The 114,774-nt window shown below is 72.9% G+C and carries 107 protein-coding genes (1 of these 107 cut by a window edge); 51 read left to right on the forward strand and 56 right to left on the reverse strand.

Annotated features, from left to right (window positions below):
- The 3 genes from A6A25_RS22905 to A6A25_RS22915 all read left to right on the forward strand — a co-directional run.
- Positions 1 to 699 (forward strand): DMT family transporter (locus A6A25_RS22905; RefSeq protein ID WP_073893082.1); only part of this gene is annotated, 699 nt, incomplete at its 5' end.
- Between the two features lie 114 nt (positions 700 to 813).
- Complete coding sequence (locus A6A25_RS22910) at positions 814 to 1,995, forward strand: S8 family peptidase (protein WP_073893083.1); 1,182 nt, start codon at positions 814 to 816, stop codon at positions 1,993 to 1,995.
- Positions 1,996 to 2,316: 321 nt separating this feature from the next.
- Complete coding sequence (locus A6A25_RS22915; RefSeq protein WP_073893085.1) at positions 2,317 to 2,856, forward strand: hypothetical protein; 540 nt, start codon at positions 2,317 to 2,319, stop codon at positions 2,854 to 2,856.
- A 4-nt stretch (positions 2,857 to 2,860) separates the two neighbouring features.
- Here the strand turns inward: A6A25_RS22915 and A6A25_RS22920 are convergent, their stop codons facing one another.
- Complete coding sequence (locus tag A6A25_RS22920; protein WP_073893087.1) at positions 2,861 to 8,938, reverse strand: type I polyketide synthase; 6,078 nt, start codon at positions 8,936 to 8,938, stop codon at positions 2,861 to 2,863.
- Between the two features lie 292 nt (positions 8,939 to 9,230).
- Here A6A25_RS22920 and A6A25_RS22925 point away from each other — a divergent pair, with 292 nt between their 5' ends.
- The 5 genes from A6A25_RS22925 to A6A25_RS22945 all read left to right on the forward strand — a co-directional run bounded on the left by A6A25_RS22925 (position 9,231) and on the right by A6A25_RS22945 (position 16,830).
- The gene (locus tag A6A25_RS22925) at positions 9,231 to 10,889 is read left to right on the forward strand and encodes a fatty acyl-AMP ligase (RefSeq protein ID WP_073893088.1); all 1,659 of its coding nucleotides are present in this window, start codon (positions 9,231 to 9,233) and stop codon (positions 10,887 to 10,889) included.
- 14 nt (positions 10,890 to 10,903) lie between these two features.
- Positions 10,904 to 11,848, forward strand: coding sequence for an alpha/beta hydrolase (locus A6A25_RS22930; RefSeq protein ID WP_073893090.1), 945 nt, complete (start codon positions 10,904 to 10,906; stop codon positions 11,846 to 11,848).
- Positions 11,845 to 13,146, forward strand: a complete 1,302-nt coding sequence (locus A6A25_RS22935; protein ID WP_073893091.1) for an MFS transporter — start codon at positions 11,845 to 11,847, stop codon at positions 13,144 to 13,146. The genes A6A25_RS22930 and A6A25_RS22935 overlap by 4 nt, the downstream gene beginning before the upstream one ends.
- A gap of 22 nt (positions 13,147 to 13,168) precedes the next feature.
- Positions 13,169 to 15,532, forward strand: a complete 2,364-nt coding sequence (locus tag A6A25_RS22940) for a PEP/pyruvate-binding domain-containing protein (protein WP_073893093.1) — start codon at positions 13,169 to 13,171, stop codon at positions 15,530 to 15,532.
- 137 nt (positions 15,533 to 15,669) lie between these two features.
- On the forward strand, positions 15,670 to 16,830 hold the full coding sequence (locus tag A6A25_RS22945; protein WP_073893094.1) for a cellulose-binding domain-containing protein: 1,161 nt from the start codon (positions 15,670 to 15,672) through the stop codon (positions 16,828 to 16,830).
- A 66-nt stretch (positions 16,831 to 16,896) separates the two neighbouring features.
- Here A6A25_RS22945 and A6A25_RS22950 read toward each other — a convergent pair whose 3' ends face one another.
- Positions 16,897 to 18,831: a S8 family peptidase gene (locus tag A6A25_RS22950; RefSeq protein ID WP_083668567.1), complete on the reverse strand. Its 1,935-nt coding sequence runs from the start codon at positions 18,829 to 18,831 to the stop codon at positions 16,897 to 16,899.
- A gap of 307 nt (positions 18,832 to 19,138) precedes the next feature.
- Complete coding sequence (locus tag A6A25_RS22955; RefSeq protein ID WP_073893096.1) at positions 19,139 to 21,400, reverse strand: ATP-binding cassette domain-containing protein; 2,262 nt, start codon at positions 21,398 to 21,400, stop codon at positions 19,139 to 19,141.
- Positions 21,401 to 21,476: 76 nt separating this feature from the next.
- Between A6A25_RS22955 and A6A25_RS22960 the strand changes: the two genes are divergently transcribed.
- The 4 genes from A6A25_RS22960 (at position 21,477) to A6A25_RS22975 (ending at position 24,750) form a co-directional block, all read left to right on the forward strand.
- Positions 21,477 to 22,259 (forward strand): TetR/AcrR family transcriptional regulator, encoded by a 783-nt coding sequence (locus A6A25_RS22960; protein ID WP_073893098.1) that lies wholly within the window; start codon positions 21,477 to 21,479, stop codon positions 22,257 to 22,259.
- Positions 22,260 to 22,410: 151 nt separating this feature from the next.
- Positions 22,411 to 23,166: a putative protein N(5)-glutamine methyltransferase gene (locus A6A25_RS22965; protein WP_241828857.1), complete on the forward strand. Its 756-nt coding sequence runs from the start codon at positions 22,411 to 22,413 to the stop codon at positions 23,164 to 23,166.
- A 70-nt stretch (positions 23,167 to 23,236) separates the two neighbouring features.
- Positions 23,237 to 24,025, forward strand: a complete 789-nt coding sequence (locus A6A25_RS22970) for a hypothetical protein (RefSeq protein ID WP_143193337.1) — start codon at positions 23,237 to 23,239, stop codon at positions 24,023 to 24,025.
- Positions 23,959 to 24,750, forward strand: coding sequence for a TetR/AcrR family transcriptional regulator (locus A6A25_RS22975; protein ID WP_241828858.1), 792 nt, complete (start codon positions 23,959 to 23,961; stop codon positions 24,748 to 24,750). The genes A6A25_RS22970 and A6A25_RS22975 overlap by 67 nt, the downstream gene beginning before the upstream one ends.
- A gap of 6 nt (positions 24,751 to 24,756) precedes the next feature.
- On the opposite strand, the gene A6A25_RS22980 is transcribed toward A6A25_RS22975, so the two are convergent.
- Together A6A25_RS22980 and A6A25_RS22985 are read right to left on the reverse strand one after the other, a co-directional pair.
- Positions 24,757 to 25,221: a GNAT family N-acetyltransferase gene (locus A6A25_RS22980; protein WP_073893103.1), complete on the reverse strand. Its 465-nt coding sequence runs from the start codon at positions 25,219 to 25,221 to the stop codon at positions 24,757 to 24,759.
- Positions 25,218 to 26,375, reverse strand: a complete 1,158-nt coding sequence (locus A6A25_RS22985; protein WP_073893105.1) for a winged helix DNA-binding domain-containing protein — start codon at positions 26,373 to 26,375, stop codon at positions 25,218 to 25,220. Before A6A25_RS22985 ends, A6A25_RS22980 begins: the two co-directional genes overlap by 4 nt.
- A 77-nt stretch (positions 26,376 to 26,452) precedes the next feature.
- Here A6A25_RS22985 and A6A25_RS22990 point away from each other — a divergent pair, with 77 nt between their 5' ends.
- The 4 genes from A6A25_RS22990 (at position 26,453) to A6A25_RS44215 (ending at position 31,107) form a co-directional block, all read left to right on the forward strand.
- On the forward strand, positions 26,453 to 27,034 hold the full coding sequence (locus A6A25_RS22990) for a PadR family transcriptional regulator (RefSeq protein ID WP_073893106.1): 582 nt from the start codon (positions 26,453 to 26,455) through the stop codon (positions 27,032 to 27,034).
- A 24-nt stretch (positions 27,035 to 27,058) separates the two neighbouring features.
- A complete protein-coding gene (locus A6A25_RS22995) occupies positions 27,059 to 29,779 on the forward strand; it encodes a DEAD/DEAH box helicase (RefSeq protein WP_073893108.1) in 2,721 nt (906 codons plus the stop codon).
- Entirely contained in the window at positions 29,776 to 30,873 is a 1,098-nt protein-coding gene (locus A6A25_RS23000; RefSeq protein WP_073893109.1) for an SWIM zinc finger family protein, read from the forward strand. Before A6A25_RS22995 ends, A6A25_RS23000 begins: the two co-directional genes overlap by 4 nt.
- Before the next feature lie 69 nt (positions 30,874 to 30,942).
- Positions 30,943 to 31,107: a hypothetical protein gene (locus tag A6A25_RS44215; protein WP_158073793.1), complete on the forward strand. Its 165-nt coding sequence runs from the start codon at positions 30,943 to 30,945 to the stop codon at positions 31,105 to 31,107.
- 183 nt (positions 31,108 to 31,290) lie between these two features.
- Here the strand turns inward: A6A25_RS44215 and A6A25_RS23005 are convergent, their stop codons facing one another.
- On the reverse strand, positions 31,291 to 31,506 hold the full coding sequence (locus tag A6A25_RS23005) for a DUF5703 family protein (protein WP_073893111.1): 216 nt from the start codon (positions 31,504 to 31,506) through the stop codon (positions 31,291 to 31,293).
- Positions 31,503 to 32,465 carry a YncE family protein gene (locus A6A25_RS23010; RefSeq protein ID WP_198932817.1) on the reverse strand — a complete coding sequence of 321 codons (963 nt, stop codon included), beginning with the start codon at positions 32,463 to 32,465 and terminating at the stop codon, positions 31,503 to 31,505. Before A6A25_RS23010 ends, A6A25_RS23005 begins: the two co-directional genes overlap by 4 nt.
- A 171-nt stretch (positions 32,466 to 32,636) precedes the next feature.
- Between A6A25_RS23010 and A6A25_RS23015 the strand changes: the two genes are divergently transcribed.
- The gene (locus A6A25_RS23015; RefSeq protein WP_073893114.1) at positions 32,637 to 33,704 is read left to right on the forward strand and encodes a M48 family metalloprotease; all 1,068 of its coding nucleotides are present in this window, start codon (positions 32,637 to 32,639) and stop codon (positions 33,702 to 33,704) included.
- A 119-nt stretch (positions 33,705 to 33,823) separates the two neighbouring features.
- Entirely contained in the window at positions 33,824 to 34,078 is a 255-nt protein-coding gene (locus A6A25_RS23020) for a hypothetical protein (protein WP_073893115.1), read from the forward strand.
- 57 nt (positions 34,079 to 34,135) lie between these two features.
- Here A6A25_RS23020 and A6A25_RS23025 read toward each other — a convergent pair whose 3' ends face one another.
- Both A6A25_RS23025 and A6A25_RS23030 read right to left on the reverse strand, forming a co-directional pair.
- Positions 34,136 to 34,783 (reverse strand): carbonic anhydrase, encoded by a 648-nt coding sequence (locus A6A25_RS23025; RefSeq protein WP_241828859.1) that lies wholly within the window; start codon positions 34,781 to 34,783, stop codon positions 34,136 to 34,138.
- Positions 34,784 to 34,894: 111 nt separating this feature from the next.
- Positions 34,895 to 35,860: an aldo/keto reductase gene (locus A6A25_RS23030; protein ID WP_073893119.1), complete on the reverse strand. Its 966-nt coding sequence runs from the start codon at positions 35,858 to 35,860 to the stop codon at positions 34,895 to 34,897.
- 128 nt (positions 35,861 to 35,988) lie between these two features.
- Here A6A25_RS23030 and A6A25_RS23035 point away from each other — a divergent pair, with 128 nt between their 5' ends.
- The 3 genes from A6A25_RS23035 to A6A25_RS23045 are packed head-to-tail and all read left to right on the forward strand — an operon-like array spanning position 35,989 to position 38,565.
- A complete protein-coding gene (locus A6A25_RS23035) occupies positions 35,989 to 37,038 on the forward strand; it encodes an LLM class F420-dependent oxidoreductase (protein ID WP_073893120.1) in 1,050 nt (349 codons plus the stop codon).
- Entirely contained in the window at positions 37,035 to 37,859 is an 825-nt protein-coding gene (locus A6A25_RS23040; RefSeq protein ID WP_073893122.1) for an undecaprenyl-diphosphate phosphatase, read from the forward strand. The genes A6A25_RS23035 and A6A25_RS23040 overlap by 4 nt, the downstream gene beginning before the upstream one ends.
- Before the next feature lie 10 nt (positions 37,860 to 37,869).
- Entirely contained in the window at positions 37,870 to 38,565 is a 696-nt protein-coding gene (locus A6A25_RS23045) for a histidine phosphatase family protein (protein WP_073893123.1), read from the forward strand.
- 347 nt (positions 38,566 to 38,912) lie between these two features.
- On the opposite strand, the gene A6A25_RS23050 is transcribed toward A6A25_RS23045, so the two are convergent.
- A complete protein-coding gene (locus A6A25_RS23050; RefSeq protein ID WP_073893125.1) occupies positions 38,913 to 40,067 on the reverse strand; it encodes a site-specific integrase in 1,155 nt (384 codons plus the stop codon).
- An 86-nt stretch (positions 40,068 to 40,153) separates the two neighbouring features.
- Here A6A25_RS23050 and A6A25_RS23055 point away from each other — a divergent pair, with 86 nt between their 5' ends.
- Positions 40,154 to 40,462 (forward strand): ArsR/SmtB family transcription factor, encoded by a 309-nt coding sequence (locus A6A25_RS23055; protein WP_073893126.1) that lies wholly within the window; start codon positions 40,154 to 40,156, stop codon positions 40,460 to 40,462.
- Positions 40,463 to 40,984: 522 nt separating this feature from the next.
- Here A6A25_RS23055 and A6A25_RS23060 read toward each other — a convergent pair.
- The 5 genes from A6A25_RS23060 to A6A25_RS23080 form a co-directional block, all read right to left on the reverse strand.
- The gene (locus A6A25_RS23060; RefSeq protein WP_143193338.1) at positions 40,985 to 42,571 is read right to left on the reverse strand and encodes a hypothetical protein; all 1,587 of its coding nucleotides are present in this window, start codon (positions 42,569 to 42,571) and stop codon (positions 40,985 to 40,987) included.
- Between the two features lie 126 nt (positions 42,572 to 42,697).
- Entirely contained in the window at positions 42,698 to 43,606 is a 909-nt protein-coding gene (locus A6A25_RS23065) for a glycosyltransferase family 2 protein (protein WP_073893129.1), read from the reverse strand.
- Positions 43,607 to 44,081: 475 nt separating this feature from the next.
- The gene (locus A6A25_RS23070) at positions 44,082 to 44,798 is read right to left on the reverse strand and encodes an MBL fold metallo-hydrolase (RefSeq protein ID WP_073893131.1); all 717 of its coding nucleotides are present in this window, start codon (positions 44,796 to 44,798) and stop codon (positions 44,082 to 44,084) included.
- Positions 44,795 to 45,769, reverse strand: a complete 975-nt coding sequence (locus A6A25_RS23075; RefSeq protein WP_143193339.1) for a hypothetical protein — start codon at positions 45,767 to 45,769, stop codon at positions 44,795 to 44,797. The genes A6A25_RS23070 and A6A25_RS23075 overlap by 4 nt, the downstream gene beginning before the upstream one ends.
- A 32-nt stretch (positions 45,770 to 45,801) precedes the next feature.
- On the reverse strand, positions 45,802 to 46,842 hold the full coding sequence (locus tag A6A25_RS23080) for an RNA polymerase sigma factor (protein WP_241828860.1): 1,041 nt from the start codon (positions 46,840 to 46,842) through the stop codon (positions 45,802 to 45,804).
- On the opposite strand from A6A25_RS23080, the gene A6A25_RS42405 reads away from it, so the two are divergent.
- On the forward strand, positions 46,803 to 47,021 hold the full coding sequence (locus A6A25_RS42405; protein WP_083668593.1) for a nuclear transport factor 2 family protein: 219 nt from the start codon (positions 46,803 to 46,805) through the stop codon (positions 47,019 to 47,021). The genes A6A25_RS23080 and A6A25_RS42405 overlap by 40 nt on opposite strands.
- Here the strand turns inward: A6A25_RS42405 and pdxR are convergent.
- A complete protein-coding gene (gene pdxR, locus A6A25_RS23090) occupies positions 46,993 to 48,369 on the reverse strand; it encodes a MocR-like pyridoxine biosynthesis transcription factor PdxR (protein ID WP_073893134.1) in 1,377 nt (458 codons plus the stop codon). The genes A6A25_RS42405 and pdxR overlap by 29 nt on opposite strands.
- A gap of 176 nt (positions 48,370 to 48,545) precedes the next feature.
- On the opposite strand from pdxR, the gene A6A25_RS23095 reads away from it, so the two are divergent.
- The 3 genes from A6A25_RS23095 to hrpA are packed head-to-tail and all read left to right on the forward strand — an operon-like array spanning position 48,546 to position 54,073.
- On the forward strand, positions 48,546 to 49,301 hold the full coding sequence (locus tag A6A25_RS23095) for an isocitrate lyase/PEP mutase family protein (RefSeq protein WP_073893135.1): 756 nt from the start codon (positions 48,546 to 48,548) through the stop codon (positions 49,299 to 49,301).
- Between the two features lie 36 nt (positions 49,302 to 49,337).
- Positions 49,338 to 50,129: a thioesterase family protein gene (locus A6A25_RS23100; RefSeq protein WP_073893137.1), complete on the forward strand. Its 792-nt coding sequence runs from the start codon at positions 49,338 to 49,340 to the stop codon at positions 50,127 to 50,129.
- Positions 50,130 to 50,170: 41 nt separating this feature from the next.
- Complete coding sequence (hrpA, locus tag A6A25_RS23105; RefSeq protein ID WP_143193340.1) at positions 50,171 to 54,073, forward strand: ATP-dependent RNA helicase HrpA; 3,903 nt, start codon at positions 50,171 to 50,173, stop codon at positions 54,071 to 54,073.
- 18 nt (positions 54,074 to 54,091) lie between these two features.
- On the opposite strand, the gene A6A25_RS23110 is transcribed toward hrpA, so the two are convergent.
- Together A6A25_RS23110 and A6A25_RS23115 are read right to left on the reverse strand one after the other, a co-directional pair.
- A complete protein-coding gene (locus A6A25_RS23110; protein WP_073893138.1) occupies positions 54,092 to 54,577 on the reverse strand; it encodes a MarR family winged helix-turn-helix transcriptional regulator in 486 nt (161 codons plus the stop codon).
- Between the two features lie 207 nt (positions 54,578 to 54,784).
- Positions 54,785 to 55,273 carry a MarR family winged helix-turn-helix transcriptional regulator gene (locus A6A25_RS23115; protein WP_073893140.1) on the reverse strand — a complete coding sequence of 163 codons (489 nt, stop codon included), beginning with the start codon at positions 55,271 to 55,273 and terminating at the stop codon, positions 54,785 to 54,787.
- 59 nt (positions 55,274 to 55,332) lie between these two features.
- Between A6A25_RS23115 and A6A25_RS23120 the strand changes: the two genes are divergently transcribed.
- A complete protein-coding gene (locus A6A25_RS23120; protein ID WP_073893141.1) occupies positions 55,333 to 56,169 on the forward strand; it encodes an NAD(P)H-binding protein in 837 nt (278 codons plus the stop codon).
- Positions 56,170 to 56,178: 9 nt separating this feature from the next.
- Here the strand turns inward: A6A25_RS23120 and A6A25_RS44220 are convergent, their stop codons facing one another.
- A complete protein-coding gene (locus A6A25_RS44220) occupies positions 56,179 to 56,391 on the reverse strand; it encodes a hypothetical protein (protein WP_158073794.1) in 213 nt (70 codons plus the stop codon).
- A gap of 175 nt (positions 56,392 to 56,566) precedes the next feature.
- On the opposite strand from A6A25_RS44220, the gene A6A25_RS23130 reads away from it, so the two are divergent.
- Positions 56,567 to 56,914: a DoxX family protein gene (locus A6A25_RS23130; RefSeq protein WP_073893144.1), complete on the forward strand. Its 348-nt coding sequence runs from the start codon at positions 56,567 to 56,569 to the stop codon at positions 56,912 to 56,914.
- Here A6A25_RS23130 and A6A25_RS23135 read toward each other — a convergent pair.
- The 15 genes from A6A25_RS23135 to A6A25_RS23205 all read right to left on the reverse strand — a co-directional run bounded on the left by A6A25_RS23135 (position 56,894) and on the right by A6A25_RS23205 (position 72,082).
- Positions 56,894 to 57,550, reverse strand: coding sequence for an FHA domain-containing protein (locus tag A6A25_RS23135; RefSeq protein ID WP_073893146.1), 657 nt, complete (start codon positions 57,548 to 57,550; stop codon positions 56,894 to 56,896). The two genes, A6A25_RS23130 and A6A25_RS23135, sit on opposite strands and share 21 nt — an antisense overlap.
- A gap of 3 nt (positions 57,551 to 57,553) precedes the next feature.
- Entirely contained in the window at positions 57,554 to 58,834 is a 1,281-nt protein-coding gene (locus A6A25_RS23140; protein WP_073893304.1) for a vWA domain-containing protein, read from the reverse strand.
- Positions 58,824 to 59,792 carry a protein phosphatase 2C domain-containing protein gene (locus A6A25_RS23145; protein WP_073893147.1) on the reverse strand — a complete coding sequence of 323 codons (969 nt, stop codon included), beginning with the start codon at positions 59,790 to 59,792 and terminating at the stop codon, positions 58,824 to 58,826. The genes A6A25_RS23140 and A6A25_RS23145 overlap by 11 nt, the downstream gene beginning before the upstream one ends.
- A 3-nt stretch (positions 59,793 to 59,795) precedes the next feature.
- Positions 59,796 to 62,378: a serine/threonine-protein kinase gene (locus A6A25_RS23150; RefSeq protein WP_083668570.1), complete on the reverse strand. Its 2,583-nt coding sequence runs from the start codon at positions 62,376 to 62,378 to the stop codon at positions 59,796 to 59,798.
- Positions 62,375 to 63,436 carry a hypothetical protein gene (locus A6A25_RS23155; RefSeq protein ID WP_073893149.1) on the reverse strand — a complete coding sequence of 354 codons (1,062 nt, stop codon included), beginning with the start codon at positions 63,434 to 63,436 and terminating at the stop codon, positions 62,375 to 62,377. The genes A6A25_RS23150 and A6A25_RS23155 overlap by 4 nt, the downstream gene beginning before the upstream one ends.
- Before the next feature lies 1 nt (position 63,437).
- A complete protein-coding gene (locus A6A25_RS23160; RefSeq protein ID WP_241828861.1) occupies positions 63,438 to 64,397 on the reverse strand; it encodes a glutamate ABC transporter substrate-binding protein in 960 nt (319 codons plus the stop codon).
- On the reverse strand, positions 64,394 to 65,677 hold the full coding sequence (locus A6A25_RS23165; protein WP_073893152.1) for a hypothetical protein: 1,284 nt from the start codon (positions 65,675 to 65,677) through the stop codon (positions 64,394 to 64,396). Before A6A25_RS23165 ends, A6A25_RS23160 begins: the two co-directional genes overlap by 4 nt.
- Positions 65,678 to 65,812: 135 nt before the next feature.
- Positions 65,813 to 66,325 (reverse strand): NADAR family protein, encoded by a 513-nt coding sequence (locus A6A25_RS23170; RefSeq protein WP_241828862.1) that lies wholly within the window; start codon positions 66,323 to 66,325, stop codon positions 65,813 to 65,815.
- A gap of 46 nt (positions 66,326 to 66,371) precedes the next feature.
- Positions 66,372 to 66,947, reverse strand: a complete 576-nt coding sequence (locus A6A25_RS23175) for a pyridoxamine 5'-phosphate oxidase family protein (RefSeq protein ID WP_073893155.1) — start codon at positions 66,945 to 66,947, stop codon at positions 66,372 to 66,374.
- A gap of 352 nt (positions 66,948 to 67,299) precedes the next feature.
- Positions 67,300 to 68,517, reverse strand: coding sequence for an RNA polymerase sigma factor (locus A6A25_RS23180; RefSeq protein ID WP_073893156.1), 1,218 nt, complete (start codon positions 68,515 to 68,517; stop codon positions 67,300 to 67,302).
- Between the two features lie 27 nt (positions 68,518 to 68,544).
- Complete coding sequence (locus A6A25_RS23185; RefSeq protein WP_073893157.1) at positions 68,545 to 68,901, reverse strand: YciI family protein; 357 nt, start codon at positions 68,899 to 68,901, stop codon at positions 68,545 to 68,547.
- Positions 68,902 to 68,986: 85 nt separating this feature from the next.
- A complete protein-coding gene (locus A6A25_RS23190; protein ID WP_073893306.1) occupies positions 68,987 to 69,949 on the reverse strand; it encodes a zinc-binding dehydrogenase in 963 nt (320 codons plus the stop codon).
- 8 nt (positions 69,950 to 69,957) lie between these two features.
- Positions 69,958 to 70,398, reverse strand: a complete 441-nt coding sequence (locus tag A6A25_RS23195) for a MarR family winged helix-turn-helix transcriptional regulator (protein WP_073893158.1) — start codon at positions 70,396 to 70,398, stop codon at positions 69,958 to 69,960.
- A gap of 92 nt (positions 70,399 to 70,490) precedes the next feature.
- Positions 70,491 to 71,594, reverse strand: coding sequence for a winged helix DNA-binding domain-containing protein (locus A6A25_RS23200; RefSeq protein WP_073893159.1), 1,104 nt, complete (start codon positions 71,592 to 71,594; stop codon positions 70,491 to 70,493).
- A gap of 38 nt (positions 71,595 to 71,632) precedes the next feature.
- Positions 71,633 to 72,082, reverse strand: coding sequence for a GNAT family N-acetyltransferase (locus A6A25_RS23205; RefSeq protein WP_073893160.1), 450 nt, complete (start codon positions 72,080 to 72,082; stop codon positions 71,633 to 71,635).
- 303 nt (positions 72,083 to 72,385) lie between these two features.
- Here A6A25_RS23205 and A6A25_RS23215 point away from each other — a divergent pair, with 303 nt between their 5' ends.
- The 3 genes from A6A25_RS23215 to A6A25_RS23225 all read left to right on the forward strand — a co-directional run bounded on the left by A6A25_RS23215 (position 72,386) and on the right by A6A25_RS23225 (position 74,913).
- Positions 72,386 to 72,940: an SgcJ/EcaC family oxidoreductase gene (locus tag A6A25_RS23215; protein ID WP_073893161.1), complete on the forward strand. Its 555-nt coding sequence runs from the start codon at positions 72,386 to 72,388 to the stop codon at positions 72,938 to 72,940.
- Positions 72,937 to 73,152, forward strand: coding sequence for a redoxin domain-containing protein (locus tag A6A25_RS23220; RefSeq protein WP_241828863.1), 216 nt, complete (start codon positions 72,937 to 72,939; stop codon positions 73,150 to 73,152). The genes A6A25_RS23215 and A6A25_RS23220 overlap by 4 nt, the downstream gene beginning before the upstream one ends.
- Before the next feature lie 183 nt (positions 73,153 to 73,335).
- Entirely contained in the window at positions 73,336 to 74,913 is a 1,578-nt protein-coding gene (locus A6A25_RS23225) for a GMC family oxidoreductase (protein ID WP_073893163.1), read from the forward strand.
- A gap of 220 nt (positions 74,914 to 75,133) precedes the next feature.
- Here A6A25_RS23225 and A6A25_RS23230 read toward each other — a convergent pair whose 3' ends face one another.
- Positions 75,134 to 75,661, reverse strand: a complete 528-nt coding sequence (locus A6A25_RS23230) for a nuclear transport factor 2 family protein (protein ID WP_073893164.1) — start codon at positions 75,659 to 75,661, stop codon at positions 75,134 to 75,136.
- Between A6A25_RS23230 and A6A25_RS23235 the strand changes: the two genes are divergently transcribed.
- The 3 genes from A6A25_RS23235 (at position 75,660) to A6A25_RS23245 (ending at position 78,482) form a co-directional block, all read left to right on the forward strand.
- On the forward strand, positions 75,660 to 76,589 hold the full coding sequence (locus A6A25_RS23235; protein ID WP_198932818.1) for an MFS transporter: 930 nt from the start codon (positions 75,660 to 75,662) through the stop codon (positions 76,587 to 76,589). The genes A6A25_RS23230 and A6A25_RS23235 overlap by 2 nt on opposite strands.
- Positions 76,590 to 76,682: 93 nt before the next feature.
- Positions 76,683 to 77,828 (forward strand): hypothetical protein, encoded by a 1,146-nt coding sequence (locus A6A25_RS23240; protein WP_198932819.1) that lies wholly within the window; start codon positions 76,683 to 76,685, stop codon positions 77,826 to 77,828.
- A gap of 201 nt (positions 77,829 to 78,029) precedes the next feature.
- Positions 78,030 to 78,482, forward strand: coding sequence for a hypothetical protein (locus A6A25_RS23245; RefSeq protein WP_143193341.1), 453 nt, complete (start codon positions 78,030 to 78,032; stop codon positions 78,480 to 78,482).
- A 45-nt stretch (positions 78,483 to 78,527) separates the two neighbouring features.
- Here A6A25_RS23245 and A6A25_RS23250 read toward each other — a convergent pair whose 3' ends face one another.
- From A6A25_RS23250 to A6A25_RS23265, 4 genes are all read right to left on the reverse strand, one after another.
- The gene (locus tag A6A25_RS23250) at positions 78,528 to 79,655 is read right to left on the reverse strand and encodes an FAD-dependent oxidoreductase (RefSeq protein ID WP_073893167.1); all 1,128 of its coding nucleotides are present in this window, start codon (positions 79,653 to 79,655) and stop codon (positions 78,528 to 78,530) included.
- Entirely contained in the window at positions 79,652 to 80,173 is a 522-nt protein-coding gene (locus tag A6A25_RS23255) for a TetR/AcrR family transcriptional regulator (RefSeq protein WP_073893168.1), read from the reverse strand. Before A6A25_RS23255 ends, A6A25_RS23250 begins: the two co-directional genes overlap by 4 nt.
- A 30-nt stretch (positions 80,174 to 80,203) precedes the next feature.
- Positions 80,204 to 81,265 carry a winged helix DNA-binding domain-containing protein gene (locus A6A25_RS23260; RefSeq protein WP_073893169.1) on the reverse strand — a complete coding sequence of 354 codons (1,062 nt, stop codon included), beginning with the start codon at positions 81,263 to 81,265 and terminating at the stop codon, positions 80,204 to 80,206.
- Positions 81,266 to 81,336: 71 nt separating this feature from the next.
- A complete protein-coding gene (locus A6A25_RS23265) occupies positions 81,337 to 82,656 on the reverse strand; it encodes a DegT/DnrJ/EryC1/StrS family aminotransferase (protein ID WP_073893170.1) in 1,320 nt (439 codons plus the stop codon).
- A gap of 75 nt (positions 82,657 to 82,731) precedes the next feature.
- On the opposite strand from A6A25_RS23265, the gene A6A25_RS23270 reads away from it, so the two are divergent.
- Together A6A25_RS23270 and A6A25_RS45685 are read left to right on the forward strand one after the other, a co-directional pair.
- Positions 82,732 to 83,574, forward strand: coding sequence for a PucR family transcriptional regulator (locus A6A25_RS23270; RefSeq protein ID WP_073893171.1), 843 nt, complete (start codon positions 82,732 to 82,734; stop codon positions 83,572 to 83,574).
- 10 nt (positions 83,575 to 83,584) lie between these two features.
- Complete coding sequence (locus tag A6A25_RS45685) at positions 83,585 to 84,316, forward strand: trypsin-like serine peptidase (RefSeq protein ID WP_241828864.1); 732 nt, start codon at positions 83,585 to 83,587, stop codon at positions 84,314 to 84,316.
- A gap of 70 nt (positions 84,317 to 84,386) precedes the next feature.
- On the opposite strand, the gene A6A25_RS23280 is transcribed toward A6A25_RS45685, so the two are convergent.
- From A6A25_RS23280 to A6A25_RS23295, 4 genes are all read right to left on the reverse strand, one after another.
- Positions 84,387 to 85,253: a hypothetical protein gene (locus A6A25_RS23280; RefSeq protein WP_073893172.1), complete on the reverse strand. Its 867-nt coding sequence runs from the start codon at positions 85,251 to 85,253 to the stop codon at positions 84,387 to 84,389.
- Entirely contained in the window at positions 85,250 to 85,921 is a 672-nt protein-coding gene (locus A6A25_RS23285; protein ID WP_143193342.1) for a hypothetical protein, read from the reverse strand. Before A6A25_RS23285 ends, A6A25_RS23280 begins: the two co-directional genes overlap by 4 nt.
- A gap of 77 nt (positions 85,922 to 85,998) precedes the next feature.
- On the reverse strand, positions 85,999 to 87,285 hold the full coding sequence (locus A6A25_RS23290) for a M20/M25/M40 family metallo-hydrolase (protein ID WP_073893174.1): 1,287 nt from the start codon (positions 87,283 to 87,285) through the stop codon (positions 85,999 to 86,001).
- Complete coding sequence (locus A6A25_RS23295; protein WP_073893175.1) at positions 87,278 to 88,105, reverse strand: M55 family metallopeptidase; 828 nt, start codon at positions 88,103 to 88,105, stop codon at positions 87,278 to 87,280. Before A6A25_RS23295 ends, A6A25_RS23290 begins: the two co-directional genes overlap by 8 nt.
- 130 nt (positions 88,106 to 88,235) lie before the next feature.
- On the opposite strand from A6A25_RS23295, the gene A6A25_RS23300 reads away from it, so the two are divergent.
- Genes A6A25_RS23300 through nikE form a run of 4 tightly spaced genes read left to right on the forward strand, consistent with a single transcriptional unit; the run spans position 88,236 to position 93,398 of the window.
- The gene (locus A6A25_RS23300; protein ID WP_380734212.1) at positions 88,236 to 89,981 is read left to right on the forward strand and encodes an ABC transporter substrate-binding protein; all 1,746 of its coding nucleotides are present in this window, start codon (positions 88,236 to 88,238) and stop codon (positions 89,979 to 89,981) included.
- Positions 89,978 to 90,934, forward strand: coding sequence for an ABC transporter permease (locus A6A25_RS23305; RefSeq protein ID WP_338013228.1), 957 nt, complete (start codon positions 89,978 to 89,980; stop codon positions 90,932 to 90,934). The genes A6A25_RS23300 and A6A25_RS23305 overlap by 4 nt, the downstream gene beginning before the upstream one ends.
- Positions 90,931 to 91,815 (forward strand): ABC transporter permease, encoded by an 885-nt coding sequence (locus A6A25_RS23310; RefSeq protein ID WP_073893176.1) that lies wholly within the window; start codon positions 90,931 to 90,933, stop codon positions 91,813 to 91,815. The genes A6A25_RS23305 and A6A25_RS23310 overlap by 4 nt, the downstream gene beginning before the upstream one ends.
- Positions 91,812 to 93,398 carry a nickel ABC transporter ATP-binding protein NikE gene (gene nikE, locus A6A25_RS23315; protein WP_073893177.1) on the forward strand — a complete coding sequence of 529 codons (1,587 nt, stop codon included), beginning with the start codon at positions 91,812 to 91,814 and terminating at the stop codon, positions 93,396 to 93,398. The genes A6A25_RS23310 and nikE overlap by 4 nt, the downstream gene beginning before the upstream one ends.
- Here nikE and A6A25_RS23320 read toward each other — a convergent pair.
- The 7 genes from A6A25_RS23320 to A6A25_RS23350 form a co-directional block, all read right to left on the reverse strand.
- On the reverse strand, positions 93,353 to 94,174 hold the full coding sequence (locus tag A6A25_RS23320; protein ID WP_073893178.1) for an SDR family NAD(P)-dependent oxidoreductase: 822 nt from the start codon (positions 94,172 to 94,174) through the stop codon (positions 93,353 to 93,355). The two genes, nikE and A6A25_RS23320, sit on opposite strands and share 46 nt — an antisense overlap.
- Positions 94,175 to 94,663: 489 nt before the next feature.
- Positions 94,664 to 95,068, reverse strand: coding sequence for a winged helix-turn-helix transcriptional regulator (locus A6A25_RS23325; protein ID WP_073893179.1), 405 nt, complete (start codon positions 95,066 to 95,068; stop codon positions 94,664 to 94,666).
- Positions 95,069 to 95,072: 4 nt separating this feature from the next.
- Positions 95,073 to 96,284: an acyl-CoA dehydrogenase family protein gene (locus tag A6A25_RS23330; RefSeq protein ID WP_073893180.1), complete on the reverse strand. Its 1,212-nt coding sequence runs from the start codon at positions 96,282 to 96,284 to the stop codon at positions 95,073 to 95,075.
- A complete protein-coding gene (locus tag A6A25_RS23335; RefSeq protein WP_073893182.1) occupies positions 96,284 to 97,291 on the reverse strand; it encodes a phosphotransferase family protein in 1,008 nt (335 codons plus the stop codon). The genes A6A25_RS23330 and A6A25_RS23335 overlap by 1 nt, the downstream gene beginning before the upstream one ends.
- Positions 97,288 to 97,929, reverse strand: a complete 642-nt coding sequence (locus tag A6A25_RS23340; RefSeq protein ID WP_073893184.1) for an HAD family hydrolase — start codon at positions 97,927 to 97,929, stop codon at positions 97,288 to 97,290. The genes A6A25_RS23335 and A6A25_RS23340 overlap by 4 nt, the downstream gene beginning before the upstream one ends.
- Before the next feature lie 231 nt (positions 97,930 to 98,160).
- Positions 98,161 to 98,685: a DUF6886 family protein gene (locus A6A25_RS23345; RefSeq protein WP_073893185.1), complete on the reverse strand. Its 525-nt coding sequence runs from the start codon at positions 98,683 to 98,685 to the stop codon at positions 98,161 to 98,163.
- Between the two features lie 265 nt (positions 98,686 to 98,950).
- On the reverse strand, positions 98,951 to 99,385 hold the full coding sequence (locus A6A25_RS23350; protein ID WP_073893187.1) for an Hsp20/alpha crystallin family protein: 435 nt from the start codon (positions 99,383 to 99,385) through the stop codon (positions 98,951 to 98,953).
- A 111-nt stretch (positions 99,386 to 99,496) separates the two neighbouring features.
- Between A6A25_RS23350 and A6A25_RS43290 the strand changes: the two genes are divergently transcribed.
- Positions 99,497 to 100,066, forward strand: a complete 570-nt coding sequence (locus A6A25_RS43290) for a hypothetical protein (RefSeq protein ID WP_073893189.1) — start codon at positions 99,497 to 99,499, stop codon at positions 100,064 to 100,066.
- A 554-nt stretch (positions 100,067 to 100,620) separates the two neighbouring features.
- Here A6A25_RS43290 and A6A25_RS23360 read toward each other — a convergent pair.
- Together A6A25_RS23360 and A6A25_RS23365 are read right to left on the reverse strand one after the other, a co-directional pair.
- Complete coding sequence (locus tag A6A25_RS23360) at positions 100,621 to 101,568, reverse strand: S66 peptidase family protein (RefSeq protein ID WP_338013229.1); 948 nt, start codon at positions 101,566 to 101,568, stop codon at positions 100,621 to 100,623.
- Complete coding sequence (locus A6A25_RS23365; protein ID WP_073893190.1) at positions 101,565 to 103,478, reverse strand: prolyl oligopeptidase family serine peptidase; 1,914 nt, start codon at positions 103,476 to 103,478, stop codon at positions 101,565 to 101,567. Before A6A25_RS23365 ends, A6A25_RS23360 begins: the two co-directional genes overlap by 4 nt.
- 129 nt (positions 103,479 to 103,607) lie before the next feature.
- On the opposite strand from A6A25_RS23365, the gene A6A25_RS23370 reads away from it, so the two are divergent.
- The 8 genes from A6A25_RS23370 to A6A25_RS23405 all read left to right on the forward strand — a co-directional run bounded on the left by A6A25_RS23370 (position 103,608) and on the right by A6A25_RS23405 (position 109,919).
- Positions 103,608 to 104,174, forward strand: coding sequence for a DUF3090 domain-containing protein (locus tag A6A25_RS23370; protein ID WP_073893192.1), 567 nt, complete (start codon positions 103,608 to 103,610; stop codon positions 104,172 to 104,174).
- A gap of 8 nt (positions 104,175 to 104,182) precedes the next feature.
- Positions 104,183 to 104,977 carry an SCO1664 family protein gene (locus A6A25_RS23375; protein ID WP_073893193.1) on the forward strand — a complete coding sequence of 265 codons (795 nt, stop codon included), beginning with the start codon at positions 104,183 to 104,185 and terminating at the stop codon, positions 104,975 to 104,977.
- A gap of 66 nt (positions 104,978 to 105,043) precedes the next feature.
- Complete coding sequence (locus A6A25_RS23380; RefSeq protein WP_073893195.1) at positions 105,044 to 105,517, forward strand: GNAT family N-acetyltransferase; 474 nt, start codon at positions 105,044 to 105,046, stop codon at positions 105,515 to 105,517.
- 27 nt (positions 105,518 to 105,544) lie between these two features.
- Positions 105,545 to 106,306 (forward strand): aminoglycoside phosphotransferase family protein, encoded by a 762-nt coding sequence (locus A6A25_RS23385; protein WP_073893196.1) that lies wholly within the window; start codon positions 105,545 to 105,547, stop codon positions 106,304 to 106,306.
- A gap of 11 nt (positions 106,307 to 106,317) precedes the next feature.
- Positions 106,318 to 107,124 (forward strand): DUF3097 domain-containing protein, encoded by an 807-nt coding sequence (locus A6A25_RS23390; RefSeq protein WP_073893198.1) that lies wholly within the window; start codon positions 106,318 to 106,320, stop codon positions 107,122 to 107,124.
- Between the two features lie 40 nt (positions 107,125 to 107,164).
- Positions 107,165 to 107,590 (forward strand): NfeD family protein, encoded by a 426-nt coding sequence (locus A6A25_RS23395; protein WP_073893200.1) that lies wholly within the window; start codon positions 107,165 to 107,167, stop codon positions 107,588 to 107,590.
- Positions 107,591 to 107,606: 16 nt separating this feature from the next.
- A complete protein-coding gene (locus A6A25_RS23400) occupies positions 107,607 to 108,818 on the forward strand; it encodes an SPFH domain-containing protein (RefSeq protein ID WP_073893201.1) in 1,212 nt (403 codons plus the stop codon).
- 126 nt (positions 108,819 to 108,944) lie between these two features.
- Positions 108,945 to 109,919, forward strand: a complete 975-nt coding sequence (locus A6A25_RS23405; protein ID WP_143193344.1) for a hypothetical protein — start codon at positions 108,945 to 108,947, stop codon at positions 109,917 to 109,919.
- A gap of 76 nt (positions 109,920 to 109,995) precedes the next feature.
- Here the strand turns inward: A6A25_RS23405 and A6A25_RS23410 are convergent, their stop codons facing one another.
- Both A6A25_RS23410 and A6A25_RS23415 read right to left on the reverse strand, forming a co-directional pair.
- Positions 109,996 to 111,369: an amidase family protein gene (locus A6A25_RS23410; protein WP_073893205.1), complete on the reverse strand. Its 1,374-nt coding sequence runs from the start codon at positions 111,367 to 111,369 to the stop codon at positions 109,996 to 109,998.
- Between the two features lie 35 nt (positions 111,370 to 111,404).
- Entirely contained in the window at positions 111,405 to 111,782 is a 378-nt protein-coding gene (locus tag A6A25_RS23415) for a DUF1707 SHOCT-like domain-containing protein (protein WP_073893206.1), read from the reverse strand.
- Positions 111,783 to 111,882: 100 nt separating this feature from the next.
- Here A6A25_RS23415 and A6A25_RS23420 point away from each other — a divergent pair, with 100 nt between their 5' ends.
- Positions 111,883 to 112,767, forward strand: a complete 885-nt coding sequence (locus A6A25_RS23420) for a pentapeptide repeat-containing protein (protein WP_073893208.1) — start codon at positions 111,883 to 111,885, stop codon at positions 112,765 to 112,767.
- Between the two features lie 52 nt (positions 112,768 to 112,819).
- Here the strand turns inward: A6A25_RS23420 and A6A25_RS23425 are convergent, their stop codons facing one another.
- Complete coding sequence (locus A6A25_RS23425; protein WP_073893210.1) at positions 112,820 to 113,332, reverse strand: CGNR zinc finger domain-containing protein; 513 nt, start codon at positions 113,330 to 113,332, stop codon at positions 112,820 to 112,822.
- A gap of 198 nt (positions 113,333 to 113,530) precedes the next feature.
- Here A6A25_RS23425 and A6A25_RS23430 point away from each other — a divergent pair, with 198 nt between their 5' ends.
- Complete coding sequence (locus A6A25_RS23430; protein WP_143193345.1) at positions 113,531 to 114,208, forward strand: TetR/AcrR family transcriptional regulator; 678 nt, start codon at positions 113,531 to 113,533, stop codon at positions 114,206 to 114,208.
- Here the strand turns inward: A6A25_RS23430 and A6A25_RS23435 are convergent.
- On the reverse strand, positions 114,113 to 114,774 hold the 3' portion of the coding sequence (locus A6A25_RS23435) for a sucrase ferredoxin (protein WP_241828865.1). It continues 226 nt past the right edge of the window; the window shows 662 of its 888 coding nt (coding positions 227-888); the start codon falls outside the window, past its right edge; it ends in the stop codon at positions 114,113 to 114,115. The genes A6A25_RS23430 and A6A25_RS23435 overlap by 96 nt on opposite strands.

Consider the following 114,774-nt stretch of genomic DNA (forward strand, 5'->3'; position numbering starts at 1 on the left):
GGTGAGCAGACCGTCGACTCCGGTGTGGCGGGCGTGCTCAACGCGACCACCCCCTTGTTCTCGCTCCTCATCGGACTCGCCATCGGCACGGACCGCGGCCTCACACCGGTCCGCGTCACCGGACTGGTGGTGGGCTTCGCGGGCATCCTGCTGATCTTCGCGCCGTGGCAGCGGCACGGCCTGCTCAGCGCCGGCGCCCTCGCCCTCCTCGGCGCGGCGGCCAGCTACGCGGTCGCGTTCGCCTACATGGGACGCAAGCTGGCCGGCAAGGGCGGCCCGATCGCGGTGTCCGCGGCCCAGCTCGCCGCCGCCACCGGGCTGGGCGCGCTCATGCTCCCGTTCGACCACACCCCGGCCACGCCCAACGCCACCGCGATCGTCGCGGTGGTCGTGCTCGGCGTCTTCGGCACCGGCATCACGTTCGTCCTCAACTACCGGATCATCGAGGACGAGGGTCCGACCAGCGCCGCCACGGTCGGCTACCTGCTGCCGGTCGTCTCCGTCGCGCTCGGCGCGCTGGTGCTGGACGAGCCGTTGACGGCGCGGATCGTGACCGGGATGGCGGTGGTCCTCGCGGGCGTCGCCTTGACCCGGTTGGTGCCGGGCAAGCGCCCGGCCGAGCGAACGGACCGTTACCACTTGTCGGTTATGTCCACCGAGCGTGAGGGGTCAGGGGGCCGTTCGGCCGACCACCGTTGACCATGGCATACCCGCTGGTCAGGCTGCTGGTCTGGACCTCGCTCGAGTGACCGCTTGCCCCGTCAACCCTGCGGCGGGGCGCACTCGTTCGGGTTCACCCGAAGGAGCCAACCCGTGCGTCCTTTCCGTCGAACACTCACCGTCCTGGCCGTCGCGACCACCGCCGTCGGCCTCACCGCCACCACCGCCTCGGCCGAACCCCTGCACCAGGCCGAGATCATCACCGCGACGGCTTCCGCGACCGTCCACCCGATCAAGGACTCCTACATCGTCACGCTCGGCGCCACGGCCCGCGGCGGCGCGAGCGTGGCCGCCACGGCCGGCGTCACGCCGACCCACGTCTGGGACGCGGCGTTCCACGGCTTCGCCGCCAAGCTCACCCCGGCTCAGCTGCGCAAGCTCAGCCGCGACCCGGCGGTCACCGCGATCGAGCAGGACGTGCTGGTCACCGACGCGCTCGACGCCACCCAGGCCAACCCGCCGTCGTGGGGCATCGACCGGGTCGACCAGCGCAACCTGCCGCTGTCCCGCAGCTTCACCTACAACTACACCGGCGCGGGCGTGCACGCGTACATCATCGACACCGGCATCACGCCGAGCCACACGAACTACGGCGGCCGGGCCACGTTCGACTACAACGCCATCGACAGCAACAACACCGACTGCCACGGCCACGGCACGCACGTCGCCGGCACGATCGGCTCGACCACCTACGGCATCGCCAAGGGCGTGCGGCTGCACGGCGTGAAGATGATGAACTGCTCCGGCGGCGCCACCACCACGGCCGCGGTCAACGCGATCAACTGGGTCACGGCCAACCACATCAAGCCCGCCGTGGCCAACACGTCGTGGAACTTCACCGCGTCGGCCAGCCTGGAGACCGCGATCCGCAACATGATCGCCGCGGGCGTCTTCCTGGCCACCTCGGCGGGCAACACCGGCGGCAACTCGTGCGACCGCCTGCCGCGCAAGGTGGAGACGGCCAGCGTGGTGGCCTCCTCCACGAACACCGACGCCCGGTCGTCGTTCTCCAGCACGGGCCCGTGCGTCGACCTCTACGCGCCCGGCAGCTCGATCATCTCGACCGTCCGCACCGGCGGCTCGGGTTCGATGAGCGGCACGTCGATGGCGACGCCGCACGTGGCGGGCGTGGCCGCGCTCTACAAGCAGCGGTTCGGCGACCAGTCGTCGGCCACCGTGCACAACTGGCTGAACTCCAGCGCCACGCCGAACGTCGTCAGCGGCGGCACCACCGGCGGCACGGTCAACCGCCTGCTGTTCAGCAACGGCCTGTGAACCTCCCCGGCGCGCGGGGGTAAGCGCCCTCACCCGCGCGCCGGGGAACCCCCGGCCACCGGAGTAACGGTGCGGCCCAGGCAGGCGACCCTGTTGGTACACCCGGTCGTCTCGGGGAAGTGATGGGTGATGAAGCCGCTGCACCTCGTGCTGGTCGTGGGCGCATTCCTCACGGTGACCGCGGCTTCCTGCGGGCCGCAGCTGCACCACCCTGCGCCAACCGCGACGCCGGCCCGGCCCACACCCGATCCGACCGCCCCGTTGCCCCCGATGTCCAGGCCTCACGTCACCGTGCCGTTTCGTCCGGAACCATCGCTTCCGGTGGTGCGCGATGGCCACGTCGCCTACCGGGCACCCGCGCCGATGCGCGTCAACGACCTGCAACGCGTCACGGTGCGGGTGAGCGGGGACGTCATCCCGCCCGGGTTCACCTCGGGCCTGCCCGGCACCGGCGGCGTCACCACGGGATCCGCCAAGGTCGGCGACCGGCTCACCGCCAGCCTGACCGGGCCCGACTTCGACATCGCGCTCGTCGGCGACAAGGTCGAACGAAGCCTCCTCGAAGGCGACTACGTCGAATGGGCGTGGAACGTCCGCCCCAAGCGCAGCGGCAAGCTCCTCCTCGACTTCTCCCTCTACGTGGTCGTGCCCGGCGAAGACGCGCCGATCTACCACCGGACCTACGACCACTCGGTGGAGGTCGAGGTCAACTTCGTCCACAGCGTCGGCGTCTGGGTCAAGGACTACGGCGCGCTCACCGGCTTGAGCATCCCGGTGCTCGCCGCGGCCGCCTGGAGGTTCGCGTCCTTCCTCCGCAAGCGCAGGAAGGACGCCACGCCGCCGGCACCACAAGAGGAGTAGTCCTTCACGCGTCCAACACCGCCGAGAGGTGCCGCGCCAGCGCGGAAACGTGCGGCAGGTCGACCATGGACAGGTGGTCGCCGGGCACCGGCACGACCTCCAACGTGCCGCACGCGTCGGCCCACCCGAGGTCGTCGTCGTCCTGCCGGCGCAGGTAGCGCGGGTCGAGCACGGTGGTCAGCGTCTCCCGGTCGGTCGCCCGGTAGAACACGACCCGACCCGGGTAGTACCGCGGCGTGTACCGCTCGGCCGCCCGCGCGTCCAGGTAGGACGTGCGCTGGTGGCGCAGCGCGCCGGGGCTGATGCCCAGGTCGGCGACGGCGGCCAGCACCGCGTCGATCTGGCCCGCGTCGTCCAACCCTGGCAACGACTCCCACGGCAGCTCGACCGACCTGCCGTAGACCTCCTCGACGTGCCGGGTGTACCGGGCGAACCGGTGGCGGACCAGGTCGGCGGGCGGGACGTCGGGCGCGGGCAGGGGCCGGACGGTGTCGATCATCACCACCAGCTCGACCTCGGCGCCCGCGTCCCGCAGCAGGCATGCCACCTCGTGCGCCAGGCACCCGCCGAACGACCAGCCGCCCAGCACGTACGGCCCGGACGGCTGCACCGACCGCACCAGCTGCACGTACCGCGCCGCCTTGGCCGGGATGTCCGGCACGTCGTCGATCCGCTCGTACCCGTAGCAGGGCCGGTCCTCCAGCAACCCCGCCAACGGCTCGTACACGCTGGTGGGCCCGCCCGCCGGGTGGAACAGGTGCACCGGCCGCCGCGACCCGCCCGCGCGCAGCACCCGCACCGGCCCGCCCACGTCCTCGAACGCCGCGCGCAGCCGTTCGGCCATCGCCTCGACGGTCGGCGCGGTGAACAGCGAGTCGTCCACCGCCACCCGGCGACGCACCAACGCCAGCAGCCGCTCGGGTGAGCCGCCGAGGGCGAAGAAGTCGTCGTGGACGCCGAAGTCCCGCCGACCCAGCACCTCCGCCCACAGCCCGAACACCCACCGCTCGGTCGGGTCACGCGGCGCGACTTGCGTCGAGGTCTCGGGTTCGAGCCCGGCCACGTGCCGTTCGACGTCACGCAGGCTCGCGCCGCGCAGCAGTAACGGCACGGGCAGCTGCACGCCCAGGTCGTGCTCGACCGCGTTGCGCAACCTCATCGCCATCAACGAGTCCAGCCCGAGCGACGTCAACGGCAGCGACGGGTCCGGCACACCGCCCATCACCCGCGTCACGATCGCGCTCAACCGGTCCGCCGGCGGCACGTCGGACGGTGGCCGGAGGAACGACTCGAAGAACGCCCGGTGCGCGAGCCGCGGGAACAGCTCCACCACCCGCCGCCGGTCGAACCTCACCACACCGGTCGCCACCCGCCCGGACATCAGCAACGCCTCGACCGCCTGCACGCCCTCGGCCGGCGAGATCGGCCGCAGCAGCGGGTTGTCGTTGTCCCGGGCCAACCCGACCCGGCTCCACGCGCCGAAGTCGATCGTCGTCGCGGGCAGCCCGGACGCCCGCCGCCACCGGGCGAAGCCGTCCAGCCACGCGTTGGCCACCGCGTACGCGGCCTGACCGGGCGAGCCGAGCAGGGCCGCCGCCGAGGAGAACACCACGAACCAGTCCAGCCGGTGCCCGGCCGTCGCCTCGTGCAACCGCAGCGCGCCGTCGACCTTGGGCCGCAGCACGCGTCGCACGTCGGCCGGGTCGAGCCGGTCGAACGGCGCGTCGGCCAGCACACCGGCCGCGTGCACCACCCCGCACAGCCGCAGCCCGCCGTCCACCGCCGCCGTGACCGCCCGTTCGGCCACGCCGGGTTCGGCGACGTCACCGGTCACCACGACCACGTCCGCGCCGAGCGCCCGCAGCTTCGCCACCTCGGCCCGCGCGTCCGGCGACGGCTCACGACGACCGCACAGCACGATCCGCGCCGCGCCCCGTTCGGCCAGCCACCGGGCCATGACCAGCCCCAACGCGCCCAACCCGCCGGTGATCAGGTACCCGCCCGAGTCGACCGCGGACCCGGTCGCGGGCACCTCGACCTCCGCCTGCCGCAGCCGCGCCGCGTAACGCTCGCCACCGCGCCAGGCGACCTCGTCGTCGGCCTGGTCGGCGAGCAGTTCACGCGGCAGCACGCTGACGTCGTCCACGTCCACGACGGTCGCCCGCAGCTGCGGCCGTTCGAACGCCAGCACCCGCACCGCACCGCGCAACGCGGCCGGCTCCGGCACGCCCGCCTCACCGTCCACGACGCAGGCCGCCTCGCGCGTGACGATCCACAGCCGCCGCGTGTCGTGCGCCAACGCCGACAGCCGCAGCAAGTCCCGCTCAAGCCCACCAGGACCGAACACGATGCCGTCCGTCGGGGCGGACGGGTCCGTGGTCACGTGGTGCCCGGCGCCGATCAGCGCGTCGGCCAGCTCCCGGTCGTCGGAGAGCAGCAGCCACGTGCGGGACGCGTGGTCGACCGAGGGCAGGTCGTGCCGTTCCCACCGGGTCTCCAGCGCGAGCCCCGACAACGCCACCGACACCGGCCGCACCCGGACGTCCACCGCCTCCACCAGCAGCGTGCCGGCGTCGTCGTACAGCCACACGGACCCGGTCAGCTCGCCGCCGCCGCTCTCCCGGACCACGGCCTCGCACCGGTCCGCGCGCCGCGGGTCGCCGTGCAGCCGCACGGCACCGATGCCGACCGGCAGGTACGGCCCACCGGCGGCGCGGTCGAGCGCGGCGGCGGCGAGCGCGTGCAGGCACGAGTCGAGCAGCGTCGGCGGCAGCCGCCACCCGCGGTCGGGGCCGTCCGGCCGGGTGACCAGGCAACTCGCCACGCCCGCGCCGGCACGGGCGGACCGGACACCCCGGAACGCCGGGCCGTAGTCCATCCCGGCCTCGGCCAGCCGGTCGTACAGGTCGACCGGTTCGAGTCCGCTGTGGACCGGCGGTGGGGCGTCGGGCCGCTCGCCGGGGACGATGGTCGCGCCGGCGTGCCGCACCCACCCGTCGGCCGTCTTCGCGTGCACCTCGACCCGTCCATCCCGGAACGTGGTGCTCAGCCGCACCTCGTCGGTGAGGGTCAGCAGCGCCTCGAACACGACGTCACGCACCGACAGCGGACCGGCCGCCACCTGCGCGCCGGCCGCCAGGGCGATCTCCACGTACGCGGCGCCGGGCAGCACCGGAGTGTCCCGCACCCGGTGGTCGGCCAGCCACGGCAACGCGGCCAGCCCCACGTCGGCCTGCCACGCGTGCGTGCCGTCGGGCAGCTCGACGTGGTCGCCGAGCAGCGGGTGCCCGGCCCGGCGGAGCGGGGGAGCGGTCCAGTGCGGGCGGTGTTCCCAGGGCGCGGTCGGCACGTCGGTGACGCCCCGGGCGGGCACCAGGCCGTGCAGGTGCAGCGACGCGAGGTTGGCGTGGAAGGTGCGCACGTCGTCGGTGTCGCGGCGCAGCGAGCCCACCAGCACGAGGTCGGGTGCGTGCTCGGCGATCGCGGGCAGCGCCACGGGGTGCGGCGAGACCTCCAGGAACGCGGTGAAGCCGTCCTCCAGCGCGGCGGTCACGGCCTGGGTGAACCGGACCGGGCGGCGCAGGTGCGCGGTCCAGTAGTCGGCGGTGAACGGTGGCGCGTGCCGGGGATCGGCCAGGACCGTCCCGTACAGCGGCACGTCACCGCGCCGTCCGGCGACGTGCCGCAGCGCCGACGCCAGCTCGTCGAGCACGGGGTCGACGGCGGGGGAGTGGCCGCTGGTGCGCAGCGGCAGGACCCGCGCCAGCCCGCCGTCCGCCTCGACGCGGGCGACCAGCGCGGCGAGCCGGTCGGCGGGTCCGGACACCGTGCAGCGGCGTGGGGCGGCGTGCACGGCCACCGACAGGGCCGGGTCGTCCACCTCGTCGCCGGGCAGTTCGACCGCCGCCATCCCGCCGCCACCGGCCGCGTCGACCACGTCCAGCAGCCGTGCCCGGGTGGTGATCACCAACGCCGCGTCGGCCAGGGACAGCGCGCCGCTCACGACCGCCGCGGCGACCTCGCCCGCGGACTGCCCGATCACCGCCGCCGGGCGCAGCCCGCGTGACCACCAGAGCCGGGCCAGCGCGAACTGCACGCCGAACAACGCGATCTGGCCGTCGCCCAGGGTGTCCGACGGCATCTCCAGCAACGCCCGCACCGAGTGCGGCGCGATCAGCCGGTCCACCTCGTCCACCGCCGCCGCGAACACCGGTTCTTCGGCCAGCAGCCGCCGTCCCATGCCCGCCCAGCCCGAGCCGTAGCCGGAGAAGACCCACACCGCGCCGTCGCGTCGTTCGGCGCGGCTGACCGGGCGGTCTCCGGACGCCAACGCCCGCAGCTCGGCCGCGACACCGGTCCGGTCGGATCCGGTGACGACGGCCGCGTGCCGTTCACGGCCACGACGGCGGGCCAGGGTCGCGGCCACGTCGTGCAGGTCGGCGTGCGTGGTGGACAGCCACTCGGCCAGTTCGGCGGCGTGCCGCCGCACGCGCCCCTCGGACGTGCCCGCCACCACCAGGAACGCCGGGCCGTCCGGCCGGTCCACCGGTTCGGGCGCGGGCGGCTCCTCCAGCACGACGTGCGCGTTCGTGCCGCCGAACCCGAACGACGACACACCGGCCGTGATCCGGCCCGAGTAGCGCGGCCACGGCGTCGGCTCGGTGACCACGCGCAGGCCGGTGAAGTCGATGTGCGGGTTGGGCTCGCGGAAGTGCGGACTCGGCGGCAGCTCGCCGTGCCGCACCGCCAGCACCGTCTTGACCAGCCCGATCACGCCCGCCGCCGACTCGGCGTGGCCGAAGTTCGCCTTGGCCGACCCGAGCAGCAACGGCCCGTCCGCCCGGCCCAGCACCTCCCGCAGCGCCCCGGCCTCGATCGGGTCGCCGAGCAGCGTTCCGGTGCCGTGCGCCTCCACGTAGTCCACTCGGGACGGGTCGACGCCCGCGTCCGCGTACACCCGGCGCAGCAGGTCGGCCTGTGCCTGCGGGTTCGGCGCCATCAGCCCGTTCGAACGACCGTCGGAGTTCACGCCGCTGCCCCGGATCACCGCCAGCACCCGGTCACCGTCGCGCCGCGCGTCCGACAGCCGCTTCAGCACGACCGCCGCGCAGCCCTCGGCACGGGCGATGCCGTCGGCGGAGGCGTCGAACGGCTTGCACCGCCCGTCGGCCGACAGCAGGCCCGCGCGGTGGAACGTGAGCGTGACGGCCGGTCCGAGCAGGAGGTTCACCCCGGCGACCACGGCGGCGTCGGTCTCGCCCGCGCGCAGGCTCTGGCAGGCGTGGTGCACGGCCACCAGCGACGACGAGCACGCCGTGTCCACCGCCAGGCTCGGCCCGCGCAGGTCGAGCAGGTACGACAGTCGGTTCGCGGCGATGCTCAACGCGCCGCCGGTCGCCGTCCACGGCTCGACCCGGCCCAGGTCGGCCGCGCTCGACGCGCCGTACTCACCGGTCGAGATGCCGACGAACACGCCGGTCCGGCTGCCGCGCAAGCTGTCCGGCGCGATGCCCGCGTGGTGCAGCGCTTCCCACGACACCTCCAGCACCAGCCGTTGCTGCGGGTCCATCAGCGCGGCCTCGTGCGGTGCGATGCCGAAGAACTCCGCGTCGAAACCCTTGAGGTCGGGCAGGAAGCCGCCGAACCGGGGCGTGCCGTCGGGCAGGCCGGGCCACCGGTCCGGCGGCGCGGGCGTGACCGCGTCACCGCCCGAGCGCAGGAAGTCCCACAACCGGTCGGGACCGTCGACACCGCCCGGCAACCGGCAGCCGACGCCGACCACCGCGATGCCCTCGGCGACCGGCCGGGTGGGTTCGGTCGCGGGTGCGGTGTCCGGCGCGGCGAGGTGGCGGGCCAGGCGGGTGATCGTCGGGTGCTCGTAGAACACCGTCGCGGGCAGTGGCACGTCGAGGAACTCGCCCAACACGCCCGCGAGCACGACGGCGTCACGGGACGACAGGCCGAGTTCGGCCAGGGGCTGGTCGACGTCCACCTCGCCGTCGGTCAGGTCGGCGAGTTCCGCGACGCGCCGCACCAACCAGGCGCGGAGTTCCGCTTCCGCGGGCGTGCCGAGGCCGGTCATGGGTCACCTTTCATGCGATTTCCACAAAACGCCTCGAAGTATTTGCGAGACGGAGGATGAAACGTCCGCGATCAGGGTATCGGCGGCGTAGGAGTGATCGTGGCCTGGGTGAACGTCGGTGAACAATAGTCCGATCGGGTCAATCGCGGTCGGTTGGAAGCGGTTGTTGACAGTTGTTGTACTCGCCGGTAGCTTCCTTGCTCAACGTGCTGGAAATCACTCGCGGAAAAGTTGTGACGACCGCACAAAAACTATTTTTAAAAGTTGTCACCGCGGAGAAGGGAGGGTGCTCATGACGGTCACCGCGACCACCACCGGCACGGTCGTAGAGGCCGTGCGGCGCTGGGCGCGCGAACGGCCCGGCCGCACCGCGTTCACGTTCGTCGACCACGAGGTGGACCCGGACGGCGTGCCGGTGTCGATCACGTGGGCGGAGCTGGACGCGCGGGCCCGCGGTGTGGCCGCCGAGCTCCGTCGGCGGTGCGCTCCGGGTGACCGCGCGCTGCTGTTGCTGCCCCAAGGCCTGGACTACGTCGTGGCGTTCGTCGGCTGCCTCTATGCCGACGTGCTCGCCGTGCCGCTGTTCCCGATCACCGGCGACGGCCACCGCGAACGCCTCGACGGGATCCTGCGCGACTGCGCGCCGAAGGTCGCGCTCACCGCCGCTCCCGCCGCGCTCGACCTGGACGTGGTGGTGGTCGGCAGCGTGCCGCCGTCCGCCGAACCCCCGGCGCGCCGGCTCGGCGGCCCGGCCTACCTGCAGTACACGTCCGGCTCGACGCGCACCCCCGCCGGTGTCGTGGTGACCGACCGGAACCTGCGGGTCAACGTGCGCCAGGCGCTCACCGCCTACGGCCTGGCCGACGTCGAGGCCACGCCGGTGAGCTGGTTGCCGCTGTTCCACGACATGGGGTTGGTGCTCGGCGTCGGCGTGGCGTTGACGACCGGTGTGGAGGCGGTGCTGATGGACCCGCTGGCGTTCCTGTACCGGCCGTCGCGGTGGTTGCGGGCCATGCACGGGCGGCGTCACGTGATCAGCGCCGGGCCAAACTTCGCCTACGACCTGTGCGTGCGGCGGGTGTCGCCGGACGAGCGGTCCGGGCTGGACCTGAGCGGCGTGGTGGCGTTGATCAACGGCAGCGAGCCGGTGCGGGCGGCGACGTTGGCCGGGTTCGGGGAGGCGTTCGGCCCGTGCGGGCTGCGGCCGGACGCCCAGCGCCCGTCCTACGGCCTGGCCGAGGCGACCGTGTTCGTGACCGCCGCGACCGGGCCGACGACCACCGGGTTCGACCGCGCCGCGCTCGCCGGGGGACGGGCGGTGCCTGCGGTCGACCCGGAGCGGGCGAGCGTGCTGGTCGGCTGCGGCGGCGCGGTCGACCAGCACCTCGCGATCGTCGACCCGGTGACGGGCGAGCCGGTCGGTGACGGTGACCGGGTCGGCGAGATCTGGGTGTGCGGGGAGAACGTGTCGCCCGGGTACTGGTCCGGCGGCGAGGGTTTCGGCGCCCGGCTCCCCGGTTCGCCGCTCTACCCGTGGCTGCGGACCGGAGACCTCGGCGTGCTGCACGACGGCCAGCTGTACGTGGTGGGCCGGATCAAGGACCTGATCGTCATCGACGGGCGCAACCACTACCCGCAGGACGTCGAGGCGGTCGTGGAGGAAGCCGACGACGTGATCCGGCGCGGTCATGTCGCCGCGTTCGCAGTGCCGTCCGTCGAGGGCGAGGCGATGGTCGTGGTCGCCGAGCGGAGTTCCCGGGTGCCGCGTGAGGCCGTCGACCGGGCCCGTGTCCGAGCACGTGTGCGCGCCGCCGTCGCACGGCACCACGACGTGCGGGTGCGGGACGTGCTCGTGGTCGAACCCGGCTCGGTGCCCAGGACTTCCAGCGGGAAGCTGTCGCGCGCCGCCTGCCGCGACCTCTACCTCGGCGGGCGGCTGCCCGCACCATGACTCCGGGAGAAGTGATGACGCGCGTGCTGCTGTCCGCCCTGTCCGCCGTTGCCCTGATCCTCGTACCCGCGCCCACGCCGGTTTCGGCCGACGACGGGGCACAGGTCGTCGCGGAAAGGTGGCTCGACGGGCGCACCGTCGACCTCACCGTGTCCTCGCCCGCGGTCGGTGGGCACGTGCCGGTCCGCGTGCTCACGCCACCGGGCTGGTCGCCGAACGCCACCCGCACCTGGCCGGTCCTGTACCTCCTCCAAGGCGTCGGCGACGACTACACCTCCTGGACCAGGGAAACCGACGTCGAAGAGCTCAGCGCGACCAGCGACGTCCTGGTCGTCATGCCCGATGCCGGACGAGCCGGGTGGTACACCGACTGGTGGAACGGCGGGCGCGGCGGCACGCCCCAGTGGGAGACGTTCCACACCGGTGAACTCCTCGAGCTCGTCGAACGGGACTACCGGGGCAGCACCGTGCGCGCGATCGCCGGGCTGTCGGCCGGCGGCACGGGGGCGTTCGGGTACGCGGCCAAGCACCCGGGCATGTTCCGGGCCGCCGCGTCCTACAGCGGGCTGCTGTCGACGCAGTTCGTCGGCGTCCCCCAGTTCATCTACACGACCGTCCTGCGCGAAGGGCTCGACCCGTACGGCCCGTGGGGGCGCGAGTCGCTGGTCCCCGCCGTGTGGGCGGCGCACAACCCGCGGCAACTCGCGGCGAACCTGCGCGGCCTGTCGCTCTACATGTCCTACGGCAACGGGTTCAGAGGTGCGCTGGACACCGACTGGTGGGCCTACGACCCGTTCGAGACGATCGTCGGCACCACCTCGCCGGACTTCGTGCGGCGGATGCGGTCGCTGGGCATCCCGATCACGGTCAACGCCTACGGCGGCGGCACGCACACCTGGAAGTACTGGCAGCGCGAACTCCGGGTGTCCTGGCCGATGCTGACGGCCGCCCTCTCGTGAGGCGCACCCTGCTGGTGACCTGCTTCGCGGCCTTCGTCACGGCGCTGGACAACAGCGTCCTGATGGTGGCCCTGCCGACCATCGGCCGCGACCTCGGCCTGTCCACGAACGACCTGCAGTGGGCCGTGGTCGCCTACATGCTGGCGTTCGCGAGCCTCATGGTGGCGGCGGGCGCGGTGGGTGACCGGTTCGGGCACCGGAGGGTCCTGCTGGTCGGGCTGCTCGCGTTCGCCGCCGCGTCCCTGGGCTGCGGCACGTCGGACACCGGCTGGGAGTTGGCGCTGTGGCGCGCGGCCCAGGGAGCCGCGGCGGCGGCGATCGTCCCGACCGGGCTGGCCGTGCTGCGGACCGACCTGGACGAGGCGCGGCGCCGGACCGGGATCGCGGCGTGGACGGGCGCACTGGCCGTGGCGCTGGCGGTCGGGCCCGCGCTGGGCGGTCTGCTCAGCGAGGCGGCGCACTGGCGGTGGATCTTCCTGGGCAACGTTCCGCTGTGCGTGGCGGCGGCCGTCCTCGCGCACCAGGTCCTGCCACGACCGCGGATCACCCGGCCGACGCCACTGCCGATCCGCTCCACGGCGGCGTTGACGGCGGCCGTCTTCACCGTCACCGCGACCGTGCTGAGCGTCGGCGGCGAAGGCCCGGTCGCCGCACTGGCCGCGTTGTCGGGTGCCGTGTGCCTGCTGTTCGTGTCCCTGGAGCGGTCGGCCGCGCGCCCGTTGTTCCCGAAGGCCCTGGCCCGGCCGGTGTTCGTCGGCGGCACGGTCGCGCAGGCGTTGTGGGGAGGGGGCGTCAGCGGTGTGCTGTTCGTGCTGCCGCTGCACCTGCACCGCGCCGAGGGCTTCACCCCGCTGGCGACCGGCCTGTTCTTCGGGCCCGCCGCGCTCGCCGTGATCGCGGGCGCACCGCTCGTGCCCGCCTCGGTCGTGCGAATCGGTCCGTGGCGCACTGCGGCGTGCGGGCTCGGCGCGGTGACGGCAGGACTGGTGGCGACGCCGTTCGCGAACCCGGCGGCGCTGCTCGCCTGCCTGGTGGTGATCGGTTTCGGCTCGGCGTTGACCACGCCGCTGACCACGATCGCGCTGGACGCCACCGATCCCCGGTCCGCCGGGATCGCCTCGGCGACGGTCACCGCGAGCCGTGAGCTGGCCGGTGCGCTCGGCGTCGCCGTGGTCGGCCTGGCGTTCACCGCGGCGGGTCACTCGGCCGCACTCGTGCTCGCCGCCGGCGTCGTCGCGGTGGCACTGGGCATCACCTTGCGCCAAGCCGTGCGCACCCGTTCCCGCCACGTGCCGTAGTCACCGGTGCGAAGATCGGCACATGGGGACGACCGCGCTGGTGCTGCCACTCGCCGATCCCGCCGCCGCCTTGGAGGCGGTCGGCGGCAAGGGCGCCTCGCTGGCCAAGCTCGCCGCCGCGGGCCTGCCCGTGCCGGACGGCTTCCACCTGACCACGCACGCCTACCGCCGCTTCACCGCGGGCCTGGACGCCGAACTCCGGGACGGCGACGAGGCCGCGATCGCCGCCGCCTTCGACCGCCGTGACCTGCCCGAGGACATCGCCGACGCCATCCGCGCGGCCCTGCCACCGGGCCCCGTCGCGGTGCGGTCGTCGGCGACCGCCGAAGACCTGCCGGACCTGTCGTTCGCCGGCCAGCACGACACCTTCCTCAACGTGTCCGGCGACGAGGTGCTGACCGCGGTCAAGCGCTGCTGGGCCTCCCTGTGGACGGCACGCGCCGTCGCCTACCGCGCCCGGCACGGCATCACCGACGCGGCGATCGCCGTGGTCGTGCAGGAGATGGTGCCCGCCGACGCGGCCGGGGTGCTCTTCACCGCCAACCCGGTCACGGGCGCACGGACCGAAACCGTGGTCAACGCCGCGCCCGGTCTCGGCGAGGCCCTTGTCGGCGGCACGGTCACCCCCGACGAGTACGTGGTCACCGCTGATGGCGCGGTACGCCGGTCCGGCGGTTCGCTGCTGTCCGACGCGCGGGTGCGGGAACTGGCCGGGCTCGGCGCGCGGATCCAGGAGCTGTACGGCGTGCCGGTGGACGTCGAGTGGGCCGTGGCCGGTGGCCGGATCGCGGTGCTGCAGGCACGGCCGATCACCGCGCTGGCCGAGGTCTGGAACGACACCCTGCGCGGCGACTACCTGTGGACGTGCGCGAACCTGCGTGAAGCCGTGCCGAGCGTGATGACGCCCGCGACCTGGTCGTTCGCCCGGGTGCTCGCCCAGCCGGCGATCGGCGGGCACCCGACGTCGGGCAACATCGGCGGCCGGTTCTACCTCAACCTCAGCGCCGCGCTGGCCGTCGGGCAGGCGCTCGGCCTGGCCCGCGGCGGGTTCATGCAGCGGACCGTCGAGTTGTACTTCGGCCGCATCCCGGCGGGCGTGCGCGTGCCACCGCTGCCGATGTCACGCCTGGCCGTGCTGCGTGCGGCGGTCGGCGCGGCGCTGCCGTTCCTGCGGCAGAACCGGGAGTTCCGGGCGAAGGTCGACGGCCTGCTGGCGTCCGCGCCCGGCCGGGCCGACCGGCTGACGGCCTCCTTCCGCGCCGCTTCGACGCCCGCCGACCTGCTCGCGCTGTGGCGGTCCGAGGTGCACGACGTGCTGCACGTGGACGCCAAGGTGTTCGACGCCGGCGCCCGCAACGGCTCGATGTCGTCGGTCAAGCTCCGCCGCGAGCTGGTGGAGCTGGTGGGGGAGGACGACGCCACCGCGTTGCTGACCGGCGCGCACGGCGCGGCGGGGGAGTTGGAGAGCCTGGGCCCGGTGCTCGGCCTGTCCCGGCTCCGGCGCGGCGAGATCACCCGGGAGGCGTACGCCCGGCAGTACGGGCACCGGTTCGCCGAGGAGTTCGAGGTGTCCGCGCCGCGCCCGGCCGAGGACCCGGAGTGGCCGCGCACGGACGACGTCGGCGTCGACCCCGAGGAACTGCTGGCCAAGCAAGCGGCCGTGCGCGACGCCGCGTGGGAACGGTTGCGCGCCGCGCACCCCGGCGAGGTCGTGCGCCTGCGCCGCGAGGTGGACAAGCTCGCCGCGCTGGCCCGTGAGCGGGAACGGGCGCGTTCGGAGTTCGCCCGGACGTTCGCCGTGCTGCGGGCCTTCCTGGTGCGGGCCGGTGAGGTCACCGGGCACGGTGACGCGCTGTTCTTCCTGCCGATCGAGGAGACCCTGCGCGTCCTCGACGGGGACGAGACCCCGTTGGCGTCGGTGCCTGCCCGCCGCGCCGCCTACGACCGCTACCGCGCGCTGCCGCCGTACCCGACGGTGATCCGGGGCCGGTTCGACCCCGAGTCGTGGGCCGCCGACCCGAACCGCAGGCTCGACGTGTACGACGCCTCCGCCGCACCGCTCGGTGACGACGTGTCCGGTTTCCCCGGTGCGGCGGGCGTGGTCGAGGGGGTCGCGCGGGTGATCCACGACGTCGCCGACGGCGCCTCGCTCCAGCCGGGGGAGATCCTGGTGACCACGGTGACCAACATCGGCTGGACCCCGCTGTTCCCGCGCGCCGCCGCCGTGGTGACCGACGTCGGCGCGCCCTTGTCGCACGCCGCCATCGTGGCCCGCGAGCTGGGCATCCCCGCCGTGGTCGGCTGCGGCAACGCCACCACCCGCATCAACACCGGCGACCGGGTCCGCGTGGACGGCGGTCGTGGCGCCGTGACCGTGCTGGGCTGAGCCGCTCGGCGTTCACAGTTCGGCGGGGCCGGTCGTCCGAACGACCGTTGCGGCAGCCGGAGTATTCCATTGGGGTGACGGAATCGTTACAGTCGGTGTCTGGGAACGCTCCCAGAAACGACAACGAAGGGGTTGTTGTGCGAAATCTGCTGGCGGCGGTGGCCGCTGTGGTGTCGATAGCCGGGTTGGTGGTGATCGGCGGGACCAGCACCGCGGGTGCGGCTCCCGTCTGCGCCGTGGACTACAAGCTCAACCAGTGGTCCACCGGGTTCACCGCCAACGTGACCGTGACCAACCAGTCCGCTCCGGTCACTTCGTGGACGCTCACCTGGACGTTCGCCGGGAACCAGTCGATCAGCTCCGGCTGGAGCGCCGACGTGAGGCAGTCCGGCGCCGTGGTGACGGCGTCCAACATGCCTTGGAACGGGACGCTGGGCACGGGCGCCAGCGCCCAGTTCGGCTTCCAGGCCACCTACAGCGGCACCAACGCGGTGCCGACCGACTTCGCGTTCAACGGTGTCTCGTGCAGTGGTGACCAGACCACGACTACCACCACCACCACCACGAGCACGTCGACGTCCACCGCCACGACCACCACCACCTCGAACGAGCCGACCGACTGCGGCACGGCGGCGCTGTGCGACGACTTCGAGCAGCAGACCGGGTCCACCCCGACCGGCCGCTGGACCGTCGGCGCGGCGAACTGCACCGGCCAGGGCGCGGTCAGCATCGACAACTCGGTCGCGCACAGCGGCTCGAAGTCGGTGCGGGTCGACGGCGCGTCCGGCTACTGCAACCACATCTTCTTCGGCACGCCGGTGGACGGGTCTTCCGCTGCCGTGCACGGCCGGTTCTACGTCCGCCACACCACGGCCCTGCCGATGGCGCACGTGACGTTCATGGCCATGAAGGACGCCGGCGATGCGGGCAAGGACCTGCGCATGGGCGGCCAGAACGCGGCGCTGCAGTGGAACCGCGAGTCCGACGACGCCACCCTGCCCGAGCAGAGCCCGGCGGGTGTCGCGCAGAGCAAGCCGCTGCCCACCGGCCAGTGGAACTGCGTGCAGTTCACCGTCGACCCGGCCGGCCGGATCTCGACCTCGCTGAACGGCTCCGTGGTCGACGGCCTGGTGGTGGACGGCGTGTCCACGCCGGACATCGACAGCCAGTGGCTGCGCAAGACCGGCTGGCGGCCCGCCGTCACGGACCTGCGGCTGGGCTGGGAGAGCTACGGCGACGGCGCGAACACCCTCTGGTACGACGACGTCGCGGTGGGTTCCTCGCCGATCGCGTGCTGACGCTGAGGTTCTGACGTGACGCGGTGGGGAGGCCCTGGGTTTCCGGGGCCTCCCCACCGCTGGTGATCAGGCCGCGTTCACCGAGACGTCGTCGAGCACGAACGAGGTCTGGTAGGACCAGTCCTCCGTGCCGGTGAAGCTCAGCGTGACGCTCTGGCCCGCGAACGCGCCCAGGCTGAAGGTGCGCACCGCGTAGCCGGACGGGTTGAGGTTGGTGTAGGTCGCCAGGGTGGTCGCACCGGCCTTGACGGTGAAGGTGTCGAACACGTCCGGCTCGTACTCGTCCGTGCTGATCTTCAGCCACAGCGACAGGGTCGTGTTGGTGCAGCCCGCCGGGACGGTGACGGTCTGGGTCAGCGTCTCGGTGTTGGTGTAGCCGTAGCCGCTGATCCACGAGGAGCGGGTGCCGGTGCGCGGCGAGCCCTCACCGGTCCACGCGGCGATGGTGTAAGTGGCGTTGGACCAGCCGGTGGTGCCGCTCTCGAACCCGCCGTTGACGACCTTCTCGCCGGGCGCGGCGCACGAGCCGCCGGGCGGGTTGATCGCCCAGGTGAACGTGGTGCTCCCGGTCTTGCCCGCGCTGTCGGTCGCGGTGGCGGTCACGGTGTAGGTGCCGGCGGTGGTGGGCGTGCCGGAGATCAGGCCGGTGGACGCCGCGATCGCCAGGCCGGGCGGCAGGCCGGTGGCCGACCACGTGTACGGCGACGTGCCGCCCGAGGCCTTGAGCTGCAGGCTCGTGGCGGTGCCGACGCTGCCGGTCTGGTTGCCCGGCGGGGTGACCGACGGGCTGCCGGGGCCGCCCGGGTCGCCGGTGTTGACGAACAGCAGCCGGTTCGGCGAGCCGGTGCCGGGGCTGGTGATCTTGTTCGGGGTGGAGTTGGCGATCATGGCGTCGGCGACCTGCGCGGGCGTCAGCGACGGCGTGGCGCCGAGCAGGACCGCCGCACCGCCGGCGACGTGCGGCGCCGCCATGGACGTGCCGCTGATGGTGTTGGTGGCGGTGTCGTTGGTCATCCACGCCGAGGTGATGTTCTGGCCCGGCGCGAAGATGTCCGTGCACGTTCCCCAGTTGGAGAACGAGGCGCGGGCGTCGGTGTTCGTCGACGCGTTGACCGTGATCGCCTCGGCCACCCGCGCGGGGGTGAAGTTGCACGCGTTGGCGTTGGAGTTGCCCGACGCGATCGCGTAGGTCACGCCGTCGGCGATCGAGTTGCGGACCGCGGCCTCGCCGGTCGGGTCGCTGCCCGAGCCCCCGAGGCTCATGTTCGCCACGGCCGGGCCGGAGGTGTGGTGGCCGGTGACCCAGTCGATGCCCGCCGCGACACCGGCGAACGAGCCGGAACCCTGGCAGTTGAGCACCTTGACCGCGATCAGCCGCACGCCCTTGGCGACGCCGTGGGCCGTGCCGCCGACCGTGCCGGCGACGTGCGTGCCGTGGCCGTTGCAGTCGGTGTTGTTGCTGTCGACGGTGTTGGTGCCCCAGCTGGCCCGGCCGCCGAAGTCCGAGTGCGTGGTCCGGATGCCGGTGTCGATGATGTAGGCGGTGACGCCGGTGCCGTCGTTGGGGTAGGTGTACGACGAGTTCAGCGGCAGGTCGCGCTGGTCGATCCGGTCCAGGCCCCACGACGGCGGGTTCGGCTGGGTCGCGGTCGCCTTGACCTCGCCGTTCTGCTGGACGTAGGCCACGCCGGGCTCGGCGGCCAGGCGGCGCGCGTCCCGTTCGGACAGCGTGCCCGCGAAGCCCTTGAAGGCGTGGCGGTAGGTGAAGTCGACCTTGGCGTCGTACTTGGCGCTGAGGTCGGCGGTGAGCACGTCGACGCTCTGGGTGGACAGCTCGTTGTAGACGACGATGTAGCTGTCCTTGATGGCGGTCGGGTTGGACGTGCCGACGATGTCGGCCTCGGCGAGCGCGGGTGTGGTCCCGGCGGCCAGGCCGGTGGCGGTGATCGCCGCAGTGGCTAACGCGAGCAGGGCTCGTCTGGATCCGCGAACGTCTCCCATTGCAGGGTTCTCCCTCGTGCAGGGGTTCCGGCAGACCCTGTGGTGACGCGGGTCGGCCGGGGAGCGGAGGTTCTGCGATCACGTTCGCGCGGACGTGATCGGCAACGTTAGAGGACCGCCTGAGGTCGGACAATCGGCCGGCAGTAGGAATGACCTGCGGTGTACCGAACCGCCTGGCCCCACCGGGGCGAACCGGCACAAGATCACTCGATAGTGTTAATAACTTCAGTGTTGACTAAGACAAGTCTTCTCCCGGCGCCAGGTCTGACACCGGAAGAAGACTTGACCGAAAAGCCGCCGAGGACGGTCAGCGCCCGACGTAGGCGCGGAGGTGTTGGGCGGTCAGGGTGGAGGCGTTCGCGACCAGGTCGGCGGGTGTGCCGGTGAAGACGATCCGACCGCCGTCGTGCCCGGCGCCGGGTCCGAGGTCGATGATCCAGTCGGCGTGCGCCATGACGGCCTGGTGGTGCTCGATCACGATGACGGTGTTGCCGTCGTCCACCAGGCGGTCGAGCAGGCCGAGCAGCTGGTCCACGTCGGCGAGGTGCAGGCCGGTGGTGGGCTCGTCGAGGATGTAGGTGGACGCCTTCTCGGCCATGTGGATGGCGAGCTTGAGCCGCTGCCGCTCGCCGCCGGACAGGGTGGTGAGGGGCTGGCCGAGGGAGAGGTAGCCGAGGCCGACGTCGACCAGGCGGTCCAGGATGGCCTTGGCCTGCTTCTCGGTGAAGAAGTCGCGGGCCTCGGTGACGGACATGCCGAGGACCTCGCTGATGTCGCGGCCCCGCAGGGTGTGGGTGAGGACTTCGGCGGTGAACCGCTTGCCTTCGCACTCCTCGCAGACCGAGGCGACGCCGGCCATCATCGCGAGGTCGGTGTAGACCAGGCCGATGCCCTTGCACTTGGGGCAGGCGCCTTCGGAGTTGGCGCTGAACAGGGCGGGTTTGACGCCGTTGGCCTTGGCGAAGGCGGTGCGGATGGGGTCGAGCAGGCCGGTGTAGGTGGCGGGGTTGGAGCGTCGTGAGCCGCGGATGGGCGACTGGTCGACGGTGACGACGTCGTCGCGGCGGGCGAGGGAGCCGTGGATGAGGGAGCTCTTGCCGGAGCCCGCGACGCCGGTGACGACGGTGAGGACGCCGAGGGGGATGTCGACGTCGACGCCCTTGAGGTTGTGCAGGGTGGCGCCGGCGATCGGCAGCCGGCCGGTGGGTGTGCGCACCTGGTCGCGGAGCCGGGCGCGGTGGTCGAGGTGGCGCCCGGTGAGGGTGTCGGAGGCGCGCAGTTCCGCGACGGTGCCGCTGAAGGTGATGTGGCCGCCGTGGGTGCCCGCGCCGGGTCCGAGGTCGATCACGTGGTCGGCGATGCCGATGGTCTCGGGTTTGTGCTCGACCACCAGGACGGTGTTGCCCTTGTCGCGCAGGCGCAGGAGCAGGTCGTTCATCCGCTGGATGTCGTGGGGGTGCAGGCCGGTGGTGGGTTCGTCGAAGACGTAGGTGACGTCGGTGAGGGCGGAGCCGACGTGGCGGACCATCTTGACGCGTTGGGCCTCGCCGCCGGAGAGGGTGGCGGCGGGTCGGTCGAGGCTGAGGTAGCCGAGGCCGATCTCGACCAGGTTGTCGAGGAGTTCCTTCAGCGTGGTGAGCATGGGTCCGACGGAGGGGTCGTCGATCTTGGCGACCCAGTCGGCGAGGTCGCTGATCTGCATGGTGGAGCAGTCGGCGATGTTCAGGCCGTCGATCCTGGAGGAGAGGGCGGCGGCGTTGAGGCGGGCGCCGCGGCACTCGGGGCATTCGGTGAAGGTGACGGCGCGGTCCACGAACGCCCGGATGTGGGGCTGCATGGATTCGCGGTCCTTGCCGAGGTAGAGGCGCTGGACTTTGACCAGGAGGCCTTCGTAGGTGACGTTGGTCTTGCCCACTTTGACCTTGGTGGTGTCGCGGTTGAGGAAGGCGTCCCATTCTTCCTCGGTGAAGTCCTGGAGTTTCTTGTCGGGGTCGTAGAAGCCGGATTGGACGTAGGTCTGGACGTACCAGTTGTCGACGGTGAAGCCGGGGACGGTGATGGCGCCTTCGGTGAGGGACTTGGTGCGGTCGACCAGTTGGTCGACGTCGACGGTGGAGACGCGGCCGAGGCCTTCGCACCTGAGGCACATGCCTTCGGGGAGGTTGAAGCTGAAGGCGCCGGAGGTGCCGACGTGGGGTTGGCCGAGGCGGCTGAACAGGATGCGGAGCATGGTGTGCGCGTCGGTGGCGGTGCCGACGGTGGAGCGGGAGTTGGCGCCCATGCGCTCCTGGTCGACGATGATCGCGGCGCTGAGGTTGCGCAGGGCGTCGACGTCGGGGCGGCCGAGGCTGGGCATGAAGGACTGGATGAACGCGGTGTAGGTCTCGTTGATGAGGCGTTGTGACTCGGCGGCGATGGTGCCGAAGACGAGGGATGATTTGCCGGAGCCGGAGACGCCGGTGAAGACGGTGAGGCGTCGTTTGGGGATGTCGACGGAGATATCGGCGAGGTTGTTCTCCCTCGCGCCCCGTACCTGGATGACGTCGTGGCTGTCTGCTGGTGCGGCCATCGCCGGCTTTCCCCCTGGTTTGTTTATGCCGTAAGGTGCTCGCGGCACGGTACTTTACGGTGTAAGGAGCGGGCAAGTGGCGGTGTACGCGGGGCAGGGTGACGCGCGTCGGTCGATGCGGCTGCTGTGGCGTGCGCCGGGTGGTGCCGCGGGGCCGGGGCTGTCGGTGGACGTGATCGTGGACGCGGCGGTCGAGGTGGCGGATCGGGACGGCATGGCGGCGTTGTCGATGCGCGCGGTGGGTGAGCGGTTGGGGCGTTCGGCGATGGCGTTGTACACGTACGTGCCGAGCAAGGCGGAGTTGGTGGACCTGATGTACGACCGGGTGCTGGGTGAGCTGCCGTCGGAGTACCCGGTGGACGACGGGTGGCGGGTGGCGTTGCGGGCGTGGGCGGTGGACGCGCGGGAGTTCTTCCTGACGCACCCGTGGGTGTTGCAGGTGTCGCAGGCGCGGCCGGTGTTGGGGCCCAACGAGTTCGCGATGCTGGAGGTGTTGTTGCGGATTTTGCGGCCGACGGGATTGGGGTCGTCGGTGTTGCGGGGTGTGGTGGGTGCGGTGGTGCAGTTCGTGCGCGGTGCGGCGGGGGTGATCGCGGAGGCGCGGCGGGCGGCGCGGGAGACGGGGATGACGGACGAGGAGTGGTGGTTCTCGCGGTCGGAGGTGTTCGAGGAGGTGGCGCCGGACTTCGCCGAGCGGTTCCCGTTGTCGGCGGAGTTGGGGGAGGAGGAGCCGCCGCCGGTGGAGGGGGATGAGTCCGTGCCGTATTTGGAGCGGGACGCGGTGTTGAACTTCGTGACGGGGTTGGAGGTGTTGTTGGACGGGGTGGAGGCGGCGGTGGCGCGTGCCGGTGGGGGCTGAGGCCGGTCGTCGGTGATATACGGTGTGCGCGTTGGCGCGGACGAGGGAGGTGGGACCCATTTCTGCTGGTGTGCATCGGGTCGCTCCCGGCCGCGTCGTGGCGGTGTGAGGGGCGCCCGCGGGTTTCGCGCGAGAGGCGTTCGTGGTGTTGGTGGTCGATGTTGTCGCGCGGTTGCGTGCGGCGGGGTGTGTGTTCGCGGAGGACGAGGCGCGGTTGTTGGTGGCCGCCGCGCGTGGTCCGGCCGAGTTGGCGTCGTTGACGGCGCGGCGGGTGGCCGGGGTGCCGTTGGAGCACGTGGTGGGGTGGGCGGAGTTCTGCGGGTTGCGGGTGGTGGTCGAGCCGGGGGTGTTCGTGCCGCGTCGGCGAACCGGGTTCCTGGTGGCGGTGGCGGCGGGTCTGGCGCGGCCGGGTGCGGTGGTGGTGGACCTGTGCTGCGGTTCGGGCGCGGTGGGTGCCGCGGTCGCCGATCGGGTGCCCGGGGTGGAGTTGCACGCCGTGGACGTGGACCCGGTGGCGGTGGCTTGTGCGCGTCGCAACGTGGGTGCGGGCCGGGTGTACGTGGGTGATCTCTACGACCCGCTGCCGGTGTCGTTGGTGGGGCGGGTGGACGTGCTGGTGGCGAACGCGCCGTACGTGCCGACGGGGGCGATCGGGCTGATGCCGCCGGAGGCGCGCGACCACGAGCCGCGGGTGGCGTTGGACGGCGGGGCGGACGGTCTGGACGTGCAGCGGCGGGTGATCGCGGGCGCGGCGCGGTGGTTGGCGCCGGGTGGGCGGTTGTTGGTGGAGACGGGTGCGCGGCAGGCGTCGGGGACGGTGGCGGCGTTCGCCCTGGGTGGGTTGTGCGCGGAGGTCGTGTCGGACGAGGAGCTGTCGGCGACCGTGGTGGTCGGTTCGTTCTCCTGACTGTTGAGCGAGTGCTCAACCTTCGGCGTACCCTGCGTTTTGAGCAGTCGCTTAAAAAAGGGGTGTTCCGGTGCCTGACTGGACTTATTTCCCGCTGCGCGGGATCGCCGCGGCGGTGCTGGGGCCGGGCCGGTCGCGGCGGGTGGCGTTGCGGGTGTTGGCGCTGGTCGGGTCGTTGCCGGGTGGCGGGTGGCTGGTGTCGCGGGGTTTCGGGCACCGGCACCCGCCGCGGTGGCTGGCCGGTTCGGTGGCCGGGGTGGCGGTGCGGAGCCGGGTGGGTGCGGTGGTGCCGCCCGGTGTCGCGCGGGACGCGGTGAGGGCGTTGCCGTTGCTCGGCGCGGGTGTGGTGGAGGTGGGTCCGGTCGGGCCCGCGGACGTCGGGGTGGTGCGCGAGGCGGCCGTGGGGCGACGTGTGCCGGTGGTGGTGCGGGCGACGGGACCGGAGGTGGTGGCCGCGCTGGTGCGGCACGTCGATGCCGTGCGTGTCGGCGCCGATCCCGATGTGGTGCACCTGCGTTCGCCGTCGACGGCTCGTGCGGTGGACGTCCTCGCCGACCCGGCCAAGGCGGTCCTGGCCGCGCCGGAAGTGCTGGTGGCGGCCGGTCCCGGTTGGTTCGCGCGGGTGGTGGAGGCGGCGACGCCGACCCGTCCGGCGCCCTCGGTGCGCGACGTGGGGCGTGACCCGAGGCGGTGGCCGGCGTGGTGGTGGGGCGCGCTGGTCGGGCTGGGGATGATCGGCGCGGGGCTGGGCGCGGCCGCGATCGCGCTCGGCCCGGTGCTTCGGAGGTGTTCGTGGCGAGCGATCTGGCGTTCCTGGGCACCGGGGCGGAGAAGTTGGACGAGGCGAACGCGCGGCTGACGGACTTCATCGCGCACGACCGGGCCGGGTTCGGCGGCGCGTTGATGTCCGCGGCCGCGGCGATCACGCTGCTCGGCGCGTGCCCCTACCGTGATCACATGGCCGACACGCGACAGCGACTGATCGACGGCGCGATCGAGACGATCCGGCGGCACGGGATCACCGGTACGTCCGCCCGCACGATCGCCGCCACCGCCGGCGTCAACCAGGCCCTGGTCTTCTACCACTTCGGCAGCGTGCACGAGCTGCTGGAGGCGGCGTGCCTGGCCGCCACGAAGGTCAGGGTCGCGTCGTTCGCGTCCCGGCTGGACGAGGTCGCCGACCTGCGGCAGCTGCTGGAGCTGGGCCGCCGCCTGCACGCCGAGGAGCGGTCGCTGGGCAACGTCATGGTGCTCGCCCAGCTGCTCGCCGGCGCGCAGGCGGACCAGGAGCTGGCCAAGGCCGCGTCGGCCGCGCTGGAGCTGTGGATCGGCCCTGTCGAGCGCGTGCTGGACCGGCTGCTGGCCGACTCGCCGGTGCGCGACCTGGTGGACACCGGCGGGTTGGCCCGCGCGGTGTGCGCGGGGTTCATCGGACTGGAGCTGTTCGAGGGCGTCGACCCGGCCGGCGCGCACGCCGCGCTCGACGCCCTGGACCGCCTCGCGGTCCTCGTGGACGTGGTGGACGACCTCGGCCCGGTCGCCCGCCGCGCGCTGCGCGCCAAGCTCCGCAAGTCCGAGACCTGAGACCGGTCAGCCCACGTCCACGCCGTCGCTCGGGCACGGTTCGACGGGCACCGGGATCCGGGCGTGGACGTGGGTGCCGTCGACGTCGAGCACCGCGCCCGCCTTGCGCAGGAGGGCCATGGCGGCGGTGTTGTCGGTGGTGGTGTCGGCGAAGACCGTGGTGACGCCGCGTCGGGGCGCTTCTTCGATGACGCGGCGCAGCGCGGCGAGGCCGACGCCGTGGCCGCGGGCGCAGCGGGCGACCCAGATCCCGGTCTCGCCCTTCGCGGTGAGCCGGATCATGCCGACGGTGCGCTCGCCGTCCACGATCTCGTAGGCGTCGTCCTGGAAGCCCCGGTAGAACTCGCGGAAGTCGTCCGGTCGGTCCAGGGTCCAGCCCGGTGGCATGACGTCGGTGGGGTCGGCGTCCGCGACCGCCAGGCCGAGCAGCCGTTCCACTCCCGCGTCGTCCACCCTCCGCAATCCGATCATGTCGTCAGCTCCTTCTCCAACGGCGTCCGGAAGCGGGGGATCACGCGCACCCCGCCCAGCCAGGACGCCAACCGGTCCGCCTCCCGGGCGATCGCCGCTTCCGCGTCCGCGCCGACGTCGTCGAGGAGTCGCCACACGAGTCCGCCGTCGGCGCGCTGGGCCCACCCGCCGACGACCGAGCCGTTCCACCAGACGGTCGGGCCGACGTTGCCCGCGGTGTCGAACAGGCGCGGCCGGTGTCGGGCGGGCAGGTACCAGTCGCGAGCCTGCCATCCCATCGGTGTCGAATCCAGTGCCGGCAGCAGCGCGGCCCACGGTGGGGGCTGGTCGACGGGGTCGAGGTCGTCGGGCAGGGCGTAGCCGGTGCCGGTGGAGAGCTCGACCGGGACGGCGCCGGCGGCGGTGAGGGCGGCCCGGGTGTGGCCGAGGTTCCAGCCGGTCCACCACTTGAGGTCGGCTTCGGTGCCGGGGCCGTAGGAGGCGAGCCAGCGGCGGGCGAGTTCGGCGCGGCCGAGGTCGGGGTCGAGTGACGGCCAAGGTGTGGCGGGCTCCCAGCGGAACTGGGTGCTCAGCCAGGTGCCGAGGGGTCGGCCGCGGCGCAGCCTGCCGTCGGCGGCCAGCACGCGGATGATGCGGCTGGACACGTTCTGGCGGGTCTCGTAGGGCTTGCCGGGTGCGACGACGACCTGTTCGAGCAGGTCGGGGACGTCGTGGGTGAGCTCGACGGCGGTGGCCTCGCCGCGCAGGCGCAGCGCTTCGAGGGTGGCGTCCTCGACCCGGGCGAGCCGGTCGGCGTCCCAGCCGACGCCGTCGGCGAGGTAGGTGAGCAGCTTCTGCCGTTCCTTGGCGGCGATGGCGGCGCCCGCGGCGGCCTGCACCACGGGTGCGGTCGCGGCGGTGACGGCGAACATCGTGCGGCGCATGCACAACGACCGGACCAGCGTCCGCCGCTCGTAGAACGCGGCTTCCACCTCGGGCACCGAGGGGTGTTCCAGGCGGGCGCACGCGGAGAGGAACACCGTGCCCGGGTCGGTGGCGTGCAGGCCGACGAGTGCCTCGACCACGTCCTCCACGGCGGTGGCACGGGCGGACAGCAGGTGGCGGACGCCGAGGCGGGCCCGCCGCTGAGCGTCGTCGATCTTGGCGAGCGTCACCGGTCCATCCTCGGCGATCTACCCTGATCGGCGAAACCGGGATCCACGCAACCCGGAGACCGCTGGACGAGGACGCGATGTCGGCAACACGGCTGCTGGTGCTCGGGGTGGTGCGCGGCTACGGGCGCGCCCACGGCTACCTGATCGGCAACGACCTGATGTCGTGGGGCGCGGGGGAGTGGGCCAACGTCAAGTGGGGCTCGATCTACCACGCGTTGAAGCAGCTCACCAAGGACGGCTGCCTGGTCGACCACAGCGTGCCGCCCGGTCGCACGGACTACGAGATCACCCCCGCGGGGGAGGCCGAGTACCGCACGTTGCTCAGGGACGCGTTGCGGCGGCCGGAGACGCGGCCGGACCTGCTCGCGGCCGGGTTGGCGCTGCTGCCGTCGTTGACGAGGGAGGAAGCCGTCGGTCTGCTCACCGAGCGGCTGGCGGCGTTGGAGACCCGGCGTGACGCGGCGCGCGAGCAGGTGGGGGAGTGGCGCGATCCGCCGCACGTGAAGGAGCTGTTCGGGCTGTGGGAGCACACCGCGGCCGCGGGGGCGGAGTGGACGCGGGGCCTGGTCGAGCGCCTGGAGTCGGGCGCCTACCCGATGGCAGGCGAACCGGGATCGCCGGGCGCACCGGGCAGCTGGGCTATACTCAAACTTGAGTAGCGAGGGGGAGCGCTGAACACAGGGTTGGAGCGGTACGCGGCCGTCTTCGAGGTCGCCGACCCGCCACGCACGTCCACGATCGCCTTCTACCCCGCCCAGGACCCCCGTCCCGCCGGTTCGGCGCAGCCGTCGGTGCACTCGGACGGGGTCGACGCACCCGGCCCGGACCGGCTCACCATCGCCACCCCCGACGGCACCCGGCAGACCGTGCCCGCCCTGCGGCTGCCGGTGACCGAGGCCATCCCGCTGCTCAGCCGTGCCCGCCGCACCCCGCACGCCCACCCCGCCACCGCGTTCTGGGGCGCGGCCGTGGTGGTGGCGCTGCAACTCGTCGCCCGGGGCCGGGTGCGGCCCGCGGTCACCGACGGCGACTTCGACGCGTGGCTGCTCGGTCCTCTCGACGCGGGCGACCACGCCCGCGTGCGCGACCTGGCCGACGCGATGCCCGCGCACGCCCGCGCCGTGCCGCTGCCGGGCCGCGACCCGCTCGAACTGCCCGACGCCGAACCGCTGCTGCGCGCCTTCCTCGACGCCGTCGCCGACACCATGCCGCGTGGCGCGGCGGCCGTGCACGCGGCCGGCGCACCGGCGTTCGCCGCGATGGCGCCCCAGCAGGTGCCGCACCTGCGCGACTGGGCCGACCAGGGCGTGCGGATCTCCCTGCGGATCGAGGGCTTCGGCCCGTTCCGCGGCGTCGTGCAGGTGCACAGCCTCGCCGATCCGGCCCGCGTGGTCGACGCCGCCGAGCTGTGGGCGTCGGCCAACCAGCGGTCCCGGGCCGACGCCATGGTCGCGCTGCGCCGTGCCGCCCGTGCCTGGGCGCCGCTGGAACGGCTGCTCGACCAGGCCGTGCCCGACGAGGTCACCCTGCTCGACTCCGACGTCGAGCACCTGCTCACCACCGGGGCGGTCCGCCTGGCCGGCGCGGGCGTGGACGTGCACTGGCCCAAGGACCTGGTGCGGGACCTGTCGGCCAAGGTCGTGATCGGCGAACGGCCCAGCGACCGGCCGGCGTTCTTCGGCCCCGACCAGCTCACCTCCGTCGACTGGCAGCTCGCCCTGGGCGACGACCCGCTCACCCCCGACGAACTAAACCGGCTCGCCGAGGCCACCCGGCCGGTCGTGCGGCTGCGCGACCGCTGGACCCTCGTCGACCCGGAGCTGGCCCGCCGCGCCCGCGAACGCACCCTCGAACCCGTCACCGCGATCGACGCGCTCGGCGCGGCGCTGACCGGCAGCACCCGGGTCGACGGCGTCGAGGTCCAGGTCGCCGCCACCGGCTGGCTGGACGAGCTGAAGTCGCGCCTGGCCGACCTCGACACCGACCCGATCAGCCAGCCGCCCGCGCTGCGGGCGACCCTGCGCGACTACCAGCTGCACGGCCTGCGCTGGCTGGACCGCATGACCTCGCTCGGCCTGGGCGCGTGCCTGGCCGACGACATGGGTCTGGGCAAGACCGTCACCCTCATCGCGCTGCACCTGCACCGCGACCGGCGCGACCCCGGACCCACGCTGGTGGTCTGCCCGGCGTCGCTGATGGGCAACTGGCAGCGCGAGATCGAACGCTTCGCGCCCGGCGTGCCCGTGCGGCGCTTCCACGGTCCCCGCCGGGAGGTCGCGCACGAGGGTTTCGTGCTCACCACCTACGGCACCATGCGCCTGGACGCCGACCGGCTCGCCGACGTCGACTGGGGCATGGTCGTCGCCGACGAGGCCCAGCACGTGAAGAACCCCGCCTCCGACACCGCCAAGGCGCTGCGCCGCATCCCCGCCCGCGCCCGCGTCGCCCTCACCGGCACGCCGGTGGAGAACACCCTGTCGGAGCTGTGGGCGATCCTCGACTGGACCACCCCCGGCCTGCTCGGCACCATGGCCCGGTTCAAGGCCCGCTGGGCGGGTCCCATCGAAGGCGACCGCGACCACGAGGCCGCGCAGCGGTTCGCCCGATTGGTGCGGCCGTTCCTGCTGCGCCGCCGCAAGACCGATCCCGGTATCGCGCCCGAACTGCCGCCCAAGACCGAGACCGACCAGCCCGTCGCGCTGACCCGCGAACAGGCCGCGCTCTACGAGGCGGTCGTGCGGGAACTCATGGCCGAGGTCCGCGAAGCCGACGGCATCGCCCGCCGCGGCAAGATCGTCAAGCTGCTCACCGGCCTCAAGCAGGTCTGCAACCACCCCGCCCAGTACCTCAAGGAGACCTCGCCGAAGCTCGCCGGCCGGTCCGGCAAGCTCGAACTGCTCGACGAACTGCTCGACACGATCCTCGCCGAGGACGGCTCGGTGCTCGTGTTCACCCAGTACGTCGCCATGGCCCGGCTCATCGAACGCCACCTCGCCGGCCGCGGCATCGCCACCCAGCTGCTGCACGGCGGCACGCCCGTCCCCGCCCGCGAGGACATGGTGCGCCGCTTCCAGGACGGCGGGTGCCCGGTGTTCCTGCTCTCCCTCAAAGCCGCCGGCACCGGCCTCAACCTCACCCGCGCCGACCACGTCGTGCACTACGACCGGTGGTGGAACCCGGCCGTGGAGGACCAGGCCACCGACCGCGCCCACCGCATCGGCCAGACCCGGCCCGTGCAGGTGCACCGGCTCATCGCCGAGGGCACCATCGAGGACCGCATCGCCGCGATGCTGCGCGCCAAGCGCGACCTCGCCGACGCCGTCCTGGCCCGCGGCGACGCCGCGTTCACCGAACTGTCCGACGACGAACTGGGCAACCTGGTCGAACTCAGGAGCGGCACGTGAGCGACCGCGTCAAGGGCTTCCCCGCGTTCGGCAAGGGCGTGCGCCGCGCCCGCTCCTGGTGGGGCAAGGCGTGGCTGCAGGCCCTGGAGGACACCTCACTGGACCAGGCGCCGCTGCGGCAGGGCCGCAAGTACGCCCACGCCGGGCTCGTCGGCACCATCACCGTCAGCCCCGGCCGCCTCGACGCCACCGTCTACGACGCCGAGGACACCTACCGGACCACCGTCCACGTCACCGAGCTGACCGACGGCGAGTGGAACCGGTTCCTCGGCCAGATCGCCGCGAAAGCGGGCCACCTCGCCGCGCTGCTCGACCGCGAGATGCCCCGCGAACTCGCCGACGCCGCCGCCGACGCGGGCGTGCCGCTGCTGCCCGGCATCGGCGACCTCGACCCCGAGTGCACCTGCCCCGGCTGGGAGCTGCCCTGCCGCCACGCCGCCGCGCTGTGCCACCAGGCGTCGTGGCTGCTCGACGCCGACCCGTGGGTCCTGCTGCTCCTGCGCGGACGCGACCAGGACGAAGTCGTCGCCGGTTCCCGCCCCACCGCCGGCGTCCTGGCCACCGCCGCCTACGCCGAACCGGTCCGGGACCTGCCCGCCGACCCGCCGCCCGGCGACCTCGGCCCGCTGCCGGAGTTCGAACCCGCGCCCGGCCTCGACGTCGACGTGCTGCGCCTGCTCGTCGCCGACGCCGCCGCGAAAGCCCGCGACGTGCTCGCCACCGGCCACTGGCCCGCCCCCGACGACCGCCGCGACCACATCCGGATGGCCGCCACCGTGCCCGCCCTGCACGACCGGCTCGACGCCGACCCCCGCGCCGTGCGGGCCTGGCGCCAAGGCGGCCTCGCCGCCCTGGACGTCCTCGAACAGCCCTGGACCCCCGGCAAGACCGACACCGCCCGCGCCCGTGCCGCCTGGGACAGCGGCGAACTGCCCGAACCGACCGTGTGGCGCAACCGCTGGACCGTCCACGACCGACAACTCCGCTACGGCCGCGACGGCCGCTGGTACCCCTACCGCGACACCGACGGCACCTGGTGGCCGACCGGCATCCCGCACCGCGACCCCACCGCCGCCCTCAGCGACACCGATTAGCCCGGCCGCCGAAGTGGCGGCTCGCGGAAAAACACGCGGCGCCGGGGGAGTGTCGCCTACGCTCGCGAGGTGGTCGACTTACCACCGAAACCCTCCCAGGTGCGGCTGACCAGCCCGCGCTCGGCCCGCGCGCAGAAGACCCTCGCGGCCGTCGTCACCGCCGCCGGGCGGTCGGACGCGGTGCTCGACGTCCTCGTCGACCCGACCGTGCGCACGTGGGCCGTCGTCCATTGAGGTCGGTCAGGCCGTCCACAGTGGAGGAGCCGGAGTCGAAGTCGCAGGTGGAGCCCGCTTCACCACAGCTGTGGTACCACAGCTGTGGTAGTCGGCAGAGTCGCGCGGACCCGGGGTTCCCGGGCCGACCTGGTCCGCCGCCACCGCCCGTGGGACGGTGACGCGCGCGGCGGCCGACCGGTCCTAGGTGATCACGCCCGGCACCACGGCGGCCGTCCGCTTGCGCCGCAGCCACACCTTGCGGGAACCGTCGCCGAACAACAACGTCCGCGACAGCTCCCACCCGGCGAACTCCGCGTGGATCGTCAGCTGCGTCGTCGCCGTGCGACGGGAGACACCGGCCGGCAACCGCAGCGGCCGGTACTCCCAGTCCCCGTCGACCACCCCTTCGCCCGTCATCCGATCACCTGCATCCCTGCGCCGTTCCCGGACGCGACGAACACGCGCCCGCTGCCTGGGTCCACCGCCACCGAGTCCGGCTGCCGGACCGTGGCGTACCGGTGCCGCTCCACCGGCTCCGCACCGGACACGTCGAACGCCACGACCTCGTTGCGCCCGGTGAGCGTGATCCACACCAGGTCGCGCGCCTCGTCGTAGGCCATCCCGTACGGCTCGCCCGGCACGGGGTAGCGCAGCCGCATGATCAGCGGGCCGGTGGAGAACGCCATCAGCTCACCGCCGCGCGTGTCCACCACCAGCACCCGGCCGAACCGGTCGGCCACCGCGTTCGTCGCACCCTCGCCCGCGCGCAGCCCGGCACCGGGGCCGTCGGCCGCCGGGTCCAGGTCGAACACCGCGCTGCGCGGCCGGTCCAGCACCACCGCCGCACCGCCGACCGCGACCAGCCGGTCCGGGCTGGAGATGCCGCGCACGACGTGCCCGTCCACCGACACCTGCCGCAGGTCGCGCTGCGCCACCAACGTCCGCTCGCCCACCCGGACCACGTCCGCCGGGGCACCGTCCACCGCGCGCTGCGACGTCGTGCCGTCCGGCCGGATCGTCACCACGGCACCGGCGGGCACCACCGCCTCCACCGCGTCACCGACCGTGACCAGCTGTTCGGCCGGACCGGGCAGCGGCACGACCACGGGGTCACCCAGCGTGTCGGCGGGGTAGAGGGCCACCGACGGCGGATCGGCCAGCGCCACCGCCACCCGCCCGCCCGCGACCGCGACCGCCGTCGCCCGCCCCAGCGGCACCACCCGGCCGTGCGGCGCGGCGGTCTGCTCCGGTGCCGCGGCGGGCCGCGCGGGCTCCAACGTCGCCGCGAGCTGCAGCGGATCGGCCGGGTTCTCCTCGGTCGCACAGCCCGAGACCAAGGCGACCCCGGTGAGCACTACCGCCGCCAGTCGGCGCAACGTCGGACCTCCCAGTCGACCCCGTTCAGCCCTCCCAGCATCCATCACCGAACCACCATCGTCACGCAGGGGGCGGGTGTTGTCGTTGGTCTGGGCAGGTGATAGTCGCGCCCCACCCGTACCCCTCGCCCTTCTCCGGCGACTATCCCAGGTGAACGGGGAGGCGTCGCGATGACCGTCGAGGAGCTGCGCAACCGGCACGTGCAACTGCTGCGGGACCGGCGGGTGGCCGACCACCTCGACCCACCGGCGCACCCCGCCGACACCGCCATGCGCTACCACACCTGGACCCAGGTGGCCGCCGAGCCGCTGCCGGACCTGCTGGGGCGGCTGGTCGACGTGCGGGTGCGGCCCGCCGCCTACCGGCCCGCGCACCTGCGCGAGCAGCAACGCACCCTCGACGCCCTGCAGCCCGAGGTGCTGCACCTGGCCCGCGTCGCCGGGTGGGACGCCGCCACCCCGGTGCTGGCGGGCGTGTTCCCCACCGGCACGCTCGACGCGCTCAGCGTCCCCGTGCCGGGCCGCGGCGTGCTGGTGCTGGTCAACACCTCGCTGCTGGACCTGCTCGGCGCCGTGCTGAAGATCATGACCGGGGCGCTGCCGAACTACGGCACCCCGCCCCTGCTGACCCCCGAACAGGCGTCCTTCGCACTGGCCGAGGCCGTCAACGCCCACCTGTACGGCAACGGCGCGGTCGAGGCGCGGCGGCTGCCCGAGCTGTCCGGCCAGCGTGCCGCGCTGGTCTCGCTGATGGCGCGGCGGGGGACCCAGTTCGTGCTGGCCCACGAGGTCGGGCACGTGCTGTCCGGGCACCTGCTGCACGCCCGCCGCCTCACCGACACCAACACACCCGTCGGCGCCCTCGACGCCCGGTCCGTGGGCTGGCCGCGCGAGCACGAGGCCGACCGCGTCGCCGCCACGGTCATGCTGCACACCCTGGACGACCTCGGCCCCCGTGAGCTGGAGGCGCACGAGCCGTGCCTGGTCGGCGCGGTGCTGCTGGTGCTGTTCCTGCACGAGGTGACCGACCGGCTGGCCGACGAGCTCGGCCTGACCGTGCCGTTCGCGGGCAACCACCCGCCGCCCGTGCGGCGCATCCAGACCCTGGTCGAGCACCTCGCCGGGCACGTCCGCACACCCCGCGCCCTCGACCTCGCCGCCGACGTCGCCACCTGGCTGGAGGACCAACTGGCGGGTGTCCGGGAGTGGTTCCGCCACGTGAACGACACCCTGACCTGACCCGACCAGGTGGTGGTGTTCATCCGGAGGCTGATGCGGGGTTTCAGCCCGCCCGCGCCCCACCGGGCGGTGGTGCGATCGGTGCGCGGGGAAAGCCCCCGTGCCGAAGGAGGTCGCAGGTGGCCACGTACGAGACCGAGATCCACACCGGTGGCGGTGGTTGGCAGCCCGACGCGCCGCTGACCGTGAGCATCACGAACCGCGACCCGGTCGTGCCCGAGGAGGGGGCGCCGTCCACCGGGACCACCGTCACCTGGAGCGGCGACCAAGGCAACGGCAGCGTGACGTTCTTCGACAACGGCAGCACGTTCGAGGGCACCGCGCAGTTCCCCGGCGAAGGGCCGGTCGGCTACCGGGGCAAGTACTCCGGCTGACCGGCGGACGGGTCCGGGTGTCGCGACACGGCGGTGAACGCACCCGGACCCCACCGCTCACGTCAGCCGGGTGACCTCGCCGGTGTCGAGCCGGTAGCTCGCCGCGACCACCCGCACCCCGTGGTGCCGCACCGCCGTGCGGACCGTCACCGACCTCTCCAACACCAGCGACGCCACCCGCTTGGCCTGGTTGTCCACCGCCGCCGCCCGGCCCCGCACCACGTCCACCGCCGCCGACACCGCGCCGCAGTTCGCGTGCCCCAGCACCACCACCAGCGGGATGCCCAGGTGCTCCACCGCGTACTCGACGCTGCCCAGCACGCTGTTGTCGAGCACCTCGCCCGCCGCGCGGACCGTGAACAGGTCGCCCAGCCCGTGGTCGAACACCAGCTCCGGCGGCACCCGCGAGTCCGCGCACCCCAGCACCACCGCGAACGGGTGTTGGCCCCGCACCAGCGACTCCCGCCACCGCAGCGACTCGTGCGGGTGGGTCTGGTGCCCGGTGACGAACCGCCGATTGCCCTCGGCGAGCTTGCGCCACGCGCCCTCCGCGTCCACAGCCGTCGCCGGTGCGGTCCGCGGCGCCGACGGGCCCTGGGCCGACGCGGGCGCTCCGGCGACCACGACGGTCGCCGCGGTACCGGCCGTGATGCCGAACAACCGGCGTCGCGTCACCGCGGCCGGCTCACCACTTGTCTCACGCACGACCCGAACCTAGACCCGACTCGACGCTCCAGCGTGACGCGGGGTCACGAGGCCGCTCCGAATCGTCACGGAAAGCAACATTCCGTCCAATCCGGACACCGCCGTGCTGCCTCAGCCCAGCGGCCGTTCCGGATAGCCGAACTCCACCGCGCTCACGTCGTCCAACGCTGCGCGGATCGCCGGCGGCAACGTCAGCTCCTCCGCCGCCAGCGACCCCAGCAACTGGGCCGTGTCCCGCGCGCCCACCACCGGCGCCACCACGCCCGGTCGGTCCCGCACCCACGCCAGCGCCACGCACAGCGCGTTCGTGCCCAGACCGTCCGCCGCCGTCGCCACCGCCTGCACGATCCGCGCCGCCCGTTCCGTGCGGTGCTGCTCCACGTACCCGGCGAAGTGCGCCGACGCGCCCCGCGAGTCCGACGGCGTGCCGTTGCGGTACTTGCCGGTCAGCACGCCACGCCCCAGCGGCGCCCACGGCAGCAGGCCGATCCCGTGGTGCCGCGCCGCCGGCACCACCTCCCGCTCCACGCCCCGCTCCAGCAGCGAGTACTCCACCTGCGTCGAGACCAGCGGCGCGTGCCCCGGCAGCGCCGCCGCCGTGCCCAACTGCCAGCCCGAGTAGTTCGACACCCCCACGTAGCGGACCCGGCCCGACGCCACCGCCGTGTCCAGCGCCGACAGCGTCTCCTCCAGCGGCACGTTCGCGTCCCACGCGTGCAGCTGCCACAGGTCGATGTGCTCCACGCGGAGCCGGCGCAGCGACCCGTCCAGGGCGTTGAGCAGCGCGCCCCGCGACGCGCCACCGCCGAACGGGCCGTCGTTGCGCCGCGCCACCGCCTTCGTCGCGATCACCAGCTCGTCACGCGGCACGACCTCGCCCAGCAGACCGCCCAGGATCCGCTCGCTCTCGCCCTCCACGTACACGTCGGCGGTGTCCACCAGCGTGCCGCCCGCCTCGGCGAAGGCCAGCAACTGGGTGGCCGCCTCGTCCGCGTCGGTGTCCCGGCCCCAGGTCATCGTGCCCAGGGCCATCCGGGAGACCCGCAGTCCGCTGCGCCCGAGGTATCGCTGTTCCACGCGGGGGAGCCTAAAGGGTGATCGACTTTCCGGCGGGTCGTGGCACGCACCGGTCAAGCCCGAATCCCGCCACGATCGTGCGCACCCGGCCTGGCGAACCAGGTTACCGACCGGTAGGGTCCCGGTTCGTGCGACTGGGACTGAACCTCGGGTACTGGGGCGCGGGCAACGACGCCGCGAACCTCGAACTGGCGCGGGAAGCCGACCGACTGGGCTACTCGGTGGTGTGGGCCGCCGAGGCCTACGGCTCCGACGCGCCCACGGTCCTGGCGTGGGTGGCCGCGCAGACCGAACGCGTGGACGTCGGCAGCGCGATCCTGCAGATCCCCGCCCGGACCCCGGCGATGACCGCGATGACCGCCGCCACCCTGGACTCGCTGTCCGGCGGCCGGTTCCGCCTCGGCCTGGGCGTGTCCGGGCCGCAGGTGTCGGAGGGCTGGCACGGCGTGCGGTTCGACAAGCCGCTCGGCCGCACCCGCGAGTACGTCGACATCGTCCGCGCCGCCCTGCGCCGCGACCGGCTGCGCTACGACGGCGAGCACTACACGCTGCCGCTGCCCGACGGCCCCGGCAAGGCCCTCACCCTCACCGTGCACCCCGTGCGCGAGCACATCCCCGTCTACCTCGCCGCCGTCGGCCCCAAGAACGTCGAGCTGGCGGGCGAGATCGCCGACGGTTGGCTCGCGCTGTTCCTGTCGCCCGAGCACTCCGGGGACGTTCTCGCCTCGCTCAAGGCGGGCCGCGAGAAGGTGGGCAAGACCCTCGACGGGTTCGACATCGCCGCCACCGTGCCCATGGTCGTCGGCGACGACTGGCGTGCGTGCGCCGACCGCGTCCGCCCCTACGCCGCCCTCTACGTCGGCGGCATGGGCAGCAGGCAGAAGAACTTCTACAACGACAACGCCGTCCGCATGGGCTTCGCCGCCGAGGCCGCCCAGGTCCAGGACCGCTACCTCGCCAAGGACTACGAGGGCGCGATGGCCGCCCTCCCGGTCGAGTTCCTCGACGCCACCTCCCTGCTCGGCCCGAAGGAGCGCATCGCCGAGAAGATGCGCGCCTACGCCGAAGCGGGGGTCACCACTCTCACCCTTTCGCCCATGCTGCAAGATCTCGATCAGGGGATCGCCGCGCTCCGCACGGCGATCGAAGCTCTGGATCTGGCAGGAGTGGGTAGTTGAGCTGGTTGCAGGCCATCGTCCTCGGACTCGTCCAAGGGCTCACGGAATTCCTGCCCATTTCCTCGTCGGGTCACATCAGGATCGTCTCCACGCTGTTCTTCGGCAACGACGCGGGCGCGTCGTTCACCGCGGTCATCCAGCTGGGCACCGAGGTCGCGGTGCTGATCTACTTCGCCAAGGACATCGGCAACTTCATCGCCGCCTGGTTCCGCGGGCTGTTCAACAAGGCGGCGCGCAAGACCGACGACTACCGCATGGCCTGGTACGTGATCATCGGGTCCATCCCGATCAGCGTGCTCGGCTACCTGTTCAAGGACGAGATCCGGTCGTCGCTGCGCAACCTGTGGATCACCGCCACCGCGCTCGTGGTGTTCGGCATCCTGCTCGGCGTGGCCGACCACTTCGCCCAGCACATCCGCAACAAGCTCCAGCTCAAGGACGCCGTCGGCATGGGTCTGGCCCAGGCGCTGGCGCTGATCCCCGGCGTGTCCCGCTCCGGCGGGACGCTCACCGCGGGCCTGTTCCTCGGCCTGGACCGCGCCTCCGCCGCCCGCTACTCGTTCCTGCTGGCCCTGCCCGCCGTGTTCGGCGCGGGCCTGTTCAGCATCCCCGACGTGCTCGAACGCGCCGAGCCCAACGCCGCCTCCGTGCCGCAGATGATCGTCGCCACGATCGTGTCGTTCGCGGTCGGCTACGCCACCATCGCGTGGCTCCTGCGCTACGTCTCCAAGCACAGCTACTCGGTGTTCGTGTGGTACCGGCTGCTGCTCGGCATCGTCCTGATGGGGCTGCTGTCGATGGGGCTCATCAACCCGTCATAGGGTTGGCACCGTGGCTACCGTGATCTTGCTGCGACATGCCCGCTCCACCGCCAACGGAGCGGGCGTCCTCGCGGGCCGCCAACCCGGCGTCCAGTTGTCCGAACGGGGCGAGGAGCAGGCCGCGGCACTGGTCGACCGGCTCGCCGGCATCCCGCTCGCCGCCGCCGTCACCTCACCGCTGGAACGCTGCCGGCGTACCCTCGCGCCCCTGCTCGACCGGCTCGGCCTCGAACCGGCCGTCGAACCCGACCTCGCCGAGGTCGACTACGGCCAGTGGACCGGCCGCGAGATCAAGGACCTACTCCAGGAACCACTGTGGTCGGTCGTGCAGCAGCACCCGTCCGCCGCGGTGTTCCCCGACGGCGAAGGACTGGCCACCGTCCAGGCACGGGCCGTGGCCGCCATCCGGGCCCACGACGCCCGCATCACCGCCGAACACGGCCCGCGGGCCGTCTGGCTGGCGTGCAGCCACGGTGACGTGATCAAGGCCGTCCTCGCCGACGCGCTCGGCGTGCACCTCGACGGGTTCCAGCGCATCGTCGTCGACCCCGCGTCGGTGTCCGTCGTCCAGTACACCGAGACCCGGCCGTTCGTGCTGCGCGTCAACGACAACGGTGGCGACCTGTCCGCCCTCGTGCCGCCGCCGGAGAAGACCGGGGAACCGCCGTCGTCCGACGCCGTCGTGGGCGGCACCACCGGCGCCTGACGCGGGCCGGCTTCGAGCAGCGCGTGGCCCCCGGACAGTGCAGGGTAGTCCGGGGGCCACGGTGCGCTTGGTCGGGGCGGGCGACCACGTGCAGACGATCGTATGGGCGCCACCACGCCGGTGAATGCCGTCGTGCGGGTGCGGTTTTTCGCCGCTGGCCCGGCACTTGCGCAGGTCAGCACGGCCGCCCCGGACCACGACGACGATCAAAAGCCCAGCTCAACACGGGTGGAAACCTCGCCGAAACAAACGCGCAAGCAGTCCGGAGCGCTAACCGGTTGGACCGTTCGGTCCCGCCCGGACGGACCGGGCGTGTTAGAAGTTAACAACCCGGCGTGCGCCCTTGATCACAGTCCGAGGCGGGTGACCGCGTTGTCCTCCAACGGGTTCGCGGTGCGGATGTAGCGGTGCACGGTGCGCGGGTTGGTCCAGCGGCCCTGCCTCATGATCTCCCGGTCGCTCGCGCCGCCCAGCGCCGCCTGGGTGGCGAACCCCGCCCGCAGCGAGTGCCCGCCGAACAGCGCCGGGTCCAACCCGGCCTTCGCCGCGTACCGCTTCACCACGTCCGACACCGCCCGGTCGGACATGGACCGGCCGCCCATCCGCCCGTGCTTGCTCACCGAGGGGAACAGCGGGCCGCGCAACGTCCCCGGCTGGTAGGAGTGGCAGCGGTGCGTCGCCTCCGGGCCGCTCTCGCCGTCCAGCAGCGCTTGTGGGTCCGGTGCGGTCAGCACGTCCGCCCAGTCCGCGAACGCGCACACCGGGCACGTCGGCCTCCGTGCGCCGCGGGGGAGCACCACGCGCTGCCGGTGCACGCCCGTCCGGTCGGTCTTCGTGACGCCGAGTTCGACCAGCAGCAGGGGCTCGTGCGTGCGCGGGTCCACGTCCACGGTGACGTCCTCCAACGCGACCGCCGCCAGTTCGCTGCGCCGCAACGCGCCCGCGAAGCCCACCAGCAGCAGCAGTGCGTCACGCCGTCGTGCCACGCCCGTCGGCCAGCCCGGCGGTGGCAGTTCCGCCAACAACGCCTCCAACGTGCCCAGCAGCACCGGCCGCTTGCGCCGCGGCTGAGCCTGCCGGGTGCGGCGGATACCGCGCAACGTCAACCGCACCACGTCCGACCGGGTGGGGGAGGGCAGGCCGCCCGCCGCGTGCACCGCGGCGATCGCCGCCGCCTTGCGCTCCAACGTGGACGGGCCGAACGCGGGGGAGCCGTCGGCTTTCGTCGCGTCCGCCGCGACCGCCAGGTACACCGCGACGTCCACCGGGTCCGCGGGCAATGCCACCCGGCCCTCGGCCTCGCACCAGGCGGCCCAGCCGACCCAGTCCGAGCGGTAGGCGCGCACGGTGTTCGCCGACTGCGCCGCACGGAGGTAGCCGGACAGTGCCTCGGCCTGCTCGTCGTCGAACCGGCGCCGCACCTGCTCCAGTGCCGCGAAGTCGACCGGCGCCGCGTGCCGCACCCGATCGAGTTCCGCGCGCACCGGTTCCGGCAAGGTCACCCGGTCACCCTAACATCGTTGATCCTCTTGATATCTTCAGTGTGGAGTAATAGACCACTTGACCGTGGTCGCTACTATGCGAAACCGTGCGAGCCCTACAACACCCGGACGTGGAGGACCTCCAGCTCGCGACCGTGCTCAGCGCGCTCGCGGACCCCGTCCGGCTGCGCATCGTGGCCGAGCTCGCACGATCGGGTGGGATCGTGTGCGGTCAGTTCGACGTGCCGGTGAGCATGTCGACGTTGTCGCATCACCTGAAGGTGCTCCGCGAGGCGGGGGTGCTGCGCGTGACGCCGCAGGGCAGCTACCGCACCCACGAGCTGCGGCGTGAGGAGATGGAGCACCGGTTCCCCGGCGTCCTGGACTCCATCACCAAGGCGATCGAAGCACCCTGACCTGCGTCTTTGCCGGCAGCCGTGTGCACGATCGGGTGATCATGCCCCCGACTTCAAAGAACACGGTGTTATTATTCATCTGAAACGTCGGGAGAAACAACAAGGCCCGCCTCGACCGGCCGCATGCCCCCGGCGGGTCCGCCGCACTCTCGGCTGCCGCCCTTCCACGGTGCCGCGGTCGCAGCGGGCGAACGCCTCGGGCGGCGGGTGTCGGGCACCGTCGCGCGCGGTCGCGTCACGGGAGTCGCGTGGTGTCACCGCCGACGCCGTCGTGGCCACGCTGCCGCCGGGGTCGGCGCGGCCAGCTCCCGCCAGGACCGGGCTGAGCGCGGCGTGACGGCAACCGCCGCCGTCGCCGTCACCTCGCCGCTGGAACGCTGCCTGACCAGTGATCGTCGCGTCCCGGCCCGCCGATGAACATCGCGGTGCCGTCGGGCCGAGACGCCGGTGGGGCGGCCGGAATGCTCCGACCGCCCCACCGGCGCGTGACGTGGCGTGCGCGTCAGCCACGTGGCGTGCGCGTCAGCCGTCCCCTTCCGTGCGGTGGTGCGGCAGTTCGCCGGGCTTGTTGGTGCGGTTGACGCTGAGCTTGTCGCTGAGCTCGGCCAGTTCGAGCAGCGCCAGGTGGTAGCGCGGGTGGTTCTTGGTGTAGCAGCCCTTGCCCAACGTGTGGTTGTAGGCGGGGCAGGTGCCGTCGGGCTGCACGCTCAGGTGCGAGGCGGTCGCCAGGATGCCGAGCGAGTTGTCGACGCGCGGCATGTAGCGGTCGCCGATGGAGGAGCCCGCGGAGGCCAGGAGGAGGAATGCGGCCACGAGCGCGCCCAGGCCGAGTGAGGGTGAGGAGAGTGCGGCGCGGACGCGGGCGACGGTGTCGAAGCGCCGGACGCCGTAGTAGGCGGCGAAGCCGGTGAGCAGGAGCAGGCAGTAGAGGAGTTCGGCGGTGCTGCGGGGGTAGAGCTGCACGGCGTCGGCGGCGTACATCTGGGAGCCGAAGTGGAAGCGCAGCAGCCAGGCGCCGGCGAAGACGCAGGTAAGGGTGATGACGATGGTGCGGCGGCGGGCGACGGCGATCGCGGTGGCCAGGCCGATGAGGGCGAGGATGGTGAACAGGCCGACGCCGCCGATCTCGCCGGGTGGGGGCCAGGGGCCGGTGTTGCCGGGGAGATCGGTGCGCCACATGGCGATGTAGGTGGGTTCGGTCCAGGTGTCCCAGTAAAAGTAGCGGTCCTTGACCGAGCCGGAGGCGTCGAGCAGGCCGAAGAGGTGGTTGTAGGACACGGCGACGAAGACGGCGGCGGTGATCGCGACGAGGGTGAGGCCCTTGGCCCAGCCGGTGCGCCAGGGGAACAGCACGAGGGCGGCGACCACGATGCCGGGTGCGGACCAGACGAACCAGCCGGAGTAGATGAGGAAGATCACGCCGAGGGCGAGGCCGAAGCCGATGGCGGGCAGGACGATGCCGCGCCAGGTGGTGTCGCCGGCGCGCCGGAGTCGGCGGAGCAGGGCGAGCAGCACGGGCACCATCACGACGAGCATGATCGTGGTGTAGGGCTTGTACGGCTCGATGAGGACGATGGCGGGGAGCACGCCGAGGGCGAGTGCCCACATGGGGGACAGCAGGAGTCGCCAGGCGAGGTAGGCGACGGGTCCGAACAGGGCGGTGCCAACGATCTGCAGGGGTTTGAGGAGGTTGTCGGGCGCGGTGTCGGTGAGCTGGGAGAGCCAGGCGGTGAGGTGGATCCAGGCGGGTGGGTAGTCGTCCTTCATGGTGCCGGTGTCGATGAGGGCTTGTGCCCAGTCGCTGAGGGTGCCGGCGTCGCCGTAGTTGGCGAACAGTCCCCAGGACGTGCCGCGCAGGGCGATCAGGATGGCGCCGGCGACGAGGCCGCTGAACAGGCCGGCCGCGGCGGCGGCGGTGAGTCGGCGGGCGGTGGGTGCGTGGGCGGCCCAGCGGACGCGGGCGGTGATCACGACGAGGATCAGCAGCACGAGGACGATGAGGGCGTAGCGGAGTTGGAGTCCGGCGAGGCCGCTGATCTGGCCGATCCGGTCGAGGGGGTTGACCTCGATGCGGCGGGCGAGCAACACCATGAGCGCAGCGGCAGCCACGGACACGACGGCTTCGGCGGCGAAGAGCCATCCTCTGCGGGGTTGTGCGGTGGTGGTGGGCGGCGGCGGGGGGTGCTCGGGGCTGGTCCGCGGCGGTTGTTCTGGCGCGGTCGACAGCACCGTTGATCACTTCCTCACGGGTTTGGTGGTTCCGAATGCGTGGCGGACGAGGACTTTGGCGCTGGCGGTCTGCCGGGAGGTGACGGCGCCGGGGAGCATGAGCAGGGCGTGGAGTCGGGAGGAGAGGTGCAGGCGGGCGGCTTTGGCGGCGCGGTGCCAGCCGATGCGGTCCAGGTGTTCGGCGACGTCGACGAAGAAGTCGCGTTCTTCGGTGAAGCGGCCGCCGAGGGAGGCCAGGGCGGAGGAGACGCTGGCGTTGTGGCGGCGGTACTGGAAGCAGACGTCGGGGACGACGGCGAGTTGTCCGCCGCGTTGGAGCAGGTCGAGCATGAGGGCGAGGTCGAGGACGACGCTGAGGCCTTGGCGGAAGCCGAGGTCTTTGAGGGCTTCGCGGCGCCAGCACAGGGAGGGGAAGTAGGTCCAGTTGCCGCGCAGGAGGCTGATCGCGAGGTCTTCGCCGCCGAGGAGTTTGGGGGTGGTGGTGTCGGGGGCGTAGATGCCGCGTTTGACGCGGTCGGTGAGGGGTCGGACGACCTGGCCGGTGCTGTCGATGACTTCGACGCCTGCTTGGACGACGTCGGCGTCGGGGTAGCGCTGGATGGTCCGGCGGATGGTGCTGACGTAGTTGGGCAGCATGGCGTCGTCGGAGCCCATGACCACGAGGAAGTCGCGTTCGGCGAGGTCGAGGCACTTCTGGAAGTTGGCGTTGATGCCGAGGTTGGCTTCGTTGCGCTGGTAGTGGATGCGGTTGTCGCGCAGCGCGTCGAACCACTCGGGCAGGCCGTTGTCGGTGGCGCTGTCGTCGATGACGGTGAGGTGCCAGTCGGTGTCGTCCTGGGTGATGATGCTGCGCACCGCGGTCTTGAGGTACGAGGTGTCCCCGTAGTGGGGGAGCATGATGTCGATGCCGTTCATGGTCACCTCGTAGGACCGACGATCAGGTTGCGGTGTGGTGCACCCATCCCCTTTGCCACGACCCTTCCCCTTGTGCCCTGTCCTTGGTGGTTCCACCCGAGGGCCGGGGATACCGGCGTTGCGGAGGTGGCGAGGAGGCAGCCTACTGTGTTGGCGGTGGGGGCAGGCATCATGCCCCGTTTTGGTTGTGGGGTGCTGTCGGTGTGGGCGTTTTTATCGGTTTCGGGGTGCGTGGGGTTACAGGGTTGTGGCGGTCGTGGGTCATTCGTGGTCGTGGGCGGGGTGGGCGGCGGGTGGAACGTTCGGTGAAAAGTTCGTGGCCGTTGTAGGTGGCGGTGGCTATTTGCCTCGCTGTTGATGTGTCGGGTGGAATGGCAGCGTTCCACGGTTATGGGGTGTCTTCGGCGGGTGGGTGTTCCGCCCGGTTGTTCGGCTTGTTCGGCGCGGTCGCGGTGCCGGGGTGCGCGGTCGGGTGTCATCTGATCGTGAAACTTTCACCTGGTCGTGCGACGGGGGCGTGGGCGCGTTCGGCGGCTTCGGCGGTGCTGAGGGTGTGGCCGACGTGGGTGAGCAGGAGGCGTCGGGCGGCGCGGCCGGCGGTGGCGGCGTCTTCGGGGGAGCAGTGGTGTGGTCCGGTGCCGTCGGCTTCGCAGAGGAACAGGTCGGCGCCGTCGGCGAGCTCGTCGAGGGCCGGGCAGGGGCCGGTGTCGCCGGAGTAGGCGAAGGCGGTGTCGTCGTGGGTGGCGCGCAGGCCGAAGGCGGGTAGGCCGTGGTGGACGGCGTGGCTGGTGAGGGTGATGTCGCCGATCTCGGTGTGGTGGTGGTCGTGCAGTTCGTGGACGTCGAACGCGGCGGCGGCCGGGTTGGGGGTGGCGCCGGCGAGGAAGTGTTCGAGTCGGTCGGCGAGTCCGGGTGGGCCGTAGAGCGGGATGGGTGCGCGGGGTTGGTGGTCGGCGAACAGGAGTGCGTAGTAGTAGGGCAGCAGGTCGGCGGCGTGGTCGGCGTGGGTGTGGCTGATCCACACGGCGTCGAGCAGGTCGGGTCGGTGGTGGCGTTGCAGCTCGGCGAGGGCGCCGGGGCCGGCGTCGACCCAGATGGCGGTGTGCTCGGTGCGCAGGAGGTAGCCGGAGCAGGGGTTGCCGGGGCGCGGGTAGGGCGTGGCGGTGCCCAGGACGGTGAGGCGGAAGGTCACGGGGCAGTGTGGCGCAGGACGTGCACGCCCGCCGCGGTTTTCAGGTAGGCCCAGGTGGTGGTGCCGGTGGTGGCGAGGCCGACGTGGGAGGCGGAGGTGCGGGCGAGGTCGTCGGGCAGGGCGACGGTGGTCCAGTTCTCGCCGGTCCAGCGGTGGAAGGCGGGTCTGGTTTCGAAGGAGCGGCGGGTGGCGCGGACGCCCCAGGTCCAGCCCGCGGCGACGCCGTGGACGCTGAGGCGGCCGGTGTCGTCGGGGGTGGGGACGGCGTTCCACTGGCTGCCGTCCCAGCGGTGCACGCGCAGGCCTTCGGTGTCGCGGACGTGGCCGAGCCAGATGTCGTCGGGTGCGGTCGCGGCGAGGCGGGCGACGTGGCCGCGTTCGAGGCGTGGTCCGGCCATCTCGGTCCAGGTGTGGCCGTCCCAGTGGACGAGGACGGGGTAGTCGTAGGTGGCGGGTCCGGCGCCGGCGAGGCCTCCGCCGCCGGCCCAGACGTCGTGGGGTGCGGTGGCGGTGATGGTCTGCAGTCCTTCGCGGGCGGAGGACAGGGCGGTGCGCAGGCGCCAGTGGGTGCCGTCGTAGTGGAGGGCGTCGCGGCCGGTGCCGACGACGTGGACGTCGTCGCGGGCGACGGCGGCGACGGCTTTGGCCCAGGTGATGGGTGGTGTGGTGACGGTCTGCCAGGTGGTGCCGTCGTAGTGCAGGACGAGGGGGTGGCCGGCGCTGTTGCCGACCGCCCAGACGTCGTCGGGCGCGGTGGCGGACACGCCGGACAGGCTCGCCGGGGCGGGCAGGGCGGGCAGCGGTTCCTCGTGCCAGGTCTCGCCGGTCCAGCTCAGCACCAGTGGTGCCGACGGGCGGCTGGTGAACACGCCGGTGGTGCCCGCCAGCCAGGCGTGGTGCTCGCCGGCGGTCGCCAGGTCGGCCAGTGCGGTGCTGGGCGGCAGCACGGGCACCGGCACGGGTCGGAACAAGCCAACTCCCCCTCGATGGGTCGTCCCCCGACTCATCGCATGATCCAGCTCATCGGCCGGGGTGCCGCCGCGCCAGCCGCCGAACGGCGGGTTGTGGTTGGCGCAACCGCACGCCCCCTACTCTTCGCGGGCGCGTTGTTCGAGGTAGCGAGGCCGAGGATCTGCTTCCAGTCGGTGTCGGCGGCGGTGCGGGCTTCGGCGTGCAGGGCGGCGATGGCGGCTTGGAGTTGGTAGGGGCCGATCGCGGTGGTGGTGAGCGCGTGGCGGACCAGGCGGGTGCCTTCGGCGATCAGGGTGGCGTCCCAGCGGGTGCGGTCCTGGTCGGCGAGCGGCACGAGTGAGCCGTCGGGTCGGGTGCGTGCGGGTCGGCGGGCGTCGGTGAGCAGCATCAGGGCCAGCAGTCCGGCGGTTTCGCCGTCGTGGGGCAGTCGGGTGTGCAGGGCGCGGGTGAGGCGGACGGCTTCGCCGGAGAGGTCGACGCGGTGCAGGTCGGTGCCGGAGCTGGCGGTGTGGCCTTCGGTGAACACGAGGTAGAGGACGTGGCGGACGGCGTCGAACCGGTGGTCGGGTTCGGTGGCGGGTGGCAGGTCGAAGCGGGCGCCGGTGGCTTTGATGCGTTGTTTGGCGCGGCTGATGCGCTGGGCGACGGTGGTTTCGGGTACCAGGAACGCGCGGGCGATCTCGGCGGTGGTCAGTCCGCCCACGGCGCGCAGCGTCAACGCGACCTGGGACGGGGGTGTGAGCGCCGGGTGGCAGCACAGCACGAGCAGCGTGAGGGTGTCGTCGATGCCGGGTGCGGGTTCCGGGGCGGGTGGGGTGAGTGCGAACGCGGTTTCCTCGCGGCGTCGGCGTGCGGTGTCGGATCGCCACAGCTCGATGCGGCGTCGGGACGCGACGGTGATCAGCCAGCCGGTGGGGTTGTCGGGTGTCCCGCCGGCGGGCCATTGGGTGGCGGCGGCGAGCAGCGCTTCCTGGACGGCGTCCTCGCAGGCGTCGAAGTCGCCGTGGTGGCGTACCAGGGCGCCGAGGACGCGTGGCGCGAGTTCGCGCAGGAGGGGGCCGATCGGGGTCACCGCAGGAAGTCGTCCAGGCCGGGCCGGGCGGGCCGCACCTCGACCAGTTCGACCTGTGGTTCCGCTCCACGGTGTGCCTGCGGCGGGTGGACGGGGTGTGGCGCATCGCGCACGAGCACACGTCGACCCCGTTCTACATGGACGGCAGCTTCAGCGCGGCCCTGGACCTGACGCCGTGAGGGCCGCGGTCAACGCGTCCAGCGCGGCGCGGTAGGCGTGGTCGGGCGGGGTCGCGTACCCCACCACCAGGCCCTGCCGCGTCGCGGTGCGCGGGTCGTGGTGGTGGTCGCGCAGCCCGGACAACGCCAGGCCGTGCGCGGCGGCCCGGGTCAGCACGGCGGTCTCGTCCGGGTGTTCGACCAGGACGTGCAGACCGGCCGAGACGCCGTGCACCGGCACGCCGAGGCCGTCGAGTCGGCGCACCAGCAGGTCGCGTCGTCGCCGGTAGCGCAGCCGGCAGCCGCGGATGTGCCGGTCGTAGGCGTGGGTGCCGATCAGGTCGGCCAGGGCGAGCTGTCCGACGACCTCGGTGTGGTGGTCGGCGTGCAGCTTGGCGTCCACGACCGGGTCCACCCAGCGCGGCGGCAGCACCAGCCAGCCCAGCCGCACTCCCGGTCCGATCGTCTTCGACGCGCTGCCCGCGTAGACCACGTGGTCGGGTGCGGTGCCCTGGACGGCGCCCAGCGGCTGCCGGTCGTAGCGGAACTCGCCGTCGTAGTCGTCCTCGACCAGCAGCGCGCGCGATTCCCGCGCCCACGCGGTCAAGGCGTTTCGTCGTGCCGGGTGCAGCGGCACGCCGGTCGGGTACTGGTGCGCCGGTGTCACGACCGCGGCCGCGACGTCGCCCGGCGGCGTGGCGCCCCGGTCGTCCACCGGCAACGGCACCACGGGGCGTCCGGTGCGGGTCACCACGTCCCGGTGGAACGGCAGGCCGGGGTCCTCCATCGCCACCGGCCCGTCCAGCACCGATGCCAGCAGCGCCAGCGCCTGCACGTACCCGGAGGTCACCACGATCCGCTCCGGTGACGCCTGCACGCCGCGGGTGCGGCCCAGGTACTCGGTCAGCGCCGCGCGCAGCTCGATCCGGCCGCGGGGATCGCCGTACCCGTGCGCGCTCGCCGGTGCGGCCGCGAGCGCCCGGCGGGTGGCGCGTGACCAGGCGGCCGCGGGGAACGTGGACACGTCGGGGCTGCCGGGCGTCAGGTCGTGCCGCGGTCGCGGTGTGTCCGGTGCGGGTGTCGTGGTGGGTGTGGCGGGCCGGGGGAGCGGTGCGACCTGCGTGCCGGCGCCCCGGCGTGCGGTCAGGTAGCCCTCGGCCACCAGCTGGTCGTAGGCGGCGGCGACCGTGTTGCGGGCCAGTCCGAGTTCCAGGGCCAGCTTGCGGGTCGCGGGCAGCCGGGCGCCGGGGGCCAGCCGGCCGGCCCGGACCGCGTCCCGCAACGCGCGCTCCAACGCCGCGCGCCGCGACAACGCGGGGTCGAGCTCCACGTGCAGGTCGACCCCCGCGACGGCCCACTGGTCAGCCACGGGACCGGACCTTAGCCGGGCCGGACCACCGGCGACGCCGGGTAGCAGAGCAACCTGACGCGATGCCCCGTGGTGGGCGCAGCCGGCAGTATCGGACGTGGTGATCACGTGATCACCACGTGGACCCGGGTCGGGTCGCCGGTCGACCGCGACCCGGAGTCGAGACGGGAGCCGATGTGACCAGGACCGATGTGACCACGGCTGCCAAGGCGCTGCGGGCGCTGCACGTGCCGGGCGACCCGCTGGTGGTGCCCAACGCGTGGGACGTCTCCTCCGCGCTGGTCTTCGCCGAGGCCGGGCACCCGGCGGTGGCGACGACCAGTGTCGCCGTGGCCGCCGCCTTGGGGTTCGCCGACGGGCACGACATGCCCGCCGACGTGGCGTTCGGCGCCGTGCGCCGGATCTCCGACGCCGTCGCCGTGCCGGTGACCACCGACATCGAGCGGGGCTACGACCTGCCGCCCGCCCGGATCGCCGAACGCCTGGCGCAGGCGGGTGCGGCGGGCTGCAACCTGGAGGACTCCGATCCCCGCACCAAGGCCATGGTCGACCTCGAGGAGCAGGCCGCGTTCCTGGCCGCCGTGCGCGCCGCGGACGCCGACCTGGTGATCAACGCCCGGATCGACGAGTTCGTCCACGGCGACGGCTCGTTCGACGCCGCCGTGAGCCGCGCGCGGGCCTACTTCGAGGCGGGCGTGGACTGCGTCTACCCGCTGCGGGTGCCCGGTGACCGGATCGCCGAGTTCGTCCAGGCCGTCGGCGGCCGTCCGGTGAACATCGCGCACGGTCCCGGCGCGCCCGCGCCGAAGGACCTCGGCGCGCTGGGCGTCGCCCGGGTCAGCTTCGGGCCCGGCCTGCACAACGTGCTGATGAACCAGCTCGCGAAGACCGCGGCCGACATGCTCGACGGCAGCAGCCCCTACCGCGCCTGAACTACCCACCGGTAACGCCCGTTAGGGTGACGTCCCATGGGCGAGTGGGACGTCGACACGCGGGTGGACGCGGCGGGGGACGGGCGGTTCACCGGCCACCTCACCGACCGCTGGAGCAGCGGCGGCGGGCGGCCCAACGGCGGCTACCTCGTCGCGTTCTGCCTGCGCGCGCTCGGCGAGGTGCTGCCGCACCCCGACCCGCTCGTCGTCGGCGCCCACTACCTGCGGCCCGGCGTCGTCGGACCGGTCCGCGTCGACACCGAGGTGGTGCGCGCCGGGCGGCGGCTGTCCACCGGCGAGGCGCGCCTGGTCTGCGGTGACCGCGAAGTGCTGCGGGTCGTCGCCTCCTACGCCGACCTCGACGCCGCCACCGGCCGCACGCTCGTCCTCGGCGAGGCGCCCGACCTGCCGCCGCCGGACGAGTGCGTGGACGTCTACGGCGGCCGGCGACTGCCCGGGGTCACCGTCGCCGACCGCGTCGACCTGCGCGCGCCCAAGCCGCACGGCTGGGCGCAGGGCCGACCCACCGGCACCCCGCACACCGAGTTCTGGATCCGCTTCGCCGACGGCCGCCCCGCCGACACCGCGAGCCTGGCGTCGCTGGCCGACTCCGCCGCGCCCGCCGTCCTCGAACTCGGCGAGACCGACTCCGCCACCGTCGAACTCACCGTCCACGTGCGTGCCCGGCCCGCGTCGGCCTGGCTCGCCGCCCGCGTCACGACCCGGTACCTCGTCGGCGGCTACCACGAGGAAGACGTCGAACTGTGGGACACGACCGGGCAGCTGGTCGCCCAGTCGCGCCAACTCGCCCTGCTGACCGGCCGATAATCGGCAGCCCCACCGGCCCACCCTCGATATCCTTGACCCAAATGAACCAGATGTCGCACGCTGACCTGCGCCAACGCCTGTCCGAACTGATGTCGCGGGACCAGCGGAGGCTGGCACGCAGGCTCGACGGGGCGCGCAAGGTCCGCGACGACTCCGCCCGCGCCGCCGTCCTGGCCGAGATCGCGGCCGACGTCGAGGCCGCCGAGCTGCGCGTCGCCCTGCGCCGCGAGGCCGTGCCGAAGATCACCTACCCGCCCGAGCTGCCGGTCAGCGCCCGCAAGGACGACATCGCCGCGCTCATCCGCGACCACCAGGTCGTGATCGTCGCCGGCGAGACCGGTTCGGGCAAGACCACCCAGCTGCCCAAGATCTGCCTCGAACTCGGCCGCGGCGTGCTCGGCCAGATCGGGCACACCCAGCCCCGCCGGCTCGCCGCGCGCACCGTCGCCGAGCGCGTCGCCCAGGAGCTGGACACGCCGTTGGGCAGCGCGATCGGCTACAAGGTCAGGTTCACCGACCAGTCCGGCGAGGACACGCTGGTCAAGCTCATGACCGACGGCATCCTGCTGGCCGAGATCCAGACCGACCGGATGCTGTCGCGCTACGACACGATCATCATCGACGAGGCGCACGAACGCAGCCTCAACGTCGACTTCCTGCTCGGCTACCTCAAGCAGCTGCTGCCCAAGCGGCCCGACCTCAAGGTCGTCATCACCTCCGCCACGATCGACCCGCAGCGGTTCTCCCGGCACTTCGGCGACGCCCCGGTCATCGAGGTCTCCGGCCGCACCTACCCCGTCGAGGTCCGCTATCGCCCGATCGTGGACCCCGAGGACCCCGACGCCGACCCGGACCGCGACCAGACGCAGGCCATCTGCGACGCGGTGCGCGAACTGCAGGCCGAAGGGCCCGGCGACGTGCTGGTGTTCCTGTCCGGCGAACGCGAGATCCGCGACACCGCCGACGCGCTGGCCGCGCTGGAACTGCGCGACACCGAGATCCTGCCGCTGTACGCGCGGCTGTCGTTCGGCGAGCAGCACCGCGTGTTCCAGCCCCACCGCGGGCGCCGCGTCGTGCTGGCCACCAACGTCGCCGAGACGTCGCTGACCGTGCCCGGCATCAAGTACGTCGTGGACCCCGGCACCGCCCGCATCTCCCGCTACAGCCACCGCCTCAAGGTGCAGCGGCTGCCCATCGAACCGGTGTCGCAGGCGTCGGCCAACCAGCGCAAGGGCCGCTGCGGCCGCGTGTCGGAGGGCATCTGCGTCCGCCTCTACAGCGAGGACGACTTCGACGCGCGCCCGGAGTTCACCGACCCGGAGATCCTGCGCACCAACCTCGCCTCGGTCATCCTGCAGATGACCTCCATCGGGCTGGGCGACATCGCCGCGTTCCCGTTCATCGACCCGCCCGAGGCCCGCAACATCACCGACGGCGTGCAGCTGCTGCAGGAACTGGGCGCGATCCTGCCCGCCGAGCAGAAGCTCACCACGCTGGGACGCAAGCTCGCCCAGCTGCCCGTCGACCCCCGCCTGGCCCGCATGGTCATCGAGGCCGACCGCAACGGCTGCGTCCGCGAGGTCATGGTCATCGCCGCCGCCCTGTCCATCCAGGACCCCCGCGAACGCCCCTCGGACAAGCAGCAGGCCGCCGACGAGTTCCACGGCCGGTTCAAAGACCCCGACTCCGACTTCACCGCGTTCCTCAACCTGTGGCAGTACCTGCGCGACAAGCAGAAGGAGCTGTCCAGCAACCAGTTCCGCCGGCTGTGCCGCGCCGAGTTCCTCAACTACCTGCGCGTGCGCGAGTGGCAGGACATCTACCAGCAGTTGCGGCAGGTCGCGAAGACCCTCGGCGTGCACGTCAACGACCAGCCCGCCGACCCGCGCAACATCCACGTCTCGCTGCTGTCCGGGCTGCTGTCCCACATCGGCGTCAAGGACGTCCCCAAACGTGACCCGGGCAAGCGTGCCGCGACCGAGTACCTGGGCGCCCGCAACGCGAAATTCGCGATCTTCCCCGGCTCCGCCCTGTTCCGCAAACCACCCCAGTGGGTGATGGCCGCCGAACTGGTCGAGACGTCGCGACTGTGGGGCCGCACCGTGGCCAAAATCGAACCCGAGTGGGCCGAGAAGCTCGCCGGGCACCTGGTCAAGCGCACCTACAGCGAACCGCACTGGGAAGCCAAACGCGGCTCCGTCGTCGCCTTGGAGAAGGTCACCCTCTACGGCGTGCCCATCGTCGCCTCCCGCAAGGTCGACTACGGGCGCATCGACCCCGAGCTGTCCCGCGAACTGTTCCTGCGCCACGCCCTCGTGCAGGGGGAGTGGACCACCCACCACAAGTTCTTCCACCGCAACCGGGAACTGCTCGCCGAGGTCGAGGAGCTGGAGAACCGGGCGCGGCGCCGCGACATCGTCGTGGACGACGACACCCTCTACGACTTCTACGACCAGCGCGTACCCGCCGACGTCGTCTCCGCCCGGCACTTCGACACCTGGTGGAAGAAGACCCGGCACACCCAGCCCGACCTGCTCACCTTCGACAAGGCGATGCTGGTCAACGACCGCGCCGCGGTCACCCCCGACGCCTACCCCGACCAGCTGCGCCGCGGCGGACTCACCCTGCCGCTGACCTACCGGTTCGAACCCGGCGCGGCCGTCGACGGCGTCACCGTCGAACTGCCCCTGCCCGCGCTGACCACCCTGCCCGACGACGCGCTGTCCTGGCAGGTACCCGGCCTGCGCACCGAGCTCGTCGTCGCGCTCATCCGGTCGCTGCCCAAACCCGTGCGCCGCAACTTCGTGCCCGTCCCCGACGTCGCCGCCGCCGCGCTGTCCGGCATCGACGCCGACGAACCGCTGCTGCCCGCGCTGGAACGGGAACTGCGCCGGCTGACCGGCGTCGTCGTGCCGCGCGAGCAGTGGCAGCTCGATCAGGTGCCCGAGCACCTCAAGCTCACGTTCCGCATCGTCGACGAGAACGACCGCGAACTCGCCCGCGGCAAGGACCTCGCCGCGCTCAAGGCCCGGCTGCGCGGGCAGCTGCGCGAAACGCTGGCCGCCGCCGCGAGCAACCTCGCCCGCACCGGCCTGACCACGTGGGACATCGGCGACCTGCCGCGCACCGTGCAGCGGCAGCGGTCCGGCATCGTCGTCACCGCCTACCCCGCCCTGGTCGACAAGGGCGACACCGTCGCGGTGGAGGTCCTCGACACCCCCGGACGCCAGCGGCAGGCCATGTGGCGCGGCACCCGCCGGCTGCTGCTGCTCAACACCCCGTCCCCGGTGAAAACCCTGCAACGCGGCCTGAACAACGCCGAGAAGCTCACCCTGACCCGCAACCCGCACGGCGGCGTCGCACCCCTGCTGGCCGACTGCATCGGCGCCGCCGTCGACAAGCTCCTGCGCGACGCCGGCGGCCCGGTGTGGACCGAGGCCGCGTTCACCAAGCTCACCGACCACGTCCGCCGCGGCCTGGGCGAGACCACGTTCGACGTCGTGCACAAGGTCCGCCGCGTCCTGGAAGTCGCCCAGGACGTCGAACTGCGCGTCAACGCCGTGCGCGGCCCCGTGTTCGAGGAGTCCCTGGCCGACATCCGCGCCCAGTTCACCGGCCTGGTGCACGCCGGTTTCGTCACCGAGGCCGGCGCCGACCGGCTCGTCGACGTGCACCGCTACCTGCAGGGCATCGCCCGCCGGCTGGAGAAGCTGCCCGAGAACGTCCGCCGCGACCAGGAGTGGATGGACCGCGTCCACGCCGTGCACGCCGAGTACCGCGAACTGCGCGCCGCCCTGCCCGCCGACGAACCGCACGACGAGCTGGACGAGGTGCGGTGGATGATCGAGGAACTGCGGCTGAGCTACTTCGCCCAGACCATCGGCACCCGCTACACCGTCTCCGACAAGCGGATCTTCAAAGCCCTCGACGCCGTGCCCCGCTAGCCGGCAGCGCGGCGGCGGCTACTCGCACTGCTCCAGCAGGGTCCGCAGCGCGTCGGCGACCACCGTCCGGGTGTCGTCGTCCAACGGCTCCAGCAGCCGCGCGTAGTGCCGCATGTGCTCGGCCAGCATCCCGTCCACCAGCTCGGCGCCCCGGTCGGTGAGCTTGATCCGCACCACCCGCCGGTCCGCGGCGTCGGGCACGCGTTCCACCAGGCCCTTGGCCTCCATCCGGTCGATCCGGTTGGTGATCGCGCCCGCCGTGACCAGCGACGCGGACAGGAACGCGCCCGCCGTCATGCCGTGCGCCGACCCCGCCCGCCGCAGCGTGGTCAACACGTCGAACTCGCCCGGCTCCAGGTCGAACCGGCCGACGAACTCCCGCAGCTCCCGTTCCAGCAGCCGCGCCAGCCGCGTCACCCGCGCCAGCACCGCCATGGGCGAGGTGTCGACGTCCGGGCGCTGCACCGACCACTGCGCCAGCACCAGGTCGACCGCGTCCGCCATCAGCCCTCCCGCCGGGTCCGGGCCGTGCCGGACGGTCGCGTGCCGGGACAGGACAGCTGTGCACCCGAGATCGCGGGCCCCCCTTTGATCCGCACGACCCCAACCGTATTCGTGATCGACAACGCGCGCGGGCGTCCCGGCGAAAACCCGCGCGACGGCCCACCGGACCCCGCGCGCCCGGCCCAGTCGCCGCACCCGGTCGCCGACCTACCCCTGCGCCAACTCCTCGGTCGCCGTTCGCCCCAATGCCGTAGTCCGCCGCAGGAAGTCCGCCAGCAGCGCCAGCTCCGCGTCGTCGTAGCCGTCGAACAGCTCGTCCAGCGAGGAGTTCATCCCCGCGTAGAGCCCGAACAGCTCCGCGTTGCGCTCCTTGGTCGCGCGCACCGTCACCGCCCGCCGGTCGGCGGCGTTCGGGTCGCGTTCCCGGGTGATCCACCCGGCCCGCTGCAACCGGTCCAGGATGCCGGTCAACGTCGCCGGGTGCAGCCCCGCCCGGCGCGCCAGCTCACCGGGCGTCATCGGACCCTGCTCGTGCACCAGCTCCAGGCAGTCCAGGTCGACGTCCTTGAGCTCCAGCCGCCGGGACACCTGGTGGTTGAGCAGCGACAACTGGTTGCGCAGCTCCCGCAACGCCTCCTTGATCGCGGTGACGGTCCGCCGCCGTTCCCGCGCATCCCCAGAACTTATGGAACTCATATGATATGGTCTCCGTATTGTCTTTGATCCGCACGAAGTCTAACCGGGGGGAACCACCCATGACCGTCCTCGTCACCGGCGCGACCGGCACCGTCGGCCGCCACCTCGTCCGCCTGCTGACCGGGCCGGTGCGCGCCGTCAGCCGCGCCCCGAAGGCACACCCGCCCATCGCCGACCACGTGACGTTCGTCGACGAGCACCCCGCCCACCTGACCGGCGTCACCGCCCTGTTCGTCCACCCGCGCGCGGTCGCCGACCCGTTCGCGCTCGTCGCCCGGGCCCGTGCCGCGGGCGTCGGCAAGGTCGTCGCGCTGTCCGCCCTCAACGTCGACGACGACCCCGCCGACCAGCCCTCTCGCCACCGCGGCGACCGCAACAAAGAAGCCGAGGACGCCGTCACGGGCAGCGGCCTGCCGTGGGTGAGCGTGCGCGCCGGGTCCTTCGCCACCAACACCGCCACCGCCTGGGCGCACCAGATCCGGGCCGGCGACGTCGTCCGCGGCCCCTACGCCGACTTCGCCGAGGCGCCACTGGACGAACGCGACCTCGCCGAGGTGCTCGCCCGCGTCCTGACCACCGACACCCTCGACGGCCGCCGCGTCGAGGTCACCGGACCCGCCTCCCACACCCACGCCGACCTGGTCGCGATCATCGGCGACGCCCTCGGCCGCCCGCTGCGCCACGAGGAGATCCCCACCGGCCAGGCCACCGACCACCTCGTCCGGGCCGGCCTGCCGCCCGCGTTCGCGCACGCCCTGATGGACCGCTACGCCAGGGGAGCGGGCCTGCCCGCCACCGTCACCGGCGAGGTCGACAAGATCCTCCGCCGCCCCGCCCGCACCTTCGCCCGATGGGCCACCGACCACACCCACCTCTTCACCGGAGCACCCGCATGACCGTCCTCGTCAGCCGACATCGCCGCCGTCGCCGCCACCGCGCTCACCACCGACGGCCACGCCGGGCACACCTACACCCTCACCGGCCCCGAAGCGCTCACCCCGCGCGACAAGGTCCGCCACCTCGCCGACGCCACCGGCCGCGACCTGCGGTTCGAGGAACTCACCCCCGAACGGGCCCGCGCACTGTGGACCGCGCACCCGCCGTCGCTGCGGATCCACCGCGTCGCACCCGGCGGCCCCGCCGAGAAGGCCGACTTCGTCCTCGGGCTCTACGCCGACGTCCCCGACGCCGGCCACACGGTCACCGACGCGGTCGAACGCGTCACCGGCCGCCCCGCCCGCACCTTCGCCCGGTGGGCCGTCGAGCACGCCGACGCGTTCCGGAGGTGACCCGGTGCACCTCGCCCACCTCGTCGCCGCAAGCCTGCCGGCCGTCGCGCTCACCTACTCCGCCGCGCTCGACTTCGCCCGCGACCACCGGGTCCTCGCCGCCCTGGCCGCCGCGCGCGTCCCCGCCGGGCTGCTGCCGCTGCTCGGCGCGGTCAAAGCGCTCGCCGTCGCCGGGATCCTCGCCGGCTACGCCGTCCCACCGCTCGGCCTGGCCGCGGTGACCGGGGTGGTGCTGTTCTTCGCCGCCGCCATCGCCACCCACCTGCGCGTCGGCGACCACCGCGTCGGCCTGCCGTCCGGGTTCGGGCTGCTCGCCGCGGCCACGCTCACCCTAGGCCTGCTCGCCGCCTGACCGGTGCAGGGTGATCGTGGTCCACGCACCCACGTGAACCCGGTCGCCCGGCTCCAACGGGTGCGGCCGGTTCGGCGGCAACGGGGTGTCGCCGTCGGTCACCGTCGTCCCGTTCGTCGAACCCACGTCCACCACCGCCCAACCACCACCCGACGCCACCAGCACCGCGTGGTGGTGCGAGACACCCGGGTCCTCCGGCGGGCCCACCAGGTCGATCTCCGGGACGATCCCCCGCGACCGGCTCCGCCGCCCGATCGACACCTGCCGCCCCGACAACGCGAACCGGCGCGGCGGGCAGAACCGCGGGAACGCCATCGCGCCCGCGTCCGGCCCACCCACCGCCACCACCCGCTCGAAGTACTCCCGGTCCGCCTCCACCGTCACGTGCCACGACACCGGCACGCCCGCGGACCCGCGCACGGCAGGCCGCGCCGGGGCCGCCACCGGGCTCAACGAGTCCTGCCCGCACTCCTCGCAGAACCGACCCACCCGCACCGCACCGCACGCCGCACACGTCTCCTCGACACCCCTGGCGGGCCCGGCTCCGCCCGGCGCGGAACCACCCGGCATCGGCGCACCGCACACGTCGCAGTAGTCGTCGGTCACCGAGCCGTGGCCCGCCGGGCAGGTCGCCATCGCCTAGCCCCTCCGGACCCGCTTGGTCACCGTCGACCGGGTGTCCAACGTCATCTCGTCCGCGTCGGCCACCCGCGCCCGCAACGTCACCGTCCCCGTACCCGGGTCCTTTACGTCCACCACCCCGGCCAGCAGCTTCGCCGTGTCGGTGTGGCCCGACTCGTGCGCCAGCCGCACCGCGCGACCCAGCTTCGCCGTCGCCCGGCCCACGTCACCGGCCTTGCGCGCCTCCAGACCGTCCCGGATCGCCTCCGCCAGCTCCGCCTGCCCGGTGTAGTGGGCCACCTCGCGGTTGATCCGCGTCGACAACGCCGAATCCTCCGTCCACACCGCCAATACCCGACCCTGCCCCAGCACGTCACCCGACGGACCCACCAGGCTCACCCGCGACGCCAACATCCGGTCGCCCACGTCCGCCGGCCGCACCCGCACCCGCAGGTGGTAGTCACGGCTCTCCCCACCACCCCACGCCCCCGTCGGGTAGTCACCCGTCCGGGGCCCCGACTCCACCCGCCGCCCCGTCAGGTCCACCAGCCCCGGCGACACCTGCTTGAGCAGCGCCACCCCCGCGCCCTGCGGCGTCCACAACCGCAGCGACACGTCCGCCACCGCCTTGCCCATCGCCGTCGCCGCCATCGACCGGAAGTCGTCCGCCAACCCCTCCGGGTCGGCCACGATGTCCACCGTCCCCAGCAACGCCTCGGCGATCCGGCGCAGCTCCGCCACCCGCCAGTCCGTGCCCACACCCCGGCAGTCGCACGTGAAGCGGCCCGCCACCCCGTCCAGCACGCGCGACAACTCGCGCGGCGACTCGTGCTGGTTCTCCCCGTCGGTCAGCAGGATCGCGTGCCGCGGCCCGCCCGCGTACCCGGCGAACAGGCTGTCGGCGAGCTCGAGCCACCGGCCCATCGCCGTGCCGCCGTCCGCCCGCAACCGCCGCACCGCCTGCTTCGCCGCCGCCCGCGTCCGCGGATCCGCCACCACCAGCCCACCCGCCGGCGGGTACACCACGCGCGCCGAGTGCGTGCCCGCCACCACCGCGAACCACACCCCGTCGCGCACCGTGTCGACCGCCGCCTCCGTCGCCCGCTTCGCCGCCGCCAGCTTCGACGGCGGGTAGCCCATCGACCCCGACGTGTCGACGATGACCACCTCCGCCGCGTCGGCCGGCACCACCCGCGCCGCCGTACCGGTCGCGGTCACCGTGACGATCGCGTCGACCTCCGCCGCACCCCGCGGCAGGTACTCGTTCTGGAACACCTCGACCGCGAAGTCAAGCCCCATGCCCACCCCGCAACTGGACGACGACCACCGTGATGTTGTCGTGCCCACCCGCCTTCAACGCGACCTCCACCAGCTCCCGCGCCACCTCGATCGGCGGCACCCCGCGTGGCAGCACCTCCAGCAGGTCCTCCGGCTCCGGCACGTAGTTCCACAACCCGTCGCTGCACAACACCAGCAGCCCCGACGTCTCCACCTTGAACGTCACCGTCTGCGGCGCCTCCACCCCCGAGTCCGCGCCCAACCACCGCGACAGCACGTGCGCCCGCCGGTCGGTCAGCGCCTCCTCCTCGGTCAGGACCCCCTCCGCGACCAGCTGCGCCGCCCACGTGTCGTCCGTGGTCAGCCGCGCCGCACCCGCCTCGGCCACCAGGTAGGCGCGACTGTCGCCCACCCACCCCACCGTCGCCGAACCGTCGGTCACCACCGCCGACACGAACGTGCAGGACGGCGCCACCTCCGCCGCCTCCGGCCGCGCCAACCGGCCCACCGCCTCGTTCGCCGCCACCACCGCGTCCGTCGTCAACGCCTCGGCGTCCATCCCGGACTGCAACCCCGTCAACAGCACGTCCGCCGCCGTGTCCACCGCCTGCTGCGACGCCTGCTCGGCCCGCTCCGACGACGCCACCCCGTCGCACACCACCGCCGCCACACCACGCCCGCGCACCCGGCCGAACGCCATCGAGTCCTCGTTGCGCTGCCGCCGCTTGCCCCGGTCGCTCACCCCCGCCACCCCGGGCAGCACGAACTCCACCCGGTCCCGCGCCGACGGCCGCGCCCGACCGCACTGCTCGCAGAACCCGTCCGCGTCGAACTCCTCGCCACCGCACGCGCACATCGGCGGCCACTGCGCGCCCGGGCCACCCACCGGTGTCCGCTGCACCCGCAGGTTGCGCCCGCACGCCTCGCAGAAACGGTCCTGCGACGCCACCGGCGACGCGCACTCGGGACAGGATTCCATCAGCTACACCAACGTCCTGGGCCGGACCGCGTTCGCGCGGTCGACGAGAGCGATGCGTTCCTCCGGGGTGTCGGCCAGCCGCGCCAACTGCCGGTACCAGCGCTCCAGGCCCAACCGCAGCCCCGACTCGCTCACCTCGCAGCCCAGCAGCGTCCCCGCCGGCGCCGCACCGGCGCCCGGCAACGACTCCAACGCCACACCCAACAACTCCACGGTCAACCCGGCCCGCCTCGCCACGTCCAACTCCAACCCCGACAGCCTCGCACCGGCCGCCATCACCTCCGCCAACGCCTCTCCGCCGCCCCGGCCCGCGCACTCCCGCGCCGCGCCGATCTGCGCCCGCACCGCCGCCACCTGCGCCGCCACGTGGTGGATCGACGTGTCCGGCACCGAGTGCAGCACACCCACCGCCGCGTCCCGCCCGCCCCGGCCCAGCAACACCCTGGCCAGCCCGAACGCCGCCGACACGTACGCGTGATCGGTCCGCCACACCACCTCGTACCCGGCCGCCGCCGCGTCGGCGTCACCCAACGACTCCGCGCACACCGCCACCGCCAGCTTCGGCGCCGCCTCACCCGGCAACGCGTCACGCACCTGCTCGAACGCCGCCCGCGCCCGCTCCGCCAGCCCCCGATTCCCCGGGCTACCCACCAGCGCCGCCACACCCCGGTACCAGCCGGGCCGCCAGTCGTCCGGCAGCGGAGTGCGCGGGTCGTCCGGGTCGAACGGCGACGCCAACGCGTCCAGCTCGCCCACCGCCTCCTCCACCCGACCCGCCTCGATCAACGCCCGCACCACCTGCAACCGCACCTCGACCGTCTGCACCGGCGCCACCCGCAACGCCGCCACCACCTGGTCCGGGTCACCCGTCGTCGCCGCCGTCGCCAGGAAACCCGCCGCCGCGTCCGACGTGTCCACCTGCGGCACCGGCAGGCCCGTCGCCGCCGCCCGCACGTCCAACCCGCCCTCCGTGCCGAACGCCCGCCGCTCCGGCGTGAACTGCCGCGACACACCCGGCCGCGGCAGCCCGTCCTGCTGCGCCAACACCTCCCGCAGCACACCGGTCAGCTGCTCGGCCATCTCCTCCGCCGAGGCGAACCGCTCCTCCGGATCGAGGTGCGTGGCCCGCAGCAGGAACCGGTGCAACGAGTCGTGCCCGCGCAGCAACGGCTGCTCGTCCGCGGGCGGCAACGACCCCTTGTACCGGCCGCGGAAGTCGAACTGGAAGCTCATCACCGCCAACGCCCGACCCACCGTGTACAGGTCGGAGGCCACCGACGGGCCGTCCGTGCCGATCTCCGGCGCCTGGTAGCCGATCGTGCCGTAGATGGGGGAGTGCCGGTCGTCGATGCGCCGCACCGCGCCCAGGTCGATCAGCTTCAGCTGCTCCTCGGTCTGGATCACGTTGTCCGGCTTGAAGTCGCAGTACAGCAGGCCCACCCCGTGCAGGTAGCCCAACGCGGGCAGCACCTCCAGGGCGTAGGCGATCGCCTGCGCCACCGGCAGCGACTCGCTGCCCGTGCCCCGCGCCCGCAACTGTTTGATCATGTCCTTGACCGACGTGCCGCCCACGTACTCCATCACGATGTAGTCCACGAGCTCGCCGCTGGCCCGGTCCTCGTGCCGCACGAAGTTGTGGATCTTGACGATATTAGGGTGCTCCACCTCGGCCAGGAACCGGCGCTCCGCCATCGCCGCCGCCATCGCGTCGGCGTCACCGGAGTCCAGCAGGCCCTTCAACACCACCCACCGGTCGCTGACCGCGTGGTCGGCGGCCAGGTAGATCCACCCCAGCCCACCGTGCGCCAGACAGCCCAGCACCTCGTACTGGTCGTGCAGCACCTCGCCGGGCGCCAGCTTCGGCGTGAACGAGTAGTGGTGGCCGCAGTGCGGGCAGAACCCCTCCTCCCGGCCCGGCCTGCCGTCCCGACCGCGCCCGACCTCCTTGCCGCAACTGGAGCAGAACCGCTTCGCCTCCGGCACCTCGGGATCAGTCAGGACAGCGGCCTTCGGATCCCGGTAGGGCACCCGGGGCACCTCCACCAAGCCCGCGCCCAACCGTCCCCGCCCGGACGACCGGGTGGACGCCGACGCCCGCCGCGACCGTGCCGCCGACGCCGCCGCGGGCGACCACGGCGCCGTGCCGGGCCCCGTGGCAGGACCGCTGTCGGCACCGGGACCCGGGTACGCGCCGGTAGCGGGCCCGCTGTCCGCACCGACCCCGGCCTCACCGCCGGTACCGGTCGCCCGCCCGCGAGCCGCCGAGCCGCTGGTCACCGACCCTGCGCCCGCGGCCGGGTCACTGCCCACGGCAGTCGATCGCCCGCGCGCCTCCGAGCTGCCTCCCAGTCCGCCGGCCACCGAACCGCCACCTGAGCCGCGGGCGGCCGGACCGCCGGTCGCGGACCTACCGGCCGCGCCGCCACCTCCGCCCGACCGCGCGTCCGCCTCGGCCTCGGCCGGGCCGCGACCGGGGCCGGCGGCAGGCGTGGTGGCGGCGAGGACCGGGGCCTCCAGGCCGCACACGTCGCAGAAGCCGTCGTCGGCGATCGCCCCGCCGCAGCCGGCACGTGGACACGTCCTCATCGGCCCTCCGTCCTGGCCAGCACCGCCCGCTGGTACCGCCGCACCGCCACCGTGCCCGCGTTCAGGTCGCACGGCACGCCGAACAGCACGTCACGGGCCCGCCGGTGCAGCTGCGCCAACCCGGCGTCCTCGGCGAACCCGCGCCCGGCCGCCTTCGCCCGGTAGGCGTCCAACCGGCCGCGCAGCTCCGACCTGCGCTCCAGCGACCCGGTCAGGTGCGCCGACACCTCCCGCGCCCGCGTCAACGCCGCGCCCACCGCCGCCTCCACGGCCGCCACGTCCGTTTCCGCCACATCCGGAAAACGTCCCCGCAACCCGTCGAGTGCCCCGGCCACGTCCTCACCCGGCACCGGTGGGTGGTCGCCGGCGATCTCCGCCACGACCCGCGCCCGCACCTCGACCGCCCGCGCCCGCACCGACTCGACCTCGGCGACCAGCCGTGACAGCGCCCGCGCCCGCGACGCGAACGTGCGGTGCAGCGCGCTCACCGACGCCACCCGCGCGACCAGGTCGGCCACCTCCGGGTCGGGCGTCAACGGGTCGGCCACCGCGCGGGCGTGCGCCCGCGCCACCTCCGCCCGCAGCCGTGCCGCGGCCGGCGAGTCGATCCCGGCCAGCTGCCCGGTCAACGGGTCCAGCAGCGCCAACCGCCGCGACCACCCCTCGTGCGCCTCCGCCAACACGGCCATGACCCGCGCGTACTCCGCTTTCATCCCGGCCACCAGTTCACCCAGCGTGACCAGCCGGGCCGCGGGCCCGGTCAACGTGCGCACCGACGCCTCCGGCAGCGCGATCGCCGGGCCCCGCAGCAGCCGCGCCAGCTCCGCCGGGTCCCGCGCGTCCGACGCCTGCCGCAGCACCGCGCGGTAGGCGTCGAACCACTCCCACAGCCGCACCATCCCGGCGTTCGCCGCCTCCCACCGCCGCGCCGACCCGCCCGTGAGCACCGCACCGCGCAGCAGCCGGTGACCCGGGTGGTCCTCCATCGCCAGCAGCGACTCGGCCACCCGGTCGGCCTCCCGCCGCACCGACGCCAGCTGCTCGTCCAGGGTGTCCATGTCAGTCCCGGTACACGGCGACGGGCGGGGCCGGCGGGTCACCGAGCCACCGCTGGTGCAGCCGCGTCCACGTGCCGTCCGCGCGCAGCCGCTCCAGCAGCGCGTTGACGAACCGCACGAAGTCCTCGTCGGCCTTCGGGAACGCCATCCCGTACGGCTCGGCGGCGAACTGCGGCCCCACCACCTTCGTGTAGGGGTCCTGGGCGGCGAACCCGGCCAGGATCGTGTCGTCGGTGGAGATCGCGTCCACCTGGCCCTGCTGCAGCATCACCAGGCAGTCCGTCCAGTGCGCCACCGCCACCGGCACCGGCTTCGACGGCCGGTTCGCCACGTTCGCCAGCGAACTCGACCCCTTCGTCGCGCACACCCGCTTGCCGCCCAGCCCGTCGATGTCGGTCACCTCGGAGTTCGACGGCACCAGCACCCGCTGCCCGGCCTGCAGGTACACGGTGGAGAAGTTCACCTTCCGCCAGCGCTCGCAGGTCGCCGTCATGGTCCGCACCACGATGTCGACCTCGCCCCGCTCCAGCGTCGGTACCCGCTGCTCGGAGGTCACCACCTTGAACTGGATCGCGCCCGGGTCGCCGAAGACCGCCCGCGCGACCTCCCGCACCAGGTCGACGTCGAAACCCTCCAGCTCGCCCGAGAACGGGTTGCGGAACCCCATCAGGTACGTGTTCTGGTCCACGCCCGCGATCAGCCGGCCACGCTGCTGGATCCGCGCCATGGTCGACCCGGCCGGCATCTGCCCCGGCGGCGGCAACGGCCCGGTCGGGCGCAGGCTCGCGGTCGGATCGCACGACTCGGACGGCACCTCCGCCGTGCTCGGCGGCGCCGTCAGCTCCACCGCCTCCGCCGGGCGCGGCGGCACCGGGGTCCCGCCACCGATCGGCGGCGCACCGCTGGGCACCGGCGCGCACCCCGTCACCACCAGCGCGAGCACCACGAGCAGCCGCCTCACCGGTACTCCTTCAACCGCTGCCACAACCCGAGCACCGACGCCGCCGCCGACAGCAACGCCAGCACCACCACCGCGGGCACCGCGCCGCCCAACGCGGCCCGCGCCCGCCCGATCGCGTCGGTCAGCTCCGCCCGCGCCGCGCCGATCGCGTCCACCAGGTCGGAGTCCAACGCGTCGAACGCCGCGGCCGCGCCCCGCGGGTCCTGACCCAGCGCCAACGCCACCGCCGTGGTGAAGTCACCCGCGTCGTCGGCCGCGCGGATCCCGCGGTGCGCCTGCTGCCACCGCTGGTGGTGCTCCACCGCCTCCAGCACCGGCGGTGTGCCGTTCACCAGCCGCAACCGGCCCAGCAGGTCGGTCAGCGCCCGGTCGGCCTCGACGTACTCCGCCTCGTAGGTCGCGCCGCTGCCCCGCGCCACGAGCGTCAACGTCTCGTCACCCCGCGCGGTCAGCGTCGCGATCCGGGCCCGCGCCAGCAGGTCGACCACGGTGGCCTCGTCCTTGCTGGCCGAGGCGTTGTGGACCACCAGCAGGCTCGCCACCAGCACCCACAGCAGCGAGACGACGGTCAACGCGGTCGCCACCACCAGCCCCGGGTTGAGCACCCGGTTCGTCTTGCGGGTCAGGTACCGCTGCGCCAGCAGCAGCACCAGCAGCGCGAGCACGACCGGCAGCAACTCCGGCCACGGCAGCGACCCGGCGTCCTCCAGGCCGCGCACCACGTTGCGGGTCTCCACCCCGTACAGCTCACGCGCGGCCGGCAGCAGCCGCGTCCGCATCACCGTCGACGCCTCGCGCAGGTACGCCGCACCCACCGGGTTGCCCTGCCGGTTGTGCGCGCGGGCCGTCTCGACCAGCCCCGTGTACACCGGCAACTGGCCCGACAACGTCGACAGCGCCCGCGTCAGCTCGGGGGAGCGGGTGATCTCGCCGGTCGCCGCCGACAACGCCGCGGCGGCCTTCGCCACGTCCGCCTCGTACCGGGCGCGCAGCGCCGCCGACTCCACCCCACCGGACAGGAACGCGCTCGACGCGGTGGCGTCCGCGTCCGCCATCGCCCGGTACACCTCCTGCGCGGCGAACGCCAGCGGCTCACTGCGGTCGGCCAACGCCTCCAGCGCGTCCGAGCGGCGCTGCACCGACCACCCGGTCACCGCGCCGACCAGCAGGCTCACCACGATCAGCAGCAGGGCCAACAGGCTCAGCCTGCCCGGCGTGCTGCGGGCAAGACCCGTCACCCGGCGCAGGGCACCGCGGTTCCGCTGAGCCTCGACCAGCACGACCGCCCCCTTCCCGAGGTGATCGGCGCCACTCGCCGCTCAGACAGCGTAGATCGAACAGCCACCGATCGGGACGCGAACGGGCCCGCCGGGCGCGGCGCACGCACACCGGGTCGAGCTCATCGGGTGACGCGCTCACCCCTGGCGCAGTCGCGCGCGCACCTCCATCAGTGCCTCGCCGAGCAGGTTCAGCCCGAGCCAGGACGCCGGGTCGGCCGCGCGCGGGTCGTCGGCGGCGAGCCCGATGCCCCAGATCCGGTCCAGCGGGCTCGCCTCCACCAACACCCGGTCACCGGTGCCGAGCAGGAACCGGCGGGCGCCGTCGTGCGCGCCGAACTTCGCCAGGTTCCCCCGCACCACGACGTCCAGCCGGTTCGCCACCCACGTGTCCTCGGCGAACCCGCGCACCCGACGGCCCAGCGACTTCGCCTCACCGGGCGTGGCCGCAGCGAGGACCCGCCGCGCAATGTCCTCGTCGCCGAACAACAGCGCCTTGCCGTGCATCATGAAGTGCTCGGCGGTCCGGAAGGTGTGCCCGTCGACCGTGAACGGCGACTCCCACCACTGGCTCAGGCACTCCTCGCCGACCGAGCCGACCGACGCGCCGGACCGCGACCCGGGCCCCCAGAAGAACACGTACTCCGTCACGGCGCAGACCGTGCCACACACCCGACCGGCGACACCAACGGTTTGCCTAGCGCGGCGGCAGGGGCAGCGGCACCGCGGGCAGGCCGTCCATGCTGACCCCGACGAACTCCTTGTTCTCGCAGTACGCGGCGAACTCCTCGTCGGACTTGCGGTCGAAGTACTCCTCGTGCAGCGTCCGCTCACCCCGGTAGTCCATGAACGGCACGGCGAACCCGCACGTGTCGCTGATCAGCTTCGCGGTCACCACCACGACCGCCCGCAACGCCGACCCGTCCGCGTCACCGAACCCCGCCACCAACTCCGCGAACCTCGGATCGTCCCGGAACACCGGCTCACCCGTGCCGTGCACGCGCACGATGTTCGGCGGGCCGTCGAACGCGCACCACATCAGCGTGATCCGACCGTTCTCCCGCAGGTGGGCGATCGTCTCGGCGTGGCTGCCGCCGAAGTCCAGGTACGCGACCCGCTGCTCGTCCAGCACCCGCCACGTGCCCCGGCGGCCCTTCGGCGACAGGTTCACGTGCCCGTCCGCGGACAGCGGCGCGGTCGCGGTGAAGAACACCGGCTGTGCCTCGATGAACTCGCGCAGGCGTCCTTCGATCCGTTCATAGGTCTTTCCCATGCGGCCAGTATCTCCCGCCGCCGCAATGTCTTTGCGCACAGCGTCACCGCCTGACCAGACTCCCGGCATGACCTACGAGATCCGCCGTTCGCTGGTCCTGCACTCCCGGCTGCGCCGGGACCCGCACGCGGGTCGCTGGAGTTCACCCCGCGGGAGGTCGCCGACCTGATCCGGCGCCTGCGCTGAACCGGCCGGGGAAGCCGCGGCCACCCGCACCGACTTCGGCATGCGCTCGCCGCGCCGGCACTCCCGCCTCGACGACGCCCACCGAGCGCTGTCGGACCGGCCGTCCACCCACCCGCGGCCAAGTCCTCGGCCTCGGCCCGCACCGGTGGTCCGGCGCCGGCGTCGGCTAACCCGCTCCGGTGACCTCGGCGAGCCCGCGCCGCAACAGGTCACGCTCGGCGTCGTTGCCCGCCAGGTCCAACGCCCGCCGGTAGGCCTGCGCCGCCTCGGCGTCCCGGCCCAGGCGGCGCAGCAAGTCGGCGCGCACCGCGTGGCACAGGTGGTAGCCCGCCAACGGCGACTTGCCCTCCGCGAGGCCGTCCACCAGCGCCAACGCCGCCTCCGGCCCGTCCACCTCGGCCACCGCGACAGCCCGGTTCAACGCCACCACCGCACTCGGCGTCAACACCATCAGGTGGTCGTAGAGCCGCACGACCTGCCGCCAGTCCGTCGGCGGCGGGTCGCTGTGCACCGCGTTGATCGCCGCCTGCACCTGGTACGGGCCGGGTCGGCCGCGGCGCAGGCACCACCGCACCAGCGCCCGACCCTCCGCCACCAGCGCACCGTCCCAGCGCGACCGGTCCTGGTCGGCCAACCGCACCAGCCCGCCGTCCGGGCCGGTCCGCGCCGCACGGCGGGCGTGCAGCAACAGCATCAACGCCAACAACCCGACGACCTCCGGCTCGTCGGGCATCAACTCCACCAGCACCCGCCCGAGCCGCACCGCCTCCGCGCACAGCTCCTCACGCACCAACGAGCCACCCGAACTGGCCGAATACCCCTCGTTGAACACCAGGTACACCACCGCCAGCACGGCACGCAGCCGATCGGGCAACTCCGCCCGGTCCGGCACCCGGTACGGGATCCGCGCGTCCCGGATCTTCGCCTTCGCCCGCACCAGCCGCTGCGCCATCGTCGGCTCCGGCACCAGGAACGCCCGCGCGATCTCCGCCGTGGACAACCCGCCCAGCAGCCGCAACGTCAACGCCACCCGGGCCGCCGGGTGCAGCGCCGGGTGGCAGCACGTGAAGATCAACCGCAGCCGCTCGTCACCCACCGAGTCCACCTCCACGAGCTCGTCACGGGCGTGCAGCAACGCGGCCTGCGCCTGCCGGTCGTCCCGCGTGGACTCCCTGCGCAACCGGTCGATCGCCCGGTGCCTGGCCGTGGTGATGATCCAGCCCGCCGGGCTCGGCGGCACACCGGCCTCCGGCCAGCGCCGCAGCGCCTCGGCGAACGCGTCCTGGACCGCCTCCTCGGCGACGTCGATGTCACCGAAGACGCGGACCAGGACCGCCACCGACCGGCCGTACTCCGCCCGGAAGACCTGCTCGACCGCCGTCACGTCAGCGTCGTCACCTCAAGCACCACCTCAGCCGACGAAGTCCTGGAACGGCCGCACCTCGACCGGCAGCGTGCACGCCACGCTCAGCCGCCGACCCCACTCCAGCGCCGCGTCCAGGTCCGGCACGTCGATGATGTTGAACCCGCCGATGAACTCCTTGCTCTCGGTGAACGGGCCGTCGGTCACCAGCACCTCGCCGTTCTCTCCCGGACGCAGCGTGGTCGCCGTCTCCGGCGCGTGCAGACCACCGGCGAACACCCACACCCCGGCCTCCCGCATGTCGGCGTCCACCGCCTGCACGTCCTTCATGATCTTCTCCAGCTCCGCCGGGTCCGGGATGTCGTAGCCGGCGGGCTCGATCACGCTGATCAGGTACTGGGTCATCTCGTGCTCCTCAAGGTCCGGAGGGTTTCCGCACCCTCTACACGAACGGCCGGCGGCGACATCGACACCGCGACGGAGAAAATTCTCAGACGAGCACGACGAGCTTGCCGACCCGCCGTCCGTGCTCCAGGTCGTCGTGCGCCCGCCGGATGTCCTCCAGCCGGTACACGGTGGTCGGGCCGAGCGTCACCTCACCGCCCGCGACCTGGTCGAGGAACCGTTGCAGCACGTCCGCGGGCAGGTCGGAGGCCTCGCCGCCGTACGCGGTGAGCCGCACCCCCTTGGGCAGGTAGCCGATGGGGTAGAAGTCCCGCACGATCCACTCGTTGGACAGCATCCCGGTGAAGCACACCGTGCCGTGCACCTTCGTCGCCGCCAGCGTGTCCGGCAACGTCGGCGTGCCCCCCAGCTCCAACGCCGCGTCCACCCCGTCGGGGAACACCTCGCGCACCCGCTCGGCCACCGCGCCGTCGTCCACCAGCGGGTGCGCCACCCCGTGCTCGCGCAGCACGTCCAGCCGGTCCGCGCGCCGCGTCGTGGCCAGCACCGTCGCACCGATGTCGTTCGCCAGCGCGGTGGCCGCGAACCCGAGCGCCGACGTGCCGCCGCGGATCAGCAGCGACTGCCCCGCCCGCAGGTCCAACCCCGTGGTCAACGACCCGTAGGCGGTCTGCAACGTCTCCGGCACCGCGCCCAGCACCTCCCACGGCAGGTCGGAGCCGAACGGGATCAGCACCTCGCGCGGCACCACCGCGTACTCGGCGTACCCGCCGTCGAACACCCGGCCCATGCCGCCCATCATCGCCGCCACCCGCTGCCCGACCGGCAGGTCGCAGTCGCTGTCCACCACGCCCACCGCCTCGATGCCCGGCACCCGCGGGAACGTCACCCCCTCGGCCAACCCCAACCGGGTGTGCAGCTCCGACCGGTTCAACCCGAACGCGGCGACCTTGACCCGCACCCACCCCGGCGGCGGCTCGGGCACCGGCCGCTCGACCACGGCCAGGTTCTCCACCGGCCCCGGCCCGCTCAACACCACCGCCCGCATCGACCCGGTCATCCGTGGTGCTCCAGGACCACGTTCAACATGCGCACCAACTCCTCACGCTCGGCCGCCGACAACGGCGCCAGCAACGCCTCCTGAGCCTGCCCCAGCACCCGGTCCAGGTGACGGAGGTGGGCCGTGCCCGACGGGGTGACGCTGACGATGTTGCGCCGCTTGTCGCCCGGGTCCGGCCGGCGCTCCACGAACCCCTTGTCCGCCAGCTCGTTGACCGTGGCCACCACGTCACTGCGGTCCAGCCCGCCCCGCCGGCCGAGGTCCGCCTGGCTGGCCGGGCCGAACTCGTCCAACGCGGCCAGCAGCGAGTAGTGGTAGCGCCGCGCGTCCACCGCGCCCAACGCCTCCGACACCAGCCGGTGCGCCTGGGTCGTGGCCTGCCCGAGCAGCCAACTCGCCGTGCCGCGCAGCCGCCGCGGCGCGCCTGAGGTCTCCATGCGACCGCAGTCTACCCACTTGTTGGCCCCGCCAACGATCGAGGACTTCCCGCCCGCGGCGGCCCAGGACCCCCGCGAGCTCCGGGCGCGGCTCAGGCGTGAGCGCCGACCGACACCGGGCCGAGGGTCAGCTCCGGCCGCCCCTCCAGGAACCCGCCGACCCGCGCCACCTCCCGGTCCAACTCCGCCGACCTCGCCCGCGACAACTCCCCGAACAGCTCCACCGTCACCGCGATCCGCCGACCCGACCGCTTCTGGTGCCACACCCCGGCCACCACACCGTCCACCAGCACCACCGGGAAGTTCCCCGCCTGCCCACCCGACAACGCCCGCTCGAACGCCCGACCCGGGAACACCACCTCACGCGGGTGGCTGCCCACCACGTAGGCGTCGAAGTAGGGGAGCAGCCGCAGCCCGCCCGGCGGCTCGTCCGGCCACGACGTGTCGCCCCGCACCACCCAACCGCCCTCGACCCGCTCCACGTCGGCCCGCTCGAACAGCTCGTCCACCCACCGCTTCGGCGCGGCCAGCCACCGCGCGAAGTGCGCCGGCGTCGCCGGCCCGTACGACCGCAGGTAGGCGTGCAGCAACTCCACCGCACCCTCCGCGGCCGGCACGAAACCCGGCAACCACCGCTGCGGGCTCGTGTAGGCGACCTTGCGGCCCTTGTTCGGCGCGAAGCACATCACGCCGCGGTTCGACGCCACGCCCATCGCCTCCACCCACCGCGGCCACGGCGTGCCGCCGAACGCCTCCATCACCCGCTCGCCCGCCCACGGACCGGTCCGCGCCACCACCGCCTCGGTCAACTCGTCACCGGTCAGCTCGTCGTCCCGCACCGCGTCCGCGATCGCCGCCACCACCTCGGCCGCCTGCTCCTCGGTGAGCAACCGCAGCCGCTGCGGCAACTCCGACAACGCACCCGTCCACATCGGCAGGTCCGCCGCGGGCAGCAGGTGCACGGTGCCCCGAGGCCCCCTCGTCTTCACCAACGTCCGGTCCACCCACACCGCGTCCCGCACCCGCTGCCGCGTCAGCGTCGTGCGGACCCCGATCGACAACTCCGCCGCCGACATCACCTGGGCGTGCGCACCGCACATCGCCCGCACCACCGCCACCGGGTCCGCCGACGGCTCCAGCAACCAGTGCCGCCGCAACCGCCGACCGATCACCCCGTCCACCCGGATCCCTGTCACGGCCTCGACGCTAGACCCCGACCAGGACAACGACGGTCCTAGATCAACCCGGGGTGTCCGAACTGCGCGATCCGCAGCCCGTCCTCCACCACGACCGTGTCGACCAGCCGGAACCCCAGACCCTCGTACAACGCGATCGCGGGCGCGTTCGCCGCACCCGTCGACACGATCGCCGGCCCTCCCTCGGCCAGCACCTGCTCCACCAGCCGTCGGGCGAACCCGAGCCGGAAGTGGCTCGGCGCCACGCACAGCCGGTCGATGTCCAGCACACCGTCGACCTTCGCGAAGCCGACGAACGCCACCAGGTCGTTGTCGACGTACCCGCCCAGCCACCGCAACGGCGCTCTCCGGATGTCCTCGACCGACTCGTGCAGCCCCGGTATCGCCGTGCTGCCGATCAACTCCGCCTCGATCGCGTACGACCGCAACGCGATCCGGTGCACCGCCTTCGCCGTCTCGTCATCGGTGAGGTCCAAGGGAACGATCATGCGGCCCATCCTTTCCCACGAGGTGCCCCGCCGGTTACCCCTTTCGATCACCGCCGGAACTCCGACCTCCGCCGAGCACCAGCCGGCCGGCGCGGCCCGACCACCACGCCGGCGTTCGGCAGCCGACGATGGCCCACGGGCGAGACCGAGATCGCGCCCGAGCGCGCGGTGCGGTCCACGTGGGTCTGCGTGAAGCAGGACGGTGAGTGGAGACTCGCGGGCTACCAGAACAGCCCCCGGGGCGACGGCGCGACCCTGCGCTGGTAACCGGCTGGTAGCCCAGAAAACCAAGGAGTGCCAGACATGCCCACAGCGACCAACGGGTGGGGCGACGCCTCACAGCTCCTCGCCGAGGCCGGGATCCCCGAGGACCCGACCTACTACCGGGGCTTCACCGCCGACGACGAGAAAGCCGTGCTGACCGTGCCCATGCGCATCCAGGAGGCGCGGGAGCGCAACGACGCCGACCTGTTCGCGGACACGTTCGCCGAGAACGGCAGCCTGCTCATGCAGGACACCCAACTCACCAGCCGCGAGGACATCCGCCGGTACATGGCCGACGGATTCCGCGGCGGCCTCAGGGGAGCCCGGGTCCGCGGCGGACGACTGGAGATCAACTTCCTCACCGACACCGCCGCGATCGTGATCAGCGAAGGTGGCATCCAGCTCGCGGACGAGACGGCCACCGCGCCGCAGCGCAAGGTCCGCGTCACCTGGGTGATCGCCAAGCAGGCCGACGGCACGCCCAAGTTGATCTCCCACCACAGGACCCAGACGACGAGAGGACTGCCATGGCGGTCGAGGTCGGATCCCCGGCGCCGGACTTCACCCTGGGCGACCACACCCGCGAGGTCGTGACGGCGTCGTCGCTGTGGCGGGAGAAGAACCTGCTCGTGATCTTCTACCCGTTCGCGTTCAGCACGATCTGCCAGGACGAGATGTGCCTGGTCAGGGATGACGTCGGCGAGTACGCCACCAGCGGCGTGCAGGTCGTCGGCGTCTCCACCGACACGCCGTTCGCGCACCGCAATACGTACACCGCAATGTCGGCCGCGCCGAACAGTGAATGATCCCGCCCTGCCCGACGGGAGCGATATCCGGCTGGGCAGCCACACCGGCAATCGCCCTGTCGGGCCGGGCGGGACACACCGGAAATACTCGCCGCGACAATCCGGCCGAGCCCCGAAGAAAAACCGCGCCTGGCCGGCGCACGCACACCCGAATCGCCGTGCGGCGGACGTGAGGAGAACCGGATGTACGATTACGTGATTGTCGGAGCGGGCTCGGCGGGCTGCGTGCTGGCGGCACGACTCACCGAAGACCCCGATGTCACCGTGTGCCTGATCGAAGCCGGCGCCACGGACGACCTGGAAACCATCCACATCCCCGTGGCCTTCGGCGACCTCTTCCGCACCTCGGTCGACTGGGATTACGACTCGCACGACGAACCCCAGCTCAACCGGCGACGCATCTTCCTGCCCCGCGGCAAGGTCCTGGGCGGCACCAGCTCGATCAACGCGATGCTGTACCTGCGCGGCAACAAGGTCGACTACGACGGCTGGGGACAGCCCGGCTGGAGCTACGACGAACTGCTGCCGTACTTCAAGCGTTCCGAGGACAACGAGCACGGCGAGTCGTACTACCACGGCTCCGGCGGCCCGATGAGCGTCTCGGAAGGACGCAGCCGCAACACGCAGTCTCAGGCGTTCCTGGAAGCGGCGGCACAGGCCGGGTTCGCGTCCAACGACGACTTCAACGGCGAGTCCCAGGACGGCTTCGGCTACTTCCAGCTCACCCAGCGCAACGGCCGCAGGTGCTCCACCGCGGTCGCGTACCTCCACCCGGCCATGAACCGGCCGAACCTGACCGTGCGGACGAACTTCCAGGTGCACCGCATCGTCATCGAGAACGGCCGCGCGGTGGGCGTCACCGGACGCCGGTTCGACGAGGACCTCACCGTCCGCGCGAACCGCGAGGTCATCCTGTCGGCCGGCGCCTACAACTCGCCCTACCTGCTCATGCACTCCGGCATCGGACCCACCGACCACCTCGGTCAGCTCGGCATCCCGGTCCTCCACCACAACGACCAGGTCGGGGCCAACCTCCAGGACCACCCGCTGGTGCCGCTGATCTTCGCCCACGACGAGCCGGTGAGCACCCTGATCGCCGACGAACCCCGCTACGTCAAGCAGTTCCAGGAGGAGGGCACCGGCCCGATGACCTCCAACGGACCCGAAGCGGGCGGCTACGTCCGCACGCGCTCCGGCCTGGACGGGCCGGACGCGGTGTTCTTCTCCGGCCCCATGATGTTCGCCGACAGCGGCCTGGGCCTGCCCACCGGCCACGCCATCACGTACGGACCGGTGCTGCTGACCCAACAGGCCCGCGGCACCGTGACGCTGGACTCCGCCAACCCCACCATGAAGCCCAAGATCCAGCACAACTACCACCAGACCGAGGACGACCTGGCAACGGCCGTGGCGGCGACGCGGATCGGGCTCGAGATCGCCCGGCAGAAGGGGCTGTCCCGGTTCACCAAGGACTGGTACTCCGCCCCGGCGTCGGACTCCGACGCCGACGTGCGCGCCTACATCCGCGGCTACACCCACTCCATCTTCCACGGCTCCGGCACCTGCGCGATCGGCACGGTCGTCGACGCCGAGCTGAAGGTCATCGGCATCGACGGCCTGCGCGTGGCCGACGTGTCGGTGATGCCGACGCTCGGTCGCGGCGCACCCAACGCGTCGGCCATCGCGATCGGGGAGAAAGCCGCGGACCTCGTGCTGGGCAAGGCGCCGCTGCCGGCGGCCCAGGCACTGGCCACCGCGTGAGCGGGTGCGGCGGTCACCGCGACCGCGCCCGCGCTGATCCCGTCGTACAGGGCGTCCAGCGAATCGTTGACGTGGCGCAGCAGCATGCCCAGGTTCCAGCCCTCGCACGGGGTGGGCTGACCCAGCATGGGCTCGGTCACCCGCTGGGCCGTGCCCAGGGCGTAGTGCAGGGCGTGGGTGAGCAGGGCGATGCCGTCGACCGCCCCCGCGTCGACGGCGGTCACCGGACGCGGGGGAGACCCAGCTCGTCGAACAGGGCCGGGTTCTGGTGGGAGACGATGCGGGAGATGCCCGACTTGGTGACCTTCAGCGCTTCCACCGAGTACGCGTGCTCGGTCCCGTCCTCGGCGCGCAGGTACGTCGCGAACGCGGGCATGCCCTGGTAGCTGACCCGATCCATCGAACAGGTGCCGAACGCCGGGCACTCGGTGGCCATGAACCGCACGATCGCCTCGCGGCCGACCAGCGGCGCCGGGTCCGGCGGCAACTCGCACACCGCGTCGTCGGTGAGCAGGTGCATCAGGGTGGTCAGGTCGGCGTTCTCGAACGCCGCCACGTACCGGTCGAGCAGGTCGCGCCGGCACGGGTCGTCGGGCTCCAGCACGTCGTCGGCCGACGTGGTCAGCTCGGACAGCTGCGCCCTGGCCCGCTGGAGCATGCTGTTGACCGCCGCGCTCGTGGTCCCCAGCAGCTCGGCCACCTCCGCGGCCCTCCAGTGCAGCACCTCGCGCAGTCGGGCGGCCGACATGCTCGGTCACCGCACGCTGTTCATCGCGGGCATCGTGCTGTTCCTGGTGTCCTCATTGCTGTGCGGCCTGGCCTGGTCGGGCCCGGTGCTGATCATCGCCCGCGTGGTGCAGGGCGTGTCGGCGGCGATCATGTCGCCCACCGCGCTGGCGCTGCTGATGACGACGTTCGACGAGGGGCCCGAGCGCAACCGCGCGCTGGCGATCTGGACCGGCACCGGCGCGTTCGGCGCCACCGCGGCGCTGCTCGTCGGCGGTGTGCTGACCGACCTGCTCGGCTGGGAGTGGATCTTCTTCCTCAACGTGCCGGTCGCGCTCGCCATGCTGGTGCTCGCGCCCTCCCTGCTGCGCGAGAGCACCGCCCCGATCGGCGGCCGCAAGTTCGACGTCGCCGGCGCGCTCACCAGCACCGCGGCGTTCGTCCTGCTGATCTTCGCCGTGGTCGAGGCGCCCACTGTCGGCTGGGGCAGCGGACGCACCATCATCCCGCTGGTCGCCGCCGCCGTGCTGCTGATGGCGTTCGTGTTCATCGAGAAGCGCTCGGCCGCGCCGCTGGTGCCGCTGCGCATCTTCCGCTCCACCGCGCTGGTCGGCGGCAACCTGATGATGATCCTGGTCGGCCTGGATCGGGGGCGCCCTGGGCACCGCCGTCGTCTCGACGGTCACGGTTTCCTTCACCACCGGCACCGACGCGCAAGGGCTCACCAACGGCTTCTCCGCCGCCTTCTGGGCCTGCGTCGCCTTCTCCGCAGCGGGCGTGATCATCGCCTTGGTCCTGATGGCCATGCGCAACACGAACGAGTCGGTCCAGGCGCACTGAGCCCGGCCGATCCACCCGTACCCCTTTCCGGCGTCCGCCCGCGCCCACCACGCGGGCGGCGTCCTTCTGCGCGGTTCCGCGGCGGCCCGTCCGAAGCTCACTTCCGATAAGGTTCACTTATCGGAAGTCAGGATCGGGCCGCACATAGCGTTGCGTTGCGCTGTATAACGTTTTTTCCAACGAAATTGTGCTACGATATTGCCGTGACGACGGCCGAGACCTGCAACTACCCCGGCTGCACCCGTCCGGTGTTCCGAGGCAGTGGGCCGGGACGCCCGGCGGAGTACTGCGACCTGCCGGAACACACCCGGTGGCGGGCGTGGCGGGAACGGCAGCGGTTGGCGCAGGCGGTGGAGGCGGAGCAGGAGGTCGTCACCGTGACGAAAGGCCCGCAGGGGATCACCGCGGGCAAGATCAGGGCCGAGGAACTGCTGGAGCGGTTCCGGGTGCTGGCCGAGCAGCTGTCGACCACGCTGACCGGAGCCGTGGCGGAGCTGTCCGCGATCGCCGATCCGAGTGTGGCCGAGAGCCAGGTGCAGGCAGTCGAGGCCGAGGCCGCGCGGCGGGTCGCCGAGGCGGAGGCCGCGGTCGCGAAGGCGGAACGGCGCAGGCGTGACGCCGAACAGGCACGACAGGCCGCCGAGGCAACCACCGAGGACGCGGTCCGTGCCGCCGAACAAGCCGAACGCGACGCCGAGGCCGCCTACGCGCAACGTGACGCCGCCCGGTCCGAAGCCGACGCCGCCGTCGAACGGGCCGAGCAGGAGATCACCACCATCCGCGTCGAAGCCGCGGCCGCCGTGGACGAGATCCGCCGCGACGCCCAAGCCCAGGTCGAGCAGGCCAAGGCCGACGCGGTCGCCCACGCCGAACAGGCCAGGCGCCAGGCGGTGCGGGACGTCGAGCAGGTCCGCGCGGACGCCCAAGCCCAGCTCGACCAAGCCCGGCACGACGCACAGGCGCAGGTCGAACGCGCCCAAGCCGAAGCACAAGCCCGAGTCGACCGAGCCGTCGCCGAGGCCAAGGCGAACGTCGAGCAAGCCCACTCCGCCGCACGAGCCGAAGCCGACGCGGCGAACCAAGCCCGGATCAAGGCCGAACGCGCCGAGCAGTCCGCCCACGACGCCCGCGCCGAACTCGACCGCGCCCGAGCCGAGCTGACCGAACAACGCGACACCCACCGCGCCCAACTCGACCAAGTCGAACGCGCCGCCCGCGAACGCCTCGACGCCCTGGACCAAGCTCGCACCCAGACCCTCGTCCGAGCCGAACGGGCCGAACGCCAACTCGACCGGCTGCAAGCCGAACTGGACGCCCTGCGCGCCGACACCGACGGCCGTGCGCAATAAGGCGGTTCCTCACCCGTTCGCCGCCCACCGTTGACTTCTACCGGCCGCCGAACGCCACCGAGGGTGAGCCTCGCGCCGTGCGAGACGCACCGGCTGGTCCCTGTCGCGTCATCCCTTCGGGTCGACACGCTGGGTGACAGCGGACGGCGCCTCGGGGTCAAGGGATCGGCGCCGACGCGAGACCAAGGGGAGGGCATCGGAGTGCCGACCAGATTCCAGACCATGCTCGGGGCGGCCGCGACCGCGTTGTGCCTGGTGCTCGTGTCCACCGCACCGGCCACCGCGCACACCCAGAGCGAAGCGATCACCAACGGCTGCGGCGCCGGGTTCGCCGCCGCGAGCGACGGCACCCGGGCCGTCACGAACGGCTCGTCCACCTGGGGCTACGTGCACCTGGCGTACAACAACTCGACCGGCGTCAACTGCGTGGTGACCCGCAAGACCTCCTACCACGGCACCGCGTCGCGGGTCAGCGTCGAACTGACCGTGCAGAACGTCGGCACCTACTACAAGGCCGACCCGGACGCCGCGCACTGGGAGTCGGTGTCCCACTACGCCGCCAACCGGTGCGTCATGTACTACGGCTGGGTGTGGAACCCGGCGGGCACCGCCCTCGCCGGTGGCGGTCGGCAGACCTGGGGCAACTGCGGCTGAGCCCACCCCGGGCGGTGGTCGCCGACCCCGGACCGCCGCCCGGGGTCAGGCCAGTCGGACCGGTTTGCCCACCAGGCTCGTCGCGACCACGCGGTCGACGCCGGGCAGGGTCGACAGCCTCATCGCCGCCCGCCGCGCCCGCAGCCGCCACGGTGACGCGGGCAGGAACCAGCGCGCGCCGGCCCGTGCCACCTGCTGCTTCTCCGCCACGACGGGCCGCCAGGCACGTTCGTACGCGGCCGGGTCCTCCAGGTGCTCGGCCAGCACGTACGCGCCGCCGATCCCGAGCGACGCGCCCTGACCGGCCAGCAACGACACCGCGCCGCACGCGTCACCCACCAGCACCACCCGCCCGGACACCCACCGCGGCAGCTCCACCTGCGCGACCTGGTCGTAGTAGATGTCCGCGGGGCACCGCGCCAACGCCCGCGGCACGACCCAGCCCAGCGACCCGTACGCCCGCACGACTGCCGCCCGCGGATCGGCGGGCAGGTCCGGTGACGGCGTCCGGTGCACGGTGAACGCCGCCACCCGTCCGTCGCGCAACCCGTAGAAGCCGACCTGGCGGCCCACGGTGTCGGTGACGCAGAACCGCCCGGCCACCAGCGCGTGCACCGACGGGTCGTCGAACGTGAACGCCGCCGTGTGGAACCCCAGGTACCGGACGTGCCCGTCGCCGAACACCAGCCGGCGCACCGCCGAGTGCACGCCGTCCGCGCCGACCAGCAGGTCACCGGACACGGTCGAGCCGTCCGCCAGCCGCACGTCCACCCCGGTCCCGCCGTCCTCGACACCCACCACGCGGGCGCCGAACCGCAGCGTCACGCCGGCGGGCAGGTCTTCGCGGAACGCGCGCTCGAGGTCCGGCCGCATGACGCTCACCAGCCTCCCGTCCACCGCCCGCGCGAAACGGTCGAAGCTCAGCCCCGCTCTCCGGCGTCCCCGCGAGTCGACGTACGCGGCCTCCCGCACCCGGTAGCCCAGCTCCAGCAGGCGCGGCAGCACGCCCATCCGCTCGGCCGCGTCGTAGCCCGGCCCGAAGAAGTCGATCATGTACCCGGAGGTGCGCGGCGCGGTGGCCTGTTCCAGCACGACGACGTCGTGCCCGAGGGTGCCCAGCCGGTGCGCGAGCGCGAGTCCGGCGATGCCAGCCCCGCTGATCACGACCTTCACCGCAGCACCCGGCCCAGCACCGGCACGACGACGTCCGCGGACAGGTCGGGCGCCAGCGCGCGGTGCAGCAGCACGCCGTCCACCGCCGCCGCCAGCACCGCGGCCGTCTCCACCGGCGCCGGTACGTCCCGTGACGCCAGCCACGCGGCGAGCGTGCGGCGGAACTCCGCCAGCACCTCGGCCACGGCGTGACGCAGCTGGTCGTTGCGGGTGGCGGCGAGGAAGGTCTCGGTGAACAGCTCCTGCCCGCCGTGCCCGTCCAACGCGTCCAGCAGCAGCGACAACGCCTCTGTCGGTGTGGACGCCCGGTCCAGCACTTCGGCGAGGCCCTCCACGGCGGACCGCAGGGCGCCGACCGACGCCTGCACCAGCACGGCTTGCGTGGAGTCGAAGTGGTAGTGCACGACGCCGGAGCCGACGCCGGCGCGGTCGGCCAGCATCCGGGTGCTGACCGCGCCCCAGCCCTTCTCGGCGATGAGTTCCGTGGCCGCGTGCAGCAGCCGTTGGCGAACCGTCATTGGACGATCGTACTGGACGATCGTCCAAATTCAGAGCCTGACGTCGCCTCCGACGCCCGCGAACTCGAGCAGCCCGGCGCCTTCGGCCTCCACCTCGGCCCTCTGTGCCCGGGTCAGCGGCCGGAACAGCTCGACGTCCAGGCCGTCGTCGGCGAGCTTCCAGGTGCCGTGCACGAAGCCGTCCACCAGCAGGGTCGGCTTGCCGCCGATGATGATCCCGCGTCGGTAGTCCTCGTCGGAGATGACGCGGGTGCGGTCGTCGTGGCCGAGCAGCACGTTGTCGAACTCGGGCAGGAACCGGGCCGGCGCGGGCGTGTCGGGGTCGGGCAGCGGCGCGTCGGGCAGGTCGTAGAGGGTGCGTCCGCGTTCGTCGGTGAAGACCTCCAGGTCGTCCATGGCCTCGACCACCGGCTTGAGCCGGCTCATCCCCGCCCAGGTCTGCACGTCCTTGACCGAGGCCGGGCCGAACGCGGCCAGGTAGCGGCGCACGAGGTCGGCCGGTGACGCGGCGGGCCCGGTGGCGCCGAGCCAGCGTGCGGCCGTGGTCCACCGCGCCGCCCCGGAACGGCCCCACACCGCGCGCGGCGGGACCTGCACGGACGGCACCAGGAAGCTGCCCGCGTAGCCCAGGGCGGAGGCGTCGCGGTCGGGCCAGCGGGCGCCGAGCGCGTCGCCGATCTCGCGCCGGGTGCGCGGTTGTTCGTCCAGCAGGGTGGTGACGGCTTCGGTGAACTCGTCGACGTCGAGCCCGTCCACGACGAACCCGAACGGCGAGGACGCGAACCGGCGGTGCAGGAACGGCCGCAGCAGCGGTTCGATCCGGCCGTGGTCGGCGGCGGTGACCAGGTGGATCGTGGCGCGGTGCAGCGACGCCCGGACCACGTGCCGGTCCAGCAGCAGCGCGCCCAGCTCGTCGGGCCGGAACGACCGCAGGCGCGACCACAGGCCGTAGTAGGGCGAGAACGGCTCCTGCGCCTGCATCCCGACCAGGTGCTCCACCACGTCGCACGCGGTCCGGTCGGTCCTGGCCAGCAGGAACTGCCGGTGCAGGGTGGCCCGGTTCAACGCCCGGGTCGTCAGCTTCTCCGTCACACCGCCACGGTAGAGGTCTTCGAGGACAACTTCCGTCCTCGATGACGTCCCCGGTCGGGATTCAGGCGTCGTCACGGAGTGTCGGCGTTGACCTCCCGGCGCAGCGCGACGGCGTCCGCGCGGACCTGTTCGGGTGGTTCGCGGTCGATCAGGGCGCGGCGCATCAGGGCGGCGATGGCGGGCTGGTGCGCGGGGGTGAAGCCGCGACGGGTGATCTCCTGGGTGCCGATGCGCAGGCCGCGCAGGCCTTCGTCGATGCGCTGCCACGGCAGGCTGATGCCGCTGAGGTAGACACCGGCCTCGCCGAGCAGCGCGGCCGCCGCGTCGCCGCCGCCGAGGGTGAGGGCGTCCACGGCGAGGTGGTGGGACCGGGTGAAGACGCCGTCGTGGCGGGCGACGTCGAAGCCGTGGTCGGCCAGCGCGCGGCCCAGTGCCTGGGCGTTGGCGATGCACGCCCGCGCGTAGTCGGGGCCGCGCTCGGCGAGTTCGGCGGCGGTGACGGCGAGCGCGCCGAGGCGTCCGGCGTCGTAGTTGGCGAGCATGCCGGGATAGGCGACGTTCGAGACGCGTTCGGCCAGGTCGGCGTCGCGGGTGACCACGCAGCCGCCGGAGGGGCCGCCGAACGACTTGTAGGTGGAGAACGTCATCAGGTGCGCGCCCTCGTGCAGGGGCCGCTGGAACTGCTTGCCGGCGACGAGCCCGGCCATGTGGGAGGCGTCGTAGACGAGGATCGCGCCGACCTCGTCCGCCGCCGCGCGCACCGCGGCGACGTCGTGCGGGAACAGCATGAGGCTCGCGCCGATCACCACGATCCGGGGCCGGTGCACCCGCAGGAACCCGGGCAGCCTGCCGTAGTCGAGGTCGAGCTCGTCGGGCAGGTACGGCAGGTCGACCACGGTCAGGCCGCGGATCGCGGGCACGCCCTGGGCGTGGTGGCTGGCGTGGCCGCCGGCGAACTCGGGCAGCACGGCGATCTTGTCGCCGGCGCGGGCGAACGCGGTGTAGACGGCGAGGTTGGCCAGGGTGGCGCTCTGCAGCCGGACCTCGGCGAAACCGCCTTCCATCAGGTCGGCGACGAGCATCGGCGCGAGCACTTCGAGGGTGTCCAGGTGGTCGAGGCCGACCTGGTACTTCTCGCCGGGCCAGCCCATGCTGGGCCGGCTGGACACGGTGGTCCGCACGGCGGCCGCGGCGGCGGGGCTGAGCACGTTGGTGCCGGCGTAGAGCACGATCCCGTCGTCGTCGACCTGGGTGGTGTGCGCGTCGAGCGCCTTGCGGACGGTGTTCGCGACACCGGCGGCGGTCAGGTCGGCGGAGACGGCGGCTTCGACCTCGGCGAGCCTGCGTCGCGCCTGTGGTGAGGCCCAGGGTGCGATCCTGCTGTTCGTCACGATCGAGAACGCTAGGGCGTGGGCGTCGGGTGGGGCGACCGTCCGCGGACTGGAGTTGTTCCTACAGTTGTCGGAATGCAGGAGCTGCTGGACGAGCTGTCGCGGGTGTTGGGGCGCGGGGTGTCGGTGGACGACGTGGCGGGCCGGGTGGTCGCGCACAGCGCCCAGACCGACGACGTGGACCAGGCGCGGGTGCGGGCGATCCTGACCCGGAGGGTCCCTGCGGACGTGGCGGCGTGGCAGGAGCAGCTCGGCATCGCGACCGCGACGGGGCCGGTGCGGGTGCCGGAGAACGCGGCGCTGGGGCTCCAGCAGCGAGTGGGTTTCCCGTTGCGGCACAACGGGGTGCTGGTCGGCTACCTGTGGGTGCTCGGCGACGTGCCCGGGTTGGACCTGGATGAGCGGTTGGCGGTGTTGGCGGCGCAGGTGCCTGCGGGTGAGCGGACGCCGGTGCGGGTGGTGGTGGCGTTGGAGCCGCGGGTGGTGCGCACGGTGCCCGCGGCCGACGCCGTGCCGGACCTGCCGGGGTACGTCGGGGTGAGCGATCCGCACCCGCCGGACCGGACGGGTGCGGCCTACCAGCAGGCGTTGGCGGCGGCGGAGCTGGCGCGGCTGGACCCGGTGTTGCCGGACCGGGTGCGGTGGTCCGAACTGGGCGCCTACCGGCTGTTGCTCGGCGCGGCGCCGGACGAGGTGCTGGCCGGGTTGTCGGAGGTGTTGTTGCGGACGTTGGAGGTGTACCTGGACTGCGGCTGCGAGGTGCGTGCCGCGGCGGAGCGCCTGCACCTGCACCGCACCAGCCTGTACTACCGGCTGGGTCGGATCGCGGAGCTGACCGGCCGTGACCTGGCCGACGGCGGTGCCCGGCTGGAGCTGCACCTGGCGCTCAAGCTCGTCCGGCTGGCGCGGCGTCCGTAAGGTCGACGGGGTGCTCCTGTGGATCAACGGGCCGTTCGGCGGCGGCAAGACGCAGACCGCGCACGAACTGCTGCGGCGGCTGCCGGGCAGTTTCGTCAGCGATCCGGAGCACGTCGGGTTCGCGCTGCACCGGATGACGCCGCGCGCGTTGCGCGGCGACTTCCAGGACCTGGCGTCGTGGCGGCAGGGCGTGGTCGAGGTGCTGGACCGGGCGGCGAGCGGGCACGACGGGGTGATCGTGGTGCCGATGACGGTGGTGGAGCCCGCGTACTTCCGCGAGGTCGTGGGCGGGTTGCGCGACCGGGGTCACGACGTGCGGCACTTCGCGGACGAGGACTACGCGGTGCTGGTGACCGAGCAGCGCATCGGTGACGCGTTCGGTTTCCTGGGCACGAGGGAGTACGACAGCGGCTGGGACGACGATCACCTGTGGAGCACGATGGGCTACGCGACCGACGTGCCGCAGGGCGCCGGTCAGGGCCTGATCCCCACGTTCCAGCAGCGGGTGGCGCTGGACGAGGACGAGTTCGACCTCGGCTCCGGGCGGGCCATGACCACCACCGCCGACGCCATGAAGCGGCAGTCGGGCTCGCCGATGTTCGGCACGTGGGGCGACCAGACGCAGGTCGTCGCCGTCATCTCCGCCACGGGTGAGGTCTTCCTGTCCGGCACCGAGAACTGGTGCTCGGGCGGCACCGACCTCAACCGGCTCGTCCGCAAGGCGCGCACCGACTTCCCGTGACCGCCACGGCGTGCGGTGCCGGTCGACGTCACGATGGAGACCGGCACCGCACGCCGTGGAGCGGTGGCGTTCAGGGACAGGCGGGCGGGTGGGCGCCGTGGACCAGTTCGACGCGGATCTCGTCGTTGTCGGCGAGCACGACGACCGTGCCGCGGTCGCGGGTCCACCCGTCGGAGATCAGGAAGTACTTGGGCCCGACCTTGCCGAACAGGCGCAGGCCCCGGTAGCGGAACCGGTAGCGGGAGCCCTCGGCGGCCAGGGCTTCCTCGCAGGCGCCGGGCGCGGTGATGTGCAGGCGTTCGCGGGCGTAGACGACGACGGCGGTCTGGCCGTGCACGTCGGCGGCGAACCCGCGGGCCAGTTCGACGCCCCGGACCTCGGCGTAGTTGCCCGCCGACCAGAACAGCGAGAGCGACACGACGGCGAAGACGAGCACCCTGGTCCAGGTCGGGTGCCGGTCCGGGCGGCGCAGCAGGCTCGCGTACAGCGACAGCAGGATCCCGCCGCCGACCGCGAGCGGGAACGCGTAGAAGCTGGTGATCGGGAACAGCACGCCGAGCGCGACGGTGAGCGCGGGTAGCAGCAGCCAGGCCAGCGACAGTGCCACCGACAGCGCCCGGGCCGCCTTGCCCGGCTTCCCGCTCGCCGCCCGGACGCGGGGTTCCAGCCACCGGCAGACCAGGGCGATGCCCAGGACGACGGCCAGCAGCAGGAACACCGGTCCGACGCTGCGCAGCACGTAGTCGGTGGTGGTCATGCCCAGCACGGAGCTGTCGACGCCGAGCTCGCGGGCCTGCACGTCGCTGCGCCGCCAGCCGAAGTACACCAGCAGGCCGGTGAGCACGGTGACGTTGGCCAGGGCCTCGCCGACCCGCTGCACCGCGTCGGGCTGGTCGGAGCCCTTGCCGGGCGCGTCCCGGTCGGCCGGCGCCGTCATGACGTCGTCGTGGTCGTAGTGGTGGTCGTCGTGCGGGTGGTGGTCGTGCTGGTGGTCGTGGTCGTCGTGGTGGTGGTCCGGTCGGTGTCGGTGCGCGGGTCGTCACGGTCGACGTCGTCCGGCCACTCCGGCGGCCGTCCCTCGACGCAGGTGAACGAGCGGGGGTCCCGCTGCTCCAGGACGCTGCGCACGGCCTGGTAGGTGGCGCAGTCGACCTCGCCGCTGCCGTCGCCGCCGTGGTTCATCGCCCAGCCGTACCGGGAGGCGCGGCCGAACATCGCGCGGCCCGCGGACTCCTCGCCCCGGCACAGGTGGACGGCGGCCTGGTAGAGCAGAACGTTGCGCGGGCTCGTCATCGCGCTCCACTCGGCGTCGAGGGTGGCCTGGGCCGTCGTGCAGTCCCGCGACTTCAGCGGCCGGTACACGTCGTCCTCGGGGAAGCTCGGCGAATCCGGCCCCTCCGGGAGGAACCAGCCGTACCGGGTCTCGCCCTTGGTGGTCGTCGTGCCCGTGTCGGTTCCGGTGGGTCGGGTGGTGGTCGTCGGGTCGGTCGGGGTGTCGCCGCCCGGTCGGTCGAACACCCCGCTCTCGCACGAGGTGACGCCGACGACGACCGCCACCGCCACTGCTGCCCTGGTGATCCGCGCCAATGAACCGGCCTCCTTCACCATCACTCCACGAGCTAGGAGCCTGGTACGGAGGGTGGGGATACGCGGCCCGATACCCCCGATCGGGTGAACGAGGGCTACGAGGAGAGGAACCGGTCGAGGACGCGGGTGCCGAAGCGGAGCCCTTCGACGGGCACGCGTTCGTCCACGCCGTGCGGCATGGCGCGGTAGTCGTAGCCGGGTGGCAGGGACAGCGGGGCGAAGCCGTAGCAGTCGATGCCCAGCCGGCTGAACGCCTTGGCATCCGTGCCGCCGCCCATGCAGTAGGGCACGACCACGGCCTCGGGGTCCTCCGCGCGCAGCGCCGCGGCCATCGCGTCGAACCACGGCGAGTCGATCGGCGCCTGCACGGGCTGTTCGTCGGTGATGAACTCGCGCCGCACGTCCGCGCCGAGGGCGACGTCGATCGAGGCCAGCAGCTCGTCGGCCGAGCCGGGCAGGGTGCGCACGTCCAGTTCGGCGGTGGCGCTGCCGGGGATCACGTTCACCTTGTACCCGGCGCGCAGCACGGTGGCCGTGATGCTGCTGCGGACGGTGTTCTCGACGAGCTTCGCGGCGGGGCCGAAGCGGGCGATGGTGGCGTCGACGTCGGACAGGTCGACCGGCACGTCGAGCGCGGCGCCGACCCGTTCGATGAACGCCCGCACGGTGGGCGTGAGCCGCACGGGGTGCTCGATGGCGGCGACGCGGGTCAGCGCGGCGAGGAGCTTGGACACGGCGTTGTCGTCGTTGCGCCGCGAGCCGTGCCCGGCGCGCCCGGTGGCGGTGAGCCGCAGGTGGGAGGTGCCGCGTTCGGCCGTGCCGATCGGGTACACGCGCCGGTCGCCGACGGGGTGGGAGTAGCCGCCGGACTCGCCGATCGCGGTGGTGCAGCCGGCGAAGAAGTCGGCGTGGTGGTCGACCAGCCAGTGCGCGCCGAACTGGCCGTGGTCCTCCTCGTCGGCGACGAACGCGAGCACGATGTCGCGGCGCGGCCGTCGCCCTTCCCGGGACCAGCCGCTCAGCACGGCCAGCACCATGGCGATCATGTCCTTCATGTCGACCGCGCCGCGGCCCCACAGGTAGCCGTCGCGCTGGATCCCGGCGAACGGCGGCACGCTCCACTCGGCGGCGTCGGCGGGCACCACGTCCAGGTGGGCCTGCACGAGCAGCGCGGGCAGGTCCGGTTCGGTGCCGGGCACGCGGGCCAGCACGTTGCCGCGCCGCGGCGCGGGTTCGAGCACGGTCGCGGCCACGCCGACGGCGTCGAGGTGGGCGGCGACGAACTCGGCGGCCTCCCGTTCGCCCGCGGACTCGCCGCGGCCGTGGTTGGTGGTGTCGATCCGCAGCAGCGCGGCGCACAGGTCGACGACGTCCTCAGCCATAGATGCCCTCCACCGCTCCCGCGGCGATCGCGGTGACGACCTTGAACGCCCGCATCGCCAGGGTCATGGACGCGGCGTCGAACCCGACCCGGCGCGCCCCGACCTGTTCCACGGTGGGGACCACCGCCGCGGCGGCGGCCAGGTGGGTGGCGTCGAACTCCACTTCTACCCGGTGCGGCGCGACCGCGCCCGGTAGCCGCCCGGCGCGGGTGACGGCCGCGCGGGCGGCCGCGGTGATCAGCTCGGAGGTCACCCGCGGGGGCGAGCAGACGGCGGCGTAGCGGCTGACGCACTCCTTGACGGCGACGAGTCGGGCGTCGGGCGCGTAGTCGCGGGCGTCGTCGCACGCTTTGTCGTCGCCGGTCACGAGCAGCACGGGGACGCCGTGCTCGGCGGCGAGCGCGGCGTTGAGCCTGCCCTCGCTCGCGGGCACGCCGTCGAGCCACACGCCGGTGATCGAGTTCTCCAGGTAGGTGTGCGCGAGCACGCCCTCCTGGCCCGCGCCCGCGTGGTAGCCGAGGAACACCACACCGTCCACGCCGGAGTCGACGCCCTGCATCATCGACAGCGGCTTGTGCCGTCCGGTGAGCAGCCTGGCGTCGGTGTGCAGGTCCTCCAGCAGGAGGTTGCGCTGCGAGGAGTGGGCCTCGTTGACGAGCACGTCGGTCGCGCCGCCGGCGCGCAGGCCCGCGACGCAGGCGTTGACGTCGCCGGTGAACAGCCGGCGGAACCGCTGCCACTGCTCGGTCTGCGGGACGACGTCGGCGGTCCAGGTGACGCCCGTCGCCCCTTCCATGTCCGCCGAGATCAAGATCCGCATACCGTCACCGTACCGAGGCCATGTCGGTTCTTGACGCATGACACGACGGAGTGGTTACTTCTTGACTTCCACTCACGGGCGGGAGGCGGTCACTGTGGGTATCCGGCGATTCGGCGCGGTCACGGCGGCGATGGCATTGGTGGTGTTGCTCGCGCCCACACCGGCGCGAGCGCAACAGGCGGTGACCCTGCGGGTGGCGATCACCCAGCAGGTGGATTCGCTCAACCCGTTCCTGTCGATCTTCCAGGCGGGCACCGAGGTCGGCAGGTTGATGTACGACTACCTGACCGCCTACGACGTCAAGGACCAGCACCCGGTGGAGGGTCTGGCGGACCGGTGGGAGTCGTCGGAGGACCGGCTGACGTGGACCTTCCACGTGCCCGAGGGCAAGAAGTGGTCCGACGGGCAGCCGATCACCGCGCGCGACGCGGCGTTCACCTACGACCTGATGATGCGCGACGAGGTCGCCGCCACGGCCAACGGCAGCTTCACCGCCGCCTTCGAGTCCGTCACCGCGACCGACGACCGCACCCTGGTGATCAGGACCAAGCAGCCGCAGGCCACCATGCTGGCGCTGGACGTGCCGATCGTGCCCGAGCACGTGTGGTCGAAGGTCACCGACATCGGCGAGTACCGCAACGACCAGACCCCCGTCGTGGGCAGCGGGCCGTTCATCCTGACCGAGTACCGGGCCAACGAGTTCATCCGGTTCAAGGCCAACAAGGACTACTGGCGCGGCGCGCCCCAGTACGACGAGCTGACGTTCACCTACTACAAGACCTCCGACGCCGCGGTGCAGGCGCTGGCCAAGGGCGAGGTCGACCTGGTCAACCGGATGGGTCCGGCGCAGTTCGACTCGCTCAAGGACAAGGAAGGCATCACCCGCAACCAGGCGCAGGGGCGCCGGTTCAACGAGCTGGTGATCAACTCCGGTGCGGCGACGAACACCGGCGAGCCCATCGGTGACGGGCACCCGGCGTTGAAGGACGTCGTGGTGCGCCGCGCGATCGCCAAGTCGCTGGACCTCGACGCGATCATCGAGCGGGTCAACGGCGGCTACGCGCAGCGCGGCACCGGCCCGATCCCGCCGGTGTTCGCCGACTACCACCTCAAGCCCGAACCGGCGCACCCGTACGACCCGGCCGCGGCGAACGCCGACCTGGACCGGGCGGGGTACGCGCACGGCGCGGACGGCATCCGCGTCTCGCCCGAGGGCAGGCGGATGGAGCTGCGGCTGCTCGGGCACGCCAGCCGTGCCTACGACGAGCAGACCGGCGAGTTCGTCAAGCGGTCGCTGGCCGACCTGGGCATCGTGGTGGACGTGCAGATCGTGTCGGACAACCAGCTCAACGAGTCCAGCACCGCCGGGACGTTCGACCTGGTGTTCTCCGGCTGGGGCACCAACCCCGACCCCGATTTCATCCTGTCGCTGCACACGTGCGGGCAGCGGCCCAACGCCGACGGCAAGGGCGGCACCACCGACACGTTCTTCTGCGACCCGGAGTACGACGCGCTGTACGCGCAGCAGCGCGCCGAGTTCGACCCGGCCAAGCGGCGCGAGCTGGTGCTGAGGATGCAGCAGCGGTTCTACGACCAGGTGCCCGCCGTGGTGCTGGGCTACGACAACGCGCTGGAGGCCTACCGCAGCGACAAGTTCGCCTCGTTCCCCGTGCAGCCCGACCCGGGCGGCGTGATCATGGCGCAGAACGGTGTGTGGGGGTACTACGGCGCGACACCGGTCGCGTCGGCGGGCTCCGACACCGGCTCGAACACCGGCCTGGTGCTCGGCGTGGTCGGCGGCGCGCTGGTCGTGCTGGTCGGCGGCGTGTGGCTGATGGGGCGGCGGCGCGGGCTGCGCGCGGAGGACCGCGAGTGATCCGGCACCTGGCGGGCAAGGTCGGCGGCGCGCTGGTCAGCCTGCTGTTCGTGGTGGCGCTGGGTTTCCTGCTGTTCCGGGTGATCCCGGGCGACCCCGTGGTGGCGATGACGCGGGGCCGCCCGGTCACCGGAGACCAGCTCGCCGAGCTGCGCGCGCGGCTGGGCGTGGACAAGCCGTTGACCGAGCAGTTCGTGGACTACCTGGCGGCGGCCGTGCGCGGCGACTTCGGCACGTCCTACGTCTACAGCAGGCCGGTGCTGGAGCTGATCGGCGAACGGCTGTGGCCGACCGTGCTGCTGACCGGCACGTCGACCGTGCTGGCCGTGGTGATCGGGCTGTGGCTGGGCATCCGGGGCGCGTGGCGGCGCGGGTCGCGATCGGACCGGATCTCCACCGGGCTCGCGCTCGCGCAGTGGGCGATGCCGACGTTCTGGCTGGGCATGCTGCTGTCGCTGGCCACCGGCGACCTGTTCCCCAGCGGCGGCATGCGCTACCCGGACACGCCGCCGGACTTCCTGTCGCAGGCGGTGGACGTGGCCCACCACATGGTGCTGCCGTGCCTGACCATGATCGCGGTGGTCTACGCGCAGTACCTGCTGGTGATGCGGTCGTCGTTGCTGGAGGAGATGCACGCCGACTACCTGACCACGGCGCGGGCGAAGGGGCTGCGCGACGACCTGGTGCGGCGGCGGCACGCGGTGCCCAACGCGCTGCTGCCGACCGTGACTCTGGTGTTCCTGCACCTGGGGCTGGTGGTGTCGGGCGCGATCACGGTGGAGACGGTGTTCTCCTGGCCCGGGTTGGGGCTGTTGACCTACGAGGCGCTGACCGGACCGGACCTGCCGCTGCTGCAGGGCACGTTCGTGGTGCTGGCGGGAGCGGTGATCACCATGAACGTGGTCGCGGACCTGCTGTACCGGGTGCTCGACCCGCGGGTGCGTGCGTCGTGACGGCGATCGCGTGGCAGCGGCGGCGGGCCGCGGCACGGGCGACGTGGCGGGAGTTCGCCTCCCAGCGCGGCGGTCTGGTCGGCTTGATCGGGCTGGCCGTGATCACCGTGCTGGCGGTGCTGGCGCCGCTGGTGACCGACGCGTCCGGGCTGGACGTGACGCGGGTGACCGCGCGACCGTGGGAGCCGCCGTCGGCGTCGCACTGGCTGGGGACGGACCACAACGGGCGTTCGGTGCTGCTGCTGACGTGGTGGGGCACCCGGATCTCGCTGGTGGTGGGGCTCGCGGCCACGGTGTTGTCGGTGCTGATCGGTACGGTGGTCGGGATCGCGGCGGCGCACTTCGGCGGGTGGGTGTCGGCGGTGCTGATGCGGTTCACCGACTTCTTCCTCGTGCTGCCGTCGCTGGTGCTGGCGATCGCGTTGTCGACGGTGCTGCCGCGCGGGTTGGGCACGATCGTGCTGGCGATCGGGGTGACGTCGTGGCCCGCGACGGCGCGGCTGGTGCGGGCGCAGACGCTGGCCGTGGAGGCGCGGCCGTTCATCGAGCGGGCGCGGGCGCTGGGCGGCGGGCACGGGCACGTGATCGGGCGGCACGTGCTGCCCGCGGTGCTGCCGCTGGTGTTCGTGAACACGACGTTGACCGTGGCCAGCGCGATCGTGGCCGAGTCGACCCTGTCGTTCCTGGGGTTGGGCGACCCGACCCGGGTGTCGTGGGGGTCGCTGCTGCACGCGGCGAACATGCACGGCGCGGTGTCGCAGCGGGCGTGGTGGTTCCTGGTGCCGCCCGGTCTGGGCGTGGTGTGCGTGGTGCTGGCGTTCACGCTGTGCGGGCGTGCCCTGGAGACGGTGCTCAACCCGCGGCTGAAGGGGGAGCGGTGAACGGCCTGCTGGAGTTGCGCGACCTGAGCGTGCACTACCGGACCGCGCGCGGCGAGGTGACGGCCGTGCGGTCGGTGTCGCTCGGACTGGACGCCGGGCAGACGCTGGGGCTGGCGGGGGAGTCCGGGTGCGGCAAGTCGACCGTGGCCATGTCGGTGCTGCGGCTGCTGCCGCGCGACGCCCGCGTCGAAGGACAGGTGCTGCTCGACGGCGAGGACGTGCGGGGCATGTCGTGGGGCCGGCTGCGGGCCGTGCGGTGGGCGGCGGCGTCGGTGGTGTTCCAGGGCGCGATGCACGCGTTGAACCCGGTGCACCGGGTGGGTGAGCAGATCGCCGAGCCGATGCGGCTGCACGGCGTGACCGGGTCGGTGTCGGCGCTGCTGGACCAGGTCGAGCTGCCCTCCCGGGCGGCGCGGGCCTACCCGCACGAGCTGTCCGGCGGGCAGAAGCAGCGGGTGATGATCGCGATGGCGCTGGCGTGCGAGCCGCGCCTGGTCATCGCCGACGAGCCGACCACGGCGCTGGACGTGGTGGTGCAGGCGCAGGTGCTCGACGTGCTCAAGCGGCTGGTGTCCGAGCGGGGCATCGGGTTGGTGATGATCAGCCACGACCTGTCGGTGCTGGCGTCGACGTGCGACCGGCTGGCCGTGATGCGGCACGGGCAGGTGGTGGAGGAAGGACCGGCGCGGGAGGTGATCACGTCGCCGGCGCATCCGCACACGCAGGCGTTGGCGGCGGCGTTCCCGACCGTGGGTGATCCGGCGTCACGGCAGGTCACGCCGTCGGAGGGGGCCGATGGGCCGGTGCTGCTGCGCGCTTCGGACGTGCACGTGTCCTTCGGCGCGACTCGGGCCGTCGCCGGGGTGGACCTGGAGGTGCGGGCCGGGGAGATCGTCGCGCTGGTAGGCCAGTCCGGCTCGGGGAAGACGACGCTGGCGCGCACCCTGCTGGGCCTGCAGAAGCCGACCGCGGGACGGGTGCTGTTCGAGGGGCGGGAACTCCCCCGGTCGGCGTCGGGTCTGCGCGCGTACCGGCGGCAGGTGCAGTTGGTGTTGCAGGACCCGACGAGCGCGCTCAACCCGCGGCACTCGGTGTACGAGGCGGTCGCGGAAGGCCTGCGCATCCACCGGGTGGACGGCGACGAGTCCGCGCGGGTCGCCGAGGCGTTGTCGCAGGCCGAACTGCGCCCGCCGGAGCTGTTCTTCCCGTCGCTGCCGCACGAGCTGTCCGGCGGTCAGCGCCAACGCGTCGTGATCGCGGGCGCCCTGGCCCTGGGGCCGCGGCTGCTGGTGGCCGACGAGCCGGTGGCGTCCCTGGACGCCTCCGTGCGCGGGGAGATCCTGGCGCTGCTGCTGCGACTGCGCCGCGAGCTGGGCCTGGCCGCCCTGGTCATCACCCACGACCTCGGCCTGGCCTGGACCATCGCCGACCGGGTCGCGGTGATGTACCGGGGCGAGCTGGTCGAGCAGGGCACGGTGGAGCAGGTCCTGCTGTCACCGCGGCACGACTACACCCGCACCCTGCTCGCCGCCGTGCCTCACGACCAGCGCAGCACCCGGCCGAACTGGACCAACTCGCCGTAGTGCTCCGGGTGGCGGGTGCCGAGCGCCAGGTCGAGCACCGGTCCCGCCGCCTGCGCCGGGCTCGCCGCGTCGCTCATGTCGGCGAACCACGGTCGGGAGGCGTCGGTGTCGACCAGGCCGGGGCAGACCGCGGCGATCAGCGTGCCGGTGGCGATGTCGGCGGCGCGGCGTTGCGCGGCGATCGTGCGCACGGCGGCGACCTGGCCGACCTTCGACGGGACGTTGATCCAGTGCGGCCGGCTCTGGTCGGCCGCCGTGCCGGCGAGGACGGAGTCCCGCCAGGTGAGCATCGTGGCGTCGACGTCGTCCAGTGACCGTGCGGCGAAGTGCCGGTGCAGGTGCGGCGGCAGTTGGCGCAGGGTGCCGAAGGAGCTGGCGACGACCAGCAACGCGCCGCCGGGGCGCAGCAGCGGGGTGAACGCGCGCAGCACGCGCGTGGTGCCCAGGTTCTTGGTGTCCACGAACGGACCGATCTGCTCGCTCCACGGCACGTCCGGCGCGAGCCGCGCCGCGGCGTTGGACAGCACGATGTCCACCCCACCGTGACGTTCCCGCAGGTCATCGGCGAACGCGTCGACCGCCTGCCCGTCCCGGACGTCCAGCACGTACGTCCTGACGCGACCGTGGCCGATCCTGTCCGCCGCGTCCGCCACCCGCCCGGCGTCCCGGCCGGTGAGGTAGACCACGTCGGTCGGCGCGGCACGGCGCACCAGTCCTTCGGCGAGGGCGAATCCGAGGCCCTGGTTCGCGCCGGTGACAACGGAGATACGGGTCATGCCCCCGATAGTCGCGCGCTCACAGGAACCGATCGGTTCCTACCGCAACCCCCTGACCTGCACCTTCCCCGACTACCGCGTTCACGATCGAGTGATCATTACGCCACCATCAAAAAACACGGCGTTATCATCCACCTGAAACGTCGGAAGAAACAACAAGGCCCGCCTCGACCCGCCCCATGCCCCGAACCAGCCTCCCCCTCTCGGAACACCACCACCGGGCGGCCACAGCGCACCGCCGCCCTCGGCCTGCACCCCCGCCGCCCGCCTTCCAGCGCTGCGGCGCGACCGGACGCCCTGGATCGTGGGCCTCACGCCCTGGATGGATCGTGGCCTCACGCGCCGCACTCCCACGACCCCACCCACGCCTCGCACGGGAACGGCTCGCACGGTATGCCTTGTGCGGATTGCGGCCTGCCCGGGGCAGTCGCGTGCTGAGCGCTACGGCCTGCCCCCGGCTATGGCCGTGCGGGCGTGCAACCCGGCGGGCTATTGCGTGCGCGGGTTATAGCTCGGTGCGGTGTCGTCGCGGTGGGCTCGCACGGCGCCGCCGTGCGAGCCCACCGGCTGCGCGTCCTGCCGGGCGTCGAGCAGCTCGCCGGTGTGCTCCTCCGCCCACGCGGCGAGCGCGCGGACGGGCGCGAGCAGCGACCGGCCGAGCGCGGTCAGCTCGTGCCACCCGTCGGCGCTCGTCAGCAGCCCGTTGCCGCGCAGCCGGGCCAGGGTCTGGGTGAGCATCTTGTTGCTGATGCCGCCGATCCGGTCCAGCAGCTCCCCGTACCGCAGCGGCCCGTTGCCCAGGGCCACAACGACCACGACCGACCAGGTGTGCCCGACGACCTCGAGCGTCGTGCGGGCCGGGCAGTCGGCGAGGAACACGTCGTAGTCGCTCACCCCGTCACAGATACCGCTTGAGCTCCCGCTTCGCCAACGACATCCGGTGCACCTCGTCGGGGCCGTCGGCCAGGCGCAGGGTCCGCGCGGACGCCCACAGCTCGGCCAGCGGGAAGTCCTGGCTCACGCCGCCCGCGCCGTGCGCCTGGATCGCCTTGTCCAGCACCCATTCCGCCATCAGCGGCGTGCCGATCTTGATCGCCTGGATCTCGGTGTGGGCGCCCTTGTTGCCGACGGTGTCCATCAGCCACGCCGTCTTGAGCACCAGCAGCCTGGCCTGCTCGATCCGCACCCGCGACTCGGCGATCCACTCCTGCACCACACCCTGGCGCGCGATCGGCCGGCCGAACGCGACGCGCGAGATCGCCCGGCGGCACATGAGTTCCAGCGCGCGTTCGGCGATGCCGATCAGCCGCATGCAGTGGTGGATGCGGCCGGGGCCGAGGCGGGCCTGGGCGATCGCGAAGCCCTCGCCCTCGCCGGCGATCAGGTTGTCCGCGGGCACGCGCACGTTGTCGAAGACGATCTCGGCGTGCCCGCCGTGGGAGGCGTCGGTGTAGCCGAACACGTGCATGCCGCGCCTGATCCGCACGCCCGGCGTGTCGCGCGGCACCAGGATCATCGCCTGCTGGCGGTGGCGTTCGGCGTCGGGGTCGGTCTTGCCCATCACGATGAAGATCGCGCAGTTGGGGTTCATCGCACCCGACGACCACCACTTGCGGCCGTTGATGACGTACTCGTCGCCGTCGCGCACGATGCTCGTGGCGATGTTGGTGGCGTCGGAGGACGCGACGTCCGGCTCGGTCATGCAGAACGCGGACCGGATCTCGCCGTCCAGCAGCGGCCGCAGCCACTGCTTCTTCTGCTGTTCGGTGCCGAACATCGCCAGCACCTCCATGTTCCCGGTGTCCGGCGCGGCGCAGTTGAGCGCCTCGGGCGCCAGGTGCGGGCTGCGGCCGGTGATCTCGGCCAGCGGCGCGTACTGCAGGTTCGTCAGGCCGCCGCCGTGCTCGGGGTCGGGCAGGAACAGGTTCCACAGCCCTTGCCGACGTGCCTCGGCCTTCAACTCCTCCAACACCGGCGACCGCGCCCACGGGTCCTCGGCCTCGGCCAACTGCCGTTCGGCGACCGGTTCGGCGGGGTAGACGAACTCGTCCATGAACCGCAGTAGCCTGGCGCGCAGTTCCTCGGTCTTGGTGTCGTAGGCGAAGTCCATCAGTGCTCCCCTGAGCTCGCGGCGAGTCCCTGCCGGACCAGCGGCAGGGTGAGTTGGCCGATCTGGTCGAACCCCGCTCCCACGGTCTGGCCGTGGGTGAAGCGGAAGTGGATGCCTTCGAGGATCACGGCGAGCTTGAAGTAGGCGAACGCCGTGTACCAGGCCAGGCCGCCGGTGTCGGCGCCGCTGCGCTCGGCGTAGCGGCGCACCAGCTCGTCGGTGCCGGCGAACCCGGGCAGCGTGGGCACGGTGCCGGTGATCGGGTCGTCCTCGCGCGCGCCGATGCCGTTCCAGTACACGCACAGCAGGCCGACGTCGGCGAGCGGGTCGCCCAGCGTGGCCATCTCCCAGTCCAGCACCGCGCTGATGTCCAGCGGGTCCTCGGTGACCAGGACGTTGTCCAGCCGGTAGTCGCCGTGCACGATCGTGGCGCGGGCGGAGTCGGGGACGCTGTCGGCGAGCCGGTCGCGCAGCTCGTCGATGCCGGGCAGCTCACGGCTGCGGGAGGCGTCGAGCTGCTTGCCCCAGCGGGCGACCTGGCGTTTGAGGAAACCGTCCGGTCGGCCGAAGTCGGCCAGGCCGACGTCCTTCGGGTCGACCGCGTGCAGGTCGGCGAGCACGTCGACCAGCCGTTCGGACAGTGCGCGGGCCTTGTCGGGGGTCAGCCACGGGCACTGGTCGCGGTGCCGCAGCGCGACGCCGGGCACTTCTTCCATCAGGTAGAACGGCGCGCCGATGACGTCGGTGTCCTCGCACAGCAGCTCGACCCTCGGCACGGGCACCGCGGTGTCGGCGAGGGCCTTGATCACCCGGTGTTCGCGGGACATGTCGTGCGCGGTGGCCAGCACGTGGCCCAGCGGCGGTCGGCGCAGTACCCAGCGGTGGCTGCCGTCGGTGACGCGGTAGGTCAGGTTGGACCGGCCGCCGGGGATCAGTTCGCCGGTCAACGGGCCGGTGCCGAGGTGGGCGGCGAGCCGGTCGAGGTCCAGGCCGGGTAGCTCGGTCATGCGGCGACTCCCCTGAGCTGGGCGATCACCGCACGGGTCGTGTCCGCGTCGGTGTGCCGGTGGGCGTGCAGGCCGACCGCCTGCGCCGCTTCGACGTTGACCGGTGCGTCGTCGAAGAACACGCAGCGGTGCGCGGGCAGGCCGATCTGGTCGAGAGTGTGCTGGAAGATGCGCGGGTCCGGCTTGCGCAACCCGATCCGGCCGCTGATCACGATGGTGTCGAACAGCTCCAGCAGCAGCTCTTCGGGGTAGCCCTCGCCCCAGCTGTTGGACAGCAGCACGGTCCGCAGGCCGTCGGCGCGCAGTTCGCGGACCAGTTCGACCATTTTCGGGTCGGGGTGGGCGCTGCCGAACATGCGGCGCAGCAGGCCTTTCGACGCCACCTCGCGTCCGTCGAGGGTGACGAGTTCGGCGGCCAGGAGCGCCTCGAACTCGTCGGGGGTGAGTTCGCCGGTCTCCAGTCGGGCGACCGGGTTGTCGGGTGCCGCTTCGCGTCCCATCCAGTTCCGCATGGTCAGGCCGTAGCGGTCCCGGTCGATGTTCTCCGAAGTCAGCCAGTCCTCGATGAAGGCGGGCACGGAGACCGTGAGCACGCCACCCCAGTCCAGCACCACCGCGTCGATGCGCCGTTCGTCCACGCCGCGAGGGTACCGACCGGTCGGTATGTCGGCAACCCGCGGAGTGGGCGCGTGTTCCCCGGCAAGTTCACGGCGAACACGAGGGAGCGGGCACCGACGATGTGGGGTGCAGTCCGGCAGAGGCCCGTGAGTTGTGGTGCGGCCCTGTGCGATCTGACGGCGACACCCAGCCGTCGTCGCCAAACGTCGAGGGGCGCGCCGGCCCGGGTCGACGTTCGACCGGCGGGTTGGTCAGGTCGGTTCAGGCAGGGCGTTGCGCAGGCGGATTCCGCTGAACCCGAGCGTGCTGGCGACCACCCTGCGCCAGAACGGCCACAGGTTGACCATCAGCCGCACCTCGATGCCGGCGTCCTCGTGCAACGCGAGCAGGTCGCCGACCGCTTCGGGCGCGCCGAGCGGCGCGACCGGTTCGGTGGCGACGTGCGCGTGGGGCGGGTCGCCGAACGGGTGGAACGGGCGGGCGTCGAACCGGTAGGCGTACAGATGTGCGGTCTGCATCCGGCGCAGCCAGCCGAACTCGATCGCGTGCACCCGTTCGACGCCCAGCCACGCCCGGTCCTCGGCGCTGGTGGTGGGCTGCACCCACGCCATCGCCCGCGGACACCGGCGCGGGAACCAGTAGTCGGGCGACCGGGCGTGATCGACCGCCCAGACGTAGGCCGCGGGTTGCCGGGCGGTGGAGGCGACGTGAGGCTCGAACCTGGTGATCGTCGGGTCTTCGGAGAAGTGCAGCACTTCCCCCGGCGCCGGTCGCATGGTCGGCGATCCTGTCGGAAACCGGTGGGCGCGATCCACCGATTTCCGCTCTTGTCCATCGCCGTGCCGTCCAGCGGAGGTCCGCGACGGGTGGTGCCCCGGTTCGCGGACTTCGTAGATCGGCCGGTGCCGTGGTCGGGCCGACTCGGGCGCGAGTTGCCGGGTGCTCGCCCTGCCGGTCGGGATGTCGTGGACGGTGTTGACGTGCACCGGGCCTACCTGCCGTAGACCCGGTGCACGTCCGGTAGGCGACGGCGTGGGAATGTCAGGCGTTGATCTCCTTCGGTGCGCCGTCGGTCTGGCCGATGGTGATCTTGCGCGGCTTCGCCTTCTCCGCGATCGGGATGCGCAGGGTCAGCACGCCGGAGTGGTAGTCGGCCTTGATGCGGTCGACGTCCAGCGAGTCGCCGAGGAACAGCTGGCGCGAGAAGACCCCGAGCGGCCGCTCGGACAGTTGCATCTCGACGTCGTCGGTGCGGTTGGGGCGACGCTCGACCTTCACGGTGAGGACGTTGCGTTCCACGTCGAGGTCGATCGCGTCCGGGGTGACGCCGGGCAGGTCGAACTCCACCACGAACTCGTCCCCGGTGCGGTAGGCGTCCATCGGCATGGGCGTGGGCCGCGACCAGGTGCCCGGTCCGGTGAAGAACTGCTGTGCCAGCCGGTCAAGCTCCCGGAACGGGTCCGTGCGCATCAACATCGGGAACACCTCCTGGTTTGTCTGGTCAATGCGCTGGTGTTGCTGCCGGGTTCAGTTGTACCACGTCGTCATACGGTTGACAACATCCCATGTCGTCGGTAAGTTGACGCCATGGTGATCGGAGACTACGAGACCGTCCGGGCGGCTGCCACGGGGGAAGACCTCAGTGCGGGGCAGGTGCTGTCCGCACTGGTCCTCCTGCGGCAATTGCGCGACGAGCTGGCCGGGTGGGAACCGCAGCTGATCGCCGCGGCTCGTGAGCTGGGCACGAGCTGGGCCGAGCTGGCACCCGCGCTGGGGGTGGCCAGCAGGCAGGCCGCGGAGCGTCGGTACCTGAGGCTGCGCCCGTCGGAACTGGGCGCGACGGCCGAGGGTCGCGTCCGTGCCGAACGGGACAGGCGAGCGGCCGACCGGGCGGTGTCGCAGTGGGCACGCGACAACGCCGCGTCGCTGCGCAGCCTCGCCGGTCAGGTCGGTCAGGTGGATGTCGTCGTGCGCGAGGCGCTGGCGGAGGACGACGCCGTCGCACTGCTGGAGCCGTTGATGGCGGCGCTGGCCAAGGTGCGGGCCACCCACCCGAAGCTGGCTTCCGAGATCCAGGCCATCGGCGACCGGGCGGAGGAGGTGCGACGGGACACTCAGACACTGCGGGACAGCCAGATGCTCCGCGACAACCACTGACCACCAACCGCGGCCACCGGGCCGCCGGGCACGACATCGACAGTCGGCAGTCGTCCGATGCCAGGATCGAGGTGCACCCGATCGGGCAAAGGGCTCGTCTCAGACGTCAGGCAACTCCCTGGGGCACGCCTAGGAACCTCGGGGACGCGCCGGACGTCCGGGTGAGTGAGCGCGCCGACCTTTCGGTGGGGCGACCGCTATCGCGCCGCCGTGGGGCAGGCACCATCGGGTGGGCGTTGGCGGTGACCGCGCGTCGTGGGCATGGCCATGTCCACAACGCCGGCGCCCGATAGTGCCTGATGTCGATGGCGGTGGTGGGTCGACGTGGCGGGGTCGGCCTCGCGTCGGCTGTGGGGCACCGGTTGCGGGCGTTCGGGGTTGTGGTGTCCGGCGGCCGTCGCCGCGGACCGGTAAACCGGCGGGTGGTTGGTGGTCGGCCGGAGGGTGGTCCGCTTGGCGCCACGGGGGGATCAGGCGATCGGCTCGGGCGGGGTCCACCTTCTCGTGACGTCGATCATGCCGAGCGTCGGGCGAGCCGTGGGCGGGTTGGGTCTTCACGCCATCACGGTGACCTCGCCGGTGCGGCCGTCGATCTCGACCGGCACGCCGAGCGGCACGGTGAGTTGGCCGTCGCAGTGCCCGAACCGGGCGTCGGCGACGATCGGCACGCCGAGTCCGCCCAGGCGGTCGGCGAGCACGGTGGAGGCGTCGCCGCAGCCCGTCCACGAGCCGAGGACGAGCCCGGCGACCTGGTCGAACCAGCCGGACCGCCGCAGGCCGGTGAGCATCCGGTCGAGGCGGTAGGGCTCTTCGTTGACGTCCTCGAGCAGCACGATCGCGCCCGGTGGCGGCGGGGCGTCGAGGAGGCTGAGGTTGCCGCCGACGGCGACACCGCGGGCGAGGCCGGGTACCAGGCCGACCCCGCGGTAGGCGGTCACGCCGGTGAACAGGGCGTGGCGGAGTCGTTCGCGGGCGTCGGCGTCCTCCACGAACGCCCTGGTGCCGATCATCGGCCCGAACCAGGTGGGCACGCGGTGCTGCCAGAACCGCTCGTGCAGCACGGTGGTGTCGCTGGAGCCGACGAAGACCTTGTGGTGCGCGGCGACGGCGGTCCAGTCGACCAGGTCGACCATGCGCAGGCTGCCGTACCCGCCCCGGGCGCACAGCACCCCGGCCACGGACGGGTCGAGCCAGGCCTGTTCGACCGAACGGGCGCGGTCGGCGTCGTGACCGGCCAGGTAGTCCAGCGTGGGGTGGGTGTCCAGCGCGTGGGGGTCCACCCGGACGTCCAAGCCCCACTTGCGCAGCCAGGCGACCCCGGCGTCGAGCAGTTCGGCCGGGCACGGCCCGGCGGGGCTGACCACGACCACCCGGTCGCCCGGCCGCAACAGCACGGGCGACCGCGGCAGCTCGGGCGCGGTGGCGGCACCGCCGGTCGGTGCCGCCACCGGTTCGTCGCGCGCGGGTGCGGCGTCCGGTCGGTCGGCTCGGTCGGCTGTCACCGGCGCAGCTCCAGCACCGGGATTCCTTCGGGCGTGAAGCCGAACACCTGCCCGTAGAACGACAGCTCGGCCTCGAGCGCGGCGACGATGGTCTCGGCCTTGCGGAACCCGTGCTGCTCACCCTCGAACGTGAGGTAGGCGTGCGGGATGCCGGTGCCGTCGAGCGCGGAGGCGAACCGGTCGGCCTGCTCGGGCGGGCAGATCTCGTCCTCCAGGCCCTGCAGCAGCAGCACGGGCCCGGCCAGCCGGTCGACCCGGTTCGACGGTGACCGCTCGGTGTACCGGTCGGCCGCCGCGGGCCACGGCCCGACCAGGCCCTCGACGTAGCGGGACTCGAAGTCGTGGGTCTCGCCGCCCTGCCCGGTCCAGCCGGCCAGGTCGAGGATGGGGAACGCGACCATGCCGCACCGGTAGGTCTTCACCGAGGTCAGCGACGCCGCCGAGGTCCAGCCGCCGGCGCTGCCGCCGCGGATGGCGAGCCGCTCGCCGTCCGCGACACCGGCGTCGGCCAGGGCCTGGGCGACGCCGGCGCAGTCCTGCACGTCGACCACGCCCCACTGCTCGCGCAGCCGTTCCCGGAAGGCCCGCCCGTAGCCGGTGGAGCCGCCGTAGTTGACCGCGACCACGCCGATGCCGCGGCTGGTCAGGTACGCGAGCTCCGCGTCCAGCACGGGCGCCGAACGCCCGGTGGGCCCGCCGTGGACGTGCACGACGTAGGGCGGTTTCTCGTCGTCGGGCCCGGCGAAGTCGGGGTTGCGCGGCGGGTAGACGTAGGCGGGGATGTCGCCGTCGGGTCCGCTGAACACCCGTTCCTCGGGCACGGGCAGGTAGTCGACCGGCAGCGTCGACTCGCCGGAGGTGTGCTCGGTGAGGACGCCGGTGGACAGGTCCAGCGACACCACGGCGGACTCGGCGAGCGGTCCGGCGGCGCCGCTGACGAGCACGCCGTCGTGCACGGCCAGGTGCGCGTGCCAGGCGGGCAGGTCCACGTCGACGTCGGTGACGGTGCCGCTGCGCTCGTCGAGCACGGCGAGCGCGCCGGAGCGCAGCACGGCGTAACGGCCGGGGCTGATGGTGGCGAACCAGCGGTTGCCCAGCCGCCACATCGGCCCGCCGAGCTCCTCGGCGCACGGGGCGAGGTTCTTGGATGAGCCGTCCAGGCCGATGCGGAACAGGTTCCACCAGCCGTCGGGGTCGGTGAGGGCGAGCAGGCTGTCGCCTTCCCACTCGACCTGGCACACGGCCTCGGACTCGCCGCCGGCCAGGACCCGGTGCCCGTCCGAGCCGACCTCGGCGACGCACAGCTCGGTGCCGTCCCACGGCATGCGCGGGTGGTGCCAGCCGATCCAGGCGTAGTGGCGGCCGTCGGGCGAGAGCCGGGGCCCGGTCATGAAGTGGTGGCTGGCGGCCAGCACCCGCACCGGGGAGCCGTCCAGGGGCAGCGCGACCAGGTCGCGGCGCACGTCGGTGCGCGCGTCGCCGGTCACGGTCTCGCGCACGCACCACACCTCGGCGTGGCCGGGGCCGGCGGTGAGGTCGGCGTAGCGGTAGCCGTGGTGCCGGGCGGGCTCGGGGCTGATCGGCACGGGCCGCGGGTCGTCCGGGTCGAACACGTAGACGCGCTGGTCGTCCCAGTTGGTGAACGCCACGCGCGTCCCCTCCGGGGTGTCCAGCACGACCCACGGCCGGCCGCCGTACTCGTGGACGCGGTTGCGCGCGTTCCACGGCGGCGGCAGCAGGTCCTGCCCGTCGCGCACCAGCGCGACCCGGCCGCCCTCGGCGGGTCGTCCCTCGGCCCACCAGGGACGACCGTTGTGCAGGTCGACCCAGTGCAGGCCCCCACCGGCCGCGGCGGCGTCGGCCGCGGCGATGGGCGATGTCCACGTTCCGTACGGTGCGATCTTCACCACGGGGGCGACCTTAGCGGGGCGCGTGGCGGACCGGCCGGCGCCGATCGACCGGGAACGATGTTCGCCGCCGCCGAAAAGCGAGGGGCAGGGCTGCCGATCTTGCTCGCGTGGCCTAGGGTCGTCGTTGTCATGGCACGCGTCATCCACGTATTCCGCCAGCCCGACCGGTTCGTCGCCGGCACCGTCGGGCAGCCTGGCGAGCGCACGTTCTACCTGCAGGCCTCCGAGGAGGCCCGGCTGGTCAGCGTGGCGCTGGAGAAGCAACAGGTCGCCGTACTCGCCGAGCGCATCGGCTCGCTGCTGGAGGAGGTGCACCGGCGGTTCGGCGCGGAGGTACCCGACGCGGTCCCCGAGGACCTCCGGGACACCGAACCGCTGGCGGTGCCGGTCGAGGAGGAGTTCAAGGTCGGCACGATGGGGCTGGGCTGGGACGCCGAGTCCCGCGCGGTGGTCATCGAACTGCTCGCGATCACCGAGGAGGAGGTCGACGAGGCGGTGGTGCTCGACGACACCGAGGAGGGTCCGGACGCGGTGCGGGTGTTCCTGAGCCCGGTGGAGGCGCGGGCGTTCGCCGAGCGCGCCGACCGGGTGGTGCGGGCGGGTCGCAAGCCGTGCCCGCTGTGCGCGGAGCCGTTGGACCCGGAGGGGCACGTGTGCCCGCGGCAGAACGGCTACCGTCGTTCGGACGAGGGCTGAGCGCGGCGGTGGGTCCGGCTGACGACGGGGTGCTCGACCTGCTGCGGCGTGGCCGCATCGAGGTCGAGGGCCGGTTGGTGGACGCGTCGAACGCGACGTTGTTCTGCGGTATCAGCCTGGACGGCGTGACCGCGCAGTGCGTGTACAAGCCGGTGCGGGGCGAGCGGCCGTTGTGGGACTTCCCGGACGGCACGCTGGCGGGCCGTGAGGTGGCGACGTTCCTGGTGTCGGAGGCGGCCGGGGTGCACCTGGTGCCGCCGACGGTGCTGCGGGAGGGCCCGTTCGGGTCGGGCATGGTGCAGTTGTGGGTGGAGACCCACGAGGACGACGGCCTGGTGGACATCGTGCCGGTGGACGGTGTCCGGCCGGGGTGGCGTTCGGTGCTGCGGGCCCACGACCGGCACGGGGAGCCGGCGGTGCTCGTGCACGCCGACCACCCGCGGGTGCGGTTGATGGCGGCGTTCGACGTGGTGGTGAACAACGCCGACCGCAAGGGCGGTCACGTGCTGCACGCGGTCGACGGCGCGGTGTACGGGGTGGACCACGGGATCTGCCTGCACGGCGACGACAAGCTGCGCACGGTGCTGTGGGGCTGGTTGGGCGAGGAGTTGCCCGAGGACGCGGTGGAGGCGCTGCGCCGGCTGCGTTCGTGCCTGGACGGGCCGCTGGCGGGTCGGCTGCACGAGCACCTGACGCGCGCGGAGGTGCGGGCGTTGACCGAGCGGGTGGAGAAGCTGCTGGCGGTGGGGGTGTACCCGGAGCCGTCCAACGACTGGCCGGCGATCCCCTGGCCCGCGTTCTGACCCGGGCCGACGCTCCGGTGCGGGGGATCTCCACCGGGTCGGGGGCGGGTGTTGTGTACTTGCCGCGTGGACGTGGAGCTGCGCGAGGTGACCGCTGCCGACGTGTTGGTGTTCTTCGAGCACCAGCGTGATCCGGAGGCGGTGCGGATGGCCGCGTTCACCTCGGCGGATCCGTCCGATCGGGCGGCGTTCCTGGTGCGGTGGGCGCGGATCCTGGCCGACGACTCGGCGGTGGCGCGGACGGTGGTGTTCGACGGCGAGGTCGTGGGGCACGTGGCCCGGTTCTTCCAGTTCGGCGAGCCCGAGGTGACCTACTGGATCGACCGGGAGCACTGGGGCAGGGGGTTGGCGACGGCGGCGTTGGAGCGGTTCCTGCGCGACGAGCCGCTGCGGCCGCTGTACGCGCGGGCGGCGGTGGACAACCTGGGGTCGCTGCGGGTGTTGGAGAAGTGCGGGTTCGTGGCGGTGGGCGAGGACGTGGGGTTCGCCGAGGGGCGTGGTGAGGACGTGGAGGAGTTCATCCTGAGGTTGGACGGCTGAAGGTTGGACGGCTGAAGGGGGCGGCGGGTGGCGTCGTTGGACGAGCGGATGGTGCGGCGCTTCGGCCCGGGGGTGCGGTCGTGGTTGGCCGGGGTGGACGCGCTGGTGGCGGGGTTGTGCCGGGACTGGGGTCTGGAGGTGGTGCGGCCGTTGTCGGGCGGCACGTCGCACGCCCTGTTGTGCGCGCGCGGCGGTGAGCCGGTGGTGGTGAAGGTGACGCCGGAGCCGGCGATCGCGGCGCAGGAGCTCGCGGCGTTGCGGGCGTGGGAGCCGTCGCCGCGGATGGTGCGGGTGCTGGCGGCGGATCCGGCGCGGGGCGCGTTGCTGCTGGAGGGTCTGGTGCCGGGCACGCCCGCCGAGGACGGCCTGCAGCTGGCCGAGGTGCTGCGCGGCCTGCACATCCCGCCGGCGGACGGGTTCCCGCCGTTGAGCGAGCGGGTGGACTTCATCTTCGGCGTGCTGCGCAAGCGGCATCCCGGTGACCACGACAAGGCGCACGCCCGCGCGGCGGAGCTGGCCCGTGACCGGGTGACGCCGACGTTGCTGCACGGCGACCTGCACTTCGGCAACGTGCTGGACGCGGGCGCGCGGGGGCCGGTGGCGATCGACCCGCGGCCGTGCGTGGGCGACCCGGCGTCGGACGCGGTCGACTTCGCCTACGCCTCCCCTGACCTGCGCGACGGGATCGAGCGCTGGTCAGCGGTGGTGGACGGGGACCGGTTGGCGGCGTGGTGCGAGGTGTTCGCCGGGTTCTTCCCCGACCACCCCTCGGTGGCCGCCGGCCGGTAACGTCGCCGGCCGTGCGATCACACGACTACGGCCGCGACGTGCTGTCGGGCCGCAAGCGCAGGACGGTGCCCGAGGTGGTGGCCGAGGTCGGGCTGGTGGCGGAGGACCCGGCGTCGGGGTTCTGCGGCGCGGTGGTGCGGTTCGAGCACGGTCAGGTGGTGCTGGAGGACCGGCAGGGCCGCCACCGGCTGTTCCCGCTGCGACCGGCGGGTTTCCTGGTGGACGGGCAACCGGTGACGTTGGTGCGGCCCGCGCCGAAGGCGGCGACACCGGCGCGGACGGCGTCGGGGTCGGTGAAGGTTGAGGGGCTGCGTGCCCGCACGGCCCGCGACAGCCGGATCTGGGTGGAGGGTCTGCACGACGCGGAGCTGGTGGAGCGGGTGTGGGGGCACGACCTGCGGGTGGAGGGCGTCGTGGTCGAGCCGCTGGACGGGGTGGACGTGCTGGCCGACCGGATCGCGGAGTTCGGCACGGGTCCGGGTCGGCGGCTGGGTGTGCTGGTGGACCACCTGGTGGCGGGCAGCAAGGAGTCACGGCTGGTCTCGGCGGTCCGGGACGAGAACGTGCTGGTCACCGGCCACCCGTACGTGGACGTGTGGCAGGCGGTGAAGCCCGCGTCGGTGGGGATCGCGGCGTGGCCGGTGGTGCCGCGGGGCGTGCCGTGGAAGAAGGGGGTGTGCGCGGCGCTGGGCTGGGGTGAGCCCTACGAGGGGTGGCGTCGGGTGTTGGCGGGGGTGTCGGGGTTCCGGGACCTGGAGACGCCGTTGATCGGCGCGGTGGAGCGGCTGATCGACTTCGTGACCGAGCCGGCGGGGTGAAACACCCCACCGTGACGCGCGGAAGTGCGAGTATGGACCGGTGGCCGCGCTGATCTGGTTGGTCCTCGGTGTCGTCCTGGTGGCGGCCGAGGTCCTGTCGGGCGACTTCGTGCTGGTCATGCTGGGTCTGGCCGCGTTCGGCGCGGCGGGTGCGTCGGCGTTGGGCGCGGACGTGGTGGTCAGCGCGATCGTGTTCGGCCTGGTGTCGCTGGGGCTGGTGGCGGGCGCGCGGCCCGCGATCAAGCGCCGGATGGCGCTGGGTTCGGGGCACAAGTCGGGCGTGGAGGCCCTGGTGGGCAGCACGGCCATTGTCGTGTCCACTGTGGATGGCCACGGCGGTAGGGTGCGGATCGGTGGCGAGGTGTGGTCGGCGCGGTCGCTGGACCGCGAGGTCATCGAGCCCGGCGCCGAAGTCACTGTTGTCGAGATCTCGGGCGCGACCGCGGTGGTGCTGTCCGGGGCCTGAGTGGAGGCGGGGAGAGTTGACCACCACGCTGATCGTCATCGCGGTCCTGGTGCTGTTCGTGCTGATAGTGACGGTGAAGTCGGTGCTGGTGATCCCGCAGGCCACGGCCGCGGTGATCGAGCGCCTGGGCCGGTACCGGACGACCGCCGCGCCGGGGTTGAACATCCTGGTGCCGTTCTTCGACCGGGTGCGGGCCCGGATCGACCTGCGCGAGCAGGTGGTGTCGTTCCCGCCGCAGCCGGTGATCACCCGGGACAACCTGACGGTGTCGATCGACACGGTCGTCTACTTCCAGGTGACCGATCCGCGGGCGGCGGTGTACGAGATCTCGAACTACATCGTGGGTGTGGAGCAGTTGGCGACCACGACGCTGCGCAACCTGGTGGGCGGGATGAGCCTGGAGGAGACGCTGACCTCCCGTGACCAGATCAACAACCAGCTGCGCGGTGTGCTGGACGAGGCGACGGGCCGGTGGGGCATCCGGGTGGCGCGGGTGGAGTTGAAGGCGGTCGACCCGCCGCCCTCGATCCGGGACTCGATGGAGAAGCAGATGCGCGCGGACCGGGAGAAGCGCGCGATGATCCTCAACGCGGAGGGTCAGCGGGAGGCGGCGATCAAGTCCGCGGAGGGTCAGAAGCAGGCGCAGATCCTGTCGGCGGAGGGTGCGAAGCAGGCGGCGATCCTGGCCGCGGAGGCGGAGCGGCAGTCGGCGATCCTGCGGGCGCAGGGTGAGCGGGCGGCCCGGTACCTGCAGGCGCAGGGTCAGGCGAAGGCGATCGAGAAGGTGTTCGCGGCGATCAAGGCGGGCAAGCCGACGCCGGAGGTGCTGGCCTACCAGTACCTGCAGACGTTGCCGCAGATGGCGCAGGGTGACGCGAACAAGGTGTGGCTGGTGCCGTCGGACTACGGCAAGGCGCTGGAGGGGTTCGCGAAGATGCTGGGCGCGCCGGGCGAGGACGGTGTGTTCCGGTATGAGCCGCCCGCCTACGAGCAGCCGGTGACCTCGGCGCCGGAGGCGGACGACGCGTCGGTGGCGGAGTGGTTCGACACGGCGCCGGATCCGGCGGTGGCCGAGGCGGTGCGGGCGGCGGAGGCGGTGGCGCGCAAGGAGGTGCCGGGGCCGTTGGAGCAGGCGTCGGTGGAGCGCGGGGCGGATCCGGGCGCGTTGGGCGCGGGGTCGCCGGTGCGTGAGGTGGGTGCCGGGGTGGAGCCGCCGCGGTCGCAGTGACACCGGGTTGGTGATCTTGGACTCGGTGGGTGGGGCGTCGGCGCGGGTGCCGGCGCCCTTTCGCGTGGTGGGGCGGGTGGGGCGCGGTCGTGGGTGTGGTGGTGGGGTCTCGTCGGGTGGGGCGGGGTGCGGTTGGATGTCGCGGTGGACGCATTACCGGGTCGTGCGGCGACCGTGCTGGCGCGTGTCGACGTGCCGTGGCCGGCGCGGTGGGACGAGTTGGCGTCGGTGGTGGCGGAGCTGTCGGCGTTGGTGCGGGCCGGGTCGGGTGCGGAGGTGGTGGCGCGGGAGCTGGTCGAGGTGTTGGTGACGGCGGCGCAGGGCAGTGCGCAGCGCGGGGCGTTGGCCGGGTTGGTGGATCGGGTGCTGGACCTGCACGCCGTGGCGTGCGCGGACGGGCCGCCGGTGGACGGGCGTGAGTTGGCGGCGTGGCTGTTGCGGGTGCAGACGGGGTTCGCCGAGCCGCCGGAGGTGCGGTTGGCGTCCTACGCGTCGTCGTTGGGGCCGGAGGGGTTGGCGTTCTACCGGGCGGAGGCGGTGGCGCGGTTCGAGCGGTTGCCGGTGATCGGGTTCGGCGAGACCGGCCGCTACGACCGGGAGCGGTGGGCGTTGCTGCGGGTGATGGAGGAGTTGGCCGAGCACACCGGTGACGTGGACCTGCAGGTGTTGGTGCTGTCGAAGGACTTGTCGTCGGGCTGGCACTACCTGCAGGTGGCGACGGTGCTGCGGGACGCGGGCCGGTCGGCGGAGGCGGTGGAGTGGGTGGAGCGGGGTCTGGTGGCCACGGGCGGGCGTGGGGCGGCGACCCGGTTGGTGGACCTGGGGGTGGACGAGTGCCTGCGCGCCGGTTGGCAGGGGCGGGCGGTGGGGTTGCGGCGGCGGGCGTTCGCGGCGCGTCCGGCGTGGGAGACGTATGCGCGGTTGCGGGCGGTGGCGTCGTCGTCGGGTGACTGGCCCGTGGTGCGCGAGGAGGTGCTGGCGGAGTTGGCCGCGGGTGCGCGGGACGTGCTGCGGCAGGTGGTACAGGGCGAGTTGGACGCGGTGTCGGGTGGCCGCGTGCCGGAGTGGTTGCGGCGGTGGCGGGAGGAGCTGGACGGGTAACCGCCGTGTTCCGAGCGTTGAATTCGGGGGTCCTGGGTGTAGGACACGCGCGTTCCGAACGTAGGACTCTCGGGGGTCAGGTGGTGGGTGGGCGGCGGTCGGCCCAGGGGCGGGCGCGTTCGAGTTGGCCGGCGGCGGTGAGGATGGCGCGGTCGTCGTCGGTGGCGGCGACGAGCTGCACGGCCAGGGGCAGGCCGGTGCGGGTGTGGCCGGCGGGGACGGCCGCGGCGGGGTTGCCGGTGATGTTCCACAGCGGCAGGAACGTGGTCATGCGGGCGGCGGCGAGCAGGGCGGCGACGGTGGGTCGCCGGTTCCACTCGCCGACGCGCAGGGGCGGTCGGGTGAGCACGGGGGTGAGCAGCAGGTCGTGGTCGGTGAACAGCCGGTTGGCGGCGCGGGTGAGTTTCGCGGTCTGGGCCAGCGCGGTGCGCACGGCGGGCGCGGGCAGCGCGCGGCCCAGGGCGGCGACGGCGCGGGTGCGCGGGTCGAGCCGGTCGGGTCGGTCCAGAGCCTGTTCGGTGGTGGCGGCGCTGTGCAGGTAGCGGGCGGCGAACGCGGCGGGTCCGGTGATGTCGTGCACGTCGCGGTCGACGCGGGTGACGTCGTGGCCGAGGTCGGCGAGCAGGCCCGCGGTGTCCAGGACGGCGTCGCGGACCTCGGGGTCGACCGGGATGCCGGGTCCCCAGGTGCGCAGGGACACGGCGATGCGCAGGGCGCGGGTGTCGGTGACGGCGGCGGTGTGGTCGTGGCCGGGGGCCAGGACGTCGAGCAGCAGGGCGGCGTCGGCGACGTGGCGGGTGATGGGTCCGGCGGCGACCAGGCCGTTCCACACGTCGCGGTCGGGGGTCAGCGGCACGTGGTCGCGTCGGGGTTTGAGGCCGAACAGGCCGGTGCAGGCGGCGGGGATGCGGATGGAACCCGCGCCGTCGGTGCCGATGGCGGCGCCGACGAGGCCGGCGGCGACGGCGGCCGCGGACCCGCCGCTGGACCCTCCGGGCGAGTGGGCGGGTGACCAGGGGTTGCGGGTGGCGCCGGCCCAGGTGGACTCGGTGAACGGCCACAGGCCGAGTTCGGGCATGCGGGTGCGGCCGACGATGACGGCGCCGGCGGCGCGCAGGCGGCGGACGATCTCGGCGTCGGCGGGCGCGGTGGTGTCGACGGCGGCGGTGCCCTTGGTGGTGGGCAGCCCGGCGAGGGCGAGGTCTTCCTTGACCGCGACGGGCACGCCGAGCAGGGGCGCGTCGCGCCCTTGGGCGCGCTGGGCGTCGGCGTGGTCGGCGTCGGCGAGGGCCCGCTCGGTGAACACGAGCCGGAACGCGTTGAGGTGCCGGTCGTGCCGGTCGATGCGGCGCAGGCACTCGGCGACGAGGTCGCGTGAGGTGAGCGCGCCGGATCGGAGCAGCTCGGCCTGTCGGGCGGCGCCCGCGAAGCACGCGTCGGTCAGGTCCATGCGCCGGACTCTAGGGCAGGAGGGGCGCGGGCGGATCAGGCCGCCGGGGTGATCGGGTCGTGCCGCCGGGTGCGGCGGCGGTGCGCGCCGCGGTGGACGAGCAGGGCGATCAGCAGCAGGGGCCACGGGAACGGCAGGGGCGAGGCGATCCAGGCGACGGCGAGCACCAGCAGCACGACGGGCAGCAGGGGCGGCCGGTGGCGTGCGGGCGGCACGGCCGGGGGTGGTGGCGGTGTGGGCAGGTCGGCGGTGAGCGCGTCGAGGTCGTGCCGGTGCACGGCGGCGTAGGCGGCGGTGATGCGGTCGTCGGCCTCGGCGAGGGTGAGGCGGCCGTCGCCGACGGCGTCGCGCAGCCGGGCGGCGGTGACCTCGCGGTCGGTGTCGGAGGCACGTGGCGTGCGGGTGGGTTCCATGCCGTCGATGCTCCGCTCGGACCGGCGTCCCGGCGTCGGGCACGAAGCGGTGACGGGAACTACGTCCGTCGACGTACGCGGCAGGGGCATGATCGGGGGTATGTCGTCGTGGCTGGGGCCGTTGGCGGTGGCGTTGGTCATCGTCTGGATTGGTGTGCGCCATGCGCGCGCGTCGCGTTCGGAGACGTTGTTGGACGAGCACGCGCGGCGGCGGGTGAAGCCGCGGGCGGGTGCGGCGCCGGCTCCGGTGTCGGTGTGGCGTGAGGCGAACCGGTTGTTCCGGGCCGGTGAGCAGGAGGGGTTGCTGCTGCTGGCCGAGATCGGCCGGCAGGTGCCGCGGCGGCGGCAGGCGGTGGTGACGGCGTGGCTGGCGGCGTTGCGGGGCGGGGTGAGCCGGGGGTTGGACGCGCCGTGGCGCACGGCGGTGCAGCGGGAGCTGGTGTCGCACCTGCGTCCGGGTGAGGACTTCTGGCCGGGGATGGACGTGGTGGCGCCGGGCGCGATCCTGGTGGACGTCGACCTGTCGGGGTGCCGGGTGAACCGGGTGGACCTGATGGGGGCGGTGTTCGTGGGTGACGCGCGGTTCGAGGCGATGACGGTGACGGGTGACGCGAACTTCGCGGGTGCGAGGTTCCTGCGGCACGCGGTGTTCACCGACGCGTTGTTCGCGCGGTCGGTGTCGTTCGGGTTGGCGGTGTTCGCGGGCAACGTGTCGTTGCGGTCGGCGCAGGTGGCCGACCAGTTGGTGTTCGCGCGGGCGAAGGTGTCGGGTCGGGCGGACCTGCGGCGGGCCGAGGTGTCGGGTCGGGCTGATTTCCGGCACGTGCGGTTCGGCGGTCGGGCGTTGTTCGGCGAGGTGGTGTTCCACCAGGACGCGTGGTTCCGGCACGCGTGGTTCCGGGGCCGCACCGATGTGGGGTCGGCGTTGATCGGCGAGGCGGCGGAGTTCGGCAACGCCCGCTTCGGCCGCCGCGTCATGCACTGACGCAGCGTGCACTGACGCCGCATGCACTGACGCGTCACGCGCCGGCCGGCGCTCAGGCGGTGCGGGTGCGGTGGTCGGCGACGTGGACGCGGTTGGCGCAGCGGGTGCTGCAGAAGCGGCGGCGGCCGTTGCGCGAGGTGTCGACGTAGACGGTGCGGCAGCCGGGGCGGTCGCAGCGGCCCAGCCGGCGGGGGTCGGCGCAGACCGCGTGGGCGAGACCGGCGGCGGTGAACGCGCGGACGCGGTGCGGTGTGGGCGCGTGTTCGGGCGCGAAGTGCAGGTGGGGCGACCGGTCGTCGTGGGTGGAGATGTAGGGCTTGGCGGCGGCTTCCGCGAGCAGGTCGTTGATCAGGTCGACCTGGTCGGGGGTGCGGTCGAAGACGGGCGAGAGGCGGGCGGCCCAGGCGGTGAGGTCGCGGGCCTGCCGCTCGTCGAGGGTGCCGACGGGTTTGTAGCCGTGCTTGCGCAGCAGGTCGAGCAGGTCGGCGGCGCTGCTGTCGGGGTCGGCGTTGACCAGCGCGGCGGCGAGTTCCGCCGCGGCCCCGCCGTAAGGGTTGAAATGCACTGAACCATGACATCACGCTGGTGGCGTGAACACCAGATGCCCTTGCTGCGGGTGGCCCAGTACCGAGCGCGTGTACCCCGTGTCGTCGCACGGCCGCGTGGACTACGTCCGCTGCGTGTGCGGCGTGTGGTTGGTGCTGGAGGCGGGGCGGGTGGTGGCGACGGCGGGCGGTGCCGGATCGGCTAGTGTCCCGTCCCCGTGACGAGCCGTCGGGACCTGCTGTGCGACTGTGCGATCTCGGTGCTGGCGGCGGAGGGCGGTCGCGGGCTGACGCACCGGGCGGTGGACCGGGCCGCCGGGGTGCCGGAGGGCACGACCAAGAACTACTTCCCGTCACGGGACGCGCTGCTGGGCGCGGCGGCGGCCCGGATGACGGCGCTGCACGCGGCGGCGGTGCGGCGGCTGCGGGAGACCACGCCGGAGGGGATCTCGCCCGCGGAGGTGGCGAAGCTGTACCCGGCGTTGCTGCGCCGCGCGGTGGTCGAGGACCCCACCCAGCTGCTGGCGATGGTGGAGCTGTACCTGGAAGCGGTGCGCCGCCCGGGTGTGCGTGCGGCGTTGGGCCGGATGGCGGTGTCCAACGCGGAGGCGGGCGCGGGGCTGCACGCCGCGGCCGGGTTGTCGAGCACCGCACGGGACGCGGGACTGCTGGACGCCTACTTCCTAGGCGTGGCGGTGTCGTTGCTGGCGCTGCCGGAGGCGGCGTTGCGGGCGGTGGGGCTGGACGACCCGTACGCGGTCGGGCTGGGGCTGTTCCACGCCGCCGTACCGGGCGCCGGGTCAGCCGACGGGGACGAGCCGGTCCACGGCGGTGGCGACGAGCCCGCCGGCCGGGGTGGGCGCCGCGCCGCAGCCGGCGGGCCGGGTGGCCGGTAGTTCCCGGTCCTCCACGGTGACGCGCCAGGCACGGCCGTCGGCGTGGTGCACGGTGTCGCCGTGCACGGTGAGCACGTCGCGGTGCTCGCCGGTCACGTCGCGCACGGCGAGTTCGGCGACCTGACCGCGCGGCGGGTGGGTGGAACGGCCCCGGCAGCGGTCGGTGACGACGTGGCCGCGGGCGGCCTGGTCGAGCAGCCTGCCGGCGAGGTCGACGTCGAGGCGGCCGTAGGTGTAGCCGGTGGGCAGCAGCACGCCGGTGGGCGCGAAGCGGTGGCCGCCGGTGTGGGTGCACTCCCAGACGGTGTCGCGTCGGGTCGCGGCGAGGGTTTCGGCGAGGGGCCGGCCGCGCAGGGCGCAGCACACGTCGCGGCGGCTGTTGGCGCACACCAGCAACAACGGTCCGGTGACCGAGCTGCCCAGGCCGGTGGGGTGTCCGGCGGCGAGGGCGGCGAAGTCCAGGTCGAGCAGGGCGGCGGGGTCGGTCACGTCGGCCTGCTCGAGCCGAGGCCGGCCGGGGGTGGTGGCGGCGAGGTAGACGCGGCGGGGTGCGTCGTGGTGGGTGT

It is taken from the genome of Saccharothrix sp. CB00851 (assembly GCF_001905065.1).
Classification (GTDB): domain Bacteria; phylum Actinomycetota; class Actinomycetes; order Mycobacteriales; family Pseudonocardiaceae; genus Actinosynnema.

Bases quoted from the DNA above. Each gene is read 5' to 3' on its own strand.
- A6A25_RS23215 (WP_073893161.1), top strand. From the start codon at position 72,386: ATGCCCACAGCGACCAACGGGTGGGGCGACGCCTCACAGCTCCTCGCC.
- A6A25_RS22920 (WP_073893087.1), bottom strand. From the start codon at position 8,938: ATGACCGGCCTCGGCACGCCCGCGGAAGCGGAACTCCGCGCCTGGTTG.
- A6A25_RS23290 (WP_073893174.1), bottom strand. From the start codon at position 87,285: ATGGCTGAGGACGTCGTCGACCTGTGCGCCGCGCTGCTGCGGATCGAC.
- A6A25_RS23350 (WP_073893187.1), bottom strand. From the start codon at position 99,385: ATGTTGATGCGCACGGACCCGTTCCGGGAGCTTGACCGGCTGGCACAG.
- A6A25_RS23295 (WP_073893175.1), bottom strand. From the start codon at position 88,105: ATGCGGATCTTGATCTCGGCGGACATGGAAGGGGCGACGGGCGTCACC.
- A6A25_RS23225 (WP_073893163.1), top strand. From the start codon at position 73,336: ATGTACGATTACGTGATTGTCGGAGCGGGCTCGGCGGGCTGCGTGCTG.
- A6A25_RS23255 (WP_073893168.1), bottom strand. From the start codon at position 80,173: ATGACGGTTCGCCAACGGCTGCTGCACGCGGCCACGGAACTCATCGCC.
- A6A25_RS23320 (WP_073893178.1), bottom strand. From the start codon at position 94,174: ATGACCCGTATCTCCGTTGTCACCGGCGCGAACCAGGGCCTCGGATTC.
- A6A25_RS22990 (WP_073893106.1), top strand. From the start codon at position 26,453: ATGTCGGCAACACGGCTGCTGGTGCTCGGGGTGGTGCGCGGCTACGGG.
- A6A25_RS23270 (WP_073893171.1), top strand. From the start codon at position 82,732: ATGCAGGAGCTGCTGGACGAGCTGTCGCGGGTGTTGGGGCGCGGGGTG.
- A6A25_RS22950 (WP_083668567.1), bottom strand. From the start codon at position 18,831: ATGGGAGACGTTCGCGGATCCAGACGAGCCCTGCTCGCGTTAGCCACT.
- A6A25_RS23155 (WP_073893149.1), bottom strand. From the start codon at position 63,436: ATGGACACCCTGGACGAGCAGCTGGCGTCGGTGCGGCGGGAGGCCGAC.
- A6A25_RS23190 (WP_073893306.1), bottom strand. From the start codon at position 69,949: ATGCGGGCGGTGGTGTTGAGCGGGCCGGGGCCGGTGGAGAACCTGGCC.
- A6A25_RS23415 (WP_073893206.1), bottom strand. From the start codon at position 111,782: ATGGAACCCACCCGCACGCCACGTGCCTCCGACACCGACCGCGAGGTC.
- A6A25_RS22925 (WP_073893088.1), top strand. From the start codon at position 9,231: ATGACGGTCACCGCGACCACCACCGGCACGGTCGTAGAGGCCGTGCGG.
- A6A25_RS23185 (WP_073893157.1), bottom strand. From the start codon at position 68,901: ATGACCCAGTACCTGATCAGCGTGATCGAGCCCGCCGGCTACGACATC.
- A6A25_RS23175 (WP_073893155.1), bottom strand. From the start codon at position 66,947: ATGGGAAAGACCTATGAACGGATCGAAGGACGCCTGCGCGAGTTCATC.
- A6A25_RS23205 (WP_073893160.1), bottom strand. From the start codon at position 72,082: ATGATCGTTCCCTTGGACCTCACCGATGACGAGACGGCGAAGGCGGTG.
- A6A25_RS23140 (WP_073893304.1), bottom strand. From the start codon at position 58,834: ATGGGGCTTGACTTCGCGGTCGAGGTGTTCCAGAACGAGTACCTGCCG.
- A6A25_RS23330 (WP_073893180.1), bottom strand. From the start codon at position 96,284: ATGGACTTCGCCTACGACACCAAGACCGAGGAACTGCGCGCCAGGCTA.
- A6A25_RS22930 (WP_073893090.1), top strand. From the start codon at position 10,904: ATGACGCGCGTGCTGCTGTCCGCCCTGTCCGCCGTTGCCCTGATCCTC.
- A6A25_RS23230 (WP_073893164.1), bottom strand. From the start codon at position 75,661: ATGTCGGCCGCCCGACTGCGCGAGGTGCTGCACTGGAGGGCCGCGGAG.
- A6A25_RS43290 (WP_073893189.1), top strand. From the start codon at position 99,497: ATGGTGATCGGAGACTACGAGACCGTCCGGGCGGCTGCCACGGGGGAA.
- A6A25_RS22980 (WP_073893103.1), bottom strand. From the start codon at position 25,221: ATGATCGGATTGCGGAGGGTGGACGACGCGGGAGTGGAACGGCTGCTC.
- A6A25_RS22955 (WP_073893096.1), bottom strand. From the start codon at position 21,400: ATGGCCGCACCAGCAGACAGCCACGACGTCATCCAGGTACGGGGCGCG.
- A6A25_RS23065 (WP_073893129.1), bottom strand. From the start codon at position 43,606: ATGAACGGCATCGACATCATGCTCCCCCACTACGGGGACACCTCGTAC.
- hrpA (WP_143193340.1), top strand. From the start codon at position 50,171: ATGAACCAGATGTCGCACGCTGACCTGCGCCAACGCCTGTCCGAACTG.
- A6A25_RS23110 (WP_073893138.1), bottom strand. From the start codon at position 54,577: ATGGCGGACGCGGTCGACCTGGTGCTGGCGCAGTGGTCGGTGCAGCGC.
- A6A25_RS23280 (WP_073893172.1), bottom strand. From the start codon at position 85,253: ATGACGGCGCCGGCCGACCGGGACGCGCCCGGCAAGGGCTCCGACCAG.
- A6A25_RS23015 (WP_073893114.1), top strand. From the start codon at position 32,637: ATGACCGTCGAGGAGCTGCGCAACCGGCACGTGCAACTGCTGCGGGAC.
- A6A25_RS23300 (WP_380734212.1), top strand. From the start codon at position 88,236: ATGGCATTGGTGGTGTTGCTCGCGCCCACACCGGCGCGAGCGCAACAG.
- A6A25_RS23370 (WP_073893192.1), top strand. From the start codon at position 103,608: ATGGCACGCGTCATCCACGTATTCCGCCAGCCCGACCGGTTCGTCGCC.
- A6A25_RS23100 (WP_073893137.1), top strand. From the start codon at position 49,338: ATGGGCGAGTGGGACGTCGACACGCGGGTGGACGCGGCGGGGGACGGG.
- A6A25_RS23335 (WP_073893182.1), bottom strand. From the start codon at position 97,291: ATGACCGAGCTACCCGGCCTGGACCTCGACCGGCTCGCCGCCCACCTC.
- A6A25_RS23420 (WP_073893208.1), top strand. From the start codon at position 111,883: ATGTCGTCGTGGCTGGGGCCGTTGGCGGTGGCGTTGGTCATCGTCTGG.
- A6A25_RS23150 (WP_083668570.1), bottom strand. From the start codon at position 62,378: ATGAGGACGTGTCCACGTGCCGGCTGCGGCGGGGCGATCGCCGACGAC.
- A6A25_RS23115 (WP_073893140.1), bottom strand. From the start codon at position 55,273: ATGAGTTCCATAAGTTCTGGGGATGCGCGGGAACGGCGGCGGACCGTC.
- A6A25_RS23345 (WP_073893185.1), bottom strand. From the start codon at position 98,685: ATGCGACCGGCGCCGGGGGAAGTGCTGCACTTCTCCGAAGACCCGACG.
- A6A25_RS22940 (WP_073893093.1), top strand. From the start codon at position 13,169: ATGGGGACGACCGCGCTGGTGCTGCCACTCGCCGATCCCGCCGCCGCC.
- A6A25_RS23005 (WP_073893111.1), bottom strand. From the start codon at position 31,506: ATGACGGGCGAAGGGGTGGTCGACGGGGACTGGGAGTACCGGCCGCTG.
- A6A25_RS23135 (WP_073893146.1), bottom strand. From the start codon at position 57,550: ATGGCGACCTGCCCGGCGGGCCACGGCTCGGTGACCGACGACTACTGC.
- A6A25_RS23235 (WP_198932818.1), top strand. From the start codon at position 75,660: ATGCTCGGTCACCGCACGCTGTTCATCGCGGGCATCGTGCTGTTCCTG.
- A6A25_RS23145 (WP_073893147.1), bottom strand. From the start codon at position 59,792: ATGGAATCCTGTCCCGAGTGCGCGTCGCCGGTGGCGTCGCAGGACCGT.
- A6A25_RS23120 (WP_073893141.1), top strand. From the start codon at position 55,333: ATGACCGTCCTCGTCACCGGCGCGACCGGCACCGTCGGCCGCCACCTC.
- A6A25_RS23195 (WP_073893158.1), bottom strand. From the start codon at position 70,398: ATGGAGACCTCAGGCGCGCCGCGGCGGCTGCGCGGCACGGCGAGTTGG.
- A6A25_RS23410 (WP_073893205.1), bottom strand. From the start codon at position 111,369: ATGGACCTGACCGACGCGTGCTTCGCGGGCGCCGCCCGACAGGCCGAG.